Below are 115,343 nucleotides of genomic sequence, written 5' to 3' on the forward strand. Positions count from 1 at the left end.
GCGCACCTGTGCTCCACGTCCTGCGGCTGCGCAGCCTGGACGGGGAACCGGTGCTGCTGGAACGGACGGTGTACGCGGACTGGATCGCCCCGGCTGTCGAACGCATCGAGGCGGACTGCCCATCAGTGACGCAACGGCTGTTCGAGGACTCGGGGTTGGTCTTCGCGTACGGCGAGCATCTGATCGACGCGGTCGCGGCGGGAGCGCAGGACGCCGAACTGCTGGGCGTGCGCCGGACGAGTCCGCTGCTGCGGGTGCGCCGGGTCACGACCACCCGCGAGGGCCGCCCCGTCGAGTGGTCCGACGACCGGTACTGCTCCGACGCGGTGAGCTTCAGCGTCCACAACTCGATCGGCAACAACGCGCTGGCCCGTCGGACCGGCCCGGGCGCGACGCCGGCGAGCCCGGCGAAGACAGCCGGGGGCCGCCGACCCGGGGCCGCACCGGATCTCGGCCTCCGGGCCCAGGCATGACCGTAACCGTCCCGCCTGCCCTGCCACGCCTGGCACGCGCACGCGCTACCGCACTCGCGCGCCGATTCGCCCCGTAGAAGCCACCGGTAGGCGCAGGCACCCAACCCGTCCGCCGGCACGTGGACCGGCTCGCCCCGAGAGGAGCGACGTGGTGCAGGTGACCTGTCCCGTCTCATCGGCAGCGAAACTGCACGAGAACTCAGCTCACCCAAGGCCTCCTCAAAGCTGCCCAGGAACGCGGCGATCCCTGCTGCCGGCCTTCGTCCGAGGTTCGCAGCGTGTAGCGAGGTGCGGATGACGTTCACCCCGGCCTGATTCGCCGACGAACAGAGCCCACACGCTGCGCTCCACCCAGTGGGCGGGGGTCAAGCGCGACGGATCGGTGACCGGAGCCAGGACCGACAGCGTTTTGCGCCGCGCGCTGTGGCCGGGGACAACAGCCGTGCCCTGGTGGGGTGTTCCCGGCGTTCGACACGCTTCGACTCGGTCCGCCCTGCCCCCGGTCACGGGCCGGGTTGGGACAGGTTTCCCGAATGGTTCGCTTATCCGCCGCCACTTGTTTGAACAAGTTGGGAAATGCTGGCCGCTGCACTCTTTACGGCCCACGGATTTTCCGGGAGACATGCTCTTCATGAATGCCATAGACCGCAGACGGTTCATGCAACTTGCGGGCGGCACCGCTGCTCTGTCCGCTCTGTCCACCAGCATCGCTCGCGCGGCGGAGATCCCCGCGCACCGCAGGACGGGCTCCATCAAGGACGTCGAGCACATCGTCGTCCTGATGCAGGAGAACCGTTCCTTCGACCACTACCTCGGCGCGCTGCGTGGCGTTCGGGGCTTCGGGGACCCGCGCCCGGTGACACTGCCGAGCGGTAAGCCGGTCTGGCACCAGTCGGACGGTACCAAGGAGATCCTGCCCTTCCACCCGGACGCCAAGGACCTCGGCCTGGCCTTCCTGGAGGACCTGCCGCACGGCTGGAACGACACCCAGGCCGCCTTCAACAAGGGCAAGTACGACAAGTGGATCCCGGCCAAGTCCGCCACGACGATGGCGCACCTGACCCGTGAGGACATACCGTTCCACTACGCGCTCGCCGACGCCTTCACGGTCTGCGACGCCTACCACTGCTCGTTCATGGGCTCCACCGACCCGAACCGCTACTACATGTGGACGGGTTACACCGGCAACGACGGCAAGGGCGGCGGCCCGGTCCTCGGCAACGACGAGGCGGGCTACGCCTGGACCACGTACCCGGAGCGGCTGGAGAACGCCGACGTCTCCTGGAGGATCTACCAGGACATCGGCGACGGCCTGGACGCGGACGGCGGCTGGGGCTGGATCGGGGACGCCTACCGAGGCAACTACGGCGACAACTCGCTGCTGTACTTCGACCAGTACCGCAACGCCAAGCCCGGCGACCCGCTGTACGACAAGGCCCGCACCGGCACCGACGCACGCAAGGGCGAGGGCTTCTTCGACATCCTCCGTGCCGACGTGAAGGCCGGCAAGCTGCCCGAGGTCTCGTGGATCGTCGCGCCCGAGGCCTTCACCGAGCACCCGAACTGGCCCGCCAACTACGGCGCCTGGTACATCTCGCAGGTTCTGGACGCTCTCACCTCCAACCCCGATGTGTGGAGCAAGACAGCGCTGTTCATCACCTACGACGAGAACGACGGCTTCTTCGACCACGTCGTGCCGCCCTTCCCGGCCGGCTCGGCCGCACAGGGCAAGTCCACCGTCGACGTCAGCGGCGACCTGTACGCGGGCGACAGCGGCCGCCCGGCGGGGGCGTACGGCCTGGGTCAGCGCGTCCCGATGTTCGTGGTGTCGCCGTGGAGCAAGGGCGGCTACGTCTGCTCCCAGACCTTCGACCACACGTCGATCATCCAGTTCATGGAGCGCCGCTTCGGCGTGACGGAGCCCAACATCTCCCCCTGGCGCCGTGCCGTCTGCGGTGACCTGACCACGGCGTTCGATTTCCGGCACAAGGACAGCCACACGCCGCACCTGCCCGACACCACCGCCTACCTGCCGCCGGACGGTGACCGGCACCCCGACTACGTGCCGACGCCGCCGGCCAAGGGCGCGCTGCCCCGCCAGGAGCACGGTCTGCGCCCCGCCCGCCCCATCCCGTACGACCTCGCTGCCGATGGCAAGGTCGGCGCCGCGGGCTCGCTGCGGATCGACTTCGCCTCCCACGGCAAAGCCGGCGCCGGCTTCCTGGTCACCTCCGCGACGGACGCCTCCGGCCCGTGGACGTACACCGTCGGTTCGGGGCACTCGCTGTCCGGCGTCTGGAACCTCTCAGCGAACTCGCACGGCGTCTACGACTTCACCGTCCATGGCCCCAACGGCTTCCTGCGCCAGTTCGCCGGCAAGGTCACCGCCGCAGGCCCTGAGGTCGGTGCCCGCCACGACAGCAAGGACGAAGCCGTGCGCCTCGTCCTGGCCAACGACGGCCACAGCACCGTCACGCTCACGATCAAGGACGAGTACGGCAAGCACAAGCCGGCCACCTACCGGCTGCGCCCCGGCGCCCACGTGGTGCACTCGGCCAGGACCGAGCGCACCCATGGCTGGTACGACCTGACCGTGACCGCCGACCACGACGGCACCTTCGTGCGCCGCCTTGCCGCCCACGTGGAGAGCGGCAACGCGAGCACCAGCGACCCGGCCTTCTCCGCCCGCTGACCCCGCTCGCCCGTTCCGGCCGCGGCCCGGTACCACCGGACCGCGGCCGACGCCGCTCCACCAGCCGTCGCCTGAGGGGACGTGTCGGTCCGTCTCCGCGCGGCGGTCACCCGGCGCTCCATTCGGACTCCGGCCATGCGTACTCGTCGAAGCCGGCCGGGAGCTTCCCGCACGGGGTGTAGACACTGACGGCGAGCGTCCCGGTGGGCTCGTACCAGTCCACGGCGACCATGTCGTCGGTGTCCGGATACTCGAAGCGGAACCCCATCTCGGAGACGTTCTCGCCGGTGAGCCTCCAGCCCTCGCGCTCCAGCCGTCGGCGTACGCGCTCCTGACCGGCACGGGCGGTACTTCGCGGGACGTCCGTCACCCGCCACTCGAGACCAAAGCTGCGCACGTCGCTGCGGCCTTCGTCGATGTGGGCGATGGACCGCAGCCCCCGGTAGTAGCACGTGCCCGTTTCCACACCACTGGAATTCACGCCAGGCCGTCCAGGCAGCGCCACTTCCTCGTACACCCGCTGAGCCTCTCCCTTGAGCCGTACCGCAACCTGGTCGGGCACAACCGCCGGATACGGCTCTCCCTCCCACACCCGGTGACCGACCACGGACACGCCCACGGCCAGCAGAGTGCCGGTGAGCCACAGAACCGAAGGAACGGAGCACTTCCTCAGCATCCGCTGCTCCCTCCCCCTACCCAACGGGCCGTCGGACAGCAGACACCCGACAACACAACGGCGAAATCACTGGTGAGACCCCGAACCGAGCACATGAACCGGACGGTAGAAGACCACGACCACCCCGCACCTGAGGGCAACTACTCATACCTGCATGAGTAGTTGCCCGGCCGGCATGACAACGGACACGGATGCCGACCCAACATGGCGTCAGGCAGCCTTCCTCAAGGTGCTCTTGGACTCATCGGTGGTTTGGTGCACCGTCGTCCGTCGGCTGGCCATCACCAGCGTCGTGCCCACCGCCAGGCTCAGCGCGGGCAGCACAGGAAAGCGACCGCCATATGCGAAGCCCCGCATGGCGAACCAACTCAGAGCGGCAACGCTTGTCGCCAGGCCGAGCCACAGCGGCCAGGGGCGGCGCAAGCCGATGTCCGGCCGGATTCGCTCGTACAGAAGCGCCTGCCGGCGCTCCAGCGGCCGCAGCGCCAGAAGAACACCGACCAGGACAACGCCGAGAACCAGCAGCCAGGGCACCCGCAGCCCCCACCATGCCGCGGACCCGAACGCGGGCTCGGGCGCGATCCCGGTCAGGTAGAACGCGGCGGCGACGACCAGCACCGGCAGCATGTGCCACAGGTACAGCGTCATGCTGGCGGCGCCCACATGGCGCACCGCCCACCACACACGCTCGCGGTCCAGAAGCCGCCGAACCGCCGGCGCGGCGAGCAGACACAGGCCGACCTGGGCCACTGCCCACGCCAGCATGGCCGCCGACGGCGGATCGGTGTTGCTGGGGTTCTGCCCGGTCACCAGGATCAGGCTGACCGGGAACGGCCCGAGCGTGATCAGCGCCGCGAAGGCCAGTCCCCCGCCCGCCGCCATCGCGACCGGCACCCGCCGACGCCCCGTCAGCAGGCCGTCGCGCCAGCAGAAGCCCAGCTGGTAGGCCACGCCCCACACCAGCACATAGTTGAGCAGACCGACGTACGGCACCCGTACCGCCAACGTCAACGCACCGGCCGCCAAGGCGGCCGCTCCCATCGCCACGGGAACGAGCAGACCCCAGCGCCGGTGCGCCGCGTGCAGCGGCGGAGTCAGGGCGCTGAGGAGCAGATACACCGGCAGGAACCAGAACTGCATCGCCATCGCCCACCCCACCAACGCGAGGGTGTCCGGGTCCACGCCGACAGCCGAGCAGATCCCGATGGTGAGCAGCACCAGCCCGCTGTACACAGCCGTCGGAAGGAGTAGCCGCAACGCCCGCCGTCCCACCCACCCGGCGGCCGTACCACCCGTCTCACGGGCCCGCAACCAGGAGCCACCCGCTGCGTGGCCCCCGGCCAGGAAGAACAACGGCATGATCTGGAACCCCAACGTCAGCCACTGGGTCCAGGGAATGGTCGCCAGCAGCTCCGGCGCGGTGATCTGCCCACCGGGTCCCGGGACCAAGGCGGTGATCAGCCAGTGCCCCACCACCACCAGGACAATGGCCCACGCGCGCATGAAGTCGACATAGCGGTCTCTGCTCATGCGTCGTCATGCTGTCGCAGAGCCGATGGAACCACGGTGGAAAGTCGAGACCGCAACCAATTCGTACTCGGTACGACATCACTCCCGTGTCAGGGATCCGCGATGCAATTACTTCGTACGGTAGTTGTCGGCTGGCAGCACTTGCGATCCGTGGCCGGTCGCTCACGCGGGCTCGCCGTCATGCCTGATCTCCTCCGGTCGCATGATGGCCCCTCCTGGCGAAGACTGGACGTGTACGGGCAATCGACGACAGCAGGGGGCACGCGGTCGTGTGGCGCCCGCGGCAGCCCGCGCCGGATCGGGTGAGCACTGTGACGTCTTCTCCCTTCGGGTCAGGCGACCCGTTTTCCGACCTTTTCGATCGCTTCTTCGGAATGAGCCCGGCGGCCTCTCCACCCGCCGTACAACGCGTGCCCATCGGCCGACTCCTCAGTGACTCCTCGCACGAACTGCTGGCGGCTGCCGGCGCCCGGGCCGCGGAGGACGGGTCCGACCTGGCCACCGAGCATCTGCTGTGGGCCGCCACGCAGGTGGCGCCGGCCCGCCGCCTGCTGGAACAGGCCGGCGTCGACCCGGACAAGCTGGCGACAGACGTGCAAGAGCTACTGCCCTCAGGCAGCGGGAACGGGGAGCCCGCCCTGACGCCTTCCGCGAAACGGGCTCTGCTGGCCGCTCACGCTCGGTCCCAGGCAAGCGGCGCTTCGTACATCGGCCCCGAGCACATCCTCAGTGCGCTGCTGGAGGAACCGAGTTCCGATGCCGCGCAGATGCTGCGTTCCGAGGGGACTTCCCCGCAGACGCTGCGTGAGGGCATCGGCGGTCAGCGGTCCGCGGCCGACGGGCACAGCAGTACCCCGACCCTCGACGACTACGGGCGTGATCTGACCGACGAGGCTCGCAGCGGGCGGCTCGATCCCGTCGTCGGCCGGGCCGACGAGATCGAGCAGACCGTGGAGATCCTCTCCCGCCGGTCCAAGAACAATCCCGTGCTCATCGGCGACCCCGGCGTCGGGAAGACCGCCATCGTGGAGGGGCTGGCACAGCGGATCATCTCCGGTGACGTGCCCAAGGCCCTGCAGGACAGGCGGGTCGTCTCACTCGACATGGCCGGACTCGTCGCAGGCTCCAAGTACCGCGGCGAATTCGAGGAGCGGCTCAAGAAGGTGATCGACGAGGTCACGGCTGCGGAGAAGAACATCATCCTGTTCATCGACGAACTGCACACCATGGTCGGCGCCGGGAGCGGGGGCGAGGGCGCCATGGACGCCGGAAACATCCTCAAGCCCGCCCTGGCCCGCGGAGATCTCAGTCTCGTCGGCGCGACCACCATCGACGAGTACCGCAAGAACATCGAGAAGGACGCCGCCCTCGAACGCCGATTCCAGCCCGTGATGGTGCCCGAGCCGACCGTGGACGAGACCGTCGAGATCCTGCGCGGGCTGCGCGACTCGTACGAGGCGCATCACCAGGTGCGTATCACCGACGAGGCCATCGACGCCGCGGCCGCGCTGTCCGACCGCTACGTCACCGACCGCTTCCTGCCCGACAAGGCCATCGACCTCCTCGACCAGGCGGGAGCGCGGGTGGCGCTGCGCGGCGTGAGCGGCAGCACCGAGGCCGCCGAGCTCGAGGACCGGCTCACCATGCTGAACCGGGAGAAGGACGAAGCGGTCAGCAACGAGGACTTCGAGCGCGCGGCCGAGCTCAAATCGCTCCTCCAGGAGACGGAGCACCGGCTCGCCGATCTCGGCGGGGAGCGGCCCGAGGTCGCCGACGTCACCGCCGAGGACATCGCCGAAGTACTGTCCAGGCGCACCGGCATTCCCGTCTCGCAGCTCACCGAGACCGAGCGCGAGCGGCTCATGAAACTCGAAGAGGCGCTGCACAAGCGCGTGATCGGGCAGGACGAGGCGGTCACCGCCGTGGCCCAGGCCGTACGTCGCGGCCGCGCGGGCTTGGGTGACCCCGGCCGCCCCACCGGCAGCTTCCTCTTCCTCGGCCCCACCGGCGTCGGCAAGACCGAACTCGCGAAGGCGGTCGCAGAGTTGCTGTTCGGCGGCGAGGACCGAATGGTCCGCTTCGACATGAGCGAGTTCCAGGAGAAACACACCGTCTCCCGGCTCGTCGGATCACCGCCTGGATACGTCGGCTACGAGGAAGCCGGACAACTCACCGAGGCGGTGCGCCGCAAGCCCTACTGCGTCCTGCTCTTCGACGAGGTGGAGAAGGCCCACCCGGATGTCTTCAATCTGCTGCTCCAGGTCATGGACGACGGGCGGCTCACGGACGCACAGGGCCGCACGGTCGACTTCCGCAACACCGTGATCATCATGACCAGCAACATCGCGTCGAAGCACATCCTGGACCACTCGGGCTCGGTCGACGAGATCAGGGACGACCTCATGGCCGAGCTGCGGGCGCATTTCCGGCCCGAATTCCTCAACAGGATCGATGAGATCGTGGTCTTCCACGCCCTGACCCGGAAGGATCTGATCCGGATCGTCGACCTGCTGCTGGAGCGCAGCCGCCGCAGACTGCACGCGCAGAAGATCGACCTGGAGGTCACCGAAACGGCCAAGGAGCTGCTGGTCAACCGGGGCTACCAGCCCGAGTTCGGCGCCCGCCCGCTGCGCCGCACGATTCAGTCCGAGCTGGACAACCGGCTGTCGAACATGCTGCTCGACGGGGCGCTCAACCCCGGCGACACAGTCGTCTGCGGCGCCCAGGACGGCGAGCTCGTCTGCACCGTCGACGGCCCGGAGGGCTGAGGAGCCTGCCGGCGTATCGGCCTGCTTCCACTGTTGGATGCCACGCCCGATGTGCCCTCGTGTCCCCCTGGGTCATCACACGGGGTACCGAGGCCGCGTGCCGCCCCGCCCGCCGGATGCGGCAGGATGGAAGGTCGTTTCGGATCCGAGAATCAAGCAGGTATCACAAGGTGACAACAGATCACATACGGCGCCCGGCAACGGATTGCGCCGCCGGACCGCTCCTCCTCTCGACGGGAGGCAACCGGTGAACCGGGCACTCACGCTCCATGACCTGATCGTCGCCGGGGTCATGGTGGCCGCCGGTGTCCTGGCAGGACTGCTGCTGCGCGCCGCCCTGCGGTGGCTGGGAGAGCGTGCCCGCAGGACGCGGTGGAGCGGGGACGACGTCATCGTCGATGCTCTGCGGACCCTGGCGCCCTGGGCTGCGCTGGCTACGGGCGTCGCAGCGGCCGCCGCGGTGCTTCCGCTGACCTCGCAGGTCGGACGCAACGTCAACCGGACGCTGACCGTGCTGCTCATCCTGGCAGCCACACTCACCGCGGCCCGGGTGATCACCGGTCTGGTGAGGTCCGTCGCCCAGTCCCGGTCCGGTGTGGCCGGGTCGGCCACCATCTTTGTCAACATCACGCGCATCGTGGTCCTGGCGATGGGCTTTCTCGTCGTACTGCAGACCTTGGGCGTCTCCATCGCCCCGCTCCTCACCGCACTGGGCGTGGGCGGCCTCGCGGTCGCTCTGGCGCTGCAGGACACGCTCGCCAACCTGTTCGCGGGCGTGCACATCCTCGCCTCGAAGACGGTGCAGCCAGGCGACTACATCCGGCTGAGCAGCGGCGAGGAAGGGTACGTGGTCGACATCAACTGGCGTAATACCGTGGTACGTCAGCTGTCGAACAACCTGGTGATCATCCCCAACGCCCAGCTCGCCGGCACCAATATGACCAACTTCAACCGGCCGGAACAGCAGATGTCGGTGCTGGTCCAGGTCGGAGTCGGCTACGACAGCGACCTGGAGCACGTCGAGCGCGTGACCGCCGAGGTCGTCGAGAGCGTCATGACCGACATCGCCGGCGGCGTCCCCGACCATGAACCGGCCGTCCGGTTCCACACCTTCGGGGATTCCAGGATCAATTTCACGGTGATCCTTCGGGCCGGTGAGTTCAGCGACCAGTACCTGATCAAGCACGAGTTCATCAAGCGTCTGCACCAGCGCTACCGGGCCGAAGGCATCAAGATTCCCGCGCCGATGCGGACGGTGGCGGTGCAGCAGGGCGAGACGCCGGTGCCGATCCCACACCAGCGCACCGTCGGTTTGTGAGCTGCCCCAAGTCCCGGCAACCGGTCGAGGGCGCCCGGTCCTGGAGCTCGCCGCCGGCCTGCGCGGTCGTCCGGATCTCGCAGGCCGTCGCCTTCGAGAACGCAGTAGTGGTGCTGAGAGCTGTCATCGACTGACCTCCGCCGCCACGCTCCGGGACGCGACGGGTGTACGGCTCGGCGACGGAGGCAGAAGCGGAAGTGGTAGCAAGGACGTCCATACACCGGGGGATCCGCTGCCTCCCCCGGCGCCGCCAGGCCGCGCCGCGCCTGACCACGTCCCCCGGAGAACCAGCCGTGCCGAGCAAGACCACCGCAACCGCCGCCGGACGCGTCCCGCGCCAGGCCGGCCCCGCAGGGCGGGCCGCCCACTGGCGGTCCGCCCTGTGCCGCACCCCTGTGTCGATCTGGAAGGACGACCTCTCGGACTGGGCCGCCGCCCTGACGTACTACGCCATCCTCGCTCTGCTCCCGGCGCTGCTGGTCACCGTCGCTCTGATCGGCCTGGCCAATCCCCGGGCCACCGACGCGCTGATCACCGATATCACCGCGTTCGCCCCGGCCGAGTCCGGAGCCGCGCTGCGCCAACCGCTGGAGGCCGCGACACACGAACGCGGCGCCGTGTGGCTGCTGATCGCGACGGGGACCGTCAGCGCCGTGTGGTCCGCCTCCAGCTATCTGGCCGTCTTCCGCAGGGCGCTGCATGCCCAGCACGGGGTGCGGGACAAACGGCCGGCGCTGCGCAAGGCCCACATCATCGTGGCCACCGCCGTGGGGCTTCTCCTGCTGCTCATGACCAGTGCGTTCGCCCTGGTGCTGACCGGACCGCTGGCCCGCTGGCTGGGGAACCGGCTGGGCCTGGCACATGCCAGTGAGACGCTGTGGGCGGTGCTGAAGTGGCCCGTCCTGGTGTTCCTGGTCGCCTGTCTGATCATGGTGCTGTTCCGTACCGGACCGGCGTCGGCCAGGGGGCTGCGGCGGGGGCTGCCCGGTGGGGTGCTCGCCGCGTTCCTGTGGCTGGTCGCCTCGGCCGGGTTCGCCCTGTACGCCACGCACATCGGCTCGTACAGCCGGCTGTACGGATCGCTCGCCGGGCTCGTCGTCTTCCTGATCTGGGTCTGGTTCACCAATCTGGCTCTGCTGGCCGGTGCCCAGTTCAACGTCGAACTGGCGCGGCCGACGCCGGGCCGCTCGTGACGGCGTCACCCGCGCGGGCTTTGTGACGGCGTACGCCCCGGAGCTGGGTGCTCCGGGGCGTATGCGTCCGTGGTGTGCCGGTCGTCAGTGACGCGGCGCGGGGTAGGCCTTGGGCAGGCGCATGCCGCGGTCGGCCATGATGTCCCGCACGCGGTTGGGGTAGTCGGTGATGATCCCGTCGATGCCCATGTCCATGAGCGCCTCGATGGTGGCGGGGTCGTCACAGGTCCACGGGATGACCTTCAGACCCCGCTCATGGGCCTCGGAGATCATCTTCTTGTCGGGGTAGAAGCGGAAGGCCGGGTCCGCGATCGTGCCGTTCTGCGGGAAACCGTAGTTCGGGGACAGCGCGGTGACACCGGGGACGGCGGCGGCAGCCTTGACGAAGTCGCCGTCGTAGTCGTCGGCGTCGATGCCACCGAGCCACGGGGAGGCGCCGTCCTTGCCGACCTGGAGGAAGTCGTAGTTCGTCAGCGCCACCAGCGGGTACGACGGCGCGAGCTTGTGCATCTCCTTCAGCGCCCCCCAGTCGAAGGACTGAATGGTGACCTGCTTCTCGATCCCGGAACGGTGGATCTCCTCGAAGACACGGCGGACGAACAGCTCGCGCGGTGCGGTCTGCTCGGGCGCGCCGGCCTCCACCTTGGTCTCGATGTTCAGCTTGACCTGCTTGGCCTTGTAGCTCTTGACCAGGTTGAGGACGTCCTTGAGCTCCACCATGCGGAAGCCCTTGATCTGCTCCTGCTCGGGGAAGCCGGGCAGCTGCTGGTAGCCGCAGTCCATGCTCTTGATCTGGGCCAGCGTCAGGTCCTTGATGTACTTACCGACATACGGGTACATCGGGTCACCGGGCGTCACCGGACCGGTGTCCTTGCACTTCTGGGCGCTGATCTGCCGGTCGTGGTTGACCACGACCTTCTGGTCCTTGGTGATGTGGGTGTCCAGCTCCAGGGTTCTCACACCGAGGCGCAGAGCCTTCCCGAAGCCCTCCAGGGACTCCTCGGTGGTCAGGCCGAGGCCGCCGCGGTGGGCCTGCAGGTCGAAATGAGTCTTCTGGGGCGGTACGTTCTGATTCTGCTGGACCGTGGCCGCCTGGGCGGTCGCCGGAACGGCGAGCACGGGCAGGACGGCTAGGCTGGCGACTGCATGCCGCAGGGACATCTATGCCTCGTCTATTTCGGGCGAACTGGACCATGCGAAACTAAGCCGCAAGCCCGGATCGCACGAAGCTCAGGCATGAGGTCATCGTGAACAACCGAGAAACGATCGCCCCTTCGGACTCCGTGGCAGGCAGAAAGTGCTGATGCTCCGGGCCCACGTGTGTGGCCTTGCAAGTCGGAGAGGCCATCCCTTCTCATCACCCGCCGGGCAGGCAGAGCGCTGCAGCGGAGCTTCCGCACGGGTCGCCAGCTTTTGAAGGTGGCCATCGCCCGCTCGTCGACGCACTGGATGCTCCGATCCGCGGTGGGCGACGAGGACGGGCATTGGCTCAACCAGCGGAGAACGGCCGGACTCGGTCGTTGTGATCCAAACGTCGGCGATTGATCGGAGCCGGGGCGGCGGGGCTCGTGTGCGGCGCCGACTTCGCGCGAATCGGGCTGGATGTGGGTGAGCGGGGCACGTAGTGTCGGCCTGCGCGGTAGCTGGGCCGAACAGCTGGTGCCCGTACCGGATCAGCTCATGGGCCCCAGGATGGATGACACGTATGAATCTTCTCCCTTTCGCCACCGCTCACGCTGCCATGGTGGCGGACTGGCCGACTGCTTCCGCGGAAGTCGTCATGTGGTGTGGGCGGCAGCAGTTCCCTGTGCCCGCACAGACGATTTCCGCGTGGCAGCAGGATGACGACGTTCAGGCTCATGTGCTCGTTGAGGGCGAGAAGCTCGTCGGTTACGGGGAACTGTGGTTCGACGCCGAGGAGGACGAGGTCGAGCTGGCTCGGATCATCGTGGCACCCGAGGCCCGCGGGAAGGGGCTCGGCCGTGTGCTCGTCCGGGGCCTGCTCGCGCAAGCTCACGAGTCGGGCTGTGCCGATGTCTTCATGCGCGTGCACCCGGACAACGAGAAGGCTCTGAGGTGCTATCTGGGGGCCGGGTTCGTGCCGGTCGCCCCTGGCCTGGCCGAGAACTGGAATGCCGCTCAGCCGGTCAATTATGTCTGGCTTCGGCACGAGGCCGAGAGATCGGGCGATTGAGCTACTGCAACTGAAGTCGTGATGCCGGGTTGGATCGGGGTGCTGAGACCCAGCCGGCGAGGGTCCCTGTCTCAACGGTGTTCCACGAACGCAAAGGGGCCGAGAAGAAGCCCCACGAGCAGCCTGTCGTCGCGCGCCGTCGCCTGAACATCCTGTGTGTACTCCTGCGCGACGGTCGCACCTTCGAGCGCAGGCCACCGACCCGTGCCGCCGGCCCTGGGCAAGGTGACCACATCCGGTCATGAGCCAGGCTTGACAACCGAATTGGGAATCAGTCGCTGAACCCCCTGCGTCTGGCTGCGTCTGCGCTGCCCGTGAGCCGACGGACACGGATGGCGTGCGGCGACAGTTCCGGCCGTTCAGCATCTCCGTCGGTCGTGGCTGCCCCGTAGCGTCGCGCGAGCGGCCCCGCGCTGAATCCGTGGGCTAGGACACTGAGCAGCACCGTGCAGATGAGCACGGGAAGGACTTGGTGTGTGACAGCCGGGGCAAGATCCTCGAGCGCGAGCAGGCCGAAGATGATCGTGGCCAGCCCCCGGGGGCCGAACCAGCCGACGAACAAGACCGTGGCACAGTCCATCCCCGTACCGAGCAGCGACAGGGCCACGGGCACCATCCGCACCACCGTCAGGCTCAGCACCGCGTAGAGCACGGCCTGCCACGTCATGTGCGGGACTGCGGCCGGAACCAGGACCGCCCCGAACAGCAGCCACACCAGCAAGGAGAGCACCGACGCCGACTGCTCGGTGAACAGCAGTTGCGACTGCGGCGCATCGCCGTAGGCGGTGCCGAAGGCCAGTCCGGCGACAAACGCCGCGACGAACCCGTTGCCGCCGATGGCGATGGAGGACAGATAGGACAGCAGGGCGAGGGCCAGTACGGCCGGGCCCGCAAACTCCTCGGCCGCCCAGCCCTTGCGCAGCGCCGACCGCAACAGCCACCCCCCTGCCAGACCGAGCGCCGAGCCGTAGGCGAGACCGACGGCGAGTTCCACGACCGCCTCGCCGCTGGCATCAGGGCCTGCGCCGGCGGCACTCGCGGCCCCGGCCAGCGCGACCACGACGACGGGGGTGGCGATGCCGTCGTTGAGGCCGCTCTCCACGTTGATCAAGCGGCGCACGCGCTCGGGCACCACGGGATCGGACATCATCGAGGCTCCGAGCGCTGCGTCGGTGGGGGCGAGCGCGGCGCCCACGAACATGGCGGCCCACCCGCTGACGCCGGGAAGGAGGCCGGATGCCAGTAGCGCCCCGAGCCCGATGCACAAGGGCAACCCGATCAACAGAAGCCTCAGGTAGATGCCGAGATCCGGTCGCAGAACCCGGAACGACAGCCGGGCCGCGTCGGCGAACAGGATCCAGGTCAGGCAGATCTCCGCCAGCCCTTTCACCGTCTCCCTGGACGGGGCCAGATCCATCGACCCCAGACATGTCGCCAGCACCAGACCCACCAGCACGAACACCGCCGGAGCGGTCAACTCGACCCGTTCCACCCGCTGCGAGCACAGGCCCCACAAGAACAGCAGCAACAGAACCAGCGAGACAGTTCCGCCCATCGAGGAGCTCCAGGTCCGTAACTTCGTCCGCCGGCCAGGAGGCCGACGCTCCGCTCGCGAGGCCGCGCGCGATCGTGCCAGCGTGCGACACTTCCTCCCCTCACGGGACAATTCACCGCACGCGTGTTGCCGCGATCATTCCCCGGCGGCCGTCACGATCGATGCACGGGCCGGCCGGCTCCGCGACGCGCCGGCACGAAATGTGGCGGGTGCCTCCAGCGAACATGTGACGGTTCGGCCATGGGCAACTCCCGGGCAAACCCTGTCTTCCGGGCCACCGCGGCCTCGGCATACATGCAGGCGAAGCGCCTGTGCACGCTGCTGGAGTGGCACGACGACGAAGTGCGGTTGAAGCCCGACCTGCACACGGTCGGGGATTTCCGGCGCGTAGCCGCAGTGCTGCCGGGCGACCTTCAGCTACACGCACGCCCTTCGCGAGCGGTGTCGTCCGCTGTCGTCGCGTCCAGGTCGCACGACCGGTGCTCAGTGGCCGACCAGGTCGTGGGCGGTTCGGGCGATGTGGGTGCGCGAGATGCCTGCGGCGTCGAGAAGTTCGGACGGCGTCCCGGAGGCCGGCAGGTCTCGCACGGCGAGGTGGGCGAATGCGGGGGTGAGGCGCTGGGCGGCGAGTACGGACAGCACGGCCTCGCCGATGCCGCCCTCCGGATGGTGATCCTCGACGACGACCAGTGCGCCGGTTTCCTGGGCGGCGCGAGCGAGGGTGCCGACATCCAGAGGCTTTACGGAGTACAGGTCGATGACGCGGGCCGGGATGCTGTCGGCGGCAAGCTGGTCGGCCGCGGCAAGGCATTCGTGGACGGTGACGCCGGCGCCCAGGAGAGTGACCTGGTCACTTTCGCCGGCGCGCAGGGTCTTGGATCCGCCGACCGGGAAGGTCTCGTCGGAGGCGTAGAGGACGGGGTAGGCACCCCGGGTGGTGCGCAGGTAGGAGATGCCGTCGAGGTCCGCCATGGAAGCGGTCAGGGCGGTGGCGGATGTGGCGTCGCTGGGGTAGAGCACCGTGGAGCCATGGATGGCGCGCATCATGGCAAGATCTTCCAGGCCCATCTGGGAGGGACCGTCCGCGCCGATCTCGACACCGCAGTGGGTACCGCACAGGCTCATGGAGATCTGAGAGATGGCGGCCATACGAATGAAGTCGTGGGCTCGGGTCAGGAAGGCTGCGAAGGTGGTGGCGTAGGGGTGGTAGCCGCATACGGCCATGCCGACCGCGCCGGCGATCATCTGCTGTTCGGCGATGTAGATCTGGAAGTACCGCTCGGGGTGTGCCTTGCCGAAGTCCTCCGCGTGGGTTGAGTTACCCACTTCGGCGTCCAGAGCCACGATGTCGGGGCGGGCGCCGATCGCGGCGAGTGTCTTGCCGAAGGCGACGCGGGTGGCGACGGCTTCGCCCATCTTGAATTGCGGCAGCGTCACCTGCACCGGAGCGACCTGGGCAATGGGGGTGGCGGCGGGCGGCTGGGGGCCGCGGACGGTGTGGTGGCGTACGCCGCCCAGTTCGGTGATCGCGCGGGCGGCCAGGTCGTCGGGCAGCGGCTTGCCGTGCCAGCCCTCGGCGTCTGCGACCTCGGCGACACCCCGGCCCTTGACGGTCCTGGCGACGATGACGGTGGGGGCCTGCCCGTCATCCGCCACAGCCAGGGCTTGTTCAACGGCCGCGAGGTCGTGGCCGTCGACGACGAGTGCGCGGCAGTCGAAGGCTTCGGCGCGGCGGACGTAGGCGTCGGTGTCCCAGCCCAGCTCCGTGGGGCCGCTCTGGCCGAGGCGGTTGACGTCGATGATCACGGTGAAGTTGGCCAGCCGGTGGCGGCCTGCCTTGTCCAGGGCTTCCCACACCGACCCCTCTGCCATTTCGCTGTCGCCGCACAGCACCCACACACGGGAGGACTGGTGTTCCAGGTCCCGTTCGGCAAGCGCGACGCCGACGCCGTAGGCGATGCCCTGGCCCAGGGAGCCGGTGGCTACATCCACCCAGGGCAGGACCGGAGTGGGGTGGCCTTGAAGACGCGCACCCTTGCGGCGGTAGGTGGTCATGAGTTCCTCTTCGTCGATCGCGCCCGCGGCGAGGAACATCGCATACAGCAAGGGGGAGGCGTGCCCCTTGGAGAAGATCAGGTGGTCGTTGGCCGGGTTCTTCGGGCTCTGCCAGTCGTAGCGCAGGTGACGTGTCATGAGGACAGCCATGAGATCCGCGGCGGACAGGCTGGAAGTGGGGTGGCCGGAGCCGGCGGCGGTGCTGGCGCGCACGGAGTCCACCCGCAGCTGCTGAGCCAACTCGAAGACCTGGTCCAGGTCACTGTCAGGCCCCAGCGAGACAGTTGCGGTGTTCTCAGCCGACATCGCGGACTCCTCTCAGACGTGCGTTCCGATCCGGTCGTTCGGCGGCCGCCGGCTCGCGGGCCGCGCGCAGAAGCTGCGTGCGACGGCCGTGCCCCTGCCGACCGTATGCCCGTGGGACAGAGGCCGCGATTTGAACGCGTGCCGGTCAGAGGGCGCGGTCCAGGAACGCCATCAGTGCGGTCCAGAGGCGCTTGTCCGCTTCGCTGTCGCAGGCGGCGGTGTCGGCCCGGGTGAAGCCGAGGTGCGCCGCGGTGCAGGTCTCGCTGCGGTGGCGTACGTCCGCTGCGGTGAGGGCAGCTCCGCGGTGATCCGGGCGGCGAGCAGGTGCGAACTCTCGGGTCCGGGTAGGTCCCGGCGGTGCGCAGGGCCAGGCGGGCGCCCCTGCACCGGTTCATGGCCGACCTGTGGCAGTGCGGACTGTCCAAGGTCGACACCGGAGCTGGGCCCGGTCGGGGGAAGGTCCTGACGCGGAGAGCCGAGCCCCGCCGCCTGCCCGGGGGCCGGTGGAGGTGCTACTCGGCTGCGCCGTTGCGGATGCGCTGGTAGTGACGCCTGGCCTTCATCCTGTTGCCGCAGACGGCCATCGAGCACCAGCAGGCTTTGTTGGCCTTGCTGCGGTCGAGGAGGAACCGCCGGCACTCCGGATTGGCACACGGCCGCAATCGCCCCGGCATCGCCTTCTGCAGCGCGCTCCACGTCATGATCGCCTGCACTGCCATCCGGCGCTCCTTGCGGGCGTCAAGATCCCAGGACACTCCGGCGGAGGAGACCAGCGGACGGGACGTGACGCCCTCGAGGACCGGGGCCAGTGACGTGGCCGGCCGGCTGCCGCGCACCACCTCCTGCAGGGCGTCGCGCGCTTGCAGGAGGTGGCGGTGCTCGTCCGCGCTTCCGCTGCCGCCGTGCGCCCGCTGCCAGGCCTCCGCCGCTTCCGGATCCGCCAGCTGATCCTGGACGACCCCGTTGACCACCGGCGTCGTGTTGAGGAGTTCCAGCAGTGCGTCCTGCTGCTCTCGATCGGCCGCCATCACGCCTCCTAACCGCATTGAATTGCTTGAAAGGTTACACGAACCAGGCACGATCTAACCACGAAAGAAACTTTTGACGGTTAGTTTCGGGCGGGCGTCCGCCGCGGCCGGGGGGCGGCGCCTCGTGCACACGGGGCCGACAACGCCGGCACCGGCGGGCCGAGCACACTCACGCCAGGCGGCTCCACTGGCCGACGGGCCACCGACAGGCAGAGGGTTGAAGAAGGCCGCCGATCCTCTCCCGCCCCGCCGCGAGCCCCTGAGCGGCGACCAACCCGTCCCGCCCGGGAGGCATCCGCAACGAATTCCGCACGCGCATCCTAACCAGTAAAAGTATCTTGACAGGTTAGAGTCGGCGTGGTCGACTTGATTCATAACCACTCAAGCTCGATAGAAGGGTTAGGACTATGGCTCCCGCAGTCCACCACCGCACGGCCACCGTCAACGGCCTCGAGGTCTTCTACCGGGAGGCCGGCGACCCCCAGGCACCCGACATGGTGCTGCTCCACGGCTTCCCGACCAGCTCGCACATGTTCCGCCACCTGATCCCGGCACTCGCCGACCGTTACCACGTCATCGCTCCCGACCACATCGGGTTCGGCCAGTCGGCGATGCCCGCCCTGCAGGACTTCCCCTACACCTTCGACGCCCTCACCGAGGTCACCTCCGACCTGCTGCAGCACTTGGGTGTCGACCGGTTCGCAATGTACGTGCAGGACTACGGCGCGCCCATCGGCTGGCGCCTCGCACTCCGGGCCCCGGACCGCATCACCGCGATCATCACCCAGAACGGCAACGCCTACGTCGAGGGCTTCGTCAAGCCCTTCTGGGACGGCGTCTTCGCCTACGCCCAGGCGCCCGGACCCGACACCGAGGCCCCCCTGCGAGGCGCCCTGACCGCCGAGATCACCCGATGGCAGTACGTGAACGGAGTCGCCGACCCCAGCCTGGTCAGCCCCGACAACTGGGTCCACGACCAGGCGCTGCTGGACCGGCCGGGCAACGACGAGATCCAGCTCACGCTCTTTCGCGACTATCCCACCAACGTCGACCTCTACCCACAGGTCCACCAGTACTTCCGCGACTCCCAGGTCCCGCTGCTGGCGGTCTGGGGCGCCAACGACGAGATCTTCGGCCCCGCGGGCGCCGAGGCGTTCAGCACGGACCTGCCAGGCGCCGAGATCCATCTGCTCGAGTCCGGGCACTTCGCCCTGGAGAGCCATCTCGAGCCCATCACCGAGCACATCCGCGACTTCCTCGGCCGCGTCCTCGCCTGACGCGGAGGGTCGGGATGCGCCACCACCATCGACGACAAGGTCGTCCGGACCTGCGTCCGCCGACCTGAGGCCGCGGTCTCCCGCTGCTCCTGCAAGCCCTGGCCGGACAGCGACAACCACCCAATCACCCCGGGGTGCAGTCTCCCGCCCACCCCGCACACCCGGAAGGAACACGCCATGGGACTGTCCTGGCAGCAAGGTCCCCTTTCCGCAGGGGCGATCGGACACTTCCTCACCTCCGAACCCCTGCCTGAGCGCCTGCTGTTCGCCGAGCCGCTGCGCCGCCGCATGCGCGTGAAGTTCAACGACACCTGGATCGCCGACAGCGAGAACGTGATCCTGCTGCACGAGCCGGGCCGCTACCCCGTCGCCTACTTCCCCCGCAGGGACGTGGACTCTCAGGTCCTGGCCGCGAGCGACAAGGTCACCCACCACAAGGACCTGGGCGAGACCACCTGGTACGCGGTCCACGTCGGTGACCGCACCACCGAACGCGCCGCCTGGGAGTTCGCCTCGCCGCCCGAGCACGCCGCCGAGCTGCAGGGCCGCATCGCCTTCGCGTGGCGGGCGATGGACGCCTTCTACGAGGAGGACGAGCGCATCCTGGGACACGCCGCGGACCCGTACCACCGCATCGACATCCGCAACACCTCCCGGCCTCTGGAAGTCCGCCTGGGCGACACCGTGGTCGCCCGCTCCGAACACCCCGTCGTGCTCTACGAATCCGGATTCGCCCCGCGCTGGTACGTCCCGCGCGCCGACATCGACGAGACCCGGCTGCGCCCCGTCGAAGGACAGACCTTCTGCCCCCTACAAGGGCCTGTGCGACTACTACGACATCGGCGATGTGCACCGGGCCGCCTGGACGTACCGCAACGCCTACCCGGAGGTCGGCCGGATCGGTGACATGGTGTCCTTCGAACCGGACCAGGTCGAGATCTACCTGGACGGCAAACGCCTGGAACTCGAGCCCGGGCAGAAGGTCGTCCCCCACGGCGTCGACCGCGGCCTGGACGTCGACGAGGTCAAGGCCCGCTGACCCGATAGGAGCCGGAGGCCGGACGTACCGCGTGGACATGGCCCGAGCAACGCGGCAAACGGAGCGCGGCACCACCCGACCGGTCTCGCTACCGGCCGCGTCAACGGCAGCAGTGTCGACGGCCGGGGCAGCATGGACAGTGGAGTCCGCCCGGGAGCCCTTCGCACGTCGACCGGGCGGGCCACCTCGTGCGTGGTCCGCGTGACCAGGCTGCTGATGACGGATTTTCCCGCGGCCGGCCGCGCCGCAGGCCGAGAATCCGGCACAGCAGCGTCTGCCGGCCGCAATCGGGAGGGCCCGGCTGCAGCGCTCGACCGTTCAGCAGGGTGCCGACGATCGGCGTCGGCCCATCGGCGGCCCGGACCGGCCGGGGCGGACCCTCGACATGGGAGCGGTCACTCGGGCAGTGGGCGGTCCCGGACCGTTCATGCAGCTCAAGATCGGCATCAACTTCGTCAACACCGACCTGATGCGCCTGCGCGTGTTCGGCTCCGCGATGCACGGCTTCCTCGACACGATCCCCGAGGGCCATCCCACCACTCCGCTCCTGGTCGTCCCGCCCATCCTGTGCACCATCCACGAGGACACCCCCGGCCCCAGCGCCCCGTACTTCAGCTACCTCAGCGCGGCAGGCCTCCAGTTCCGGGCCGCGGGCGACCACACGGCGCCGAACGGCGGAGTACGCGGAGTACGGGGTGCAACGGCATAGCGGTCCCGTTGTCGTCTGCGCCGTCATCAGTGAGGTACGCAAACCGCCGGGGCGACCGCCGTGCCGTTCAACCGCCGCGTCAGACCAGCGCGTTCTTGTAGAAGATGCTGGAGCGCCGGTCGCCCTCCTCGCCGGTGGCGAAGCCGAGGAAGAGGCGGGACTCGCCCGCGTCGGTGCGGTAGATGGCGAGCCCCTCGGGCTCCCGGTAGGTCAGGGTGGAACCGGCCTTGGTGAGGGTCGGACCCTGGGCGATGGCGCCGGTGTTCACGTTGATGCTGGTGATGTAGGTGTTACCCGGGTCCGGGTTGGAGGCCGAGTAGCCGTCGCCCGTGATGAAGTACATGTACGAGCCGTATAGCGTGTAGCCCTGCGGCGTGCCCGAGATCGACGGCGGGGTGAACATCACGAGCGGATTGCTGAAGTCGCCGTTGTCGGTGTCCGAGACGTTGTAGATGGCGATGTGCTTGGCGCCGTCCTTGTGGTAGCGGACGATCATGCGGTTGTAGACCGGGTCGATGGAGCAGGTGTACTCGGTGGCGCCGGAGATCGGCTGGAACTTGCCGATGCTGGTGGAGGATGCATCGAGGGTGGTGCCGGCGCTGTACTTGATGCAGGAGAGCTTGGAGCCGTAGCCGTTGGTGTTGGCTTCGGACTCGATCCACAGGTTGCTGGTGCTGCCGCTCGGGCGGACTCCGAAGGCGACGCCGTGGCCGAAGCCGTTGAGGTGCATGTACGAGATGTAGTTACCGTCGAAGTCGAGGTGGCTGATGCACAGGTCGCCGGCTTCCTCGGTGCTTCCGCTGCGCTTGGCGGCGACGAACAGGCGCTTGTTGACCGAGTCGAAGGCGAAGCTCTGCTGGACGCGAACGCTGTGCAGGGACTTGTCACGGAACAGGTCGTAGGACGGCTGCGACAGGTCGAAGCGCGAGGTCGCACCGACCGCCGCGGACGCGCTCTGGGCGCCGTATCCGAGACCGAGCGCGGCGAGTCCGGCGCCGGTGCCGGTGCGCAGCAATCCTCGACGGGTCTGGGAAATACGGGAGTTGTGTTCCATGGAAGGACTCCTGGGAAGAGCAGTGCACGGAAACCCAAGACCTTACGCAGGGAACTCGATCGAGGTGTCAGCGGGTACGGATGACACCGCCCTCATGACGCACGTGAGGACGACGGGCGTCCGGGGGCAACTCCCTTACAGAGCCGTCGACTTGACGTGATCCCGACATGAGAAATTTACCTCGCCCATCTACTCGCATAGACCTCATGGCGCCATGCTGGGCGCGGACGACCCAGAACCCGTTCCAGCAGCGCAGACGCCCACCAGGCGGCTCCGCCCTGGGCGGAGCCAGCGTTCGGCATCAGGAGGATCTCTTGAGCAAGAATCAGTTGCGTCGTACCGCCCTCGTGGCCGTCCTTCTCACCGCGGTCACCACCGCCACGGCACAGGGAGCCGTATCGGCGTCCGCCGAGGCGTCCTCGGCCCAGCCACCCGTCGCGGCGCCGTCCACCATCCGCGGTATCGAGGACGATGCCGCCCGCTCCCTCGCCGTCTCGCTGGCGGATGCGGGCTGGCGGTCGCAGGTACGCAGCGCGGCTCTCTCCTCCGCCCAGGTCGATGTGCAGGCCCTGGCGGCTCGGGCCACCACCCGGAGCGGCAAGGCCCTGATCCCGGCGGTCCGCGAGGCTGATCGCCGTATCGCTGCGGCCAAGGGGCTGGCCGCGAGCACCGGTTCGCTGCTGCGCGTCCGCCTCGGCGACGCCTCGATGCGCGGGGACCTGACCGGTGAGGCCGTCCCGCTGGTCGCCGCCGCACCGGCCGACGACGACGCCGAGACGATCACCGCGTATGACAGCCACGGACGTGCGCACACCCTCGACGCCCGTGAGGTGCCCCAACGGCCCGTCTACGTGGTGGATATCGACGTCTCCAAGGCCCTCGCGGCGGGCCTGGGAGTCCTGAGAGCAGAATTCGCGAAGCATGGTGTCGCCGCTCCCCGGCCGCAGGCACAGCAGGCCGCCGGCGGCTGGTGGTCCACCCGCGTCACATCCGTCGAGCTGGCCGACGACGAAGAGCCCTGGGTCAAGGGTGACGCCGAGGTCTACACGCTTGTGACCGGCTTCGGGCTGGACGGCAAGGCCCGCGTGGACACGGTGGACATGCCCTACCTGAACAACGACGGCGTCGTCTATCACCCCAACCAGATCCTGGTCAACTGGTCGAACTACAAGTACAACCTCGCCGACGCCGTGATGATGGAGGACGACGGCGACACGAACTATCAGGCCCTCGCCCAGGCTCTCACCACGGCCCTGCTCACCATCACGGACCAGGGGGCGTACATTCCGCTGGTGAACGCGATCCTGGCGGCCATCCCCACCTCCTGGTGGACCGACGACCCGGACTACGTCGACTCCTGGTACACCCTCGCCCGGAGTGACTCGGGTCGCCGTAACGGGGCGGCCGGCAACGGCTGGATGACGGTCGAACCGTACTTCGTCGAGCAGTTCTGACTGCGCACACGCAAGACTCGCGAAGGCCGCCCGAGGGGCGGCCTTCCGTGTTTCCGGGCACCGGTCGTTCCTCTCCGAACGATCCCTGATGATCACCGATGATCGCCGAGGGAAGAGAAACGATGGTTCCGACTCAACCGCCCGCCGCGCCATGGAGATGTTTTCGGCGTGCGACGTGCGGGTCGAGGGTGGCGGTTTCGACGTCGCCGACGACGAGTGGGCGGCGGGTACAGCCGCTCCGCTTCAACGGGGTGTCATGTGCTCCCTTTTCACCACCAGGCCGTTCGGCGCCTCGATGTGCGCCGTACCGTCGGCGTCGATGGAGATGTCCAGCCGCCCGCCGGCGATGTCGAGGCCCTCGACCTTCAGCGGCCGGTATTCCTCCGCGAATCCGGGCGCGACCGTGAGCGTTCCGGCGGGGACATCGGCAGAGAGCCCCAGCATCGACTGAAGGATCATCACGGACGAGGCCGCCGCCCAGGCCTGGGGACGGCAGGACGCCGGATAGGGCGAGGGCCGGGCGTCGGTCGCCGCGCCATGACCGGCGAACAGTTCGGGAAGCCGCGCGTCGAACCCCGCGGAGGCGGTCAGCAGCCCCCCGGAGAGGGACGCGGCCGTTTCCGGGAACCCGGCCCTGACCAGGCCGTGTACCGCGATTGCGGTGTCGTGCGGCCAGATGGAACCGATGTGATAGCCGTACGGGTTGTAGCCCACGGAGTCGCTGCTCAGGGTCCGCAGGCCATGGCCCGAGTCGAGGTCGGGCGCGCCGAGCCTGGCGGCGAGCAGGGCGCTCTCCTCGCGGTTGAGCAGGCCGGTGCCCAGCAGCTGGCCGAAGCCCGAGGTGACCGAGTCCACCGGCTTCTTGTCCCCGTCGAGCGCGACGGCCGGGTACGGACCCCGCTCGTCCTCCACCCAGAAGTGGCTGCGGAAGCGGTCACGCAGCCGCTCGGCCCATTCCTCCCACCGGTCGGCGCCGGGGCGGCCGAAGGCGCGCAGCAGGTCGGCGCCGCCGCGGGCCGCCTCGTATGCGTAGGCCTGGACCTCGCAGAGCGCGATCGGGGAAGTGGCGAAGCGGCCGTCGCGATACCGGATGGAGTCGCCCGAGTCCTTCCAGCCCTGGTTGGCCAGGCCACGTCCGGTGCGGTCGATGTACTTCAGGAATCCGTCCCCGTCCGCGTCGCCATGGTCGCGCATCCAGGCGAGGGCGGACTCCGCGTGCGGCAGAAGCTGCTCCACCTGCTCGGGCGCGAGGCCCCAGCGCCAGGAGTCGTGCAGCAGGGTGATCCAGAGCGGGGTGGCGTCGACCGTTCCGTAGTAGCAGGGCGGCAGGGAGAAGTTCTCGTTGAAGTTCTGGGTGGCTCGGCGCACTTCGTGCAGGATCTTGCCGGGCTGCTCCTCGGTGTCCTGGTCGGACTTCACGCCTTGGCGGCGGGCGAGGGTGCGCAGCGTACCGGCGGCGAGATCGGTGCCCAGCGGCAGCAGCATTCGGGCCGCCCACAGGGAGTCGCGGCCGAAGAGGGTGAGGAACCACGGGGCTCCGGCGGCCAGGAACTGGTCGGCGGGCTTGTCCGGATCGGTCAGCCGCAGCCGGTCGAGGTCGGCGGCCGACTGGCTCAGCCACTGGTCGAAGCGCCGGTCGGCGCTGCGCAGTACCGGTGTGCGCCAGGGCAGGCTGTCCGCCGGGGGCGCGGGGAACTGATCGCCGTCCTCATGAGCCGCGTCACAGTGCAGCACAGCGGTCCATGACGAGCGGGGGGTGAGTTCGATGTCGTACTCCAGCCGTCCGGCGGCCGGGTCGACGGTGGCGGGCTCCGGGGAACTGGTGAGGCGTACGGCGAAGGTGTCCCGTGACCAGTCGAGTCCGCTCTCGGTGGCGGTGGCGGAGACCGGGCTCTGCGCGTGTCCGGACTTGATGCGCTCCATCGGGGCGAGGTCGGTCCCGGCCGTGACGATCAGCCGGAGACGGACGTTCTGCCGTCCGGCGTTGGCGACTTCGAGGGTCTCCTCCAGGTGCCCGGGGGTGACGCGGCGGCGCCGATGCAGGGTGACCGCCGGGTCCGGAGTCTCCTCACCCAGACCGCGCAGCACACCGCGAAAGGCCGCCCGGTCCGCTCCTTCGAAGCCTCCCCGTACCGGCGCAATCGCGATTCCGTCTGCCGCGACGGTCAGACGGGCAAGCGCTCTGCTGTCGCCGTGGTAGAAGCCGTCGGCGGAACCGTCGATCTGTCCGTCGGCGTGCGAGATCGCGAAGCTCGGGGCGTACAGCGTCACACAGGCGTCATGCAGGAATGGCTGGAGGCCTTCGGCCGAAGGGCCGGGCCCCGCGTCGGAGTTCGTCATGTCGTGGGTCTTGACAGTGGTGTCCAACAGAGCAGAACCTCTCAGGCATTGGAGCGTTCCAAGAACCCTAACTACGACTTCACGGCGTTGACAACGGTATTGGAACGCTCCAATCAACTCGCCCGATCGCACAACCGGTTCCGGAGACAGCCATGCCCCGCTCCCCCAACACCCCCGCGTCCAAGGCCGGTTCGGTGACGCTGACCACGGTCGCCCAGCGGGCCGGCGTCTCTCCGCAAACGGTGTCCAACGCAATCAACTCGCCCGAACTGCTGCGCCCGGAGACCCTGGAGCGGGTCCGCCGCACCATCGACGAGCTGGGCTATCGCCCGCATCGAGCCGCCCAGACCCTGCGCACCCGCTCCAGCAGACTCATCGGCTACGGCATACGTCCCACCGCCCCCGGCACCTCGGCCCCGGTCATGGACCGGTTTCTGCACGCCTTGTCCCAGACCGCCGACGAAGCCGGCTACCGGATCCTGCTCTTCGCCTCACCCCCCGGCAGCTCCGGCCTCGAGGGGTACGAGGAGCTCCTCGACCTGCACAGCGTGGATGGTTTCGTGCTGAGCGGCACCGAGCGGGGCGACAGGCGCCAGGCCTGGCTGGAGAAGCGCGGTGTGCCATTCGTGGGCTTCGGCCGGATGTGGTCCGGCCGGCAGATAGGCGACTGGGTGGATGTCGACGGTGCCTCGGGAACGGAGTCCGCAGTCGAGCATCTGGTCGGTATGGGGCATCGCAAGATCGCGTTTCTCGGCTGGCCGCGCGGCTCCGGAGTCGGCGACGACCGCGCCGAGGGCTGGCAGCGCGCCATGCAGCGGCACGGCCTTCCGGTGCGCGGCAAGCGGGCGCAGAGCATCGATGACATCACCTCGGCGCAGGCCGCCGCCGGACCGCTGCTCGACGCGGGCGCGACGGCCGTGGTCGCCGCCAGCGACATGCTCGCCCTGGGCTGCTATCAGGCCCTGCGCGAGCGACAAGCCGTTCCGGGCACGGATGTCGCCGTCGTCGGCTTCGACGACTCCCCCACAGCGGCGCTCCTCTCCCCCGGACTGTCCACCGTCGCCCAGCCCTTGGAGGCCGTCGGCCGCGAATGTGTCCGTCTTCTGTTGGCCCGGATGTCGGAACCCGACGCCCCGCCTGAGCGCGTCCTGCTCAAACCGTCTCTCGTCGTGCGTGACAGCACACCCGCGTCGGGCAACTGAACCACTCCCCGCGCCCGTTCACGGGCCACCGATTCACAGCACGCCCTTTCCGGGCAGCTGAGCCGCAAGTTATGCCTTCTGGAGGAACTCATGGTCACCCGTACGGCCGTCGCCGCCCTCGCCACCTGCGCGGCACTGCTGGCCGCCACCGGCTGCTCATCCAGCTTCGGCAGCGACAAGGAGCCCGAGCAGGACAAGGCAGGCAAGCAGAATCTGACGGTACTGATCGCCACCTCGGGGGACGCCGAAACCCAGGCGGTCAAGGCCGCCACCGCCGCGTATGCGAAGAGGTCGGGCAACACGGTGACGGTCGAAGTCGCCAAGGACATGAACCAGCAGCTTGCTCAGTCCTTCGCCGGGCACAAGCCGCCGGACGTCTTCTACGTCAACTCCGACCAGTTCGCGAACTACGCGAAGGGCGGCTCGCTCTACGCGTACGGCGACCGGATATCCGACGCCGACGACTTCTCCGAGCAGCTGCGCGCCTCGTTCTCGTACGACGGAAAGCTGGTCTGCCTGCCGAAGGACACCTCCACCCTCGGCCTCGCCATCAACACCGATCTGTGGAAGAAGGCCGGGCTGACGGAGAAGGACTATCCGAAGAGCTGGGAGGAACTGAAGACCGTCGCGGACAAGCTCACGGGCAACGGCGTCACCGGTCTGGTCACCAGCGACGAGTACCAGCGACTCGGAGTCTTCATGAAGCAGGCCGGTGGCTGGCTCACCGACGCGGACCAGAAGAAGATGACCGCCGACACCCCCGAGAACGCCAAGGGGCTCGCCTTCGTTCAGTCCCTGCTCAAGTCGGGCTCGATGAAGTTCGCGAAGCAGGTGGACACCAGCTGGGGCGGTGAGGCGCTCGGCAAGGGCAAGGCCGCCATGACCATCGAAGGCAACTGGCTCGACGGCGGTATGAAGCTCGACTACCCCGATGTGAAGTACGCCGTCGCGCCGCTGCCCGAGGGGCCGGCCGGCAAGGGCACCCTCGCCTTCAGCAACTGCTGGGGCGTCGCCGCCGACAGCGCGCATCGCGCGGCGGGCGTCGACCTCGTGAAGTACCTCACCTCCGCGAAGCAGCAGCTCGCATTCGCCGACGGATTCGGTGTCATGCCGTCGCGGACGAGTGCGCTCGAGACGTACGCCGAGAAGCAGCCGGCCGCCAAGGCCTGGGTGGACGGCAACGCCTACGCGCAGGGCCCGGTGACGATCGCCGGGTTCGACAAGGTCCTGAGCCAGTTCAACACCGATCTGCAGTCGCTGCGCACCGCCGACCCGAAGAAGATCCTCGCCGACCTTCAGCGCAACGGCGAACAGGCGATCGTGAAGGGCAACTGAGCCCCATGCCCATCCGCACGATGCGCGCGAGCGGCACTCCCCCCACGACCGGCTCGCCCGGCGCACCTGACAGCGCACCTGGCAGAACCGGTACGACTGCGAAGGCTGGCGCGCGCGCGGGCCTTCGCGGGCAGGGCACCTGGGGCTGGCTGTTCGTCAGCCCCATGGTGCTCGTCCTCGGCCTCTTCATGGTGCTGCCCATCCTGATGGCGCTGTGGGTGAGCCTGCTGCACTGGGACGGACAGTCGAACCCGTTCTCCGCTCAGGCCGATTTCGTCGGTCTGGACAACTACCGGACGCTGCTCACCCAGGACGGACTCGACCGCACACTCTTCGCGACGTCTCTGCGCAACAACGCCTATTACGTACTGTTGACCGTCCCTCTGCAGACCGTGCTGGCACTGGCTCTGGCCCTGATCGTCAACCAGAAACTGCTGCGGGGGCGGGGCGCGCTCCGTACAACGTTCTTCTTCCCGTCGGTCACCAGCTCCATCGCCGTCTCCACGGTCTTCCTCTTCCTCTTCCAGGGCAGCGGAGCCGTCAACTCCATGCTGTCCTGGATCGGGCTCAAGGGACCGAACTGGTTCGCGGACCCGCGCGGAGTGCTCTCCCTCATTCTGAGCGGTCTGGGAATCGTCGATCCTGAACGGCCCGCCGGAGTGCTGGCCGATCACTCCCTGATGGGGCTGTCGTGGTTCGAGTGGCTCGCAGGCCCCTCGGTCGCAATGTGCACGATCATCCTGCTCGCCGTGTGGACAACCTCGGGCAGCTTCATGCTGATCTTCCTCGCGGCGCTCCAGAACATCCCTAGGGAGCTGGAGGAGTCGGCCGCCATCGAAGGGGTCAACCGCCGCCAGATGGTTCGGTACGTGACGCTGCCCGCGCTGCGTCCCGTGCTGTTCCTGGTCCTGACGCTGGGACTGATCTCCACCTGGCAGGTCTTCGACCAGGTGTACGTGATGGGCCAGGGCGCCCCGGGCAACACGACGCTCACGCCCGCATTCCTGTCCTACTCCGCGGGCTTCGACAACGCGGACTTCGGGCAGGGCTCGGCGATCGCGTTCATTCTGCTGGCCCTGATCCTCATTCTGACCGCGTTCCAGCGCTGGGCGCTGCGGGAGCGTGACGCACACACCGGGAGGAACCGATGACCGCCGCCGGTACGGCCGTACGCGACCGGGCTCGGCGGTCCCCTCGCCGTCGCGCATCGCGCGAACGAGGGCACCCCGTCCTCAACCGCTTCCCGCTGCCGGCGCGGTTGATGGGGTACGCCGTGGTGCTGGGGCTGGGTCTGCTCTATCTGCTGCCGTTCGTCCTCCAGCTGGTGACCGGTTTCAAGACGGACCCGGATGCCGCCGCGCATCCGCTGGCCCTGTTGCCCACCACTCCGACGACGGCCGCGTATCAGCGGCTGTTCGGGCTGAGCCAAGCCTCGGAAGGGATTCCCTTCCTGCGCTGGCTCAGCAACTCGGCGCTGGTGGCGGTACTGGTGACTGCGGGCCGGGTGCTGTTCGACTCGATGGCGGGGTACGCGTTGGCGCGGCTGCGCTTCCGGGGCCGCTCGGTACTGTTCGGCTTTGTGCTCGCAGTGATGGCGGTGCCCGGAGTGGCCCTGCTCATCCCGAAGTTCCTGGTGCTCAACACCTTCGGGCTCTTCGACACATACACCGGCATGATCCTGCCGTTGCTGGTGGACGCGGCAGGCATCTTCATCATGAAACAGTTCTTCGAATCGGTGCCGCGCGAGGTCGAGGAGGCCGCACGGGTCGACGGGGCAGGCGTGTTCCGGATCTTCTGGTCCGTAGTCCTGCCGATGGCCAGACCGGCGTTGATCACCCTGACGATCCTGTCGTTCCAAGGATCGTGGAACGAGTTCACGCACTTCCTCGTCAGCACCCAGTCCGGCCAGTACGAGACACTCACCACGGGCCTGGCCCGCTTTGTCTCGGGAGGTCTCGGCGGCGGCACGCAGTATCCCCTGAAGCTGACGGCGGCCCTGCTCTCCACCATCCCGGTGGCCGCGCTGTTCTTCTGTTTCCAGCGCTACTTCGTGAGCGGCGCCAACGAGGGCGCGGTCAAGGAGTGAGCTCGGCGGCGTCAGGGGCTGACGGTGCTGGAGCGTGATGCCGGCTGTCCTGCCGCGTCGGCGGTCGGGATCCCTGCATCCGAGGCCGCCTGTTTGGCGAATATCACATGCCGACATAGTTCCCATATCGGACATTTCGCCCACTTTATTTGAATTTCCTGTCCTCATGGAACGTATGGTCGCTTTGAGATATCAAATGGGGATCCAAGCTGGTTTTACTCGACCATTCTCCCCATTCATCAATTCTCTGCGGCCCACACAGGTGCCAGGGCAGCCACCTGCCGCAGCCCACCTTGCCGAGCGTTGAAAGCAAGCGTGGCGGGAGCCGACTATCCCCAGCCGCGGTCCGGCGAGATGAACTCCGACACGCAGCAGGACAGGACATAGCCTTCATGTATGGATCGCACATATTGACCTGCTCTCGGCGCGGTGTGGCCGCTGCCCTGGCCACAAGCTCATTGCTCGCCGTATTCACCACAGCCGCCCCGGCCTCGGCAAGCACGGCCGACGCCACAGTGGGTGGTTCGAAGGTCGTCTGCACCTCGGAGAAGCCAGGCCTGGCCTCCCGGCTGTCCCATGACATAGCCGGTGCTCTCAACGGGCGGCAGGACACGTCGGCGCTGGCCCTCTACGACCGGATCACCGGAACCACCTGCGAGCTCAGGGCCGACAGGCACTTCGACTCCGCCAGTGTTGTCAAAGTCACGGTGCTCGGAGCACTGCTGCGGCAGGCCGAGGAGGCACACCGGAAGCTGACTCCGCAGGAGGTGAAACTGACCACCGCGATGATCACCAAGTCCGACAACGACGCGACCTCCGCTCTCTGGCACCAGATCGGATCCGCCGGCTTCAAGAAGTTCCTGGCCCTGGCAGACATGCAGCACACCGTCCCGGGTTCCGGTGGAAGTTGGGGGCTCACCCAGATCACTGCCGGTGACGAGCTCCGGCTGATGCAGCTGCTGACGACGGAGAACTCAGTGCTCACCGCGACCTCGCGCGCCTACGCTCTCGATCTGATGGAGCACGTCACCCCCGGCCAGAGGTGGGGGGTGCCCGCCGGATCGCCCGCTTCGGCAACGGTGCACGTCAAGAATGGGTGGCTGCCGCGCGCGACCGACGGATGGCGGGTGCACAGCGTCGGCACCTTCACCGGCAGGGGTCACGACTACGGCATGACTGTCCTGTCGAGCGGCAACCTCACCATGGATTACGGCGTCGCCACCATCGAACGAGCTGCCCGCGTCATCCATCGTGACCTGACCAGTGCGGGTTGACAGCGACCCATTGACCGGACGAGCCCCGACTCCAGTGACCTGAGTCCCATATGGGTCGTGGGTTGCGTATGAGTTGTGAACTGGATCGTTGCGGTGGACTCCACGATGGTGCCCGCCCACCAACATGTGGCCGGGGCCCGCACCGAGGGGCCCCGGCCGACGATCCGGACGACCACGCCATCGGCCGGTCCCGCGGCGGACCGACCGGGAAGATCAGTCGGACCGCCGGGCGGACCAGAACAACGCACCGGGCCCCGACGAGGGGCACCCGGGCGAGCGCTGATGCAGGTGCGGGGACACCGGCGGTCCCTGCCAGGCACTCCTGCTTATCCGAACTGGCCGGGCTGGTAGTCGCCGGCGGGCTGCCGGACGATGACGTTCACGCGGTTGTACGCGTTGATCAGGGCGATGAGAGACACCAGAGCGGCGAGCTGTTCCTCGTCGTAGTGCTTGGCGGCATTCGCCCAGGCCTCATCCGTGACACCACCGGCCGCGTCGGCGATACGGGTACCCTGCTCCGCCAGCTCCAGGGCAGCGCGCTCGGCATCGCTGAACACCGTGGCCTCCCGCCAGGCCGCGACCAGGTTGAGACGCGTCGAGGTCTCCCCGGCGTGTACGGCGTCCTTGGTGTGCATGTCGGTGCAGAAGCCGCAGCCATTGATCTGGCTGGCGCGGATCTTCACCAGCTCCTGCGTCGCGGCCGGCAGCGTCGAGCCCGAGACCGCCTTGCCCGCCGAGACGATGTGCCCCAGGAACTTGGCTGCGACCGGGTTGCCGAAGAGGTTCAAACGAGCATCCATGGTGCTCTCCTTGCTGTTGTCGGTGCCTACACCTCCCTGACGGAACAGCTCGGTCAGACGTGACAGGACCGAATGTGACGTGCGTCTCCCCTGTCGCAACGCGGCAGGAGAGACCTGCGACGACGTTCAGGACCGCTGCCGAGACGTCGTCGCCCCGATCATCACGACCGATGATCGAGACGAAACTGCCTGGGTCTCGGACGTGGTGCCTTTTCTCCGCTGTACAGGCGGACAGTCGTCATCGTCGGCCGGCGGTGGACTCGGCCACGGTCCTGCCCAAGGAATGCGCCTCAAGCGGTGGATTGCCGGTCATCCTCCATGGGAGGCGGCTGACCTGAAGCACCGGGATTCCGCGACTGCTCACGCGTCTCCGTTGCAGATGATGAAGCTGGGGAAAACGTGCCGTCCGGGTCGGTCGCCGATCTCGTCCATCGCTTCGCGAATGCTGCGCAGTTGGCTGATGGGCATCTGCAGCGGTGGCTCATCCGGCTGGTACGTGGTCAGGACCGGGTAGTCCACACCGGGCTCTTTGGTCATCTCGATGTGGCAGCCGAGGATGTGGGTTACGCGTCGGGTGTCAGCGAACGCGATCAAACGGTCGACAGTTCTTCCGAAGGCGACCCAGTCCTCGACGTACAGCCGCCCCGGGTACACCGTGTCGCCGGTGAGCAGGAATCCGGTGTGCGGGTCGTAGTAGGTGATGGCCGCCTCATGGTGGCCGGGGGTGGCAAGACACTCCAGCACTCGGCCGCCGAGGTCGACCCGGGCCACCCGGTCCGGGTTGTCAGTGAAACCGAAGTAGCCCCAGGCACTGTTCCGATCCGCCCGCACGACCGTGGTGTGGGGGCGGTCGGTGAACTGTGCGTCGGCCGCGATGTGGTCGCCGTGGCCATGGGTGTGCAGGACGAGCAACGTGTAGCCGTCCCGGGGATGCTCGGCCAACCACCGCCCGACCAGGTCGTCGACAACCCGGCGCAGCGGAAAGAACTGGGCGGACTCGGTGGCTCCGGTATCGATGAGTACAGCTCGAGTGTTGCCGAAGATCAGGAACAGGAACGGTGCCTCGTAGTTGATCGCCATGTTCTGGCGCAAGATGAACGTGTGCTCGTCGTACGCGTGGATCTGGATGTCGGGGTCCGTGTTGTGTTTCGCCGACGGGGATCCGTGGATCCAGTTGACGGCCAGCAGGCGAGGCTCGGGCGCCTCCGACACGAAATCGACCTGCGTTTTGCTTCCGCCCATGACCTCTCCTGAGCGCGTCGTCTCAGCAGGCCGGGCACGGCGCCCACGTCCACGCAGATTCGCGTCTCCGGGCCGAATCTACTACGCGCAGATCGCGTTGATCAACGGTTCATCCGCTGGACTCGGTGAGCCGGTCCCTACTCCCCTGTGCGTCAGGCTGCAGTCAGCTGACGGACAACGGCCTCGGCGACAGCCTTGGCACTGCCAGGGTTCTGACCGGTTATCAGCCGTCCTTCTTCGACGACATGGGTTTCGAACGGCTCATCGGCCGTACTTACCCGTAACTCAGCGGGAGGTGGACACCCACGGGCCGACGCCGCCGATGCGCTCGACGGAGTAGCGCACGACATAGCCGGGGCCCCTCGGCGCCGGGAATTCGGCGTCATGGGACATGTAGATCTTCGCCAAGCGATTGAGCAGATCCCATGCGTCGTCGCTCGGCCGAACTTCGGCCCGCGCCCGCAACACGGCGTACTCGTTCAAGAAGACGCCGGGCACCCGCGGTGCGTCGAAGGACAACACGACCCGTGGGTCGCGCTCGATGTTGCGCAGCTTCACGTGGCGCGACATGTGACCACTGACGAGATCGTCGCCGTCCAGCCCGATCCAGATGACGGTCACCTGCGGGCTTCCGTCGGGGTTGATCGTGCTCAGGTGAACCATGGGCCCGGACACGATCAACTCTCGCAGTTCACGCGGCAAGCCGCTCATAGCTTGATCCTTACTGCCACCAGTTCATCCTATGTGTCGCTCGATCCGAACGACCTCAGATCACAGCCTCACACTGGTGCACGTTCACTGATACGGGTCACCGGAGACTCACGCCGAGGGCTTGTGGACGGTGAAGCCGGCCCATTCGCGTACGGGTCGGAATCGCGCAGCCGACAGCCGTAACCGGCGCCAAGAGATGCGTAGCCTCCGAAAGTTCCCCGCGGCCCGCGCCCAAGGCATCCACTGCGGCGGGCGGGCCAGGAAGGGTCGACCGTGAAAGGTTTCAAGGAGATTGCACGGAATCTAGCCTCGCACCACAAGCGGCGTCAATGGCGCGGACTTGCAAATCTTTGAACCCTTTGCGGCTACGCCCAAACCCTTGACAGGTCACTCCACCCACTCTAGTTTCCATGCCTGAAACGATTCATTGTCGAGTCGTATGGAGCCGAGCGTGATCAGCAGAAGACGACTGCTCAGCACGACCGCCACGGCAGCCCTGGGGACGGCCATCGCCTCCGCCGCACCGGGCGCCGCGCAGGCAACTCAAGCCCCTTGGGCCGCCGCCGGGGGAACAGAAGTGACGCAGGGCGTACGCGTCAACGGACCGACCGTCGAGTACGTGAGCCACCCGCTCGGACTTGACGTGCCACAACCCAGGCTGAGCTGGCCTCTGGCGTCCGACAAACCGGGCCAGGCGCAGACCGCCTATCAGATACGCGTCGCCGGCTCCCCTGGGCGCCTCGCGAAGCCCGACGTGTGGGACAGCGGCAAGGTCATGTCCCCGGACTCCGTACTGGTGCCGTACGCGGGACCCGCCCTCACGTCACGTACCCGCTACTACTGGTCGGTGCGTGTCTGGGACGCCGGGGGCAAAGCCTCCGCATGGAGCGAGCCGTCCTGGGGGAGACCGGTCTGACGGACCGGTCCGACTGGTCCGCGCAGTGGATCGGCGCGCCCGCCGAGCTGATCGGCGCCCCCGCGCTGGACGACGCCTCCTGGATCTGGTTCCCGGAGGGCGACCCGGCCGCCGGAGCTCCCGCGGGGACCCGCTTCTTCCGCGGCCGGGTCGACATCCCCGCAGGGGTGACCCGTGCACGCCTGGTCATGACCGCCGACGACGGCTACACCGCGTACGTGAACGGGACGCAGGTCGCGTACGCAGAAGCGGACGGGCCGGCGGAGAACTGGCGCCGCCCCGCCCTCGTCGACGTGACCGCCCACCTGCAGACCGGCGCCTCCGTGATCGCCGTATCCGCCACCAACGCCACGGCCTCGCCCGCCGGTCTGCTCGGACTCCTCGAGCTGACGACCGCAGACGGGGTGCACGCCTTCGTCACCGGAGCCGACTGGAAGGCCGTCGATGAAGAGCCGGCCGGGGACTGGCGTTCCGGCGCTTTCGACGACGCCTCCTGGCAGCAGGCGAAAGCGCTCGCGAAGTGGGGTTCGGGCCCGTGGGGAAAGGTGACACCGTCCTCATCGCCCGCCGCTCAGCTGCGCCATGAGTTCCGTCTGAAGCGCTCATCCGTCACGCGGGCGCGGCTGTACTCCACCGCTCTGGGCCTGTACGAGGCTGATCTCAACGGCGAGCGGGTCGGCGAGGACCGGCTCGCGCCCGGCTGGACGGACTACCGCAAGCGGGTCCAGTACCAGACGTACGACGTGACGAAACTGGTCCGGAGCGGGGCCAACGCGCTCGGCGTGACCGTCGCCACCGGCTGGTACGCGGGGAATGTCGGCATGTTCGGTCCGCACCAGTACGGCGAACGACCGGCGTTCCTCGCCCAGTTGGAGGTCACCTACACCGACGGCTCGACCGAGCGTGTGCTGTCCGGCACCGACTGGCGGGCCGCGATCGGTCCCGTCACGAGCGCCGACATCATGTCGGGCGAGGAGTACGACGCCCGCCTGGAGACCGAGGACTGGACACACCCCGGATTCGACGACTCCGCCTGGGTGGCGGCCGACGCCGTCGACAAGGTGAGCGCCACTCCCGTGGCCGAAGCCAGCGGCTCCACGCGCGTGGAGCGCACGCTGCCCGCCAGGAAGATGACCGAGCCGAAGCCCGGTGTCTTCGTCTACGACTTCGGCCAGAACATGGTCGGCGCGGTCCGCCTCACCATCTCCGGCAAGGAGGGGACGGCCGTGCGGCTGCGCCACGCGGAGGTCCTCAACCCGGACGGCACGATCTACACCACCAACCTGCGCTCCGCCCGCGCCACCGACACGTACACCCTCAAGGGTGGTGGCAAGGAGACATACGAGCCTCGCTTCACCTTCCACGGCTTCCGCTACGTCGAGGTGACGGGGTATCCGGGCAAGCCACCGCTGAACGCCGTAGTGGGGCGGGTCATCCACACCGATGCACCCTTCACCATGGACTTCTCGACGAACGTGCCGATGCTCAACCAGCTGCACAGCAACATCACTTGGGGGCAGCGCGGCAACTTCGTCTCCATCCCCACCGACACCCCCGCGCGCGACGAGCGGCTCGGCTGGACCGGCGACATCAATGTCTTCGCGCCGACGGCCGCGTACAACATGGAGTCGGGGCGCTTCCTCACCAAATGGCTCGTCGACCTGCGTGACGGTCAGTCGGACGACGGTGCGTTCACCGATGTGGCTCCCTATGTCGGCACGGTCGGCAAGGGTGTGGCGGGCTGGGGCGATGCCGGAGTGACCGTGCCCTGGGCGCTGTACCAGGCGTACGGCGACACCCGGGTCCTCGATCAGTCCTGGCCCTCGATGCTGAAGTGGCTCGAGTACCTGGAGAAGCACAGCAGCGGCTTCCTGCGGCCGGCCGAGGGTTACGGCGACTGGCTCAACATCCAGGACGAGACCCCCAAGGACGTCATCGGCACCGCGTACTTCGCCCATGCCGCCGACCTCGTCGCCCGGGCTGCTCAAGCCCTCGGAAAGGACCCGACACCGTATACCTCGCTCTTCGCAAGCGTCCGTGACGCCTTCCGCGCGGCGTACGTATCGAGCGGCGGCAAGGTGAAGGGCGACACGCAGACCGCGTATGTGCTGGCCCTGTCCATGGACCTGCTGGCGGAAGCCGACCGGGGCCCCGCGGCCGACCGACTCGTCGAACTCATCAAAGCCAAGGACTGGCATCTCTCGACCGGATTCCTCGGCACCCCTCGCCTGTTGCCCGTGCTCACCTCTACAGGTCATACCGATGTCGCCTACCGGCTGCTCGTCCAGCGGTCCTTCCCCAGCTGGGGCTACCAGATCGACAAGGGCGCAACGACGATGTGGGAGCGCTGGGACTCCATCAGGCCCGACGGCAGCTTCCAGGACGCCGGAATGAATTCCTTCAACCACTACGCGTACGGTTCCGTGGGCGAGTGGATGTACGCGAACATCGCGGGTATCGCACCGGCCGCACCGGGTTTCCGGAAGATCCTTGTCCGGCCCCGCCCGGGCGGTGGCGTAACCGAGGCGGAGGGACGCTACGACTCCGTCCGCGGCCCTGTCACCACCCGCTGGAAAGTGGACGCCGGCGGATTCCGCCTCGCTCTCACGGTGCCCGCCAACACCACCGCCGAGGTATGGATTCCCGCCGCCGAAGCTGCCCAAGTCACCCATGGCACCTCGGAGTTCATCCGGATGGAGGACGGCTGCGCCGTCTTCGCTGCGGGCTCCGGCACGCACCTATTCTCCAGCTGACCTGTAACGACGTTCCGGTTGACGCCCGATCCACATCGAATCACCCGCGCGTGGACGGTGCGCGCAGATGGAGGCACGCCAACATGACGGATGAAGTGAAGACAACATCGGGGCCGAATCGGCGCACGGTGCTCGAAGTGGGCTTCAGCGGTGCGGTGCTGGCCGCGACCGCCGGGCTGCCACTGGCGGCAGCCGGCCCGGCAGCGGCCGCCGGGCCCACCGTGTCCGGCCACCTGCCCGCGGCCGGGTCCTGGCACCGTTACGTACAGGGACCGTCCGGGCGCACGGTGCGGCCGGTACGGGTCGTCCGGTCGGACGGTGACGTGACGCGGCCCGCCGCCCTCCTGACGCCCGGCGGCAGGGTCACTGTCCTGCGCCGCCCCCAGCCGCCCGCGGCGCCCCGCTGGCCGGAGGGAACCACCGTCGAGGCGTCCTCCACACACGCGGGCAACAACGGTAACGACGGCCGGCCGCGCACGTACGAGGCCAGGAATGCCGTCGACGGCGACCTCGGCACGTTCTGGAACGACGACACCGAGCGCGCCTTCCCCGACAGCCTGACCCTCACCACGCCCGAGGAGCAAGAACTGTCGGGCCTGACAGTGGTGTCCAGCACGGACGGGGTGCCGACCGCTTTCACTGTGGCCGCATGGGCGGACTCGGCGTGGCGGACGGTCGCCACGGTCACCGGCAACAGTGCCGTGCAGCGCGCCGTCCGCTTCGACACGCCGGTCTCCACGACACGGGTACGGATCACGGTGACCGCCGCCCAGGACCTCGGCCGGGGCGTGTTCACCCGTATCAACGAAGTCTGGCCGGTAGCCATGGACCCGGTGGTAGCCCCCAGCGTGACGCTCGACTTCGGCAAGGTCGTCGTCGGATACCCGAAGGTAAACTTCGCCTGGGCCTCGGACAATCGCCCCGGGGTGCGCCTCGCCTTCTCCGAGACGCTGCAGTACCTCACCGACCGCTCCGACTTCACCCGCGCCGACCAGGCGGGAGGCGCCGGGCAGGCGGGAGGCGCCGGGCAGGCGGGAGGCGCCGGGCAGGCGGGAGGCGCCGGGCAGGGCACCGATCAGTACGCCGTGCCGGCGGGCGGCGCCTCATGGACGGACAAGAAGGGCTACGGTTCGGACGGCGACAAGGTGTACGCCGACGGACTGCATGGCTTCCGCTACCTCAAGATCACGCTGGACGCCCTGCCGTCCGACGCACCCGCCGCCCAGCCCTGGGGCACTGTGGCTGTCGACGCGGTGTCGCTCGACTTCACGGCATACGTCGGCACACCGGACTCCTACCGGGGCTGGTTCCTCTGCTCCGACGAGGAGTTGAACCGCTACTGGTACGGGGCGTCCTACACGAACGAGCTGGTCGTCGACACCTTCCGCACGGACGACGTGGATCCCCGCAACGCCTTCAGCGCCTCGCTGGACGGCAAGCTGGTCCTGCACGACGGCGCCAAGCGGGACCGCGACCCCTACGTCGGCGACCTCGCGGTGTCCGGTCGCACCCTCTACCTCACCCACGACGAAGTGGCCGAGGCTGCACGCAACGTGCTGGCCGACCTCGCCGAACACCAGCGGGACGACGGATGGATCCCGCCGGCCTCGATCAACAACTACACCCTTCCTCTGTTCGACTACCCGTTGTGGTGGGTGACGTGCAGCTGGGACTACCTGCTCTACACCGGGGACCGGGACTATGCAGCGCGCTGCTACCCGCAGCTGATCAAGGTGCTCGACACCTGGTATCCGAGCGTGACGGACGATGCGGGGCTGCTGAGCAAGGGCCTCAACGGAACGGCCGGCTACGGCGACTACGCGTTCCTCGGCCGCACCGGCCGGGTCACCTACTACAACGCCAACTACGTACAGGCCTTGGGTGACGCGGCACGCATCGCCGTCCATCTGGGCCATGCCGGAGACGCGCAACGATGGCAGGAGCGGGCCAAGAAGGTCGCTCAGGCGATCAACACCCACCTGTGGGACGAGTCCGCGGGGGCCTATCTGGACTCCGCGACCGGCGCGGTCCGGCACGCCCAGGACGGCAACGCCATCGCCATCACCTCGGGTGTCGCCGACTCCGAACGGGCAGCCTCGGCGCTGGCTCACCTCGACAAAACGACAAAGCGCCGTTACGGCAACGCCTTCATGGACAACGACACGCTCTTCGGAGGCGCCTCCCAGCGCGTGTACGCCTTCACTTCCTACCCGGAGCTCGTGGCACGCTTCGAGACCGGCCTGGCCGACTCGGCGATCGACCAGATCAAGCGCACCTACGGATGGATGGACAACCACGACCCCGGCATCACCCAGTGGGAGGGCATCGGCCCGGACGGCTCGCTGTACGAGGACGCCTACACGAGCATGGCGCACGGTTGGTCCACCGGGGTCCTGCCGGCACTCACCCACCAACTGCTCGGCGCGAAGCCGACGTCGCCCGGGTACGCCACCTGGGACGTACGTCCGCATCCCGGATCGGTGGACTGGGCGCAGGGTGAACTACCCACACCACAGGGACCATTGGGCGTGGAATGGACCCGCAATGACGCGACGTTCACTCTGACCGTGCGGGCACCGCGGGGCACGCTCGGTTCCGTGGCCCTGCCCACGGAAGGCCACCGCGTCACCGTGCACTCCGGCGGCCGGACGCTCTGGAAGAACGGCAGGGCGACCGCATCCGGGGTGCGTCCCGAGGCCGGATACGTGACCGTCTCCGGCCTCGATCAGGGCACTCACCGGTTCACGGTGGTGCACGAGAGCTGAGGCTGAAGCTTGAGTTCTGCCGGTAGTCCTGCCGGTCCGGGTCACCTGTTCTCTCCGCCATAGCTGAGGGGCGGGAGCCGGGCGAGTTCGTCGTCGGCCTGCCCGCACCTGCGGCGGTGCCGGCGCGAACCTGAATCCGCTCGGCGCGGACAGGGCTCGGGACGAGTCGCCGACCGGGGCTGAGTGAACCTCGAACGCGGACCGGCCCCGTAACGTGCCCTCGGTGGGCGGGTACGGGGCCGGCTCGACAAGGAGCGCCTCAGTTGATGGGCTTTCCCGGCCGACGCGCTGGAAGGGGAGACAGCCCGTTTCGGTCGCGCCTGTGCCGCAGCAGCTGACCTGCGCTACTTGCTGCTCACGCGGCGTCTGTCTGCTCGTGGCGTTCCTGCATGCGCGCAACGACCCGTTCCTGGCCCAGTCTCTTGGCCTGGCGAAGTTTGGCCTCTGCGGTGAGCACCGGGATCCAGAACAGCCAGCCCCACAGGCTGAAGTCCAGCACTCCGCTCCAAACGAGTGCCTTGTTGACGCCGAAGGACATCACGAACGTCCACACGTACGCTGCGACTCGATGAGCGAGGAGTAGGCGCATCCATGCGTATCGACGGCCCTGCAGAAGCTCGACCGCCGCAGCCAGCTCTGCCGCCTGAAGGTCTTCTCCTCCATCCCCGGCGAACTCGCCGCGGGCGGATCGCCGCAGTGCCTCCGTGACCAGCACGCTCTGTTCCGCGGCGGCTGCCCCTTGCAGCCGTCCCTTGGCAGCGCCGGCCTTCAGGTCGTCCCAGTAACTGCGGCCCGCCCAGCCGAGCGCGTCGTCGACGCGCTGGCGTTCGGACGACCCGGGCGGCGCCAGTTCCTCGATCCTCGCCTGCATGGCCACCGCGCGCTTCGAGCGTCCCGGGTAGGTGAAGGAGTCGGCACGGAGGCACAGCTCCAGGTACGACACCAGGAGGCCAAGATCGTCCGGTGCGAGCGCGAGGCCCTTCCGGTAGGCGGCCTCCGCTTCGGAGTCATGGTCGTCCTCGTCCTCCGCCGCGTGTGCCTGCCCGAGCCGGCGGAAGAGATCCGGATCCGGACCGAGCTCTTTGAGGCCGGCCTCAGCGGTTGTCCGGACAGCGGCATAGCCGCCTGCCTCGAAGAGCTCTGAGCACCGCTCCACGTACTGCTGTCGTTCCACGTTCCCACCCCGGTTGAAGAGAGCAACACTCTCCGTAGCGGTCCACGCAGCTGTCAATGGCTCCTCGGTCACAATTACGCAGGTCAGCGCCGCGGAGGACGCGCCTCTGGGCCGGGTCGGACCGGCCGACGCCACGAACACGCCGGATGTGAGTTTCGGGCGATACTCAGCCCACCACCCGGAGTGCAGTCACGCCGCACTCCAGTTGACGGGCGGCAAGGCTCTGCCCTTCAGGGCTGCCGGACTCTTTTGACGCTCTTGAAATGCTGTTTCAAATGAGTTGGCCTTCGAGGAAGGAGTCACGCGGTCGGCACAGGTCCTGGTTCGGCGGTGACTTTCTTCCACCAGACGAAGACCTCGGTGCTCGGCCGGCGTTCGGAGAACCTGCCCGACGGGGAGACCTCCCGCAGCAGTCGACGCAGGTCTGCTTCGAAGTCGTCGCGGCGTGCGCCGAACAGGTGCGGAGCCGAGAACGACATCGAGAACGCCCACGCGACTACATCGTCATCAGTGCGCTCCAACGCCTGCCCGCCAAGCACGACATGGCGCTGGGGACCGGTGAATCCCGCCCGGCTGAGCACCGCCGCCTCATCGCCGGGTGTTCCGTGCGGCAGCGTCCCCCGGCCGGCTCGTCGGACCGGTCCCAGGTAGTTCCTGACCAGCTCCTCCACTGCCGCATAAGGGACTGCCGGATACGGAAGCCCGTCGACGGCTCGGGTCTCCGTTTTCAAGTCCGAGATGTGCACCAGCGCCCCGCCGGACTGGAGCATGTCCCTGACGGTTGCCGCCACCAGGTCACGATCCATCCAGTGGAAGGACTGGCCGAAGGTCGCGACCGTGAACGTTCCAAGACCCGCGGGCAGATCCTCGGCCCGGGCCCGCACCCACTGCGCCTTCCCGGCCACTCCTCGCTCGGCGGCCCCGCGCTCGGCCTCGGCAATCATCCCACTGTCCGGGTCGACGCCGACAATCTCGCGGAACAAGTGCGTCAGGCTCAGGGCAAGGGTGCCCGGTCCACAGCCCACGTCGACGAGACGCCCTCGCCCGTCGAGCCTCAGAACCTCGGCGAGCACGTCCGCCAACCCGGGGGCGTAAGGCAGCCTCCCACGCTGATAGTGGGCGGCCGTGCCCAGGAACAACGTGTCGTCCCACTCCCAGTCGGCAACCACGTCCACCCACCACCCTTCGCAGAGACAGTGCCTGCCCGGCGGCCCGATGATTCCACGGCTTGACTCCCGCCGACGACGATCGGCGCAGCCCATCACGACCGACCAGTTGGCCATCGGCGGCCTCGAAACGATGCCCTGGGACGCCGAAGGCGCAGGTGGCGCAGGTCCCTGACTGCACCCGCTGAAGCGCCGCCGGATTCAGAGCGTAAGGATGAAGGGATGCCGGCGCGGCCTTGTGCGAGCCGATCGGAGTACTCGGTGCTGACTCCGTCAACGCGTCGCAGCCCGGGCACGCGCCGGGCAGTCCGGCCTGGTCGGGTTGATCCGGGCACGGCGGGAGCGCAGGAAGCCGGCGAGTCACCATCAGTCCTACCCGTCAGCCCAGCTGAGCGCTCCCTGCCGGGTTCGCCCCCTGCGCGGGCGGACCCGGTGCACTCCGCCCCGCTGCACTTCATGACCGAGCTGCGAGGCCGACGGTTGAGCGGCCGGGGTTTCCTGCGACGATGCCACGATCAGTTGTCCAGGGGCGTGGGACCCGGCACGATACGGCCATGACGCGCGATCTGCTGCTCGGCCGGGCTCGGGAGCTATGGACTGAGCTGGCGGTGACGCCAGCGGAGTTCTCCTCGGGCGGGGCGAACGTTGTGGTCTCCCCCGGCTCGCGGTTGTGTCCGCCGCTGTGGACCGGGGTCGTGGTCCGCGGAGGTGCCGGCATCGTCACCGCGCCGAATGTGCCCTGGGCTTCCAGGAGCTGGGTTCCCAGCTGAGCGTTCGCCTCGGCGACGGCGGTGATTCAATGCACCGTTGAGTCGGCCCGGTCCGCCCTGAGAGGGACGTCGAGCGAGACCGCGTGAACAGCCGGGGGCGCTGCTGCCATTGCCGCCGGCCCACGTCGACGAAGCCGTCACCGCCACCGCCCCCACCCGTGTTACTGCTACGCGGTGTTCGCCGACAAGCGCGCTCGGCGATCAGGAAGCAAGTTTGATGCGTGCGGCGACCGGAAGGTGGTCGCTGCCGGTGGCGGGCAGGGTCCGGATGTCCGTGACGGTCGCCGAGCGGGTCATGATGTGGTCGATCCGGGAAACGGGGAAGGCCGCGGGCCAGCTGAAGGCGAAGTCCCGTGCCTGCGGGTTCATTTGCGAGGTGACAGGGGCCAGCCCGCGATCGTCCACCGTGCTGTTGAAGTCACCGAGCAGGATCATCTTGTCCAGCTTCTCGGCGGCGATGGCCGTGCCCAGCAGCCCGGCGCTTTCGTCCCGCCACTCCGAGTCGAAACCGCTCAGCCGGACACGGACCGAGGGCAGGTGGGCGACGTAGACAGCGATCTCGCCCCACGGCGTACGCGCACCGGCCCGCAATCCACGGCTCCAGCCCTCTTCGATCCCCCTGGGCTTGATGTCCACCAGGTGCACATCTGCCAGGGGGTATTTCGACCAGAGGCCGACGGTACCTTCAACGGAGTGGTAGGGGTAGCCGGGTGCCAGGGCCGTCTCGTAGAGCGGCAGCGCGGACGGCGTCAGCTCTTCCAGAGCTATGAGCTCCGGCGCGGCCCTGATGAGAGCTTCCGCAGTACGGGCAGGAGCGGTGTTCTCGTCACTGATGTTGTGCTGGAGCGCCGTGATGTCATGTGCACCGCGGTCCCCGGGGAGGAGCAACCCGCCGAAGAGGTTCGCCCAGACGGCTGCGGGGAGAAGCAGGAACACCAGCGCGGTGGCCGAGCGGCGCAGCAGGGCCAGGACGAGCAGCACCGGGACGGCCAGGCCGAGCCAGGGCAGGAATGCCTCAAGCAAACTGCCCAGGCGGCCCACGGTGTTGGGCACGGTCGCGTGGAAGGCCAGCAGGGCGGAGGTCAGCACGGCAAGCGCCGCGAGAACACGCCCACGTGCCCAGGACGACTGGCCCTTGGCGTCCTTGCCCCACCGCCAAGGCCACCGGCCGACGTGAACCGGCCACCACCGGGGCGCTGCAGTCCTGGATTCCGACGTCACCCTGCTGGTCGCCCGCTTCACCATGTCCCACCCACCTGCCTCGGCCCCGTCCTCGGCCTGGAGCGAGCACGACGTGCCCGATAGGACGCATGGCTCGGTGATCAGGTTCCGGCCCGGGAACATGGTGCTGTCCCAGGTGGATGAGCGTGCTGCCCGGCGAGTACCGTCGGCCATCGCGTCCATACGCCTCCACACAAAAGCCGCGTCGCCGGCGGGCGTGATAACGCATGAACAGGTGCGCCGCCCGGAATCCGTAGTCTGCTGCGCATCGAGGGAGGCCGGCGATCACCCCTGGACGCGGCGGCCAAGGACAGGCTCACCGAGCAGCAGGAGAGGACCCGATGTCAACCACGCGTGCCCACGCGGGCGGCGAGTCCGGAACGTATTCGGGGTCGTCCTCGTCCCACGACCGGGCTGCATGCTGCCGGGGGAACAGACCCACCACCGTCCGGCACGGTGATGGTGCGGCCGGCCAGGGCGTCTGCCCGTCGGTCAGGACCACGATGACATCCGGTCGGGGCCGCGCTCGGAGCGCCTTGGCGAATCCCGTGCGCAGGACCGTGAAGACACTGACAGCCGTCGAGTGGGCCCGGCACCTGCCGTACTTGAGCAGGTGTCATCCGGCCTGGAGGTTCGACAAATGGCAGGCGGGGACTGCCCGGCCGCGCTGACCGTCTCGCCGTCGGCTCAGCCGGCTGCCTGTTGCTCGACCCCCGCTCGGGTCTGAGCAAGGGGGTATGAGTCGGTGCCGGTTTCGATGATGTCGCTGACGAAGGTGGGAGTCGACGATGGCGGGGGCGACAGTGATGGAGAACGCCTCCGGCCTGTAGGCCCCGTTCACACAGCCGTGCGGCCGCCGTCGACTGGTAGCACAACGCCGTGCACGAAACTCGCGGCATCGCCGGCCAGATACGCGATCGCCTCGGCGATCTCCCCCGGGGAAGCCGGCCGCCCGGCGGGCGCCTGAGCGGCGAGGGCGTCGAGGTCCTCCCCCCATGCCCGCCGTGCCCTCGGTCCGGGTCGGACCGGGCTGCACGGCGTTGACCCGGACCCCGCGCGGGCCGTATTCGGCAGCCCAGGCCTTGGTCAGCAGGTTCACGGCGGCCTTGCTCGAGCCGTACAGCGCCGTTCCCGAGAAGCCGAGCGCGGCCGCCATGGTGCTGACGTTGACGATCGCCCCGCTGCCCCGCTCGGCCATCACCGGCGCGAGTTCCGCCACCAGGTAGGAGGGAGCCTTCACGTTCAGCGCGTAGACGGCGTCGACCTCGCTCTCCGATGTCTGCTCGGTGGGCCCGAAGGGATAGATGCCCGCGCCGTTGACCAGGATGTCCACCCGGCCACCACCCAGTTCGACGGCCTGCCGAGCCAACTGCCGAACCGAGCCGGCGTCCAGCAGGTCGGCGGCCGCGAAGTCGGCTGTGCCACCGCATTCCCGGATTGTCTCGACGACGGCCTCGCCGCGTGGTCGGTCCCGGCCTGCCACCACTACGTGCGCACCGCGCTCGGCGAGCGTTTCCGCAGCGGCCGCCCCGATGCCGCTGGTCGCCCCGGTCACCAGCGCGACTTTCCCCGTCATCGATGCGGTAGTCACAGCCGCACCCTTCCTTTCTCGATGCCACGTCGGCTGATTCGAGAGAAACGGCCTGGGCGGGAGCAGCTAGTTGTCAATCGACTCGCACGATGGTGGCGAGTACGTCGTTGAAGGCTTCGGTGGAGGTGGGGTGCTGGTAGACGGCATCGCGGAGTTCGGCCGCCTTGACGCCGTGCCGCATGGCGAGCGCGACGGTGTTGATGAGTTCCTGCGCATCGATGCTGAGCAGGGCGGCGCCGAGAATGTCGTCGGTGTCGGCGTCGAGGACGAACTTCATGACACCGCGGGGGTCCTCGACGATGTAGGCGCGCGGCATGGCGATGATCTCGGCGACCGGCTGGCTGGCGATCTTCACCCGGTGTCCGGCCGCGCGGGCCTCCCTCTCGGTCAGCCCGACGGTCGCCAGCGGCGGGGTCATGAACAGCGTGTGCGGGATGGCCACCCGGTCCGCCGTGGAACGCTTGCCCTCACCGATGAGCTGATCGAGGACGATGCGGCTGTCGTCGAGGGAGATGTAGGTGAACTGCGGACCGCCGTTGACGTCGCCGAGGGCGTAGATGTGCGGCTGGCTGGTACGCAAGAACCCGTCGACCTCGACCGCACCCCGCTCGGTGGTACGGACCCCGGCCGCCTCCAGGGCGAGGTCGCGGGTGGCCGGGGCGCGGCCGGTGGCGGCCAGGATGGCGTCGGCCGCTACGGAGTGCTGGTGGCCGTCCTTGTCATAGACGACGATCGCGCCGCCGTCCCCGTCGCGGACCTGGCGCACCTGGGCGCCGGCAATGATCTCGATGCCCTCGTCGGTGAGGATGTCCTGGGCGACGGCGGCGACGTCGACGTCGACACGACCGAGGATCTTCGGAGATGCCTCGAGCACGGTCACCTGTGAGCCGAACTGTCGGTAGATCGCAGCGAACTCCAGGCCGAGGTATCCGCCGCCGATGATGGTCAGTCGTTCCGGCAGGACGGTGGTCTCGATCAGTTCGGTGCTGGTGACGGTGTACGGGCTGTCGCGCAGGCCAGGAATGTCGCGGATGATCGGCTCGGAGCCGGTATTGATCAAGATGGTGTCGGCGGTGACCGTAAGGCGTTCGCGGCCCGCCCGGACCATGACGGTGTGGGGGTCGACAAACGCGGCTTGACCGGTGAGGACCGTGACGGTCTCGATGCCGTTCAGCCCTTCGTAGTTACCGTCGCGCATCATCTTGGTCACCGCTTGGACCTTGGTGACGGAACGCTCGTACCACTCCTGCGCCGGATCCTCCGGTCGGCGCTTGTTGGCGTGGTGGACCAGTGCCTTCGTCGGTACACAGCCCACGTTGGGGCAGGTGCCTCCGTACATCCGGTCCGACCGCTCCACAAGAACGACCCGCTTGCCGAGGCGGCCCATCTTCGCGGCCACCGTCTTGCCGCCTTTGCCGTAGCCGATGATCAGGACATCAGCGTGGAGACTGTGGTTTGCGCCTTCCATGCTCACTTCCGATTCCATGGAGATTGGGCGTCAGCTGAGGGGGTCCTGCGTGAGCGCAGCGTCTTCGTCACCTCAACAGCAACACCAACCCCTCGAGGCCGCAACCTGCTTCGGCTTCGATCATCACGGTCAGGAGCCTGGATGCAAGTAGGCTCAGGTGGCGCCAGACAGGTGCATGCGGACTTTCGCACGCAGGAATCCGAAGCATGTGCGAATAACCGGATGGCTCTCATGCGCACCGGCGAGATTTGCATCATCCACTTGCTCGTCCCACGCTCGTGCCTATGAGCCGGCCCCTGGCTTCCACGATCTCGCCATCTTGATGGCAAGGACTCACGGTCACAGCGTGCCGTCCACCACGCACCCCCAGCCCCCAGGCAAGCACCTGTGCAGCCCAGGCGTCAGCGCCGCATCCCTCGACGGTGCCGAGCAGAACGCCCGTCACCCGAAGGGCGGAATGCCGGGCGGTGGGTGCCTGCGGCCAGTTGGATCCCCCACCGGCGGCCAGTGACTGGGGAGACGATTGGCCGCCGCCGATCACCGGCTGTCACGTGTTCTCCCGACGAGGGTCGGTGCTGGAGCGGTCTGAGATGCGTCAGCTCTGCTCGGTCCGAATGAGGAGTCCCCGCGGGAAGTCCACGTCGTTACCCGCACCGCTCGCCAGGTGGGCCGGGTGGGCCAGGTGTGTTCCCGTGCGGCGGTCAGCCGAGCCAGCGGCCGTCGCGCATGAGGTCGCGTCCCCGCAGCTCGTTCGCCTCCCGCCAGGCCTGGATGCGCCGCGGCCGGATCAGGAAGTATTGGTAGGGCTCGTCGAGCTCGCGCGGGTCGAAACCGGTCTTGGTCGCGAACGCGTCGCCCGTCTCCGGGCCGAGGTCGGCGATGCCCACCGGCTCGGCGGTGCCGTCGACGACGACGACGTCACGCGTCGGCCCGAGGCTGAGTCGCACCTGGCCTTCCGCCAGCAGGTTGCGGCCGGTGACCGAGGCGCGCGGCGTCGAGATGAGGAACGCGGTCCCGTCCCAGAGGTACGAGAGCGGGATGAGGTGGACGCCGCCCGCCGAGCCCGACGTCGCGACCCACAGATCGACGTCGCTCTCCAGTTTCCCGCGAGTGTCCCGCAGCCTTTCCTCAAGCCCACGCGGCGGCGTGCCCGTCATGCTTCCTCCAGTCACTTCGTGGAGAGCCCCTCCTCCAGGGGGGAGGCTCCGTCGGTCATCCGCCGGCCGCACCGTGATCGACGGCCCGGCAGGTCAGACGACGGTGGCACGTCAGGGCGTGGGCGTCAGCGATGCGGCCTCCCATGCGAACCCGTCCGGGTCGGTGAAAGGCCCGGCATCGCCGCCGATCATGAGCCGGTGCGATCCGGTGCCGTCGGGAGTGACGCCGACGTCCTTGGCAAGGGCACGGCGCCTGTACAGCGCCAGCTTGACGGGACTCGACCCAGCGGCGAACTCGACGTACATGCGGCTGAAGCTCTTCGCCACGGCCAGGCCGCGCTCGACGTAGAACCGCTTGCTCGCGGCCACGTCCGCGACTCCCAGCAGGAGCACGATCTCGTCGATCTGTCGGGTGTCCGGGCCGGTGTCCTTCTTCGCCGAGGTCGCGACCTTCCAGATCGTCCCGTCCGGGGCTCGTACGACACCGCCGTAGCCCCAGAGCGACTTCGCGGCAGGCTTCAGCGGCGTGGCCCCGGCGTCGAGGGCGGCGTCGATCAGGCTGTTGACGGTGGCCGGCTGGGACACCGTGAGTGCCAGCGTGAACCCACGGAAGCCGGTTGTCGGTGCCTCCGAGGCCCGCAGGCGTATCTGCGTTTCCAAACCGAAGGCGGCGGAGTAGAAGCGGTCGGCGGCCGTGGGGTCGGCCACGTCGAGTGTGACGGATTCGATGGATGCCATGGCCATCACGCTAGTTGGGGTTCGGCAACCGGTGCTTCTTGATTCCTGACCGGTCTGGTCACCTGTTTTGCCACACATGGCGGCATCCCCGTCGCAGCGCCCGTTGCGCGGCGCCGGTAGGCGCTGGGCGGCATGCCGACCAGCTCGGTGAAGCGGGTGCTGAAGGTGCCCAGCGATGAGCAGCCGACCGCGAAGCAGACCTCGGTGACGCTGAGGTCGCCACGACGCAGCAGCGCCGTCGCGCGCTCGATGCGACGCGTCATGAGGTACGCGTACGGCGACTCGCCGTAGGCCAGCCGGAACTGGCGGCTGAGGTGCCCGGCCGACATGTTCACGCCGCGGGCGAGCGCCTCGACGTTCAGCGGCTGCGCGTACTCCCGGTCGATCCGGTCGCGGACGCGGCGCAGTCGCGCGAGGTCGCTCAGGCGCTGCGCCGCGGTACGTGCGCGCCCCCACGAGGGGTGACACATGGGAGAACTCCTTTTCCTCGATGTCCGCGAGCACCTGGGTTGCAAGCCGCGGCCGGCGGCGAGGTGCCCGATGGCGATGACCGACTCGCCGGCGGCGGGACGGAGGCCTGGAAGCACCGGCCGCCGCATTCTTCGCAGGTGGTCGCGACGCCGGCCGTCATGGCCGAATCGATGACCGGACGGCTCAGCGAACCTCCTGGATGCGGATCAGGTTGCCTGCGGGATCACGGAAGGCGCAGTCGCGGATGCCGTACGGCTGCTCGGTCGGCTCCTGGACGACCTCGGCGTCACCGGCCTGCACCTTCTCGAAAGTGCCGTCGAGGTCCCGGGTGGCCAGCAGGATCCAGCCGTAGGTGCCCTTGGCCATCATCTCGGCGATGGTGCGGCGCTCGTCCTCGGTGACCCCAGGGTCGGCGGCCGGCGGCGCCAGGAGGATGGACGTGTCGGGCTGGCCGACGGGGCCGACCGTGATCCAGCGCATCTTGCCCTGTCCGAAGTCGCTGCGGACCTCGAAGCCGAGGGTGTCGCGGTAGAAAGCCAGGGACGCGTCAGGGTCGTCATGCGGGAGGGAGCTTGTGTGAATGGTGATGTCCATGACGGTCATGCTAGGTGCGGCTCCGTGACCCGCGCTTCTCGATTCCTGATCGATCCGGCCACCTGTTCCACCACACAAAGTCGCACCCCCGCTGTCGCGCGCACCGCCTCTGACGTCGTGTCGCCCAGGATCTCCTCAACCGTCTCCGAGGGGCTGACGAGCCGGGACAGCGCCTCCTCCACCGCCACCGGTCACCGGTTCAGCTCCGCGTTCTGCTCCCGGGTGCGCTCCACCCGCTCCCGGGCCGTAGCCTTCCGACCAGACAGCTCCTCCCACAACGAGCCCATCGCGACCGTCTCCACCTCCGACGGTGGAAGACGGCCCCCAACGCCACAGCCCGATCCCGATGAGCCCAGCTCAGCTTGTTCCTGCAGAGCCAGCCCTTAGGCTCGCCCCATGCCGAGCTCAGAACTGCAGCGGATCAACGCCTTCCTGTCGGCCTTCGCACGCCGCCAGGCCGCGTGCACCGTTGACCTCCCCGGCGGGTTCGCCGTATATGACGACGCCTTCGCACACTCCCGCGCGAACAACCAGGTCATCATCGACACGGTCGTCGACTCCGAGGCACTTCCCGCCATCGCGGAGGAGGCACTGGGGCATCTGCCACACCGACGGATCTCCGTATTCGACGAGGAAGTCGGAACGGCGTGCACAGAGCCGCTGCTCCGGGCCGGCTACACCCACTCCAGCCATCTGGTCATGCTGCACGCAGGCCCTGTGCCGGTCGGCGGACTCGCCGAGGAGGTGGATCTGGACGAGATCCGTATCCCACTCACCCGGCGCTGGCAGGGCCTCCTCCCGGACGTCGACGACGACGTCGTACGCCACCTCGTCGACCGACGCGAGGCCCGCCGCCGCGGTGCCGATGTCGTTCACTTCATCGGTAGCCGCACGGAGGAGGGCGAGGTCGCCTCATGGGCCGACCTCTATCTGGACCCGGCAACCGGCACAGCCCAGATCGAGGACCTGATCACCGCGGAGACCCATCTCAGGCGGGGTTACGCCGACGCCGTCCTGACCAGCGCCTTGCGCCTGTCCGCCAACGAGCACTGCGGTACGAGGTTCCTGACCACCGATGCGACGGGCTGGCCACGCCACTGGTACGAGCGCCGCGGCTTCTTCGTCATCGGTCACTCGCACAGCTTCGAACGCGGCTGATAGTGATGCCCCGGCGGGCCACCGTCCGGGGGGGAGGACGGTGAATGCGTGAGCTGCGTGCCGCCACTCCGGGGGCGGGGGTGGCGGCACGCAGCGGTTCCGAGAGGGGTCCGCGGTCAGTGGCGGGTGGGGGTCAGGTCAGCGGCGGTATCCCCAGTCGTTGTGGTGGTCGCGGTCACGGCCCCAGGACTTGGTGTCGACGGTCCGGCCCCAGTCGTCGCGCAGGGTGGCCGTGTCGGAGTAGTTGCTCCAGATGTAGTCGGTGCGGCGGTCCTGGTAGACGTTGGTGCGGGTGTCGTGGCCGCGTCCGGTGTGGACGCGGACGGTGGACCGGCCGGCCAGGCGAAGGTAGTCGAAGCGGTAACGGTTGCCATCCCGGTCCGAGAGTGTCCACCCGTTCAGATTCACCGGCCGGTAACCGGTGTTGGTGACCTCGACCCACTCCCCGTTCAGCGAGCGGTTGGAGTAGTCGTCACGGCCCGGGCTGTTGTACTGGATGCTGCCGAGCACCACACGCTTGTACGACTGGTGGTGGCGGCCACGGTGGTGGCCGTCGTCGGCGGATGCCGGCATCGCCACGACAGCGACAAGGGAACCGGCCGCCAGACCAGTAGCGACGAGACGACGGACAGTACGAGAAGCAGACACGAGATGTCCCCCCAAGTAGAGGCGTCCAGGCCCAGGTCAGAGCCATGCTGCGCGGTGCGGGTCCCGGCTCGACAAGCCGAGGACCCACACTTTGAACCACCCGCCCGCCTGTCGTCGGCAGCGTCAGCCTGCGTTACAAAATGCGGATATTTCCGTAACCGACGGCTGTAACGGTCACGGACCCCGCATGGGCGTGGCCCTGACATTCGCTGGGCACGGCAACCACCCCGCTCACCCGCGGCAACAAGCCCTTTCCGACTCCTCCGCACACCACGGCACACCACCCCGCGCCCCACCACCGGTCGCACAAATCGGGTAACAGGCACAATCCTTCATAATTCGGAAGACGCCGTCCCTCAACCCGCCATCACTCCTTCGTCTGACGCATCGATGTGCTTCGCCCTCGTATCGTCGTCACGGTGAAGAAGGACGGCAGGGAAGACCAGCGGATCATGGCCGCGTGGGCTGCGGACTGCGCCGAGCGTGTACTACCGGCACGCGCGAACGCCTCCCCCGAGGTGTAGCCGTAACGCACCGCGACCTCCAGCAGCGTCCGCTCGTCGGCCAGCGACGACAGCCGCGCCGAGGGAACCCAACTCGACTACTACCACGGCGTGGTGACCCGCGCCGCCGTGCCCGAGAGCATGGACGCACTCACTGCGGGATATGCCCGAGCGGCACGGGCCCTGTCGGACCGCGTACACGATGCTCGGTTGCGCCGGCGGCCCGAGCGTGGAAGAGGTGGAACTCAGCAACGCCTCGACGTCATCGGACCGACGCCTGCTCTGCAGAACCAATCGACAACTGCTCTCGACTGTCGCCTACTACAACGCGTTGCCCTTCTCCAGGTCGGCCGGCTGGCCATGCCCTGGAGCAGTCTCTGAGTCGTTGCGCCTATTGGTGACGCGCTTGCCGAGCAGGGTGAACAGGAGGATCAGACCGACGGTGAGGACCGTGTGGCCCAGGCCTGCGATCCAAGAGACCGCTTCGGGGACGGGGTGGCCGAGGACGGTTTGCGTGCCACGGAAGATCATGGAGCCCACGGTGATGGCAATGCCTGCGTTGTAGAAGGCGAAGAAGTAGGTGAAGTGCCGACTGCCGGACAGGGTGAACAGCTTGTCGAGCGCGAGGACGATGAGGAAGGCCAGCATGCCGAGGGCCAGTAAATGGGCGTGGACTACCGACAGTTGGGTCTCCCCGTCGAACCCGTTGTGTTTGGTGAGTTCTCGGTAGTAGAGCCCGGAAACGACGCCCAGGATCATGTAGACATGGGCCGCGTGCAACGATGCCCGGATGGTCATGGCTCCCCCTCGAAAGTGTTCGCTTGTACGGGGCTGAAGATATCCGTTGAGGGCGATTTTGTGGAGATGAGCGATGCCGAGCATTGCGCGGTGAACGCCGTCACCTCGTCGCTGATGGGGATCCGCGAAATGGGTCTGCCCGCGACTCCCTGAAGGTCGCGGCCCGACCCACCCGAGACGCGGCTGAACCAGGCGAGTTCCCGGAGCGGCTGACGGCCTCCCCGCCCGAACTGGCTCTGGGCGCCCTGCTGGTGGAGCACCAGAACGCGGTCGAACTGGCAGAGATCGAGCTGAACTCCCTGGGAGAGCTCTACCGCACAGGCGCCACCCATCGCGCCTCGGCCGAGGCGATCGAACTCATGCGGGGCTCAGCGGCCATCCGGCAACGCTTCACCCAGCTGCAGCTCGGCGCGCGCAGCGAGGTGCGCTGCTTGGTTCAGAGCCCGTTGCTGACGGTCGGCATCGCCGAGAACGACGTCGAAGTGGTCGCCGCTGCCCGTGGTGTGTCCTACCGAGTGGTGTGGGAGCGGCGGATGCTTGACGAAGATCTGGAGATGCTGGTGGCAATGGCGCGGCCTGGCCACCCGCTACAACACACGCGTTGCCCAGGGTCTGACCGCCCGGGGAGGGCGGACGACCGGCAGCCGGGAGCAGCCTCAAGCAACGAGGCGAGGGGATGAATTGCGGGGGTGCCTGAGGGCCAGCAGGTCCCGTGCGGTCATCGTGTCCGCGACCCTCATATGCGGCGCGGCCTCGGAGCAGCGGTGCTGGCGCTCCAGGACGCGGGCGAGAGCGAGGTGGGCAGAGGGGTGGGCGGGCTCGGCGCGCAGGACTTGGCGCAGCTCCGCCTCGGCCAGGGAAAGCTGCGCCGTGTAGTAGTACGAACGGGCGAGGAGCATCCGGAGGTCCAGGTTGCGAGGCGCCGCGGCAACCAGGTCCTTGAGAACCCGGGAAGCCGCGCGGTGACGCTGGGATTCGAAGAGACGGCTCGCGTATTGCCGCCGCTCGTTCCAGCTCACTCCCTGTGTACCGACCATCACGTTCTCCGTTCTCTGCACGAGCATTAGTTCTGCGATGCAGGCACCTGGCGCCCAAGGGGTTCCGGGGCACGAGGGGCCGATGGACTCTGCTGGTTGTTCAAACTTGATTGAAGTTTGAATCATTCCCGCCCGGGTTTCGCCGTCGGAGAGGAGGCCGGGATGCCGTCTGCCGTCTGCCGTCTGCCGTCTGCCGTCGTACAACCAACCACGGGTGTCAGTGGTCTTTCTCGCGCCCGGACAAGATCCGGCTCATCGTTTTCGGAGAAATATGCGTATTCGTTCCACCGCGGCCGCCGCCGTCGGCGCTCTGGCGCTGCTCTCGTTCCTGACGCCGGCCGCGCACGCCGACACCCAGAAGGGCGACACAGTCTTCACGTCGCTGTCCTTCAGCAAGCAGACCGTCAACGCCGGAGTCAGCGCGGCGCAGACGCTGACCGTGACTGCCGCCGCCAAGGACGGGTCCGGGATCAAGGACATCTACGGTTCCAAGCTGGTCAGCCCTGACAGCCGGATCATCCACGCAGGCTCCGCCGACTGCACCCGGCCCACGTCCACCACCAGGAAGTGCGTCTTCAAGTTCACCCTGGACGCCGACCGAACCGACTACTACGACCTCAAGAACAGCTCGGCCGGCACCTGGCACTTCACTGCCGAGGCCGCCGCCAATGACGGCGACTTCTACGACCTCGAGGACAGCGCGCCGGTCAAGGTGAAGCGTTACGCCAAGCTCTCCGACACCCAGGCCTCCCCCGAGCCGGTCGCCAAGGGCGGCACGCTCACCGTGACGGGGACGCTCACCCGGGCCAACTGGGACACCAACGCCTACGCCGGGTACAGCGGCCAGGCCGTGGCCCTTCAGTACAAGAAGTCCGGCTCCTCCACCTACACCACGGTCAAGAAGGTGACCACCGACAGCAGCGGCAAGCTCAGGACGACGGTCACCGCGAATTCCGCTGGTACCTGGCGCTGGACGTTCGCCGGCACGGGCACGACGAGCACCGCAACTGCTTACGGAGACGGTGTCGCCCTGAAGTAGGCCATTCCCGCCCGGGCCCTGTCCCTGGAACACCCGCGGGACAGGGCCCGCAGGCACGCAGCCGGCAGAGCAACGGTCCCGGTCGAGGCCGACAAGCAGCGCTGCGCAAGAGGGCCTCAGCGCCGGGTATCTTCCGGAAATGCCCTAGACGCGCTCCAGCGGACGATGCGGGCCGGCGGGAAGTTCGACGTCGATTGCGTCGCCGGGGTGGACCTCGCCGCCCTGCCGGACCACGCTCATGATCCCGGACTTGAAGGAAAAGTCCCCGGTCTCCGCGTCGAGTTCGAAGACCTCCCTCAGAAGGCCCTTCTGGAAGGCCTCGATCTGCGAGCACGGATTGCGCAGGCCGGTAACCTCCACGATCGCCTCGGCACCGATGTGCAGTAGTGCGCCGGTGGGCAGGCCGAGCAGGTCGATCCCGCGCGTGGAGATGTTTTCGCCGAGCTCGCCCGCAGCGACGGTGAAGCCCTTCGTGGCGAGCTCGTCGAAGAGTTCCTCGTGTATGAGGTGCACCTGTCGCAGGTTGGGCTGATGCGGCTCGTGCTCCATGCGGAAGCGATGCTTGATGGTCTCGCCCGCGTGGACGTCGCCCTCGACACCGAGGCCGGTGAGCAGCCTGATGCTCAGACGGTTCGGCTTGCTGAAGGAGTACGTCCCATTGCTGCTCACAGCCGTGACCCGCGCCATGGTGGTCGTTCTCCTCACCTGTGCCTCCTCGTACCCGGTGAGCGTAGCGGGCCGCAGTCACCGGCGGGCAAACGGTGCGCAGGAGATCGTTCACCCGATCTTCATGCCTCTTGTGCGGTGAGGTAGGCCGGATGCATCTTGGCGTGAGCATGCTCTGTCTGCACCGCCCCCGTCACTCCCCCACCGGAGGTTCCCAGTGCCCGGCAGATCCGTGTTCCGCCGCAGTCGCACCGCCCTCACCTGCGCCCTGACCCTCACCGCTGCCGCCGTCGTCGGCCTGTGGACCGGCATCGACGGCACCTCGTCGGCCCAGGCCGCAGCCGGCGTACCGACCCCCGACCACGTGATCGTCGTGGTCTTCGAGAACCACGGCTACAGCCAGGTCATCGGCTCCTCCAGCGCCCCGTACATCAACTCGCTGAAGAACGGTGGCGCCAACCTGAGCGCCTCGTACGCCGAGACGCACCCCAGCCAGCCCAACTACTTCGCCATGTTCTCCGGCTCCACCCAGGGCATCACGGACGACAGCTGCTACACCCCCGGCTTCTCCAGCAAGCCCAACCTCGCATCAGAGCTGATCGCCGCGGGCAAGAGCTGGGCGAGCTACAACGAGACACTTCCCAGCCAGGGTTCGACCACGTGCAGCAGCGGCGCCTACGCCCGCAAGCACAACCCCTGGTTCGGCTTCAGCAACGTCCCCACCTCATCCGCATACACCTTCCAGCAGTTCCCCACCGACTACACGAAACTGCCGCAGGTCTCCTTCGTTGTCCCGAACCTGTGCAGCGACATGCACGACTGCTCGGTGGCGACCGGTGACACCTGGCTGAAGAACAACCTCGGCGCCTACGCAACCTGGGCGAAGACCCACAACAGCCTCCTCGTCGTCACCTTCGACGAGGACAACCGGCTCAGCGGCAACCGCATCCCCACGGTCCTCTACGGCCAGCAGGTGACCCCGAGCTCCACGTCCTCCACCACGTACAACCACTACGACCTGCTGCGCACGCTCGAGGACATGCACGGCCTCGGCCACGCGGGCAACGCGGCGTCCGCCAAGGACATCACCGGGGTCTGGGTGTCCTGACATGTACGTAGCGGACAGCCGCGCCACCCGCGCGGGGTCCGCCGAGCGCGCCGCCGGGCCGGGTACTCCCCCGGCCCTGCGGCGCGTGGCGGTCGCCCCCACGGTGCTGGCGCTCGGCACGGTCAGTCTGATCACCGACGTGTCATCGGAGATGGTGACGGCGGTCCTGCCGCTCTACCTGGTGGCGGGGCTCGGCCTCAGCCCGCTCGGCTTCGGGCTCCTGGACGGCGTCTACAACGGCTTCTCGGCCCTGGTGCGGCTGGTCGGCGGCCACTTCGCGGACCGGGGCGGCGGGCGCCACAAGCCCGTCGCGATCATCGGCTACGGCCTCTCGGCGCTGTGCAAACCCCTCCTCCTCATCGCCCACACGCTCACGCCCATAGGCCTCGTCCTCGCGGCCGACCGCACCGGCAAGGGACTGCGCACCGCGCCGCGCGACGCGCTGATCTCCTTGTCATCGCCCCCGGAGGCCCGCGGCCGTGCCTTCGGTGTCCACCGCGCGATGGACACCGCGGGCGCCCTGCTCGGCCCGCTCGTCGCATTCCTGATCCTGCGCGCCACGGTCGACGGCTATGACGCGGTGTTCACGGTGAGCTTCTGCGTCGCGGTGGTCGGCGTGCTGGTGCTGGTCCTGTTCGTGCCGGGCGGGGCCACCGCACGCCGTACCGACCAGGCGGCCCAGCGGCCCCGCCCAACGCTCCGAGCCGCCCTGGCCCTCCTACAGCGGCGCGGCATCCGGCGCATCTGTATCTGCGCCCTGCTGCTCGGCCTTGCCACCGTCAGCGATTCGTTCGTCTACCTGCTGCTCCAGCGCCGCCTCGGCGCGCCCGACCGCTGGTTCGCGCTGCTGCCTATCGGGACCGCCGCCGCCTTCCTGCTGCTCGCCCTGCCACTGGGGCGGCTCGCGGACCGGGTGGGCCCCTGGCGGGTGTTCCTCGCCGGCCACGTGGCGCTGCTCGCCGCGTACGGACTGCTGCTCTCGTCCTGGCACGGCACGGCGCTCCCGTACGTCGTGCTCATCCTGCACGGTTCGTTCTACGCGGCCACGGACGGCATTCTGATGGCGGCGGCATCGGAGAGCGTGCCCGACGAGCTGCGTTCGTCGGGGCTCGCGCTGGTGCAGACCGGGCAGGCCGTCGCCCGATTCGTCTGCTCGCTGGCCTTCGGCGCCGCGTGGACGGCGTGGGGCGACCGTTCGGCGCTGCTGGCGGCCGCGGTGGCGCTCGCCGTGTGCGCCGTTTTCTCGTTCCGTCTTGGCCCGACCGCGAAGGTTCCCGTATGACGAACGCCCGTGCCAAGCTGCTCGTCCTCGTCTGCGCGGTCGCCGTGCTCGCGGCGGTCGCCACGGCTTCCGTGCTGCACGCCGCCACGCGCTCCGAACGGCGTGACGTGGCTCGGCCGGGCGGCCCGACGGTCGCCACGGGCCGGGTCACGCTCACCGACAAGCGGCGGATCGTGTTCCGGAACATGGCATGGGGGCCGCACCGCGACGAACTGACGACGGTCCCGGCGGCGTCGCCCATGGGTGCCCGAACGGCATCGGGCGTCAAGTGCCTGCGTTTCTACGCGGCGTCGGGCACCGGACTCTGCCTCCAGGCCGTGCACGGGGCGATGCAGGACAGCTACCGGGCCACGATCCTCGACACGCACCTCAGGGAACGGGCGCACTACACGATCCCCGGCATTCCCTCCCGCGCCCGGGTCTCCCCCAGCGGGCGGCTGGCGGCCTGGACGGTCTTCGTAGGCGGCGACAGCTACGCCGGCACGAACTTCTCCACCCGCGCAGCAATCCTCGACACCCGCACCGGCAAGCTCACCCCGAGCCTGGAGGGCTTCGCAATACGCAAGAACGGCCACCGCTACCGGGCCGCGGACGTCAACTTCTGGGGCGTCACCTTCGCGGCCGACGACCGGCACTTCTACGCGACGCTCGCCACCAAGGGCAGGACGTATCTGGTGCGGGGCGACCTGCGCACCCGCACGCTCACCATGCTCCGGGCGAACGTGGAGTGCCCCTCCCTCTCCCCCGACGGCACCCGCATCGCCTACAAGAGCCGCGACAAGGGCCTGCCCGCCGACGCCCCGTGGCGACTGCACGTCCTGGACCTGCGCACGCTCAGGGACCACACCCTGGCCGAAACCCGCAGCGTGGACGACCAGGCGGTCTGGCAGGACGACGCCACGCTCACGTACGCACTCCCGGGCGACTACGGCGCGGACCTCTACACGGTGGCGGCCGACGGCGGCGGCGCCCCGCACCGCGTGCTGACGGCGGCGGTGTCGCCGACGTACCCGTGAACGAATGAAGGTCGGCTGACGGACCCAGCCTGTGCCGGAAAAGAACCGTGTCCGGCGGATCGCACCGGGCGGGCCACCACGCAGGAACCCGGACAGCCTCGCTACGAAAGAGTGGTTCACATCTCCGCCGGTACCTCCGGTGCACCCCTGGGCGCACCTCTCCGGACATCGGTTCGGACCCCCTTTCGGGGTAGTCCGCAGGCCCGCATCGCAAGGAGCTCGGGGAGCTTCAGGCAGATCACGGGCGAACTTCCTGAGCCCAACCGGCCAGGCGATCGTGCGCCCACGGGCACAGGCCGCGGGGTCAGGTCGGCAGGGCTGCAGCCGACCGGGTCCGGCTGCCGCGACACGCGGGGAACTCGATGAACACCTATCATCGCGTAGAGGGTGTATGGGACGCATCGCACGGTTCGTGGATGCGCCGTCTGGAGCGGTGCATCCACCGCGGAGTCTGCCCCCTGCGCCGGAAACCCCGGCCCGATTCCGACGGGCCGGAGTTTCCGTGTTGGGCGGGTGGAGCTGTTACCACTTGTTGCCGTAGTGGTCCCTGACCACTCGGAAGCTGCCCACGACGCCGTTGCGAACCTTCACGCCCCCGCGGACCTTGCGGGTGAAGACGCCGTTGCTGGTGCTCCAGGGGCCGACAGTGGCGACCGGGGAACCGTTGTCGCAGGTCGCCCCGCGGAAGAGCTCTACGGACCTGTGGCTGTCGTTGCGGACGTTGAAGCTCCGCGAGCCCAGGCCGCTGACCACGGTGATGCAGCCGTCCGGCTGGGCGGAGTACGACCGCTCGTTGATGTAGATCCGGCCTTCGTACTTGTAGCCGTGGCCACCACCGTAGCCACCGCCACCACCGTAGCCACCGCCACCCCCGTAGCCGCCTCCTTCATTACCCTTCCCGCCTCCTTCAAGGCCCTTCCCGCCCGCGATTCCGCCCGCGTTTCCGCCCGCGTTTCCGCCCGCGTTTCCGCCCGCGTTTCCGCCATCGCCACCGAGCGGAGCCGCCGCAGGAGCATCCTGCTGGACGGCCGGCGCGGCCTGCTGGACGGACGGGGCGGCCTGGGGGGAACCAGCGGCCGAGGCATAGGTGATACCGGTAGTTGCGAGGACCGCGGCGCCCACTGCGGCGGCGGTCACGGCGACGGTACGCGTCGTCATGTCATTCTCCCTTGTCTCTGAGGGTCGGCCGGGCAACCGGCCTGAAATAAAAGTACTTATGGGACCTTTACCTGTCATGTCGGATATATCGAACGTGTGACCCCAGGGGGCCGACCGGCCGCATCGGGCAGAGCTGACGTGTCGTCAAAATGCTTATAAATATGCCTATATGACATACGGCTAGGCCTTCTGGGTGATTCGTGACGGCCGCTCACCCTCTCGGCCCCTGAACGACCGTCATGGGCACCCACCGCCGCGGCGACCGAACGCATGCCTTTCGCGCACCAAAACGGCGTCAGCGCGCCCCGCCGGCACCACGGTCCACCCCGCCGGCGGGGCGCCAGGCCGACCTGACGGCGCGGCTTCGACCGGGCCATCGGTGAAGCGTCCGGCGGATCCATCGCACGTGAGGGGGCGCTTCACTTCGACAACGCGTGTCGCTTACATCCCCTATGCACCGATGTGCTAGAAAACTCCAGTAATCCGGTGCCCCACGCCGGACCCGCGGGACGGCCCTGACATCACACCGATGACGTCAGGGCCGTCACCATCCGGCGACGCCCGCCGCCACGGCGGCATGGCTCACAGAACGGCGCACGCCTGTGGGTGCCGGGCGGGCCCGGTCTCCGCTTACGGGGAGCGTCGAAGCCGTCAACCGTCCCCGGGAGCTGGGCCATGCGCCTTCGAGCGGAGCGTCCGACCTGCGGGTAGTGGAAATCCGTTCGACAGCCTGGCCGGGACGGGGCAAGATCCGCACTCGTGACGACGCCGAAGCATCTCCTGGTCCGGACCGCCGCCCGCAACAATGCCGAGTGGTGTGCGGCAATGAGTCGATCGCACGACCTGGCGAGCGAGTTCAGGACACAGGCCTGGGCCGCCCCGACCCGTACGCCGCCGTACTACCCCGACGCGGTGACGCTGGTGCCGGGCGCCGACCCGGCCGCACTGACAGCCCGGATCGACACCACCGTGCCCGGCGCCTCCATCAAGGACAGTTTCGCTGACCTCGACCTGACGAAGGCCGGCTTCCAGGTACTGTTCGAGGCGCAGTGGATCCACCGCCCGGCGGGTGCGCCCACCATCCCCTCGGGGCTTGACTGGGACGTGGTGGGCGACCCGCACATGCTGCGCGCCTGGGCGCTCGCCTGGGACGACGGGGACGGCAACGCGGGTCTCTTCCGGACCGAACTGCTCGACGACCCGGCCACATTCGTGCTCGCCGGGCAGTCCCCTGGCGGCCGGGTGATCGCCGGAGCGATCGCGAGCCGCAGCGACCAGGTGGTCGGAATCTCCAATGTCTTCGCACTGGACGGAGGCACTGAAGCAGCCTGGCCACTCGTACTGGATGCGGTGCACAGGCTGTTCCCCACCCTGCCTGTGGTCGGCTACGAGCACGGCGATGACCTGGCGGCCGCGGTCCGCCACGGCTTCGAGCCGGTCGGTCCCCTGCGGATCTGGCTGCACGGCTGACGGCTGTCCCGCAATCCCTGGAGTAACGGCGCGCGGCTTCGGATGCGGTGCATCGCAAGGCGGAGGGGCGTCCTCGTATGGCGCGCATTCGGGTGTTCCGACAACGCAGCGAGGTGCCGTAGCCGTCGTTGCGCGCCCGCCAGGGACGTGGGCGTCGGCATTTGCCTCTGATTGCCGCCATGCCTATGGGGCACGCTTCCGCCATCAACAGCCTGCGGCTCAATGCATCCGCGTCAGTTCCGTGTGCGGACCGCTGTGGACGCTGTCTCGCCGGAAGCCGTGCGGGGCCGGGGGCCCTGACCGCGGCCGCAGTGCGCGGGTGCGTCTGTGCGTCACGGAGTCAGGGGGTGCCGTGGGCGACTGTCGGAACGTCGTCGGCGGGCCGGTCTCGAACTCCGCGTCTGCGGTGGTCCGTGAGGTGTGCCTGCTTGGTGGGCTGACCGGCCGGGACCGGCTGCGTCATGTGGGGACCGGTGCGTTGGGTGGGATCCGGTCGTATGGCCGCGCCGAGTGGTCAGTAGGCGGAGTTGACGTTGTCGATGGAGCCGTAGCGGTGGGCGGCGTAGTTGCAGGCGGCGGTGATGTTGGCGACGGGGTCGTAGATGTTCGTCGAGGTGCCGCTGACGTGGTACGTGTTGAAGGTGGGGTCGATGACCTGGAGCAGGCCCTTGGACGGGATGCCCTTGGTGGCGTTGGAGTCCCAGTTGTTGATGGCGTTGGGGTTGCCGGAGGACTCGCGCATCAGGTTGCGGTAGATGCCGTCATAGCTGCCGGGGATGCCCTTGGCGTGCATGATCTCCAGTGACTGGTTGATCCAGTTGTGGACGCTGCCGCCGGACTGGGCGGGAGTGGCGGCCGAGGCGGCCGGAGCGCCGGCGACGGTGCTGGCCACGATCGCGGCACCGGCGGTGACCATGCCCAGCGAGATCTTCTTGGTCTTGGTCAGGCGGGCGAACTTCTTGGGCATCGCGGTGAGCTGCATTCGGTAATTCCTTTTCCGTCGCCGGGTGATTCCCAGAATTGTTAGGGAGGGGGAAACCCGGGTCAACGCCCCCTTTTTACTACCGGTATTCGTACCGGGTATGAGAATTGGCCGGTGAAGTGCCTTCGGAGCCCGGGAGCAAGGCCCGGTGTGTCCACTATCCGGTTTCGGAGTGGCGCCCGTCACGTGGCTCACCCCACACGACAAATGCCGTAAATCAGCACAAGAGTGACGCGGATCATGTGGCCTGTGTCATATCAGGGGCGCTTCATTCGCTCGCCGTAATGCTGGATAAACATTCCGTATCGGCGGTGGGAGGGGTGGGTTATTCGCGCGAACCGGCGGGAAATCCAGGCCTCTGGCCGTGCGCGACCGATCCGGTGGCGGCACACCACGCGGACGGTGCAGCGGGACTGATTCGGCGTCGCGCGGTCGTGCGCATGGGCGGGCCGGAGGCGGCAGGGAAACCGAACGGGAGGGGACGGGCCCGCAGCGGTGCGCCGCCGGGCTCGGGGGTCAATGGCCCCCTGAGCCCGTACGCGGTCACACGACTGATCGGCATCTCCCACGGCGCGCCCAACCGGTGGGGCTTTGTTGCGTCCCTGGGCAGGCGGTGGTTCTGGTGGTTCCTGCTGGTGTCACCGCTGGGCACAGTCGCGAGGCCGCCCGCATGGCCGCGGGCGAGGCCGGCGGCAGACCCGGCCGGATCTGCCGGTGGCGGCGCTCAGCCGTTGGTCGGGTGGACCGGGTGCGCCACCCGGTCAGCCAGTGACGGGCGGGGTGCCGAGGAAGCCGGACATGGCATCCAGCAACCGATCGACGTCCTCGTCGCTGCTGTAGGGGGCCAGGCCGATCCGCAGCCCGCCCTCGTCGCCCAGTCCGAGCCGGCGGGATGCCTCCAGCGCGTAGAAGGACCCGGCCGGAGCATCGATGCCGTGCTCTGCCAGGTACTGCGAGGCGGCGGTCGCGCTGTGGTCCACCAGGGTGAGCAGCAGGGTCGGGGTGCGCCGGGTGGCCCGGGAGTGCACGGTGACGCCGCCTAGGGCGGCCAGCCCCTGTTCGATGCGGGCCCGCAGGGCGTCCTCGTGGGCCTCGATCGCCTCGAAGGCGGCGATCAGCCGTTCCCGGCGGGTGCCGTGGGCCCCTGGGGCGAGACCGGCGAGGAAGTCCACCGCCGCGCGGGCCCCGGCCAGCAGCTCGTACGGCAGAGTGCCCAGTTCGAAGCGCTCGGGAACCGCGTCGGTGGAGGGCAGCAGCTTGTCCGGCCGCAGCGTCTCCAGCATTTCGGGACGGCCTGCCAGCACACCCAGGTGCGGGCCGAGGAATTTGTACGGCGAGCAGACCAGGAAGTCCGCGCCGAGGGCAGGCAGGTCGACGGTGGCGTGCGAGGCGTAATGCACAGCGTCCACGTGCAGCAGGGAACCGGCCCGGTGCACCAGGTCGGCGACGGCGGGGATGTCGGGGCGGGCGCCAATGAGGTTCGACGCTGCCGTGACGGCCACGAGACGGGTCTGTCCGGAGAGCACCCTGGCGATGTGCTCGGTCGTCAGCTCGCCGGTGGCAGCGTCGAAGTCTGCCCATCGGACGGTGGCGCCGACGGCCTCTGCGGCCTGGATCCAGGGGCGAATGTTGGCATCGTGATCGAGTCGGCTGACGACCACCTCGTCGCCCGGGCCCCAGTTCTTGGCCAGGGTGCGGGACAGGTCGTAGATGAGCTGGGTGGAGCTGCGGCCGAACACGATGCCCCGCGGATCGGCTCCCAGCAGGTCTGCCAGCGCGCAGCGGGCGCCGGCCACGATCGCCTCCGCGTTGCGCTCGCCCTCGGTGGTACGGCCCCGGTTGGCGAGCGGGTTGGCCAGCGCATCCATGATGGCGTCGATCACGGGCTGCGGTGTCTGGGTGCCACCGGGGGCGTCGAAGCGGGCAGAGCCGGACTTCAGGGCGGGGATCTGCGCGCGGACCGCGTCGACGTCGAAGGCCATGCGTACTCCTGAGGGCGAGGGGCGGGCGGGGCCGCGGGCGGCTCCGCCCGGCAGGTGCCGGGAAACAGCGCCACCGATGCGGGAGCACTGCCCCGCAGCCGGCTGCGGTATGCGCCGCGGCCCGCCTGCGGGCTCCAGCGCGTTCGCTGGTGGTGATTCGGAATTCCACCACACGGCCGGCGCCCGACTCGGAGCGGTACCGGCTGACGTAGGACGTTCTTGCAACCTGCCGAGGTCGTTTCGGGTGGTGTGGCACCACAGGTGCCTCCGGGCAACACCGATCGGTGGAGGGCGCCGGGTCGCCGGGCCGGCCGCGGCCGGCCTGCGCCACGCTGACTGCGGCCGCCATTTCCTGGCCTTTGCGACAATGATGGAGACATGCCGAACCCGACGATCCTGACTGTCGACGACGACCCGGCAGTCTCCCGGGCGGTCGCCCGCGACATCCGGCGGCAGTACGGCGACCGCTACCGCATCCTGCGCGCACTCTCCGGCCGCGATGCCCTGGAAGCACTGCGTGAGCTCAAGCTCCGTGGCGATCCGCTCGCTCTCATGCTCGCCGACTATCGCATGCCCCAGATGAACGGCATCGAGTTCCTCGAGGCGGCCATGGACCTCTTTCCGCTCGCCCGTCGCGTGCTGCTGACCGCCTACTCGGACACGGAAGCGGCCATCGACGCCATCAACGTCGTGGACCTCGACCACTATCTCCTCAAGCCCTGGAGTCCGCCGGAACAGCACCTCTATCCGGTGATCGACACGCTGCTGGACCTGTGGCACGCCACACCCGATCCAGGAGACATGGAGACCCGCGTGGTCGGGCACCGTTGGTCCGCTCCCTCCTTCGCGGTCCGCGACTTCCTCACCCGCAATCTCGTCCCCTATCGCTGGTTGTTGTCCGACGAGCCGGAGGGGGAGCGCCTTCTGGCTGCCGCGGGGCTGTCCGCGGCCGATGTACCGCTGGTTGTCACTCCGGACGGAAAGACTCTGGTCTCCCCCACCGAGCGGGAGCTCGCCGCGCAGGTCGGACTCAGCACCGTTCCGGCCTCGGATTTCTATGACCTGGTGGTGGTCGGTGGAGGGCCGGCCGGTCTGGGAGCTGCTGTCTACGGCGCTTCGGAGGGACTGCGTACGGTGCTGGTGGAGCAGCAGGCGACCGGCGGGCAGGCCGGTCAGAGCAGCCGTATCGAGAACTACCTCGGCTTCCCCGACGGCGTCTCCGGTTCCCAGCTGACCGAGCGGGCCCGCCGTCAGGCGCTGAAGTTCGGGGCGGAGATCCTCAGCGCGCAGCAGGCTGTCGCGCTGGAGGTGGCGGGATCGGGCCGGGTGCTGCACCTGGGTCCGGAGAGCTCCATTGCCGCGCACACCGTGGTCCTCGCCACTGGGGTGTCGTACCGGCGGCTGGCCGCCGCCGGGCTGGAGGAGTTCACCGGGGCTGGTGTCTTCTACGGGTCCGCCGTCACCGAGGCGCCCAGTTGCTCGGGCGAGGACGTGTACATCGTCGGCGGTGCCAACTCCGCAGGGCAGGCGGCGGTGTATTTCTCACGCTACGCACGGTGTGTTCATGTCCTGATCCGCCAAGGTGATCTGAGCCGTTCCATGTCCAGCTATCTGATCGACCAGATCAACGGCATCTCCAACATCGACATCCACCCGTGGACCGAGGTGGTCGGCGCCGAGGGCGAGGGACACCTGCAGCAGCTGTCCCTCCGTGAGAGCCGGTCCGGCACCGTACGCACCGTTGCCGCGTCGTGGCTGTTCATTTTCATCGGGGCCGAGCCGCATACGGAGTGGCTGGCGGGGGTGGTCACCCGCGATGCGCGCGGATTCGTGGTGACCGGCCCCGACCTGGTGGCCGGAGGGGAGCGGCCGGCCGGGTGGCGGCTGCCGAGGGATCCGTACCACCTGGAGTCGAGCGTGCCCGGTGTCTTCGCTGCGGGGGATGTGCGCTCCTCCTCGGTCAAACGTGTCGCGTCGGCCGTCGGCGAGGGAGCCATGGCCGTCGCGCTGGTGCACCGCTATCTGGAGGCGCAGTGACCACCTCAGCACATCTGTCACCGGCGCAGTTGCGGACTCTGTTCCTGTTCGAGGAGCTCAGCAATGAGCAGCTCGACTGGCTGGCAGAACGCGGCCGTGCGGAGCAACTGCCTGCCGGAAGTGTGGTGTACGCGGAGGGCGAGCGGGCCACGTGCTTCTTCGTGCTGCTCAGCGGAGCGATCGCGGTCAGCCGTGTGCTGCACGGCGACGAGGTGGAGGTCACCCGCACCGACCAACGCGGTGTGTACAGCGGGGCGACTCGCGCGTACCTCGGGGACCGCGTCGAGCAGCGGTATCCCCACACCATGCGGGCTGTCACCGATGCCGAGTTCTTCGTACTGCCTGCCGATGATTTCGCGACCGCGGTAGGCACATGGTTCCCGATGGCACTTCACCTGCTGGAGGGCCTGTTCTTCGGTACGCGTGCGGCCAATGCCATCGTCAATGAGCGCGAGCGGCTGCTGGCCCTGGCGTCGCTGTCGGCAGGGCTCACGCATGAGCTGAACAATCCTGCGGCAGCCGCTGTACGGGCCACCGCGGCTCTGCGGGAGCGAGTGACCGCTATGCGCCACAAGCTCGCCATGATCGCTGACGGCCGACTGGACGGAAGTGAGCTGCATCGTCTCGTGGAGCTGCAGGACGATGCGGTTCGACAGGCCGCCGCGGCTTCCGGTCTGCCGGCGCTGGCCGCTGCAGATGCGGAGGACACCGTCGGCGACTGGCTCGAGGACCGCGGGGTCACGGAGGCCTGGGAGCTTGCACCGACTCTGGTCGCCGCGGACATCGGCGTGCCGTGGCTGACCGAGGTGGCCGACACCATCGATGAGGACAATCTCGGCTCCACGGTGAGGTGGCTGGCGTACACCATCGATGCGGAACTTCTGATGGGAGAGATCGATGACGCCGTGACCCGCATCTCGGGACTGGTCGGCGCCGCACAGCAGTACGCGCAGCTGGACCGGGCGCCGCACCAGACGGTGGATGTGCACACGTTGCTCGATGCCACGTTGACGATGCTGCGGGCGAAGATCCCGTCCGGTGTCGTGGTGGTCAAGGAGTATGACCGTGAACTACCGCCGATCCTGGCCTTCGGAGCCGAGCTCAACCAGGTGTGGACCAACCTGATCATCAACGCCGTCGACGCCATGCCTGCCGGGGGCACGCTGACGATCCGGACGTGGCGGGAGGAGGCCCACCTGCTCGTGGAGGTGGCCGACACCGGCGCAGGGATTCCGCCTGACATCAGACCCCGGATCTTCGAGCCCTTCTTCACCACCAAACCGGTCGGTGAGGGTACTGGGCTGGGGCTGGACATCACCTACCGCATCGTGGTCAACAAGCATCACGGGGACATCCGGGTCTCCTCACAGCCGGGCGACACCCGCTTTCAGGTGTGTCTGCCGATCGATCCGCAGGACGAGGTGCCCTGACGGTGCCTCAGGTTGCACCCTGCCCACTTTCGGCCGGCTGTCTGCGAAGCTCCGTCCACTGGGAGACGGAATGCCCCCCGAGCCCACGGATACAGGCCCACTTGGTCCAGACCATTGACTCGCGCTCCTGACGCCTTCTCACGTTGCCGTTGCCCGGGACCGGTGCGGTGGGGATCAAGGAACGGGGCCTGTCTGCCGAGGCCCTGCAGGCCGCGTTCGACGGCGTCGTCGCACGGCACGAAGCGCTGCGCACCCGGTTCCCGGATGTGGACGGCGGGCCGGTCGCGATAGGCGAACCGCCCGCCCCGGTGGGGATCGAGATCATCGATCTGCGCGAGGGCCACGGAGTCGGTCCCGGCGATGCGGCACGCGGGTGGCGCTGTCGCACTCACCACGATGAACAGCAGGCTGTGGGCGGTGACCGCCGACGGCAGACTCCGCACCCGGCAGCCGGTGACAGGCCCCGCCGCCTTCAGGGAGCACCCCGCGCCGGGCCTCTCAGGCGGCAGCAGGGCACTCGCGGCCTGCGCCGGCACTCTGTACGCCGCGGCCCCGGGGGCCCTCTGCGGATGTGGCGCCCTCCGGCCCCACGCCCCATCTGCCACCGGCCCGTCCGATGTCACAGACCGAGCCGGCAGCCGATGGTCCTCGTGGTCAGCGGTAGAGGCGGACGTCGGCCAGGCTCCACCAGTTGCCGGCGGTGCCGGTCGCTGTCACGCGGACGTGGCGTGCGGTGGTGGGACGCAGGTCGACGTTGGTGAGCTGGCCGGTTCCGGTACCGGTGGCCGCGGTGTGCCAGGTGGTTCCGTCGTCGCTGACGGAGACCTCCCACGCCCTGGCGTAGTCCCCGGGTTCGTCGCCGCTGTCGACCGCGACACGACGGAAGGCGGTGGGCTTGCCGAGATCGATCTCGATGTGCTGACCGGGCTCCTGAGCCTGTCCGCTGGACCAGCGGGTCGAACCGTCGGCGTCGATCGCCAGGCCGGCCGCGCCCTGACCGGCGGGCTGGGTGGTGGCGTGGGCGCCGTCCAGGGGAACCTCGTGGAGTCGGCTGGTCAGGGCCGTCGACTTCGGCCAGGTGAAGGTGGCCAGCGCGCCGCCCGGCAGGGTGTAGTCGAACGTCTGGTCGCCGACTGCGACGGCGAAGCTGCGCGGGTCGTCGCTCTCGTTATGGACGACAAGTGCGGAGGAACCGTCGGGGTTGCGGAAGGCGACATCGGTGAGCCGGCCGTTCCAGCCGGTGGTGCCGTAGTTGGTGCTGCCGATCCGTACCGCGCCGGGGCGTACAAATTTCGCCAGGTGGCCGATGGTGTAGTACTCGGCGCTGGTCGTGACGGTGCCGTCCGGCTGGACGGCGAGCAGCGCGCTGCAGGTGTCGCAACCGCCGTTGTGCGGGCCGCCGTCGGCGTCCAGCACGAGGTTCCAGTCGGCGACGGACTTGGCCCAGTTACGGGTGGTGCCGACGGTGATGGTGCGCGCGTGCCAGGTGAGCGTGGAGCGGAAGATCTGCGCGGGTGTGTCGGTGGCGCCGTGCGAGCCGGAGCACTCGGTGAACCAGATGCCCTTGTCGGGGTGCGTGTCGTGCAGGGCTGTCTGTGCGCTGGGGTCGCCCGAGTAGCAGTGGTAGGCGGTGCCCGCGATCCACTTGGCAGCCGGGCTGTCCAGCACCTCGTAGGGGTAGTCGGTCTCCGGGTCCTCGCCGAGCTTTTCGGCTGTGGCGATGTCGTCGGGGTGGGTGGTCCAGTTGTGGTCGTACGCCAGGATCTTGGTGCGCGGACTGACCTTGTGCAGCAGCGGCCCGAGGGCCTCGATGACCTTGGCCTCCTGCCGTACGGGCAGGTCGGTGCCGGGGTAGGCGCTGGGCTTGCGGTTCTGCGGCTCGTTCTGAACGGTGAGGTAGTCGACCGGCACGCCTGCGGCGGCGTATGCCTGGACGAACTTCACCAGGTAGCGGGCATACGCGTCGTACACCTTCGGATCGTCCTTGAGGTGCCCGCCGACGAGGGAGTCGTTGTCCTTCAGCCAGGCAGGCGGACTCCAGGGGGTGGCCATCACGGTGAGTTGAGGATTGAGCTTCTTCGCCTGGCGCAGCAGCGGCAGTATCTCCTGCTGGTCGTGGGCGATGCTGAAGTGCCGCAGAGCGAAGTCGGTCTGTCCGGCCGGGACGTCGTCGTAGGTGTAGTGGGTGGCTGCGGCGGTGAAGTCGGAGGAGCCGACCGGCTGGCGTACGAAGCCGACGCCGATGCCCTCCTCGGGGTCGAAGAGCTTCTGCATCGCGGAGTCCCTCGTCCGGCGGGGCAGTTGGGCGAGGACGTGTGCGGAGGAGTCGGTGAGCGCGCCGCCGAAGCCGTCCATGCGCTGAAAGCTCTGATTGGGGTCGACGGTGATGGTGGTGAGGTCGGATGGCCCGGGGTGGAAGGCCACCGGCTCCTGCTGCCGCAACTCCTGCGCGCCGTCGGCGGTGGTCAGCCACACCTGCGCCTGGGGCGCCGCCGGGTGGTGCTTCGATGACACGGGTGCGTGTGCGGTGGTCGCCGTGGCCGGCAGACAGGTCAGGCAGAGGGCGGCGGCCGTGAAGGCAGCGGCACCCAGGACACGTTTCATAAGTCGTTTCCTCGCTGGCGCGGTTGGAGCTGAGGGCGAAGGGCCGTGACGGGGCGGAGACGGCGGACACCGGCCGTGCTCCGCAGGTGGCGGGTTGCCGAAACTTGCCATGAAACAAACTGAAACATCTTGGAAACTTTTTCGACGTGCTCACAGAAAATCGCCAACTGACTTGAGCTGTCAAGCCTTTCTCAGCCCGTGAGCGCTCCCCCGCTATGCTGCGCCCATGAAACGAAATGCTGTAACAAGTGGCTGAGCCGAGGCGTGCCCGAGTCACGGTGCGTGCGATCGCGGCGGAGGCGGGCGTGTCGATCGCCACGGTGTCGCGTGTGATGAACGGGCATGACCATGTGGCCTCCGAGACGCGGGCACTGGTACACCGGGCGGTCGAGCGACTGGGCGCACCCGCCCTCGTCAGGCGCGGGGCTGCGGGAGGTGCTATCTATGTGCGCTGCCCGTATGTGCTGACCGACTATTTCGGGGTAATCGTCTCCTCGATCGCAGAGACGCTGGAACTGCACGGCAGACGCGTGGTGCTCAGTGCGGGCGACGCCGGCCGCCGGGCCGGAGTGCTGGCCGGGCTGCCGCAGGAATCCGGAATCGCGGGGGCAGTGCTGCTCCTGCCACCCGAGCCGGAAGCGGAGCTGGAAGCGCTGCGAGCGCTGAACTTCCCTTTCGTGGTGGTCGATCCCCGAAGCCCGCTGTCCAGGGACATCGCCTCGGTCTCCGCGGCCCACCTGACTGCGGCCCGCTCCGTCACCACGCATCTGGTGCAGTTGGGCCACCGGCGCATCGGCGTCATCGGTGGCCCCGGCGACTGGCTGGCCAGCCAGTCGCGCATCGCCGGCCACGCCGCGGCGCTCGCCGAGGCCGGACTGCTGCCCTCTCCCGCCCTGCTCCGCAACATCGAGCCGACGGCCGACCGAGGCTATGAAGCCGCGGGGGAACTCCTCGACCTGCCCGAACGCCCCACTGCACTGATCGCGTTCAACGACAAGACGGCGGTCGGAGCCCTGCGGGCCGCGTACGAACGAAATCTGCGGGTGCCGGACGATCTGTCGATCACCGGGTTCGACGACACCGATCTGGGCCGCAGCACCGTGCCCCGGCTGACGACGGTCCGCCAGCCGCTGGAGGAGATGGGCCGGATGGCCGTCTCACTGCTGATGCGACTGCTGGAGCGCCACACTGTGGACACTCTGCACGTGGAGCTCGCCACCCATCTCGTACTGCGTGAATCGACGGGGCCCGCGCCGCGCGCCTGACCTCTGCCACGGCCTGCTGCCGAATCACGCCGCCTCGACGAGACGAACGACGAGGCCGGGCCACGTCCTCGGGCCCGCCGGATCAGATCAGTGCGGCGCGCACGTCGGCGAGCGCCTCGTCGAGGGTGGTCGCAACGTTCTCGTGACCGCTGAAGCCGTCGTCCTCGCCCGGGTCGACGCTCCAGCCCCAACCGCTTTCGGGGTGCCCGTCGATGGTTGCCGCGTGCTTGCCCTTGGTGATGGTGATGGAGAGGTTTCCGCCGGGGAAGGTCTCCACCTCGACGTGTGCCGTATCGCCGAACGCGTGAAGGATGGCGTCGCGGGCTTCCTGCTCGGTGGTCATGGGCTGCTCCTGAGGGACGGTGACGACGACGGTGCGGCCGTCCGAGGGTGTGGGTGAAGGTGCCGACGGGCGCGGAGAGGCCGAAGCGTATCGAGCCGGTGACCGCTCGGCGGGTGCAAGAGCAACTCGATCACATCCCACACGTTGCCACTGGCTTCGCAGGGCCTCTCCCCGCGCCATTTCCAGTACCCCCGCACTGTGAGCGACCTGACACCGAGTGGGATCCAATCACTCCATTGATCAGTCTGTTGGAGGTTCTCGGACACCGCCAGGCGTGCCGCACGAGGAAAGCCATCGCATGGAATACCGTGCCGGGCAGCCTCAAGAAGAGGTCGGCATCGACGGATGTGGACTCAGCTCGCTCGCCCGGACTTTCGCCCGCTGCACCCTTACCTCCAGCTACGAGTTCAACCACCGGGCCGGACCTGACGCAGATGCCCGGGTATCGAAACCGGGCGGCGGCGCCGCCCACAAGGGGACACCTCCAGTTCCGAGCACCGACCCGCCGCCGCCTGCGCTTGCCACCGCACCCGCCCATCGGTGCGGCGGCATGGGTGCCCACGCGGCTGCGGCAGTCGTAGCTCGACGTCGCCAGAGCGTCTTCGTGACGGTGCTCCGGAAAAGTGCGAAAGGCCGCAGCCGCAGTCAAGGGGGCCGGATGTGGGCGGCGATGACGGTTATTCAGGACGGTGCGGTGCGCGCCGGCGCCGTCCCGGAACCAGCGACATACTGCCAATTGAGTGACAAATTTCATATTTACGGCATGTCGGATATGACAGATAAACAGACAATCAGTACTTTCAATGACAGGTCGGCAGCCCAGCCGACGTCTCTGAGAAGAAAGAAGTGACATGACCACGCGTTCCGTCGCAGTGACCGCCGCTGTAGTTGGCGCCGCGGTTCTCGCTACAACTGGTATCACCTACGCAGCGGCCGCTGGATCCACGCAGGCCGCCCCGTCCGTCCAGGCTCCGGCCGCGGCTCCCTTCGGCGGTGACGGTGGCAACACTGGAAACGCTGGGGCCGGGAAGGGGAACGAGGGGAAGGGCAACGAGGGCTACGGCGGCGGCGGCGGCGGCGGCGGCGGCGGCTACGGCGGCGGCTACCACTACGAGGGAAGGATCCACTTCAACGAGCGGACGTACTCCGCCCAGCCGGACGGCTGCATCACTGTGGTCAGCGGCCTGGGCTCGCGGAGCTTCAACGTCCGCAACGACAGCCGCCATACCGTCGAGGTCTTCCGCGGGGCGACCTGCGACAACGGCTCCCCGGTCGCCACTGTCGGCCCCTGGAGCACCAGCAACGGTGTCTTCACCCGCCAGGTCCACGGGGGCGTGAAGGTTCGCAATGGCGTCGTGGGCAGCTTCCGAGTGGTCAGGGACCACTACGGCAACAAGTGGTAACAGCTCCACCCGCCCAACACGGAAACCCCGGCCCGTCGGAATCGGGCCGGGGTTTCCGGCATGGGGAACTCCTCGGCGGATGCCTCCTCCGGACGTCCACATGCACGTGCAATCCGCGCCCGGTCCCCCGTATACCCTCTATGCCATTTCAAGCGTCAACCGAGCGCCCCGCGTGTCGCGGATGGCGGACTCGAACCTGTCGAACCCGTACATGACGGCCCGCGTGCGAAGTAACCGCCGAACGCGTGACGGAATTCGCACGCGGCCCATCCGGGCACCCAGCGACCGGGCACGACCCGGTGGGGCAACCATCCCCGGCAGCTACCGCAGTCTGCGAGCGCCGGTCACGGATTCGGATGACGAGTGGCACGACCACTGACGAAGCAGCCGAAACAACCCGTACTACTCCACCCAGGTTATTAAACCGACTGTATGTGCGTTGGTGTCCAGAAGTACGAGCCGGGGATGTCACTGTTCACCCACCGCCCTCCGATCGTGAGAGGTGTCATGAAACTGCTGTCCAAGATTTTCAGAGGGTCGAAGAACCCGGCTGACGCAGCAATGTCGCAGCGGCTCGAGGAAAGCATCGAAAGTGCCGGCTACTGGGCAAACAGAATGCCGAGGGAAGCGGCTCGACTGGTGCAGAAAGTCCGTCTGTACACCTCCACCGCCGCAGCACTCAGCCTTATCACAGGGCTCCTGGCCTGGCCCGTCATCGGAGAGTCCTCGCACCTCACTGCGCAGGTGCTTATCTCGGTACTGTCGGGTCTCGCCGCGTTGGCGATCATCGCCCCCCATGCCATCGGCCTGAGCGATCGCGGGGACGAATCCATCAAGCTGTGCAGCACATATGGAGCGATGTACCGCGAACTTCTGGACACAAAGGAGCAGCTCGCCACCGGATCCTTGAAAGACCCATCCCAAGTAGCAGACATCATCTGCCAGTTCGAGCGCATTCAGGAGCGCAGGGATGCCCTGGCGCTTCCGGCCGGAGACGGACACACGGACAATGCGTATGCCTTGGAGCGGATCAAGGAAATCGGGCGACGTGGATGGAGTGTTCCGGGTGGATTGCGGGAGATCGCACGGCCGTTGTTGCCTTCGGTGAGAACGCGCCCGCAGGTCGCCCGGACAGCGACCGTCGATGACGAGGCCGTCATCGCCGCGCTCATTTACGTGTTGCAGAGCGGGGGCGCATCGCAGCAGGTGCCGCCGTACTCCGAGGCTCCGGCGTCCACCGTGCACCGCCCGCCGCTCCCGGTCCGGCCCCGGACCGAGGTCTGCGGGGAGAATTCACCGGGCGAAGTGGGACGAGCCACCCGACCAGCGTCCGCCGATCCTTCACCAATGCTCCTCGACGCGACCCATCTACGAGCCACAGAGACGGCGAAGCCACACATCCGAGCCCCGCATTCCGAGACAGGTCTCCCCACCCTCTGACTCCGGGACAGCGCGCACGGTCACGTCGCAGCCATCCGACGATGGTTGCGACGTGACCGTGCGTCGACCGGCCTCGGTGTCGACACGGTGGGGCAAGGAGAGCGATCCGGGTCTCAGTGCACGGCCGTGGCGCGTGCGACGAGTTCGGTCGAGGTGTCCCACAGCCGCTCCGCGTTGTCGGCGTCGAGCGCCCACGGGGCGACTCCGCCGCCGAACATGGCGGGCTTGGCACGCAGGACCGGGGCTTCGTTGCAGTCCTCGAAGTAGCGGCCACCGACACCCTCGACCAGGGGCGATGCGGCGAGCAGCACGGAGGTGGCGGCGCCCTGCGCGGGCGTCTTCTGCTTGTCGACGGGGGTCTGCAGGCCGCCGGTGTGCTTCTGCAGCCCGGTGGCGATCGCCCCGGGGTTGAGGGCGTTGGCGAGAATGCCCTCGTGCGACCACCGACGGTCGGCTTCCACCGCGAGCAGCACATCAGCGGTCTTGGACTGGGCGTAGGCCGCCCACCGGTCGTAGGGGCGGAAGCGGAAGTCCAGATCGTCGAAGATCACCGGCGAGAACAGGTGCGCGCTCGAGCTGACCGAGACGATCCGGGCGCCGGAAGCCGCGGCGAGTGCGTCGTGCAGCCCCCTGGTCAGGGCGAAGTGACCGAGGTAGTTCGTGGCGAACTGGAGTTCGTGCCCCTCCGGGGTCAGTTCCAGCTCGGGCAGTGCCATGATCCCGGCGTTGTTGATCAGGATGTGCAGCGGACCGCCCCAGGACGCGACAAAGGCGGCCACCGACCGCAGATCGCCGAGGTCGAGTGCACTGGCGCTCACCAGGGGGTTACCCGTCCGTTCGGCGATCTGTGCGGCGATGCGGTCACCGGCTTCGCGGCGCCGGACTCCGAGGACCACTTCGGCGCCCGCTGCGGCCAGGGTGCGCGCGGTCTCGACCCCGATACCGGATGTCGCGCCGGTGACCAACGCACGCCGACCTGTGAGGTCGATCCCGGCGATCACGTCGTCGGCGGTCGAGGAGAATCCGAAGGGCGTACGCAGAAGGTCGGTCATGGTGCGACGTGCTCATTTCTGTTCGCGCGGCGTTGTGTGCCGTAGCCGGACTCCGGGCGCCTGCGGCTGGTTCCTGTTCACACTAGGTTCGGCCCGCCAGACCGACCAGGCCCCGCTGTCCCTGGTACCGACAGGGACAGGATGCGGCGGCCGACGGGACCTACCCTGGGATTCATGGCAACAGCAAGCAAGCTGGGTGACTACTTGCGAGCCCGCCGCGAACAGGTGCACCCCGAGGATGTCGGGCTGCCCGCCGGAGACCGCCGACGGGTGCCCGGTCTGCGCCGGGAGGAGGTCGCCCTGCTCGCGGGCATCAGCGCCGAGTACTACCTGCGTCTGGAACAGGGCCGCGACCGGCACCCCTCCGACCAGGTCCTCGACAGCATCGCCGGCGCCCTGCGGCTCGAAACCGACGCCCGCGTCTACCTGCACGCGCTCGCCCGCTCGCCCCGGACTGCCACCCGTCGGCCCTCCCACCCTGAGAGGGTGAGCGCAAGCATCCAGAACCTGATCGACGGCTGGCCCACCACGCCCGCCCTCGTCCATGGCCGCTACATGACCACGCTGGCCGCGAACCCGATGGCCATCGCGCTCAACCCCCTCTTCGCACCGGGGATCAACTCACTGCGAGCCGCATTCCTCGAACCGGAAATGCGCGAGTTCTACCGGGACTGGGACAAGATGACCGCCAAGGCCGTCGCCTATTTGCGGTCGGTCAGCGCAGCCGCCGTCGACGACCCCAAGCTCGTCCAGCTGATCGGTGAACTCAGCCTGCACAGCGAGCGCTTCCGCACGCTCTGGGCCCGCCAGGACGTACGGCAGAAGACGAGCGGCGTCACCCGCCTGCTCCACCCTCAGGTCGGTCCTCTCGATCTCCACTACGAAAAACTCGCGCTTCCCGGCGCCCCCGGTCAGATGCTTATCGCCTACCACGCCGAGCCCGGCTCCCCCACGGGGGAACGGCTTCAGATGCTCGCGCACCTGGCCGCGCCCCCGCCGCCTGCGCGTACCGACACGGCCGCCGCCGACGAGGCCGCGCAGGCACCGGATCAGTGAGTCCCGGGCTCATCCGCCCCGCGGGGGGGGCTCAGTCGGCCTCCGGCGCTTCGAGCAGGTCGCGGACCTCTTCGGCGCTCGTCTCCTGGATTTCCTCACCGAGGAGCAGCCAGCGGGTGATGCCCGCCGATTCGAGGAAGGCCAGGTCGTGGCTGGCGATCAGGAGCGCGCCCCGGTAGGAGTCGAGCGCGCTCGTCAGCTGTCGCACGCTGGCCATGTCGAGGTTGTTGGTCGGCTCGTCCAGCATCAGCAACTGCGGGGCCGGTGCGGCGAGCATGGTCGCCGCGAGGGCGGCCCGGAAGCGTTCGCCGCCCGACAGGGTGCCCGCCGGCTGTTCGGCGCGTGCCCCCTTGAACAGGAACCGCGCGAGCTGGGAGCGGATGTGGTTGTCGGTGACGCCGGGAGCCAGGCGCGTCACGTTCGCTGCGACACTCAACTCCTCGTCCAGCACATCCAGGCGCTGCGGCAGGAACCGCAGCGGCACCCATGTCCTGGCCTCACCGGACAGCGGTGCAAGCTCCCCGGTGAGGGTGCGCAGCAGAGAGGTCTTCCCGGCTCCGTTGCGCCCGACCAACGCGATGCGTTCGGGCCCGTGCACCTGGAGATTGCCCTCGCGCAGCTTGCCGAACCGGAGGCGCAGGTCGTGCAGGCTCAGCACGGTGCGGCCGGCGGGCACGGCGGTATGGGGCAGGCTCACCCTGATCTCGGCGTCGTTGTGGATCGCGTCCGCTGCCTCCTCGCGCCGCTCGCGCGCCTCATGGAGCCGGTCCTCCTGCAGGCCGCGGAGCTTGTCCGCCGACTCCTGCGCGGACCGCTTGCGCTCACCGGCGACGATTCTCGGGGCCCGCCGCTCGGCATCCATCTTCTTGCTGTGCCGCTGGCGTCGCGCCGCCTTGATCCGGGCCTCCTCCAGTTCGCGCTTCTGCCGGCGTACATCCGCTTCGGCGACCCGCAGCATCCGGCCGGCCGCTTCCTGCTGAGTGGCCACCGCCTCCTCGTAGGCGGACCAGCCGCCCCCGTACCAACTCACCGAACCGGAGCGCAGTTCGGCGATGCGGTCCACCCGCTCCAGCAGCTCACGGTCGTGGCTGACGACGACCAGTGCACCGGAACGCCAGGAGTCGACGGCTTCGTAGAGCCGACGGCGTGCGAACAGGTCAAGGTTGTTGGTCGGCTCGTCGAGCAGGAGTACGTCGGGACGCTCCAGCAACAGCGCGGCCAGGCGCAGCAGAACGGTCTCCCCGCCGGACATCTGGCCTACGGTGCGGTCCAGTTCGACGTCGCCGAGCCCGAGTGAGCCGAGTGTTGCCAGGGCCCGCTCCTCGACGTCCCAGTCGTCGCCGATCGTCTCGAAATGCTCGACGCCGACGTCTCCGGACTCGATGGCGCGCAGCGCGACGCGCCGCCCGGCGATGCCCAGGGCCTGGTCGACGCGGAGCGTCGTGTCGAGGGTGATGTTCTGCGGCAAGTAGGCGAGGCTGCCGCCGATGGTCACCGACCCCTGTGAGGGGCGTAGTTGGCCGGTCAGCAGTCGCAGCAGCGTGGACTTGCCGGTGCCGTTGGCGCCCGCGAGGCCGGTGCGGCCCCGGCCGATGGTGAGGGAGAGCCCGTCGAAGACGGTCGTGCCGTCCGGCCACTGGAAGGACAGGGCGGAGCAGGTCACGGAGGTGCTGGGCGCACTGGGGTTGGTCATGATGATTCTCGCAGTCGCAAGCGCAGGGGCAGGGGGCTTCGTATGCGAGCACCACGCGGCGACCGAACCGGCAAGAAAAACGGGGGTGTGGTCCTCCGAAGGGTGAAGGACGGCTCATACACCGAGGTCGCATCCACGCGGGGTCACGGGCGGCAGGAAAGCCGGCAGCAGCGTGACGGGCGTACGGGCGATGCCGTACCGCGCGATGATCGCGAACCTCAGATGCGCAACGTCCACCTCTATCGGAGACAACAGGACTCAAAAACTGTACCTCAACCACTCACTCGGTGTCCGGCACCTCGTGTTCCGGCGGTTTCGGTCGTGCTGACCCGGGGCGGGTGCGGATCGACCCCGCGGACGGGCCGACCGCCGGTCCCGGGCTGCCGGCGGCCGCCCGGGACCGGTTCACCGGCGATGCGATCACGGCCCTGCGCGCCGTATCCGGGCGCGCAACGCCTGGATGGACCAGTCGAACACCGTGGTCAGACTCTGTGGGGCCGGCCAGCCGTTGATCACGGCGAGGAGCTGAAAGTACTGCTCCCTGCGCGGGTCGTTCACAGTCTCCAGCCGGGTCAGGAGCCGGCGCCTGAGATCGCTGTCATCCCCGTGACCGGAGACGCACGCGTAATGAGCTGTGAGCGCGGCGACGACAGGACCGGCCTCGGCCGAGGCGGGGGCGACGCCCGCTGCCAGGGCGGGGCCGACCTGGTCACGGACGACTGCGGCCAGGTCGCGGTGCACCACCGCGGTGTCGCCCTGGGCGCGCTCGGCCGCCTGGTCGTCCGCCATCCGCCGCACAGCGGCGCGGAAGTCCGGATCCTGGGACAGTTCGGCCAGCTCCACCCACGCCTCGACCTGCTCCGCCTCGGGGTCGTCCGGCAGCTCGGGTGTCATCGTGCGGATCACCGCCGTGAATGCGGGGTCGGTGTGCAGGTGGGCGAAGACGTCGTCGAGGAATTCGGCGATCAGGCCTTCGCGTTCCTTTTCGGAGAGCTTGGCGAGTCTGTGCATGAGTTCCATCTCCTCAGGGGTGGGCCCTCGCCTGGCCACTGCTGTCCACACCGCGCGCCGCAGGCGCAAGGTGCGGATCTGTACCGCCAGCGCTTCGGCGTGTGCCGCAGCGACCTCGGGCAGCGGCAGTTCGCGGTCCACGACCTTGCGGATCGTGGGCAGGTCCAACCCCAGAGCGCGAAGAGTCCGCACGAAGTCCAGGCGCGCAACGGCGTCGATGTCGTACAGGCGGTAGCCGGCCGGGCTGCGGTCTGTCGGCGCCACGATCCCGCGGTCGGAGTAGAACCGAATGGTCTTGACCGTCAGCCCGGTGCGCCGGGCCAGATCGCCGATCGAGTAGAGCGAGTCGCCGTCCATGCCCCCACCTTCCGGTCTCCCCCTGCTGGAGACTCAAGCTCGGCCTCCAGCATCGAACCACCTCTCGTCGGCGGGGCGGCTGATCGGCGAGCTGCCGCTGAGGCGGCGCCCCCCGGGGCAGGGCGCAACACACCACGATGGTCACGCCTGCCAAGGTCCTCGGCGGCGCGGACCGTGGCAGGATCGGCGCCATGAACGAGAGCCCCCATGAGGAGTCCGTGACGCCTGCGGTGCGGGACCTCTACGAAGAGTTGCTCCGCGCCTGGAACCACCGCGACGCTCACGCCTATGCGGCGCTGTTCGCCCCTGATGCCGCAATGATCGGGTTCGACGGAAGCCAGGTGCGCGGCTCGGAGGTGAAACGTCATCTCGCACCGATCTTCGCCGACCATCCGACCGCGGCATATGTGTGGAAGGTGCGTGAGGTGCGGCCGCTGGGCGGCAACGCGGCGATACTGCGCGCCATCGCGGGGATGGTGCCGCCGGGACAGTCCGAGCTGAATGCCGCGGTGAATGCGGTGCAGACCCTGGTTGCCGAGTACGGTTCCGGATCATGGCGCGTGGCCCTGTTCCAGAACACTCCGGCGGCATACCACCACCGTCCGGATCTTGTGGAGCAGCACACCGGCGAACTCCAGCAGGTGCTCCGGGCAGAGCACGGTCGGCATCAGGACTGATCAAGACTTCACCGGTGGCCGAACAGCCGTGTGCGGGCCTCGACCCGGTCGTACGCAATCCCTGCGCAGCGCAGATATACGGAACCGATTGATCAGCTCGCCGTGCGCCCGGGCGGGCCCGAACGGCGGGGCTCCCGGGGCCGTCGGAGCGTCGTCGCGTTGACGATTGCAACGGGAAGGCGCACGCTCGTTATATAAGTGCGAGATACATGTTGTTCGGTTGTCGCGAGAGATGCGCACGCGAAGATCCGCGGCGATGCCTCGCGAGGTCGAGCCATAGGCAGGAGGCATCTATGTGCGGCATCACCGGCTGGATCTCCTTCGACCGCGATCTGCGGTCCGACTCCGCCGTACTCGACGCGATGACCGCGACGATGGCGTGCCGGGGCCCCGACGACAGCGGCACGTTCTTCGACGGCCCGGCCGGCCTGGGGCACCGCAGGCTCGCCATCATCGACCTGCCGGGCGGCCGTCAGCCGATGACGGCCCGGACCCCGCAGGGCGACGTGGCGATGGTGTACTCCGGCGAGGCGTACAACTACCCCGAGCTCAGAGTCGAACTGGCCGGTCTCGGACACCGGTTCACCACCGACTCCGACACCGAGGTCGTGCTCCACGGCTACCTGGAGTGGGGGGACGCGGTGGCCGAGCGGCTCAACGGGATGTACGCCTTCGCCGTGTGGGACGCCCGTACGCAGAAACTGGTGATGATCCGCGATCGCATGGGCATCAAGCCCTTCTACTACGCCCCCACGGCGGACGGCGTGCTGTTCGGCTCCGAGCCGAAGGCGATCCTCGCCAACCCTCTCACCCGGCGCGCGGTCACCCTGGACGGCCTGCGTGAGCTGTTCGCCTTCGTGAAGACACCAGGGCACGCCGTATGGGACGGGATGCACGAGGTCGAGCCCGGCACGGTCGTCACCGTCGACCGCGACGGGCTGCACCGGCGCACCTACTGGACCCTGGAGACGCGGCCGCACACCGCCGACCAGACCACCTCGATCGCCACCGTGCGCGAGCTGCTCGACGACATCGTGCGCCGCCAGCTGGTCTCCGACGTGCCGCGCTGCACACTCCTGTCGGGCGGTCTGGATTCGTCCGCCATGACCGCCATCGCCGCCCGGCATCTCGCGGAACGCGGCGAGACGGTGCGCAGCTTCGCCGTGGACTTCGTGGGGCAGGCCGAAAACTTCGTCGCGGACGAGCTGCGTGCCACGCCCGACACCCCGTACGTGCACGACGTGGCCCGGGCGGCCGGCACCGAGCACCTCGATATCGTGCTGGACTCCCGGGCGCTCGCCGATCCCGACGTGCGGGCGCGAGTGATCCGGGCCCGTGACCTGCCGATGGGCTTCGGCGACATGGACGCGTCGTTGTACCTGCTGTTCAAGGCGATTCGCGAGCATTCCACGGTGGCCCTGTCCGGCGAGTCCGCCGACGAGGTGTTCGGCGGCTACCTCCAGTTCTTCGACGAAGAGGCCCGCGCCGCCGACACCTTCCCGTGGCTGGTGAAGTTCGCGGAGCACTTCGGGGACGACGCCGATGTCCTGCGCCCCGACCTGACGGACGCGCTCGACCTGCCCGGGTACATCCGCCACAGTTACGCGGCCGCCACAGCCGGGATCCGCCGCCTGGACGGCGAGTCCGACTTCGAGTACCGGATGCGGCGGATCTGCCATCTGCACCTGACCCGCTTCGTGCGGGTGCTCCTGGACCGCAAGGACCGGACGAGCATGGCCGTCGGCCTGGAGGTCCGAGTGCCGTACTGCGACCACCGGCTCGTCGAGTACGTGTACAACACGCCATGGTCGCTGAAGTCGTTCGACGGCCGGGAAAAGAGCCTGCTGCGGGAGGCCACCCGCGATGTGCTCCCCCAGTCGGTGTACGACCGGGTGAAGAGCCCGTATCCGTCCACGCAGGATCCGAAGTACGCGATCGCCCTGCAGGAGCAGGCCAAAGATCTGCTGGCCCGGCCCTCCCACCGGGTCTTCGAACTCGTGGACCGGGACCGGCTGAAGCGGGCCGCGCACCGTGAACTCCCGCAGATCACCCAGGCGTCGCGGCGTGGGCTGGAGCGCACCCTGGATCTGGCTCTCTGGCTCGATCTCTACGATCCCGAGCTGCTGCTGGACTGATGCGGCCGGCGAGATCCGAACGCTCCTGCCACCTCTCGCTGACCACGGTCGAGACGGGCCCGCCGAAGCGCGTTGACGATTCTTCGCGGGTCGACATACGTCTTCGGTAAGCGCTTTCTGTCTGCCGTCAGGAGACTCACGACATAAGCAGCCCACTGCGCATCACGCATGCCCAGGGAGACCGGATCACCATCACGGACACCAGGGCCGGCATCGACCTGCTCAGTCGTGTGCAGTGAGCGCGAGCAGCGACGGGGCTGCGGCTCAGTCCCCCGTCACTCCGTCGAGGCGTTCGCGCACCAGGTCGGCGTGGCCGATGTGACGCGCGTACTCCCCGATCATGTGGACATGCACCAGGCGCAGTGAGAAGACCTCGCCGTCATGTGTGAAGGTGTCGTCGAGCGACGCATCGACGATGACGGCGTCCGCGAGACGGCACTCCTCGACCAGGCGCGCATAGTCGTCGGCCGCACGGGCCGGTTCCAGGTCCTCGAAGTCCGCGTCCTTGCCCTGGGCCGGGTCGTACATCGGGTCCAGCGACTGTCCGGCGAATCGCTCCCGGAACCAGGTGCGTTCGACCTTCGCCATATGGCGGAGCAGCCCGAGAAGAGTGAGGTCGGACGGCGGAACGGTCCTTTCGGCGAGCTGTTCGCCGGTCAGGCCGGCGCACTTCTGCAGCAGCGTGCTGCGGAACCAGCCGAGATATCCCGTGAGCATCTCCCGCTCGCCGGCGACGAGGGAGCCGGGAGTGCGCTCGGTTTCAGGTGCGGTCCAAGTCATCGCACGATCATGCCTGTTGGCCGGAGGGTTGTGCCAGGCCTTTCACCAGCTGTCGGTGGTGTCCGATGTCCATGTGGTCGTCGCGGACGTGGTGATGTCGGTGGCCACGCCGATGATCAGAAACAGGGTCAGCAGGGCCTTCCCTGCACCGCTCATGACCAGCGGCCGGGTGGCAGAACGTGTCTGCTGCTCCGGTACGGAGAGGGCGTCGTCGCCGAAGAACCCCTTGGGGTAGGCCGGCGTGAGCATCATGAAGTAGGCGGAGAAGCGCATGCTGTAGCGGAGTGTGGCGGCCGAGGCCTCGAAGAGGGGACGGGGCATGCGCCCCAGGATGAGCGTGATCAGCCACCAGATGAAGGACAGTGCCCACCAGCCCGACGAGGCGAGGCCCTGGACAACGGCTGCCGGAATCATCAGGAACAGCCTGAAGAAGACGGCCAGCCGGTTGAGGTCCGTCGGCCGTAGCTCGATCTGGACCGGGTAGTCCGGTGGCGGGGTCAACGTGAACGGCGGATAGCGGTCGATCAGCAGCATCGCGCTCGCGCTGACCCGCATCCGGTAGCCGAGATATCCGGCGAGGAAGCGGAAGACCGGTTCGGGCAGCCGCGCCAGGACCAGGGCGGCGAACCAGCCCACGATGACGGTGAAGATTGCCGCGATGTGAAGGAAGAACAACACGATGAAGTGCGGGATCAGCAGGAGGAGTCGCACCAGGACGGTGAGCCGGCGTTGTCCCGTCGGCTCGACGAGGTCCAAAACGGGCAGCCATTCGCCAAGGTCCGCTCCCCTGGGGCCCGTCCACTGGGCGTCAGCCATGTCGCTCCTCCTCGGCGGGTGACGACGCGTACGCCATCGGCACACACGGCATCACCCCACGCTGGGCCCTCGGGAACCGGCCCGCAATCGGTCACGGGCCGATCGGGGCCTATGCATCCGGCCGACCGGGTGACGGCGGCGTCCGGCCCGGTGCGGACGAGGCCGTGTCGACCCATCAGGTCGCGGCGCGTTCGTCCCGGCCGCTGAAGTCGACGGACCGTGCGCCCAGCCGGTCGGACGGAGCTGTACGCGGCGGTCAGATCCGCCGGGAGGAGACACACGACGGCGGCGGGCGCCCTGCCGTAGCCGGGTCAATTCGGTTCCTGGTCCTCGGGTCGCCCGCCGGTCGGCGCGGAGGCGCTCGGTGGTGAGGCCCCTGAGGGCGGCGTCGGCGACAATGTCGTCCGCGTCCACCTGTCCTCGCCCCGGTCCTTGCCGAGCGAGTCGGAGCGGTACAGCCGACCCCGTCGAACGGTGCACCCTTCGGCGCCGGGTTCATCCACCGGCACCGCGCAAGTGTGGAGTCGCGTGAAACGTATGTGTCTGTTCACGGAGTGGAACCCTAGGGTGGCAGCGTGTCCACTCCCATGGTGCCCACCGGCCGGTTCAACGCGGATTCCGCGCGCGATCCATGGGGCGAGTGGGCGCTGATACTTCTGTCCGCCGCGTCAGGGGCGGCGGATGCGTTCGTCTTCCTCTGCGTCGGTCAGGTCTTCGCCGGGGTGATGACCGGCAATCTCGTGCTGCTCGGCGGCTCCGCCGCCGGTGTCGGGGAGCACGGGGTCGCACTGCGCGTCGTCACCGCGCTCGTTGCGTACGGCTGCGGGGTCGCGTGCGGCGCGTGGATGGGTGAGGGGCTGCGGTGGCGGCTGCCGGTGATGCTGCTGGCCGAGGTGGTGCTGCTCACGGCGGGCGCCGTGCTGTGGGGGCTGGAGCTGATCACGTCGGACGGGGACCGGCTCGGGCTCTTGGCGGTGATCTCCCTGGCGATGGGGATTCAGGGCCGGATCCGCGCAACGCCGACCAACTACTTCACCGGCACGCTGACGTCGCTTGTCGGGCGGGTGGCGCTGCGGTCCCTGCGTGGCGAGGACGGCTGGGTGATGGGCCGGCTGATCGCTGTCGTGGCGGGTGCGACGGCGACCGCGTTGACGGTCCGGCTCTGGCCGGGCGCCGCCGCCTGGGTCGCCGCGGCGCTGGCGGCTGGTGCCCTGCTCGTCGAGGTGGTGCCGGGGCGACCGTCCCGGGGGTGAGGAACGGGCGGACAGCGAGAAGCCCCGGCCGGATCGGGGGAATCCAGCCGGGGCAGCTTGGGTGTGGGCGCTCAGCGCGTCATCCACGTATTGGTGAACGCTAAACCATCGCGCCCTGTTCCCCGGAATCGACACCGCCCACTGTGACGCGTCGCACGGGGCTTCAGTGCCCGGAGGGGACCGTCGTTCCGTAGCGGCGCCGGAACTGCTCGATCCGGCCGGCGGTGTCCACCACCTGGTTGGTTCCGGTGTAGAACGGGTGGCTCGCCGACGAGGTCTCCACATCGATGACCGGGTAGCTGTTGCCGTCCTCCCACTCCACGCGCTGATCGGCGTGAGCGGTCGAACGGGTCAGGAAGGCGACCTCCGCGGCGCGGTCGCGGAAGACGACCGGACGGGAGACGGGGTGGATGCGGGGCTTCATATGCGTTCCTTCCTTGGCGTCATGAGTGGGGAGGACTGCCGTTGCCGGCCGCGCCCGACGGGTCAGCGTTCCTCACGGAAGAGGACATGCTGCCCGGCGGCCGGGTCGAACTTGCGCAGGACCAGCCGGTCGGGGCTGTTGCGACGGCTCTTGCGTGTCACATAGGTCTGTCCCGTGCCGGCGGTCGACCTCAGAGTGACGACGGGGCGGGCTTCACTGCGTGCCATGGGCACCTCCGGACGTTGTCACCGACCCTCATCCCGCCCTTGCGGGAATGGGTGTCGTTTTCGTTCTGGTGCTGTAACGCGAGGGGGTCGGGCCGCATTCCCGTCCCGGACACTCGCCCGGAGGGACGGGGATCGAGGGGTGATCCAGTCTTGAATACCGGGTATCGAAAGCCCGGCCCCACGACGAACCGAGAAGATCCACCGTGCGCACTCCATCCGGACATCGCCCTCCCCACCATCGGGCCCTGTGCCGGCCCCGAGGTCGTGACCACCGTCGCGAGCCGCCGTGAACACGTGACGGACGGGCCCGCAGCCCGGCGCACCCGGGCCGCCGCGGTCCGACGGAGCGCCAACCCGGCGACGGATGTCCCTCCGGCGCATATGCCCCGATCAGGTGCGGTGACCCGCGCAGGAGCGGCGCGCACAGGCGCGCGGCGGGCCGCCCGCGCCGGATGACTTGCATCAACGGCCTTGGGAAGCAAGGCTGTTCGAAGGCGGGGGCGCTCCGCACAGCCCGTGGCATATGCCAGAAGCAACACCGTATCGAGTGTTGCCAAACTACTTACGGCCTCCCGCAGCCTGTGCCACAGTCGTCTTCGGTCCACCCTTTCAGACCTGGTTGTGCCGCGCCTGTATCGGAGTACGAGATGCCGTCCCATCTGTCCGCGGACCGCCCCGCCCCACAGCCTCCCGAGCGCGATGCCGTCGACGTGTTGATCAACCGGACTCGTCGGCTGCGCGGAGATGTGGACGCCGTGCGGCGGGACGCGGCGCTGGTCGACGAGGACGATCCGCAGCTGCGCTGGCAGCGCGCGCTCTGTGAACTGGCGGTCCATCATCTCGACGATCTCGGCACGCATCTGGGTCAGCTCAAGGAAGGCCCGCCGCCCGGGACTGCGGAGCAGCCGGCACAGGACGCGGAGCGGGCGGAGCAGGGGCCTGCCGCCGAGCCGCAGGCCGGGTCGCTGCTGAGCCGGGTGGGCAGCGCCGAGTGGAATCTGCTGACCGACGAGGTCAGTTGGTCGGAGGAGCTGTTCGAGATCTTCGGCCGGCGCCCGGAGGCGGGACCGCTGTCGCTCGACGAGCTGCCGTCCGTGCTGTTCCCCGATGACCAGCCGCTGCTCACCACGCTGGTGACGGACTGTCTGGTCGACGGAAGGCCGATAGACGGCGAGTTCCGCATCCTGCGGGCCGACGGCCGGATGCGCACCCTGCACATGATGGGCGAGCCCGTTCTCGACGCAGACGGCTGCACCGCCTCCATGTGGGCCGTCCTGCGAGATGTCAGCGAGCTGCGGCGCAGCCAGCGCGTGGTGCACCAGACCGGTGACACACTCCGGCGCCAGCAGCACATGGCCCAGACCGAACGCCGGATGGCGGTAGAACTCCAGGAGGCCGTACTCCCCGCATCGCGCGGCTCGCTGCTGCTCCCGCAGCGGGGACCCGGCGCACTGGATGTCGCGGCCCGCTACCTGCCGTCGCATGCCAGTGATTTGATCGGCGGCGACTGGTACGACGCGCTGGAACTGCCGGACGGCAGGACACTGCTCACGGTCGGCGATCTGACCGGTCACGGCATCCCGGCCACCTCGGCCATGGCGATGCTGCTGGGTGCGCTGCGCGGGATGGCGGTGGCGGGCATCGAGCCGGGCGCCCTGATGGGCCACCTCAATCAATTACTCGAAGCATCGGTGCAGCCCGCGCTCGGCAGTGCGATGTGCTGCCGTTTCGACCCCGTGACCGGCACCCTCGCCTGGGCACAGGCCGGCCACCCCGCACCGCTGCTGTTCCGTAACGGAGCGGGACAACCCTTGCCGTCACCGGACGGGGTGCTGCTCGGCGCGGCCTCCTCGGTGGCGTACGAGCAGGACGAAGTGACCCTGCTGCCCGGCGATGTGCTGGTCCTGCACACCGACGGACTGACCCGCCGCAGCGACCGGGGTGCGGGCCCGGAGGCGCTGCTCGCGCTCGCACCGCGTTTTGCCGAGGCACGCACGGCACAGGACTGCGTACGGACGGTCGTCGAGGAGTTCGGTGGCACCGAGCGCCTGGACGACGCATGCGTGCTGATCGCCCGTATCGGGGTGTGAGCCCGGGTCGGATCGAAGGGCACGAGTGCACAGCCGGTGCGACACAGCACAGGGACGCAGGTGGAAGCCGCCTGCTCGTGTCGTTCGGTGCTCGGACGGTGGGTGACCGGCGCTCTGTCCTCGCAGCGCCCCTGGATCAGATCTCCGAGCTTCTGGGCCGCTTGATCACGGAGCTCTGCGGCATCGCGAGATTGATCTCCTCGCGCAGGTCCTCGATCTTCGCGTACCCGGCGAACTGACCTGTGAGCCGGTACATTTCGCGCAGCCGGTCCCAGGTTCGGTGCGAGGAGGTCTCCCCCATCGTCACCAGGGCGAGCCGCGCGTACCGGTCGGCCTGCTCCGGGTCGTCGGCGATGAAGCACGCCGAGGCGAGCGAAATGTAGTCGAAGATCTTGGAGCGCTGGCGCCCGTTGGCGCGCAGTTCCAGGGCCTGCTTGGCGTGGCGCTGGGCGATGATGGCCACCGACGGATCGTGCTCGGCGAGCGTGCGGAACGCCAGGGCCTGCATGCCGTGCAGATCCGCCTCGTCGAACAGCTGCATCCAACTGGGCGGCGGCACATCGCCCTTGTCCGATACGAAGAGCTCCTCGGCCTTGCCGAGCGTACGGCGCATGGCCTGGCCCCGGCCCAAGGACGCCTGCGCCCAGGCCTCGATGGTGTGCAGCATCGCCTGGGTGCGTGGCAGCACCATGTCCCCGGAACCGGACTTGGCGAGCTTCATCAGGTCCAGCGCGTCATCGGGACGGCCCAGGTGGACCATCTGACGGGCCGCCCGGGAGAGCGCCTCGCCCGCGCGCGGGCGGTCGCCGCCCTCGCGTGCCGCATGGGCGGCGATGACGAAGTACTTCTGGGCGGTGGGTTCGAGGCCGATGTCGTGGGACATCCATCCGGCGAGTACGGCGAGGTTGGCGGCAACGCCCCAGAGGCGGCGCTGCAGGTGGTCGGGGTGGCGGTAGGAGAGCATGCCGCCCACCTCGTTGAGCTGGCCCACGACCGCCTTGCGCTGGAGTCCACCACCCCGGGAGGCGTCCCAGGCGCGGAACACCTCGACGGACCGTTCGAGCGCTTCGATCTCCTCCGATCCGATGGGTGCGGCCTCGTACCGGTCGAAGCCGGCCGGATCCGCGTGGAGGGGATCGTCGATCCGTGGAGCGCCGGCCGCCAACACGGGGTCGGTGTGCAGCCAGTCGTGCATGGGGCCGGTGATGGTCGATCCTGCGGCGAGCGCGGCGCCCGCGCTCACCAAGCCGCGTCGGTTGAGCATGAGGTCCATTCCCGTGAATTCGGTGAGGACCGCTGCCGTCCGTTCGGGCGCCCACGGCAGAGCGTCGGGATTGTGTTCCGTCCCGACCTCTTGCCGCTTCCCCACACGCCCGCGCCGGCCGAACCCGAGGTCCTCGATGGTCACGACACGACCGAGTCGCTCGGTGAACAGGGCTGCCAGCACTTCGGGCACGGGATCGCGGGGGGACTCCCCCATGTCGATCCAGCGCCTCACGCGCGAGGTGTCGGTGGCCAGCTGCGGGTGGCCCATGGCCGCCGCCTGCCGGTTCACCATTCTCGCGAGTTCGCCCTTGGACCAGCCGGCAAGGCCGAACAGATCCGACAGACGGGTGTTGGGTTCTCCGGTCACGTCAAGCCCCCAGGTTCTCGGCTGAGTTGACAGTAACCCTCTGTCAGATGCCTTGCGACTATTCGCCAGGGTTCGCCAGGGTCCGCCAGATGGTCTGCCACCCGCGCACCGGTGTCAGGTAGGAAAGCGCCACCCCGCCCGGCAGCCCTAGGCACTCCCCAGGGTGCCGAACGGCCGCCGGCCGGGGCGGCGCACGCAACTTGTCGGCGCACGAAGGGATCTGTCTCGCCCATGTACACAGCATCGTCCTCCGTGTCCGCCCCGCCCCGGCCCCTGCGTCCCATGGGGGCGGGCGCCGGACCGTATCTCGCCCCGCATGCCGGTCCGTCGGCGCCCGGCACGGTCCGGCCCCGGCGGCCGGCGGGCCCGGGCGCCCCACCGCTCAGCGGGCGCCTGGATCTTTCCGGTCCGCAGGGCGCGCAGCTGAGGATGGCGATCGCCTCGGTGCACCGGATCTGCCCGGAGTTCAACCCGGTCCAGGTGCTGCGCCGCAGCGGGCGTTCGGTACTGCTCGTCGGCACCACCGGACGCACGACGGTGGTCGCGAAGTGTTTACTGGACCACTCCCCCGTCTGGTCGGAGCGGTTCCGCCACGAGATAGCGGCATACCGGGCTTTCGTCCGGCACCGTCCGCCGGTCCGGGTGCCACGGCTCATCGCAGCGGACCCGGAGAACTGCACGCTGGTCATCGAGCGGATGCCGGGACGTGTGGCTGCGCTGACGAGGCATCCGTCGGAGGCTCCGCCCAGGGCCGATGTACGGGCCGCGCTCGGCGCGATCAGCCGGGTCAACGCCTGGCGACCGGCCGCCGGGCTGTTCGACGCCCAGCTGGACTACGCCTCACGCATCGCCCGCTATCACGAGCTGGGTCTCTTCACCGACCGTGATCTGGGTGACCTGCAGAAGCTGCTGCACGACCTGGCGCATGCGGGCGGCCGTCAGGGCATGGGGCAGTTCTGCCACGGTGACGCCCTGCTCTCCAACATCCTGCTGTCGCCGACGGGTCCGGTGCTGGTGGACTGGGAGCACGCGGGCTGGTATCTGCCTGGCTACGACCTGGCGACGCTGTGGGCGGTGCTGGGTGACGCACCGGTCGCGCGGCGGCAGATCAGCCAGCTGGCACAGGCCACGGGTCCGGCGGCGCGGGACGCGTTCCTGGTGAACCTGATGCTCGTACTGACGCGGGAGATCCGCACGTACGAGACGGCTGTGCAGCGGGCGATACGGGAGACCACGCCCGCGGGCGGCGGTCAGGAGCGTCCGGGGGTGCTGTCGTCGGGCGAGGAGCAGCGCCTGCTGCTGCGCCGGCTGCACGACGACTGCGCGATGGCCCGGCGGGCTGTGCGTGCCGCGGTCGGCACTCGCTGACGCGGCTCCACAAGGGATGCGCGCTGCGGGTCCGGTGTCGACACACCGGGCTCGCAGCGCGCTGTTGCGTGCAGCCCTCCGGAAAATGCGGAGCGGAGGGCGGGTTCGGGGACAGAGCCCCTGCAGGGCCCCGCCCGCTCACCCCCGGGCCGTCACCGCACCCGCACCACATCCACCTGCGACGCCTTCACGAACGCGATCCGGTGCCCGATCTGCACCGTCACGTACTTCTCCCCGCCCTGGAAGTACGCATGGTCCAGCGGATACGACGCATCGATCGTCGGCGCGTAGAAGAACCCGGTCGGCGCCTCGCCCCCGCCGGGATAGGACTGCCCGGCCTTGATGGTGTACGGCAACGGCGTTCCCACCCGCTGGTCCGCGAAGTCCGCCGGGTACTCCGACTTCTCCGGGTAGGCCACCCCGTACACCGGCACATCAGTACGGCCGTCCTTCGGCCGGACGACGTAGCCGGCGGTCGGCACGGTGGTCCGGGCCTTCGCGGGAGTCTCGAACCAGGCCTTCTGGCCGTACCACCAGATCGCCGTCCAGCCGGGCGCGTGGTCTGCGACCACCGCCTGCTGAGTCGCACTGATCTTGCTGCCCCAGTCGGCCGCGCAGTTCGTGCCGGGCGAGCCGTCGGTGTGCAGGCCCGGGTCGGAGAAGAGCGGTGCGTCGGTGGACGGTTCGGTGTGAAGCGGGACGGCGCTGCTGCCCTGGACCGGCAGGTCGACGTTCTTCTCACAGTCGCGGAACGCCTGCTTGTTGTCCTTGAAGCGGGGGCTGACGGTGACGAGCGGGCTGCTCTTCGGTGCGCTCGGCACGGTCGTCGGCTTGCCGAGCAGCGCCATGAAGCGGTTCCAGTCCCAGTACGTTCCCGGGTCCCAGTGCATGTTCTTGGTACCGGCCGTGCTGGTGGGCGGCACGCCGTCGTGGCCGATGATGTGCTGCCGGTCGAGCGGGATGTCGTACTTGGCGGCGAGATAACGCACCAGCTTCGCCGTCGAGTTGTACAGCTCGGGGGTGTACCACTTGGCGCCCTCGACGGCGACGCCCTCCTGCTCGATGCCGATGGAGTGGGTGTTGACGTACCAGTTGCCCGCCTGCCAGGCGACGTCCTTGTCCTTGACCATCTGGGTGACATGACCGTCGCCCGAGCGCACCACATAGTGGGCCGAAGTCTGCTTCAGCGGGTTCTGGAAGATCTTCAGGGTGGTGTCGAAGTCTTCTTCGGTGTCATGCAGAACGATGAATTTGATCTTGTTGCTGTGCGGGCGGTCCGCGGTGTCGTAGTTGCCGTACGTCTCCTTGTCGGCCGGATCGCCGGTCTGCTGATAGGCCGCCGGGACCCAGTCGCAGTCGAGGCCGCGGGGACACTCGGGTCGCACCCCGTCCGCGCCGGCCTGCACCGCGGGAGAGAGCAGCGCGAGACTCAGGGCGCCGACGGTGGTCAGGGCGAGCGTGAGTCTGGTCCTCTGCTTGGACGTCATGACAACCCTTCTTGGAGCTGCGTGCTTCGAAAGTCGTACGTGGTCCGATGTCACGTTTCGGCTATGGGCGCACACTCTGTGACCTGAGTTGATAGCGCGTCAAGAGCACAAGGGGGGTTGTCGGACGAGCCACTGGACCAGACCACTGGCATGGGCTCTGACCTGCGAAGGTCAGGAAGCAACGACTGTGTGGCGGTGGGGCGTTACCTGAGTTTTACGGAGCGGACGGGCATGCGCCGCGGTCTGTCGATGCCGCGCATACTCACGTACCTTTTGTGCGATTAATTCCCGGTGTGCGTGCCCCGGACGGCCGAAGGGTAGTGCTCGCGCGGACACGAAAGGTCCGCGCGAGCCCCGCGCGGAATTCCTCGGAAAGGCCGGACACACATGGCGCAGCCCTTCACCCTGCCGGACTTCTATGTTCCGTATCCGGCGCGGCTCAACCCCCATGTCGAGGAGGCGCGACAGCACACCAAGTCCTGGGCGCGCAGCATAGGGATGGTGGAAGGGTCCGACATCTGGGAGGAGGCGGACCTCGACTCCCATGACTACGCGCTGCTGTGCGCGTACACCCACCCCGACTGCTCGGCGGAGGCCCTGTCACTGGTCACCGACTGGTATGTGTGGGTGTTCTTCTTCGACGACCACTTCCTGAAGCTGTTCAAGCGCACCCCCGACCGGGAGGGCGGCAAGAAGTATCTGGACCGGCTGCCGGCGTTCATGCCGATGGAACGAGGGGCGCGGACACCCGAGCCGACGAACCCGGTCGAGGCGGGGCTGGCCGATCTGTGGGCGCGGACGGTGCCGAGCATGTCCGACGCCTGGCGGGCCCGGTTCGCGGAGGCGACCGAGAACCTGCTCAACGAGTCGCTGTGGGAACTGGCCAATATCAACGAGGGCCGCATCGCCAACCCCGTGGAGTACATCGAGATGCGCCGCAAGGTGGGCGGCGCGCCATGGTCGGCAGGGCTCGTGGAGTACGCGGCGGGCGCCGAGGTCCCCGATTCGGTGGCCGACGAGCGGGCACTGCGGGTGCTGCGGGACGCCTTCTCCGACGGTGTGCATCTGCGCAACGACCTTTTCTCGTACCAGCGGGAGGTCGAGGACGAGGGCGAGAACAGCAACGGTGTGCTGGTGCTGGAGACGTTTCTGAACTGCTCCACCCAGCAGGCCGCCGAGGCGGTGAACGATCTGCTGACCTCACGGCTCCAGCAGTTCGAGAACACCGCGCTCACCGAACTCGGGCCCCTGTGCGCGGAGAAGGGGCTCGATCCGACGGAGACCGCGACGGTTCTCGCGTACGTCAAGGCGTTGCAGGACTGGCAGTCCGGCGGCCATGAGTGGCACATGCGCTCCAGCCGCTACATGAACGACGGCGGGGCGGGCGAGGCCGCCCTCGGTTTCGGTATGTCAGCCGCGTCGATCCGCTTCACACCGCGCTCGGAGCGGGCCCGGCTGCGCAGCCACACCCATGTGCCCTACCGGCACGTCGGCCCGTCGCTGCTGCCCGATTTCGACCTGCCGTTCGGTACGGCGCTCAGTCCGCATCTGGGCGGGGCGCGGGTCCGGCTCGTCGACTGGGCACGCCGGATGGGGATCCTGGAGGCGCAGCCGGGGGTGCCGGGCTCGCACATCTGGGACGAGGAGCGGCTCGTCGCCATCGATCTGCCGTTGTGCGCGGCGGGTCTGCATCCGGACGCGACGGCGGACGAGCTGGATCTCTCCTCGGGGTGGCTGGCCTGGGGTACATACGGCGACGACTGGTTCCCGGTGGTGCACGGGCGGGCCCGGGACCTGGCCGGGGCGCGGCTGGCCAACGAGCGTCTCTCGCTGTTCATGCCGATGGACGGCTCCGCGGCGCCGGAGCCGGTCAATGCGCTGGAGCGCGGTCTCGCCGATCTCTGGCAGCGGACTGCGGCCCCGATGGACGACCGCGCGCGGCGCGCATTGCGCACGGCCATCGAGTCGATGACGGCGAGTTGGCTCCGGGAGCTGGCCAACCAGGCGCAGCACCGGATCCCGGACCCGGTGGACTACATCGAGATGCGGCGGCTGACGTTCGGTTCGGACCTCACGATGAGTCTGTGCCGGCTCGGTCACGGCAAGAAGGTGCCGGAGGAGATCTACCGCAGCGGCCCGCTGCGCTCCCTGGAGAACGCGGCGTCGGACTATGCCGCGCTGCTCAACGACCTGTTCTCGTACCAGAAGGAGATCGAGTACGAGGGTGAGGTGCACAACGGCGTCCTGGTCGTGCAGAACTTCTTCGGGGTCGACTATCCGACCGCGGTGGCGATCGTGCACGACCTGATGAACTCGCGGCTGCGCCAGTTCCTCCATGTCGCCGAGCAGGAACTCCCGGTCCTGTACGACGACTTCGGGCTGGACACCGAGGGCAGGGAGATCCTGGCTGGCTACGTGGAGGAGCTCAAGCACTGGATCGCGGGCATCCTGATCTGGCACCGGGGCTGCCGCCGCTACCGCGAAGAGGATCTGCGGCGGGGTTCCGGCGCCCCGTGGCACCTGAGTGGTCCCACGGGGCTCGGTGTCTCGGCAGCGCGGGTCACCGCGCTGTTCGCTCAGCCCTCCGCCACCAGCGTGTAGCGGCCGCCCGCGCGGGCCTTGAAGGTTCTTTCGCCGCTCGGCCACAGGGAGCTGCGGACGGTCACTTCGCGGCTTCGGCCCGCCGTGATCACCACACGGCGGGCCTGCCCGTCGGACCATTCGATGTCGACGGTGAAGCCTCCGCGGGCTCGCAGTCCGCGGACCGATCCCTCCGGCCAGCCGGCCGGGAGGGCGGGGAGGATCTCGATCACGTCGTACTGGCTCTGCAGCAGCATTTCGGCGATGCCCGAGGTGGCACCGAAGTTGCCGTCGATCTGGAACGGCGGGTGGGTGTCCCAGAGGTTGGGGAGGGTGGAGCTCTTCAGTTGTTCCGCGAGCATCTTGTGGGAGTGGTCGCCGTCGCGTAGCCGCGCCCAGAAGTTGATCTTCCATGCCTTGGACCAGCCCGTGCCGCCGTCGCCACGCGCCCCGAGAGAGACCTTGGCCGCTTCGGCCCAGTTGCTGCCGGGTTCGATCTGCCGCCCGGGGTGGAGGGCGAAGAGGTGCGAGACATGGCGGTGGTCGTCGGCCGGGTCGTCCCGGTCGGTCTTCCACTCCTGGAGCTGTCCCCAGGAGCCGATCCGCAGCCCGGGGTCGAGCCGGTCGAGGGTCGTCCGCAGGCGACTGCGGAAGGCGGGGGCGTCACCGAGCGTGCGGGCGGCCTCCAGGGTGTTGGTGAGCAGGTCATGGACGATCTGCTGGGACATCGCGGCGCCTGCGGTGAAGTCGCCGTGCTCGGGAGAGTAGCTGGGGGTGACGACGAGCAGCCCGTCGCGCGGGTCGGTGCGCAGATTGGCCAGCCAGAACTCGGCGGCCTCCTTCATCGCGGGATAGGCGGTGGAGCGCAGATAGCCGGTGGAGCCGCTGAACCGGTAGTGCTCGTACATCTGCTGGGTGAGCCAGGCGGCGGCTTCGGGGAACCAGAAGGCGGTTGACCAGTCGTGGACCCCGGTGAAGCCGTACGGGTTGGTCTCGTTGTGCACCACCCAGCCGGCCGTCCCGAACATCTCCTTCGCCGTCCGGCGCCCCGGCGCGCGCATCGCCTCGATGTAGCGGTCGTACGGCGCGGTGGTCTCGGCCAGGTTGGTGACCTCGGCGAGCCAGTAGTTCATCTGGAGATTGATGTTGCTGTGGTAGTCGGCGGACCATGGCGGGGTGGTGGAGTTGTTCCAGACGCCCTGGAGGTTGGCGGGCAGCGAACCGGCCCGCGAGGACGCGATCAGCAGGTAGCGGCCGTACTGGAAGAAGAGCGCTTCGAGCGCCCGGTCGGCGGGGGTCGTTCCGCCCGTGTACCGGGACAGCAGCTGGTCGGTCGGCAGGTCGGGCAGCTGCTGGCCGATGTCGAGGGCGACCCGGTCGAAGAGCGTGCCATGGTCGCGTACATGGGCGGCCCGGACCTTCTCGTACGACGTTCCGGCCGCTTCGTCCACCGTGCGGGTGACCCCGTGGTGCGGGTCGTCGCCGCGGTAGGCCGGATAGCGGTCTGCGTAGTCGGTGGCAGCGGCGAGGACGAACCAGGCGCTGTCGGCATCGGTGACGGTCAGCGTGCCGTCGGACCCGGCAGTGACGCGGCCGCCACTCGTACGGACCCGGATCTGGGCCTCGAAGCGCAGCCCGTTGTCCTTCAGCGCGCCACGTACGGTCAGCCGGTCTCCAGCCGCGGTCGCGGTGAAGTCGCTGCGCGGCGAGGTGTAGCGCAGGGTGAAGGAGACCTGTCCCGGGCGGTCCGCTCCGAGCCGCCCGGCGATGACGCTGCCGGGGTGGGAGACGAAGAACTCCCGGGTGTGGTGGACGTCCTGGTGGGTGTAGGTGACGGTGGCGAGCGCCGTCCGCAGGTCGAGGGCGCGTCGGTAGGAGGCGTCGGGGGCGACCGGGGCATTCGGCAGATCGAGCAGCAGGTCGCCGAAGACCTGGTAGGCGCCGTAGCCACGGCGTGCCTGGCCGAGTTCCGCGGCGACCGAGTCCGGATCGATCGCACCCTCGCTCTCGAGGCGTTGCTGCACTGCGGTGAGGGCGCCCGGTCTGGGGGCGGTCCAGTTCCCGAAGTCGTACCCCTGGGTGGAGCCGGGGCCGCCGGTCCACAGCGTCTTCTCGTTGAAGGTGAGCCGTTCCGAAGCGAGCGTTCCGTAGACGCTCGCGCCCAGGGCACCACCGCCGATGAGCAGTGATTCGCGTTCCCAGTCGGCGGCGGGGGCGCGGTACCAGAGCACCGGGTCCACCAGTGTCCTGGCTCCCTCCGGCCCCTGCGATCCGGGCGATTCATCGGAGGTACCGGCAGCAGCCGCCGTTCCGGCGAGTGCGGGAACTCCCAGCGCCAGGGCACCTGTTGCGCCGATGGCTGTCTTCACTGTGGTGCGTCGCGTCATCCCGGGTGTCATGGCGCACGACGCTAAAGGTCCGATGACTGTCCGGACAAGGTGCATGACAAAGCAGCCTCTTGGACGGAGGCTGCGCAGGGTTGGACAAAAGTGCCCCGCGGCCGCCCGGATCGGTGCGGACGGCCGTGGCAGGGACGTTTCAGCCTTGCTGGAACAGCTCGGCCGGCAGTGGCTTCAGCAGGGTGTAGAGATCGTCGGTGATGGGCCGGTCCCAGCTGGCAATGGTGACGAGCACCCCGTCGCTGCGGTCGAACTGGACGCAGGAGATCCGGGTCTCGGAGAGCTTCACCCGGCGGACGATCAGCAGGTTGTCGCCCTGCATCACCGGCATGTCGTCGGTGCCGGTCACCTCGACCGGCTCGTCGTTCTCCAGCGCGAGCAGCAGCTGGGCGACCTCGAACGGGACCTGGCCCTCCTCGGTCTCGCGGGCGGGCGAACCCTCCGGGAGATTACCGATGATCATCGCGGGGCCGCGGCCGCCGAACAGGTCGTACCGCAGGAAGACGCCCTGACAGCTCCCGTCAGGTGCGGGCAGCAGACCGGCGCCGAGGTTTCCGGGCCAGTCCCCCGGATCCATGGCCAGGACGTCGAAATCCGGGCCCGCGGGTGTGGCGGCGCTACGGCGGCGGAGGAAGGACATGCAGACATATTACGTGTCCCGGCTCACGTTGCGGAGCCGGGCCCGCGCACGTCGGACCGCCGACCGGCGGGCCAGGGCATGTCCGGCGCATCGTGGCCGGACTCCGCGGCCAGCGCCTCCAGGACGCCCACTGCCTCGGTACCGCGTCCGTGTGGGACGAACAGGTGGTCGTGGTGGTAGCCGGCCACCACATTGCAGCTCACCCCCGCGTCGGTGAGAGCGAGCGCCACGGCGGCGGTGAGCCCCACGGCGTCCAGCGCGGAGTGGACGCGCAGGGTGATCCAGGCCGCCACATAGTCGTACGTCAGCCCTGCGGCGACGGCTTCCTCCTCCGGGAGCACCAGGGTCAGCCCTTCGCGCTCGGTGACCGTCACCACGGGAGCGACACCGGTGGGCGCAGCACCGTCCGGCACCGTGGTGAAGACGTACCGGCCGGCGTTCAGCTCCGGCCTCATACCGCTCAGCAGGGTTCGCAGGTCGCGTTCGCCAGTCATGATCACCACGCTACGGCGGTTCACCCGGCTACGGGTGCGACGCGCGGTGCCGCTCATGGTGGCGGGCCACCCGGGCTCGGTTGCCGCAGGAGGGCTTGCACCACTCCTGGCGGTGGTGCTCCTCGATGAAGTAACGCACGCACCGTGGGGCGTGGCAGGCACGCAGCGCGGCGCGGTCCGGTCCGGCGAGGAAGCCGATCACGGCGCGGGCCAGGGCGGCGGGCAGGGCGTCCTCGCACTGCGCTACGCCGGACGGGTGGTGGGAGACGAGGGGGGCGCCTTCGTCCGGCCAGTCAAGACGGGGGACGGTCGGGACAGCTGCGGCCGCGGCATTGAGCCGGTCGAGTGCCTCGCGTACGGGCATCAGGTTCCGGGCGTCGGCGGGACTCGGTTCGCCGGGACGTACGGCGTGCGCGAAGAGCGCCCGGACGGCGGCACCCAGGGACCGTACGCAGCGAGGCTCTCCTCGTCGGCCTCCCAGGCATCGACCGCCCGGACATCGGCCGACGCGGAGCAGGCCGGGCCGTTCGTGCACCCAGGCGGTCAGCCCCTCCGGGGTGCCGAGGTCGTCGACGACACCGCCCCGTCCGTCGTGGCGGACGGTGAGGGCGAGATCGAGGGCGAGCCGGGTGTCGGACATAAGGCTAATGAGAACGTCAGCCATAACCATCAGGTACGGGGAGGAGCCGGCATGACCGAGCTGCGTCAGTTGCTGCGTGACATCGAGGTGTTCCAGGGCGAGTTGCCCGCACTCGACCCGCGGACCGCCCCTGACACCCCCAGAGGAACTGTTCACCGAGTGGCTGCTGCACGCGCTGGACTCCGGGGTCCGCGAGCCGCACGCGATGACTCTGTCGACGGCGGGTGCCGACGGGAATCCGACCGCCCGCACGCCCATCCTCAAGAACGTGTCCGCGCAGGGCCGGCAGTTCGCCTCGGACGCGGGCAGTGTCAAAGGGCGCGATCTCGCGGACCGCCCGTTCGCCGCCCTCACCTTCCACTGGCCGCAGTCGGCCCGCCAGGTGCGGGTGCGCGGGCCCGTAGTCGCCGACAGCGCCGAGCGGAGCGCCGCGGACTTCCTGGCCCGCGGACCGGGGGCCAGGGCAGAGGCGCTGCTCGGGCGGCAGAGCAGCCCGCTGACGGATCTCGCGGAGCGTGACGCGGCGGTACGTCAGTCGCTCGCCCGGGTGGAGCGGGAGCCGGATCTCGTACCGCCAAGATGGACGCTGCACTCGGTGCGGCCGCAGACCGTGGAGTTCTGGCAGGGCGACAAGCAGCGCAACCATACCTGGCTCAACTACCGTGCCATGGATGCTGGTTGGGAGCGCGAACTGCTGTGGCCCTGAGTCCGCTCCGCGCGGGCCGCGCCGTCAGGTGAGGTCGAACTCGCCGTCGCGGGCGTTGACCACGAAGGCCCGCCATTCGGCCGGGGTGAAAATCAGCGAAGGGCTGCCGGGCTTACCGGCGTTGCGCATCGCGATGAATCCCTCGACGAAGGCGATCTGGACATCCCCGGCACCCTGTGTGCCCGACTGCCAGTCGGCGTTGCTGAGGTCGAGGTCCGGCTTGTCCCAGCCGGCAAAGGTCTGCTGGGTGGTGGTGCTCTCCGCCACGTCGGCTCCTCCCACTAGTCGTCCCGGCCAAAGCCTAGCCACCGCGGGCGGTCCCCGACAGGCCGCGGCCAAGGCTTGCTCGGCCGGCCCGGGACGGCCCTCGCCTCAGGTGCGAGGAGGCTCGGCTCCGACCAGCCACATGGAGAAGAACTGCGCCCCGCCGCCGTACGCGTGGCCGAGCGCCTTGCGGGCGCCCGGCACCTGGTGTTCGCCCGCCTGTCCGCGTACCTGCAGGGCCGCTTCGGCGAAGCGGATCATGCCGGACGCGCCGATGGGGTTGGTGGAGAGCACACCGCCCGAGGGGTTCACCGGCAGGTCGCCGTCGAGTTCGGTGACCCCGGACTCGGTGAGCTTCCAGCCCTCCCCCTCGGCTGCGAAGCCGAGATTCTCCAGCCACATCGGCTCGTACCAGGAGAACGGGACGTACATCTCGACGGCGTCGATCTCCCGTCGCGGGTCGGTGATCCCGGCCTGCCGGTACACATCGGCCGCACAGTCCTTGCCCGCCTGCGGCGAGACGAAGTCCTTGCCGGCGAACAGGGTCGGTTCACTGCGCATCGCGCCACCGTGCACCCAGGCGGGCGGATGCGGCGAACGGCCGGCGCCCGTCCGGTCGGTGAGGATCATCGCGCACGCGCCGTCCGAGGACGGGCAGGTCTCGGAGTAGCGGATCGGGTCCCAGAGCATCGGTGCGGCCTGGACCTTCTCCAGGGTGATGTCCGGGTCGTGGATGTGTGCGTACGGGTTCTTGAGCGCGTTGCGCCGGTCCTTGTAGGCGACGAGGGAGCCGACCGTGCCGGGCGCCCCGGTGCGACGCATGTACGCGCGCACGTGCGGGGCGAAGAAGCCGCCCGCGCCTGCGAGCAGCGGCTGCTGGAACGGGATGGGCAGCGACAGTCCCCACATGGCGTTGGACTCGGACTGCTTCTCGAAGGCCAAGGTGAGCACGGTGCGGTGCACCCGCGCGGCGACGAGACTGGCGGCGACGAGCGCGGTGGAACCACCGACCGAGCCCGCGGTGTGCACGCGGAGCATCGGTTTGCCGACCGCGCCGAGGGCGTCGGCGAGATAGAGCTCCGGCATCATCAGGCCCTCGAAGAAGTCGGGTGCCTTGCCGATGACGACGGCGTCGATGTCCGCCCAGGTCAGGGAGGCGTCCTCCAGCGCGCGTACGGCGGCTTCGCGGACGAGACCGGCGAGGGACACGTCCCGGCGGGCGGAGACATGCTTGGTCTGGCCGATGCCGACGACGGCCACGGGCTCCTTAGACATGGATGGTCTCCCCTTCGAGGACGGCGACCAGATTCTGCTGCAGACAGGGTCCCGATGTGGCGTGGGCCAGCGCCCGGTCGGACTCGCCGCGGTGGATACGGGCCGCGGCCTCGCCGAGCCGGATCAACCCGGCGGCCATGACGGGGTTGGCGGCGAGCGCACCGCCGGACGGGTTGACGCGGACACTGTCATCGAGCCCGAGCGCCTTGCGCAGTACGACCTCCTGGGAGGTGAACGGTGCATGCAACTCCGCGGTGTCGATGGGCCGTTCGAAGGCCCCGGCCCGTTCGGCGGCGAGCCGGGCCGACGGCGAGTCGGTCAGCTCCCGCACTCCGAGGCTGTGGGCCTCGATGCGGTGGTCGATGCCGCGGATCCAGGCCGGGCGGGTGCACAGAGCGCGCGCGGTGTCACCGGCGGCGAGGACCACGGCTGCGGCGCCGTCGCCGACCGGCGGGCAGTCGCCGGTGCGCAACGGCCGGACGACATAGTCGCCGACCGGGACGGAGCCCGCGAGCTGTGCGTGCGGGTTGTCCGCGGCGGCGGTGCGGTTGCGGGCGGCGATCGAGGCGAGGGCGGCCTCGTCGGTTTCGCCCGCGTCGATCAGCGCCTGGGCCTGGAGTGCGGCGAGTGCGACGGAGTCGGGCCAGAGCGGGCCGACGTAGTACGGGTCGAGCTGGCGGGTGAGGACGTCGCGCACCTCACCGGGCGAGGACTTCCCGTAGGCGTAGACGAGGGCGGTGTCGGCCTCGCCGGTCTGGAGTTTCACCCATGCCTCGTACAGCGCCCAGGCGCCGTCCATCTCCACATGGGACTCGGAGATCGGCGGCTGGGCGCCGACGCCGTCGAGGGCCATGGTGAAGGAGAAGGGGCGGCCGGCGAGGTAGTCGCTGGATCCCGAGCAGGTGAAGCCGATGTCGCGCGCCCTGAGGCCGGTCGCGTCGAGGACCCGATGCAGGACCGGCATGAGCATTTCGACCTCGGAGAGGTCGTCGGTGCGCCGCCGATGGTCCGTCTGCGCGAAGGCGACGATCGCTACGTCTCGCATCTACAGCAGCTCCTTGTACGCGTCGTAGTCGGCGTCCGGCTCTCCGGTGGGCCGGTAGTGGTCGGGGTGGCGGCCGCCCTCGGTCCAGACGGGTTCGACCCGCAGCCCCATCCGCACCTGGTCGTACGGGATGCCGCTGATCCGCCCGTGCAGAGCGAGGTCGGCGCCGTCGAGGGCGATGTGGGCGTAGACGTACGGAACCTCGATGTCGAGGTTCTTCGCCTTGATGTTGACGATGCAGTACGTGGTGACGGTGCCGCGCGGGCCGACCTCGACCGGTTCGGTGGTGGCCACACCACAGGTGGGGCAGGCGCCGCGGGGCGGGACGTACACCTTGCGGCAGGACGGGCAGCGCTCGCCGACGGTGCGCTGCTCGGAGAGGGCGTTGAGGTACGCGCTCTGGGCTCGGCCGGGGGTGTACGTGTAGTCGAGGCGGGCCGGGGTGACGATGCCGGTGACGGGGTCGGCGAACTCGCCGCTGTGCGGGGTGCTTTCGGCCGTCGCCTCGCTCTCGTACGGTTCGAAGCAGGCGATGTCCGTGATGGCGCCGGTCCGCTGCGGGGCCCAGCGGATCCGGACCCGCATGCCGGTGTTCACGGCTTCAGGCCCCGGTGCGTCGAGGACATGGAGCAGGGCGGTGTCGGCCCCGTCCAGCTTGACCAGCACCCAGGCGAACGGGGTGGCCAGGGGCTGGTCGCGGCGCGGGGCCGGGTTCCAGGCCCAGGTGGTGACGGTGCCGGTGGTGGCGACCTCGGTCAGTTCGCGCAGCTCCTCGGCGGTGACGGGGTCGTACTCGACGGGCGGGACCAGGACCTTTCCGTCGCCGGTCCGCACGCCGAGCACGGTCCGTTCGCGCAGCCCGGTCAGGAAGGCGCTCCGGACCGGACCGAGGGAGCGGGTGAAGGGGAACTCGACCACCAGTGGTGCGCTGAGGACGTCGGGCACGGTTGTCTCCTTGACTCAGGCGCGCCGGTAGACGGGCGGGCGCTTCTCGGCGAAGGCGCGGGCGCCTTCGTTGGCGTCGGCGGTCGCGAATACCGGCCGGCCGCGCTTCAGCTCGGCGGCGAGCCCCTCGGTCTCGGTCATTTCGGCGGTCTCGTACACGGACGCCTTGACGGCCTCGACGGCGAGCGGGCCGCAGGCATTGATCCGCTCCGCGACGTCGAGGGCCTGTTCCAGTGCGGTGCCGTCGGGGACGACTCTGCCGATCAGCCCGATGCGGGCCGCTTCGTCGGCGCTGTACGGGCGTCCGGTGAGGAGCATTTCGAGGGCGTGGGTGCGGGCGATCTGGCGCGGCAGTCGTACCGTCGAGCCGCCGATGGGGAACAGTCCCCGCTTGACCTCGAAGAGCCCGAAGGTGGCGCTCGCACCGGCGATACGGATATCGGTGCCCTGCAGGATCTCGGTTCCGCCCGCCACGCAGTACCCCTCGACGGCGGCGATGACCGGCTTGCGGGGGCGGTGATGGCGCAGCATCGCCTTCCAGTGCAGATCGGGGTCGGCCGTCATCCGGTCCCGGTACTGCTCGCCCTCCATCCCCTTGCCCGCGAGGGCCTTGAGGTCCATGCCGGCGCAGAAGGAGCCCCCTGCGCCGGTGAGGACGACGGAGCGGATTCCGTCGTCCTCGTCCGCGGCCAGCCAGCCGTCGTACAGCCCGACCAGCATCGGCAGCGAGAGCGCGTTCTTGGCCTCCGGCCTGTTCAAGGTGAGCACCAGTGTGGCGCCTTCGCGCTGCACGGTGAGGTGTTCCGTACCACCCATTGCCTGCCTCCCGACTCCAGATCTAGAACAGGTTGCAGTAGGTGGGGGTCCAGTTCAATAGTTTTCTGACAGTCAGTCAGATTTCTTCGGCGGCGCCTCTTCCCAGTTGTGCCGGTCGGCGCTCTAATGACCGCCGGACCACTCAGCATCCGGGGTCAGGAGGAACGGTGGAGTACAACCTTGCCGACCTGTTCGAGTCGGTCGTCGACGCGGTCCCGGATCGCGAGGCGCTCGTGTATCTCGACCATCCCGGTACGGGTGCCGAGCGGCGGCTCACCTACGCGGAGCTGGACGGCGCCGCCAACCGGATCGCCCACCATCTGATCGACGCAGGTCTGGCCCCGGGCGAGCACCTCGGGCTCCACCTCTACAACGGCATCGAGTACCTCCAGACCGTACTGGCCTGTCTCAAGGCGCGCATCGTCCCGGTCAACGTCAACTATCGGTATGTGGAAGACGAGTTGGTCTATCTCTACCGGGACGCGGATCTGGCGGCGCTGGTCTTCGACGCCGAGTTCGACGAGCGGGTCGCGGCCGCCGCGCCGAAAGCACCCAGGCTCCGCCATCTCGTACGGGTGGGTACGCGGGCGGCGGGCGCCCCGGGTCCGGATGCCGTGGCATTCGCCGACGCCGAGGCGGCCGGGGATCCCGGGCGCGGTTTCGCGTCCCGATCGGCCGACGACCAGTTCATCATCTACACCGGTGGCACCACGGGCATGCCCAAGGGCGTGATGTGGCGCCAGGAGGACCTCTTCTTCTCCGGTCTCGGCGGCGGCGCGCCGACCGGTGACCCGGTGAAGACCCCGCAGGAGCTGGCCGAGCGCGTCGCCGCGGGCGGCGACGGCATCACCTTCTTCCCCGCTCCCCCGCTGATGCACGGAACTTCGACGCTGACCGCGTTCATCGGGTTCAACTTCGGGCAGCGGGTCGTCGTCCACCGCAGGTTCGTACCCGAGGAGGTGCTCCGTACGATCGAGAAGGAGAAGGTCACCAGCGTGTCGCTGGTCGGTGACGCGATGCTGCGACCGCTGATCGATGCGCTGAGGGGGCCGCTGAAGGGCACCGACTGCTCGTCGCTGTTCTCCGTCTCCAGCTCGGGCGCGATCATGTCCGACTCGGTGCGCGCGGAGTTCCAGTCGCTGGTGCCCACCGTGATGCTGCTCAACAACTTCGGCTCGTCGGAGTCCGGCTTCAACGGCACCGCTACGGCCGACTCGGGGCCGGAGAACGGGTTCCGCATCCAGGTCAACTCCCGTACGGCGGTCGTCGACCCGGCGACCTACGAACCGGTGTCCCCGGGCGAGCCGGGCCGGATCGCCCAGCGGGGCCACGTGCCGCTCGGGTACTACAACGACCCGCGCAAGACCGCGGAGACGTTCTTCCACAAGGGCAAGGAGCGATGGGTGCTGCTCGGCGACATGGCCACCGTCGACGCGGACGGCATCGTCACGGTCCTCGGCCGCGGCTCGCAGTGCATCAACACCGGGGGCGAGAAGGTGTACCCGGAAGAGGTCGAACAGGCACTCAAGTCCCACCCGGACGTGTACGACGCGCTGGTCGCCGGGGTGCCCGACGAACGGTGGGGAAACCACGTCGCGGCAGTGGTGCAACTGCGGGAGGGAGCAGCCGAACCTTCGCTCGACGAGGTCCAGGCGCACTGCCGGACCCGTCTCGCCGGATACAAGATCCCCCGGCAGCTGGTGATCGCCCCGCGGATCCAGCGCTCGCCCAGCGGCAAGGCCGACTACCGGTGGGCCCGCTCGATCGTCGCGCCCGGCCGCGGACCGCAGGCCTGAACGCACGTCCTCGCACCCCGTCCCGACCCGGGTGCGAGGACAGGCACCGACCCGTGCAATCTCACCCGAGTGCGCCGCCGCGCATCCACCACTTGCGCGCAGCGGCTGTTCCGGCGTAAGCCATTCAGGCACGTGATGTGTCCAACCGCTCACCCTGCGTGGCATCAAGGAGTGTTCGCCCATAGTTTCGGCTCATGAAGAAACGTCACACCAAACAGCTCTTGTGCCTAGCCGTGGCGGCCAGCGCCGTGGGCGCCGCTGTGCCGGCCTGCACTCCAGCTGCCTCCCGTTCCGTGGATTCCCCGGTCGTGCGCGTGGTGCGTTCGGGCCAGTCGATCCAGGCCGCGGTGGATGCCGCCCGGCCGGGTGACACCATCGACATCCCGCCCGGCACGTATCACGAGAGTGTCCTCATCAAGAAGGCACGCCTGACCCTGCGCGGTGCCCCGGCCGGGACCGTGCTCATGCCACCCGCGACCGGGACCAAGGCAGCCAACGCCTGCGCGAAGGCCGGCAACGGCATCTGCGTCCAGGGCACGTCAAAACATCCCGTCGACGGTGTGCACATCCGCTCGCTGACCGTCTCCGGATTCAAGAAGAACGGAGTCTGGGCCACCTGGACCGACGGACTGTCGGTCCGGCAGGTGACGTCCCGGTCCAACGGCATCTGGGGCATCGCTCAGGAGCGGTCCACCCGCGCCGACATCCGTGACAACACCGCCCGCTCCAACGGCGACGCCGGCATCTTCGTCGCGAACACCGTGGACCAGGAGGGCGGCGCAACCGACACCCGTGGCACCAAGGTCCGGGGAAACACGCTGACGGACAACCGGATCGGCCTCACCGTCCGCCGGGTCCGCAACCTCTCCATCCACAACAACACCTTCACCGGCAACTGCAGCGGTGTCTTCGTCGTGGGCGACGAGGGCAAGCCGCAGGCCGGGGCGATGTCCATCCACGACAACCGGGTCGCCAAGAACAACAAGTACTGCGTCAAGACCGAGCGACTGCCCGCAATCCAGGGGTCCGGGATCATCCTCACCGGCACCGTGGACACCGATGTGCGCTCGAACACCGTCGAGAACAACGTGGGCGCCACACCGCTCTCCGGCGGGATCGTGCTGTTCAAGAGCTTCGTGGGCGCTCACAACACCGGCAACACCATCAGCGGCAACCGGGCGATGGGCAACCGGCCCGCGGACCTGACCAACCAGGAAACCGCACAGCGCAACAGCTTCGCCCGCAACGTATGCGCGACGTCCGCACCGACCGGAATGTGCTGACCCATGTCCCCCCGCACAAGGAGAAGCGAGACGGTATGACCACCGTGAGCACCACCCCCATCACCACCACTCCCCTCACCCCGCAGCCGGGGATGCGGCTGCGTGAGATCGTCTTCGGCGCGGCCTGCGCCGCCGCCGTGCGCGCGGCGGCCCGGCTGGGCGTCGCCGACGCGCTCGGAGAGACTCCCGCCGGCGCGGAGGAGCTCGCGGCGGAGCTGAGTGCCGAGCCGATGCCGCTGAAGCGTCTGCTGCGCGCCCTGTCCTGCTACGGGATCTTCGCCGAGACCGAGGACGGCAAATTCGTCCACACCGACATGTCCCGGCTGTTGCGCGAGGACGATCCGAACAGCCTGCGGTACATCTCTCTGTGGTGCACCGAGCCCTGGACCTGGGAGGTCTGGCCGCGCCTGGACGACGCGGTACGCACCGGCAGGAGCGTCTTCCCCGAGGTATTCGGAAAGGGGTTCTTCGACTATCTGCACCAGGACGCGCACGAGTCGGCCCAGGTCTTCAACCGGGCCATGACCACCTCCAGCATGCAGTCCGCGCTGGACGTGGCCGAACTCCTCGATCTCGCCGAGGTTTCCGAGGTCGCCGACATCGGCGGTGGTCAGGGACACGTGCTCGCCAGCCTGCTGGAGAAGCACCCGTCCGTCCGCGGCACGCTGATGGATCTGCCGGGCGTGGTGGCGCGGGCCGACGCCCGGCTTCGGGACGGCGGTCCGCTCGCCGGACGGACCCGCATCGTCGCCGGGGACTGCCGCGAGGAGATCCCCGTCCAGGCCGATCTCTACATCATCAAGAACATCCTGGAATGGGACGACGAGAGCACCCGCAGGACGCTGCGCAATGTGATGACGGCCGCCCGCCCGGGTGCCCGGGTCGTGATCATCGAGAACCTGGTCGACGACACGCCGTCGATGCGGTTCACCACGGCCATGGATCTGCTGCTGCTCCTCAACGTCGGCGGAGCGAAGCACACCAGGGAGAGTCTGATGAGCCGGATGGCGGAGGCCGGCCTGATCGTCGGCGACATCAGTCCGGTCAATGCGTATCTGCACGCATTCGAATGCGTCGTCCCCGCCTGACCCGTTCGCTCCTCGGACCGTGGCAACTTCGGGCCGTGGAATCGCCCCGGGTCCGGCTCTCAAGCCGGACCCGGGGCAATCGCTCAGTCCTGCTCAGGCGGTGGAGTCCCGCTCCCACCGGTAGAACTCATGCGCCATCGCGTCCTTCGGACCACGCCAGGTCTTCGGGTCGTACGGGCTGATGAAAGCGGTGAGCTTGTCGCTGAGATCCTTGAACTCCGGGTGCTGGTGCACCTTGGCGATCTCCGGGCCGGGCGGGCGGTCGGACTCGATCAGATGCAGATACACGTCACCGAACTGGAACAGCTTGCGCCGGTTGACGCCGACGAGGTGCGGCAGTTCACTGCCGTCCGAGGCGGCGAACAGTTCGGCGATGTCCGGCGCCGAATCCGGCGCCATACGGGCGACGATCAGAGCATGGTGCATCGAGAGGATGCCTTTCTGGTACCCGCCGGGCGGCGGGGTGGACGGCCGGGACGTCAGCGGGCGCTGACCGGGGCGGTGCGCCGCTCACGGTCGCGCTGCTCGATCTTGTCCCGGATGAGTTCCATCTGGACGCGGGAGTTGCGGTTGATGTTGTCGGTCATCCACGCGTCGTCGACGGGTGCGTCGGGCCTCATCGCGAAGTCCTGCTCCCAGTGCAGCTTCGTGCCGCCGGGGACCTCCGAGTACGCCCAGCGGATGTTCATGTGCTGGAAGGGGCCGGGCTCGACCCGGCGGGCGATGACCGTCCGCGCGGCGCGGTCGGTGGTGCGCTCGGAGACCCAGCTCCAGACCTTGTCGTTCTCGTCGGGGTGCATGGTCAGCCGGAACTTCGTCCTCTCGCCGTCCCGCTCGAGGACCTCGACGGACGCGTACTCGCTGAACAGTCGCGGCCAGTTCTCGAGGTCGTTCGTCACGTCCCAGACGAGGTCCAGGGGGGCGGCGATGGTGATCTCGTTCTCGGTGTGTCCGGACACTTCAGGCTCCTGTCACGAGGGTGTTGTTGACCAGGTCGAGGAATTCACGGGGGGTCTTGCAGCGGTCCGCGTCGGCGGGGAGCGCCTGGCCGTGCCGGTTCTCCAGCACACCCACGATGCCGAGGAGGCCGAGCGAGTCCAGGCCGAACTCGTCGAAGCCGGACGCGGGCCGACTCTCCATCTCGCTCGGGTCGACGGTGACTCCCGCGCCCTTCTTCATCAGCGCGGCCAGCTCCTGGTATGTCAGTGGATTGGTCATGAGGGGTTTCTCCTTCTCACGCGTGGGTGTCGGTGGGGTGCCGCAGCACAAGCGCGGCGTTCGAACCCATGAGGCCGCGACTCAGCACGAGCGCCGTCCGCAACTCGGCGGGGCGCGCCCGGCCGGTGACCACGTCGAGGTCGTGGCACACGTCGACCACATTGGGGGTGGGCGGTATCAGACCGTCCTCCATGGCCAGCACCGCGGCGGCCACGTCCAGCACCGGCGCTCCGCAGTAGGCCCTGCCGATCCCGCTCTTGGGCGCCGTGACCGGCACCCGCCTGCCGTGCGCCCCGAGCGCGTCGGCGATGGCCAGCGCCTCGGCGCGGTCGGCCGCGGGTACGCCGAGCGCGTCCGCGAAGACCACGTCGATCTCCTCCGGCGCGCAGTCGGCCTCCCGGAGCGCACCGCTGATCGCCCGGGACAGACCCTCCCGGGACTCCGCCCACCGGGACGCCCCGGTGAACGTCGCCGCATGGCCGGCCAGTTCGGCCCGGACCTTGGCGCCGCGGCGCAGTACCGCTCCCTCTTCCTCGACGACGAGCATGGCGCCGCCCTCGGCCGGCACGAAGCCGCAGGCGTCGGCGGTGAAGGGGCGGTACGCCCGTGCGGGGTCATCGCAGACGCTCAGGTCCTCGTACCCCAGCTGACAGACGACCGAGTACGGGGCCAGGGGAGCCTCGGCCGCGCCGACAACCACCGCGTCGGCGCCGCGGCGGATGGTCCGGGCGGCGTGCGCCAGCGCGTCCAGGCCACCCGCCTCGTCGCTGGCGACGACGGCGCACGGCCCCTTGAAACCGCCCCGGATGGAGATCTGGCCGGTGCTGGCGGCGTAGAACCAGGCGATGGACTGGTAGGGGCCGACGTACTTGGACCCCTGACCCCACAGCCGTTGCAGTTCGCGCTGGCCGAACTCGCCGCCGCCCGACCCGGCGGCGGTCACCACCCCTACGCCGAACGGGGTGTTCTCGTAGTCGGCCCGGCCGAGCCGGGCGTCGTCGAGCGCGAGATCCGCCGCGGCCATCGCGAAATGCGTGAACCGGTCGGTCTGTACGAGGTAACGTTCTTCCACCAGCGCCACCGGGTCGAAGCCCCGGACCTCGCCGGCGACCCGCAGCGGCAGATGTTCGCAGCCTTCGCGGGTGACGCGGTCGAGGACGTTCACCCCTTCCAGCGTCATCTTCCAGAACGATTCCGTGGTCGTGCCGTTGGGGGCGACGACACCAATGCCCGTGACGACGGTGCGCCGGGCCTTTCGGACATTCATCGTGTCCTCCCGCCTGTTCTGGTCAGAGCCACTGCGGACTGGAAACCCCCGAAGCCGCTGCCGACCGACAGGACACTGCGCAGCTTCATGGAACGTGCGGTACGCGGCACGTAGTCGAGGTCGCATTCGGGGTCGGGGGTCTCGTAGTTCGCCGTCGGCGGCACTGTCTGGTTGACCAGCGCAAGGACGCAGGCGGCGATCTCGATGGCACCGATGGCTCCGAGTGAGTGACCGACCATGGACTTGATGGAGCTCATGGGCACGTCGTAGGCGTGTGCGCCCAGGGCCCGTTTCACCGCTGCCGTCTCGTGCCGGTCGTTCTGCTTGGTGCCGGAGCCGTGTGCGTTGACGTAGTCGATCTCCGAACCGTCTATACGGGCGTGACCGAGGGCCTGGTTGATGGCCTCGGCCATCTCCAGTCCCTCGGGGGTCAGCCCGGTCATGTGGTAGGCGTTGCCGAAGGTGGAGTAGCCGGCGATCTCGCAGTAGACGGTCGCACCGCGGGCGCGGGCGTGTTCCAGCTCCTCCAGGACGAGCACGGCTCCGCCCTCGCCCATGACGAAGCCGTCCCGGCGGGCGTCGAACGGCCGGGAGGCGTGCTCCGGGTCGCTGTTGTTCGCCGAGGTCGCCTTGATCGCGTCGAAGCAGGCCACCGTGATGGGGGTGATCGGCGAGTCGGAGGCGCCGGCGATGCACACCTCGACGCGGCCCTCCTCGATGGACTGAAAGGCGTATCCGATCGCGTCGAGACCGGAGGTGCAGCCCGTCGAGACGGTCTGCACCGGGCCGTGCGCGCCGACCTCCTCGGCCACCGCCGAGGCGAGGGAGCTGGGCGAGAAGGCCCGCTCCAGGTGCCGGCCCGCCGGGCGGTGGTCGACGTCCCAGCGGGCGCCGCTGCCGCTGACGGCGACGTAGTCGTGCTCCAGTCGGGTGGTGCCCCCGACTGCCGTGCCGAGCGAGACGCCGATCTGCCAGGGATCCACCTTCTCCAGGTCGAGCCCCGCGTCGCCGAGCGCTTCCCGGGCGGCGACCAGCGCGAACTGGACGTACCGGTCCGCGCGTGCGATCTGCTCCTCGTCGAGGCCGTGCTCCGTCGGGTCGAAGTCGCACTCGGCGGCGATCCGGGAGCGGAACCCGGCCGGATCGAAGAGGGTGATGCCCCGTGTCGCGGTGCGCCCGTTCGCGAGGAGGTCCCAGAAGGCCGGCGCACCGATTCCGCCCGGGGCGACGACGCCGACCCCGGTGACCGCCACGCGCCGCGTCATGAAGCGGCCTCGGCTCGTTCTGGCGGAGCGGCCCGGTCCGCTGTCTCGGTGTGCTCGGTCTGCTCGGTGTCGACGTGGCCGACCTCCGGGCGCGGGGCGAGCGGGCCGAGATGGAAGACCATGCGCGCTTCCACATCGCCCACGTTGCGGAAGCGGTGGCGTACATACGGAGGGATCAGCAGACCCTGGTCGGGCCGCAGGGCATGCGGTTCACCGTCCAGGTCCACCTCCAGAAGACCGTTCACGACGTACACAAACTCCTCGGAGTACGGGTGGTAGTGCTCTCCGATGCGGTCGCCGGGCTGCACGATGGCCAGCCCCATGAAGCCGCTGGTGGCGCCCACCGCTGTCGGCGTGAGCATGGCGCGCAGATCGCCTCCGCGCCTGCGGTTGGGCTGGGTCTCACTGAGGTCCACGATGCGTGGCCGGTGCGTGGTCATGACTGTTTTCCTCCTGGCGCAGTGCGCGTGATGGTGACGGGTTGAGCGAGAACCCCCCAGGTGCTGACGCGCGGTTCAGGACTCCGCGGCCCGCCGATCGGTGATCAGCTTCATCTCGGCATGTGTGATGAAGCGGGAGATCTCCCGGTCGTTCGTGGGGACGGCGTTGGCGTCCTCGTCGAGGAGGCGTCCGAGTCTGGCCACCTTGCCGGGTCCGTCGACACCGACCGCCTGGGCGGCCTGGGCGTCGAGCGGGCCGACGGCTTCGAGGAGTCGGACGACGATGTCGTCGCGCTGGAAGATGGTGCTGCTGTCGATCGGGCTCGTCGTGTCGTCGGCGGCCTCTTCGTCGTAGCCGGCGAGGAGCCGGGCGAGCGCCATGCCGCAGCCCTCCTTGGCCTGGTAGAAGAGCGCATGCCGGCGGACCTCGGCGGGGTTGTGCCGGCCCCTCGTCACGTGGTGGACCGTGGGGAGCGCCGCCCGGGTGAAGAACATCCGGGCCGAGTTGGGATCGGTGAGGTCCCGGTCCTGCTCCAGGTACGGGTTGATGGCTTCCTCGACGGCCCTGACCTCGGGCTGCCGGGAAACATGACGCAGCGCCGCGAGGAGGTCTCCCTCGACCTCCACCGCCCTTACGACGCGGTTGCCGTGCATGAACA

Annotated in this window: 94 protein-coding genes and 5 pseudogenes (2 of these 99 running past the window's edge); 44 read left to right on the forward strand and 55 right to left on the reverse strand. The window is 68.7% G+C overall.

The features are described from left to right. Window positions 1-473, forward strand: the 3' portion of a protein-coding gene (locus tag ACWCP8_RS20410; RefSeq protein ID WP_352268034.1) for a GntR family transcriptional regulator. 352 nt of this gene lie to the left of the window's left edge; 473 of the gene's 825 nt are visible here — the last part of the coding sequence; the start codon falls outside the window, past its left edge; the stop codon is at window positions 471-473. Between the two features lie 631 nt (window positions 474-1,104). Further along, window positions 1,105-3,165: a phosphocholine-specific phospholipase C gene (locus ACWCP8_RS20415; protein WP_451117283.1), complete on the forward strand. Its 2,061-nt coding sequence runs from the start codon at window positions 1,105-1,107 to the stop codon at window positions 3,163-3,165. Window positions 3,166-3,271: 106 nt separating this feature from the next. On the opposite strand, the gene ACWCP8_RS20420 is transcribed toward ACWCP8_RS20415, so the two are convergent. Continuing rightward, window positions 3,272-3,841, reverse strand: a complete 570-nt coding sequence (locus ACWCP8_RS20420) for a hypothetical protein (RefSeq protein ID WP_451117285.1) — start codon at window positions 3,839-3,841, stop codon at window positions 3,272-3,274. Window positions 3,842-4,051: 210 nt separating this feature from the next. Continuing rightward, window positions 4,052-5,371, reverse strand: a complete 1,320-nt coding sequence (locus ACWCP8_RS20425; protein ID WP_451117287.1) for an acyltransferase family protein — start codon at window positions 5,369-5,371, stop codon at window positions 4,052-4,054. A gap of 302 nt (window positions 5,372-5,673) precedes the next feature. Here ACWCP8_RS20425 and ACWCP8_RS20430 point away from each other — a divergent pair, with 302 nt between their 5' ends. The 4 genes from ACWCP8_RS20430 (at window position 5,674) to ACWCP8_RS20445 (ending at window position 10,650) form a co-directional block, all read left to right on the forward strand. Beyond that, complete coding sequence (locus tag ACWCP8_RS20430; RefSeq protein ID WP_451117289.1) at window positions 5,674-8,139, forward strand: ATP-dependent Clp protease ATP-binding subunit; 2,466 nt, start codon at window positions 5,674-5,676, stop codon at window positions 8,137-8,139. A 247-nt stretch (window positions 8,140-8,386) separates the two neighbouring features. Then, a complete protein-coding gene (locus ACWCP8_RS20435; RefSeq protein ID WP_352268038.1) occupies window positions 8,387-9,457 on the forward strand; it encodes a mechanosensitive ion channel family protein in 1,071 nt (356 codons plus the stop codon). Continuing rightward, complete coding sequence (locus ACWCP8_RS20440; RefSeq protein ID WP_451117291.1) at window positions 9,454-9,591, forward strand: hypothetical protein; 138 nt, start codon at window positions 9,454-9,456, stop codon at window positions 9,589-9,591. The genes ACWCP8_RS20435 and ACWCP8_RS20440 overlap by 4 nt, the downstream gene beginning before the upstream one ends. Window positions 9,592-9,750: 159 nt before the next feature. Next, window positions 9,751-10,650 (forward strand): YihY/virulence factor BrkB family protein, encoded by a 900-nt coding sequence (locus tag ACWCP8_RS20445; RefSeq protein WP_382842137.1) that lies wholly within the window; start codon window positions 9,751-9,753, stop codon window positions 10,648-10,650. Between the two features lie 84 nt (window positions 10,651-10,734). Here the strand turns inward: ACWCP8_RS20445 and ACWCP8_RS20450 are convergent, their stop codons facing one another. Beyond that, complete coding sequence (locus ACWCP8_RS20450; RefSeq protein WP_451117293.1) at window positions 10,735-11,811, reverse strand: glycerophosphodiester phosphodiesterase family protein; 1,077 nt, start codon at window positions 11,809-11,811, stop codon at window positions 10,735-10,737. A 544-nt stretch (window positions 11,812-12,355) separates the two neighbouring features. Between ACWCP8_RS20450 and ACWCP8_RS20455 the strand changes: the two genes are divergently transcribed. Further along, window positions 12,356-12,844: a GNAT family N-acetyltransferase gene (locus ACWCP8_RS20455; RefSeq protein ID WP_352268044.1), complete on the forward strand. Its 489-nt coding sequence runs from the start codon at window positions 12,356-12,358 to the stop codon at window positions 12,842-12,844. 271 nt (window positions 12,845-13,115) lie between these two features. On the opposite strand, the gene ACWCP8_RS20460 is transcribed toward ACWCP8_RS20455, so the two are convergent. The 3 genes from ACWCP8_RS20460 to ACWCP8_RS20470 form a co-directional block, all read right to left on the reverse strand. Then, window positions 13,116-14,399 (reverse strand): cation:proton antiporter domain-containing protein, encoded by a 1,284-nt coding sequence (locus tag ACWCP8_RS20460; protein ID WP_352268045.1) that lies wholly within the window; start codon window positions 14,397-14,399, stop codon window positions 13,116-13,118. Window positions 14,400-14,882: 483 nt separating this feature from the next. Then, on the reverse strand, window positions 14,883-16,760 hold the full coding sequence (locus ACWCP8_RS20465) for a transketolase (RefSeq protein ID WP_451117296.1): 1,878 nt from the start codon (window positions 16,758-16,760) through the stop codon (window positions 14,883-14,885). 512 nt (window positions 16,761-17,272) lie between these two features. Next, window positions 17,273-17,788 (reverse strand): CGNR zinc finger domain-containing protein, encoded by a 516-nt coding sequence (locus tag ACWCP8_RS20470; RefSeq protein WP_352268047.1) that lies wholly within the window; start codon window positions 17,786-17,788, stop codon window positions 17,273-17,275. A gap of 407 nt (window positions 17,789-18,195) precedes the next feature. On the opposite strand from ACWCP8_RS20470, the gene ACWCP8_RS20475 reads away from it, so the two are divergent. The 4 genes and pseudogenes from ACWCP8_RS20475 to ACWCP8_RS20490 all read left to right on the forward strand — a co-directional run. Further along, a complete protein-coding gene (locus ACWCP8_RS20475) occupies window positions 18,196-19,065 on the forward strand; it encodes an alpha/beta fold hydrolase (protein WP_451117298.1) in 870 nt (289 codons plus the stop codon). 177 nt (window positions 19,066-19,242) lie between these two features. Next, entirely contained in the window at window positions 19,243-19,971 is a 729-nt protein-coding gene (locus tag ACWCP8_RS20480; protein WP_451117299.1) for a DUF427 domain-containing protein, read from the forward strand. Beyond that, window positions 19,904-20,104 carry a hypothetical protein gene (locus tag ACWCP8_RS20485; RefSeq protein WP_451117442.1) on the forward strand — a complete coding sequence of 67 codons (201 nt, stop codon included), beginning with the start codon at window positions 19,904-19,906 and terminating at the stop codon, window positions 20,102-20,104. The genes ACWCP8_RS20480 and ACWCP8_RS20485 overlap by 68 nt, the downstream gene beginning before the upstream one ends. Window positions 20,105-20,537: 433 nt before the next feature. Continuing rightward, window positions 20,538-20,762: pseudogene (locus ACWCP8_RS20490) on the forward strand (lipase); the annotation flags it as partial. Between the two features lie 130 nt (window positions 20,763-20,892). Here the strand turns inward: ACWCP8_RS20490 and ACWCP8_RS20495 are convergent. Further along, window positions 20,893-21,867, reverse strand: a complete 975-nt coding sequence (locus tag ACWCP8_RS20495; RefSeq protein WP_451117301.1) for a phage baseplate protein — start codon at window positions 21,865-21,867, stop codon at window positions 20,893-20,895. 314 nt (window positions 21,868-22,181) lie between these two features. Between ACWCP8_RS20495 and ACWCP8_RS20500 the strand changes: the two genes are divergently transcribed. Next, window positions 22,182-23,321 carry a DUF3103 family protein gene (locus ACWCP8_RS20500; RefSeq protein WP_451117303.1) on the forward strand — a complete coding sequence of 380 codons (1,140 nt, stop codon included), beginning with the start codon at window positions 22,182-22,184 and terminating at the stop codon, window positions 23,319-23,321. 243 nt (window positions 23,322-23,564) lie between these two features. Here the strand turns inward: ACWCP8_RS20500 and ACWCP8_RS20505 are convergent, their stop codons facing one another. Further along, window positions 23,565-25,688 carry an amylo-alpha-1,6-glucosidase gene (locus tag ACWCP8_RS20505; RefSeq protein WP_451117305.1) on the reverse strand — a complete coding sequence of 708 codons (2,124 nt, stop codon included), beginning with the start codon at window positions 25,686-25,688 and terminating at the stop codon, window positions 23,565-23,567. A 125-nt stretch (window positions 25,689-25,813) separates the two neighbouring features. On the opposite strand from ACWCP8_RS20505, the gene ACWCP8_RS20510 reads away from it, so the two are divergent. From ACWCP8_RS20510 to ACWCP8_RS20530, 5 genes are all read left to right on the forward strand, one after another. Then, complete coding sequence (locus tag ACWCP8_RS20510; RefSeq protein WP_451117307.1) at window positions 25,814-26,863, forward strand: LacI family DNA-binding transcriptional regulator; 1,050 nt, start codon at window positions 25,814-25,816, stop codon at window positions 26,861-26,863. 90 nt (window positions 26,864-26,953) lie between these two features. Continuing rightward, entirely contained in the window at window positions 26,954-28,198 is a 1,245-nt protein-coding gene (locus ACWCP8_RS20515; protein ID WP_352268056.1) for a sugar ABC transporter substrate-binding protein, read from the forward strand. Window positions 28,199-28,203: 5 nt separating this feature from the next. After that, complete coding sequence (locus ACWCP8_RS20520; protein ID WP_451117309.1) at window positions 28,204-29,349, forward strand: carbohydrate ABC transporter permease; 1,146 nt, start codon at window positions 28,204-28,206, stop codon at window positions 29,347-29,349. Between the two features lie 110 nt (window positions 29,350-29,459). Further along, complete coding sequence (locus ACWCP8_RS20525) at window positions 29,460-30,284, forward strand: carbohydrate ABC transporter permease (RefSeq protein ID WP_382842194.1); 825 nt, start codon at window positions 29,460-29,462, stop codon at window positions 30,282-30,284. 392 nt (window positions 30,285-30,676) lie between these two features. Beyond that, entirely contained in the window at window positions 30,677-31,558 is an 882-nt protein-coding gene (locus ACWCP8_RS20530) for a serine hydrolase (RefSeq protein ID WP_352268059.1), read from the forward strand. Window positions 31,559-31,884: 326 nt separating this feature from the next. Here the strand turns inward: ACWCP8_RS20530 and ACWCP8_RS20535 are convergent, their stop codons facing one another. The 3 genes from ACWCP8_RS20535 to ACWCP8_RS20545 form a co-directional block, all read right to left on the reverse strand. Next, on the reverse strand, window positions 31,885-32,358 hold the full coding sequence (locus tag ACWCP8_RS20535; RefSeq protein ID WP_451117311.1) for a carboxymuconolactone decarboxylase family protein: 474 nt from the start codon (window positions 32,356-32,358) through the stop codon (window positions 31,885-31,887). Window positions 32,359-32,718: 360 nt separating this feature from the next. Further along, entirely contained in the window at window positions 32,719-33,600 is an 882-nt protein-coding gene (locus tag ACWCP8_RS20540) for an MBL fold metallo-hydrolase (RefSeq protein WP_352268062.1), read from the reverse strand. A gap of 285 nt (window positions 33,601-33,885) precedes the next feature. After that, on the reverse strand, window positions 33,886-34,311 hold the full coding sequence (locus ACWCP8_RS20545; RefSeq protein WP_352268063.1) for a PPOX class F420-dependent oxidoreductase: 426 nt from the start codon (window positions 34,309-34,311) through the stop codon (window positions 33,886-33,888). 451 nt (window positions 34,312-34,762) lie between these two features. Here ACWCP8_RS20545 and ACWCP8_RS20550 point away from each other — a divergent pair. Together ACWCP8_RS20550 and ACWCP8_RS20555 are read left to right on the forward strand one after the other, a co-directional pair. Continuing rightward, window positions 34,763-37,980 (forward strand): annotated as a pseudogene (locus ACWCP8_RS20550) (alpha-L-rhamnosidase). Between the two features lie 83 nt (window positions 37,981-38,063). Next, window positions 38,064-40,745, forward strand: coding sequence for an alpha-L-rhamnosidase-related protein (locus ACWCP8_RS20555; RefSeq protein WP_451117314.1), 2,682 nt, complete (start codon window positions 38,064-38,066; stop codon window positions 40,743-40,745). A gap of 355 nt (window positions 40,746-41,100) precedes the next feature. On the opposite strand, the gene ACWCP8_RS20560 is transcribed toward ACWCP8_RS20555, so the two are convergent. From ACWCP8_RS20560 to ACWCP8_RS20605, 10 genes and pseudogenes are all read right to left on the reverse strand, one after another. Further along, a complete protein-coding gene (locus ACWCP8_RS20560; protein WP_451117316.1) occupies window positions 41,101-41,919 on the reverse strand; it encodes a hypothetical protein in 819 nt (272 codons plus the stop codon). A gap of 299 nt (window positions 41,920-42,218) precedes the next feature. Continuing rightward, on the reverse strand, window positions 42,219-43,088 hold the full coding sequence (locus ACWCP8_RS20565; protein ID WP_451117445.1) for a class I SAM-dependent methyltransferase: 870 nt from the start codon (window positions 43,086-43,088) through the stop codon (window positions 42,219-42,221). Between the two features lie 968 nt (window positions 43,089-44,056). Continuing rightward, complete coding sequence (locus ACWCP8_RS20570) at window positions 44,057-44,944, reverse strand: endonuclease/exonuclease/phosphatase family protein (RefSeq protein WP_451117318.1); 888 nt, start codon at window positions 44,942-44,944, stop codon at window positions 44,057-44,059. Window positions 44,945-45,392: 448 nt separating this feature from the next. Further along, window positions 45,393-45,638, reverse strand: a pseudogene (locus ACWCP8_RS20575) (DUF2201 family putative metallopeptidase); the annotation flags it as partial. A gap of 54 nt (window positions 45,639-45,692) precedes the next feature. Beyond that, window positions 45,693-46,667 carry an SDR family NAD(P)-dependent oxidoreductase gene (locus ACWCP8_RS20580; protein ID WP_451117320.1) on the reverse strand — a complete coding sequence of 325 codons (975 nt, stop codon included), beginning with the start codon at window positions 46,665-46,667 and terminating at the stop codon, window positions 45,693-45,695. A 73-nt stretch (window positions 46,668-46,740) separates the two neighbouring features. After that, window positions 46,741-48,135, reverse strand: a complete 1,395-nt coding sequence (locus ACWCP8_RS20585) for an FAD-dependent oxidoreductase (protein WP_451117322.1) — start codon at window positions 48,133-48,135, stop codon at window positions 46,741-46,743. Between the two features lie 701 nt (window positions 48,136-48,836). Next, window positions 48,837-49,292 carry a pyridoxamine 5'-phosphate oxidase family protein gene (locus tag ACWCP8_RS20590; RefSeq protein ID WP_352268071.1) on the reverse strand — a complete coding sequence of 152 codons (456 nt, stop codon included), beginning with the start codon at window positions 49,290-49,292 and terminating at the stop codon, window positions 48,837-48,839. Between the two features lie 111 nt (window positions 49,293-49,403). After that, a complete protein-coding gene (locus tag ACWCP8_RS20595; RefSeq protein ID WP_451117324.1) occupies window positions 49,404-50,030 on the reverse strand; it encodes a glyoxalase in 627 nt (208 codons plus the stop codon). Window positions 50,031-50,035: 5 nt separating this feature from the next. Further along, complete coding sequence (locus tag ACWCP8_RS20600) at window positions 50,036-50,500, reverse strand: helix-turn-helix transcriptional regulator (RefSeq protein WP_352268073.1); 465 nt, start codon at window positions 50,498-50,500, stop codon at window positions 50,036-50,038. 184 nt (window positions 50,501-50,684) lie between these two features. Next, window positions 50,685-51,095 carry a VOC family protein gene (locus ACWCP8_RS20605; RefSeq protein ID WP_352268074.1) on the reverse strand — a complete coding sequence of 137 codons (411 nt, stop codon included), beginning with the start codon at window positions 51,093-51,095 and terminating at the stop codon, window positions 50,685-50,687. A gap of 396 nt (window positions 51,096-51,491) precedes the next feature. Here ACWCP8_RS20605 and ACWCP8_RS20610 point away from each other — a divergent pair, with 396 nt between their 5' ends. Then, window positions 51,492-52,253, forward strand: coding sequence for a GNAT family N-acetyltransferase (locus ACWCP8_RS20610; protein ID WP_451117327.1), 762 nt, complete (start codon window positions 51,492-51,494; stop codon window positions 52,251-52,253). A 138-nt stretch (window positions 52,254-52,391) separates the two neighbouring features. Here the strand turns inward: ACWCP8_RS20610 and ACWCP8_RS20615 are convergent, their stop codons facing one another. Next, window positions 52,392-52,826: a lamin tail domain-containing protein gene (locus tag ACWCP8_RS20615; RefSeq protein WP_451117447.1), complete on the reverse strand. Its 435-nt coding sequence runs from the start codon at window positions 52,824-52,826 to the stop codon at window positions 52,392-52,394. Window positions 52,827-53,470: 644 nt separating this feature from the next. Here ACWCP8_RS20615 and ACWCP8_RS20620 point away from each other — a divergent pair. Next, window positions 53,471-53,560, forward strand: a pseudogene (locus ACWCP8_RS20620) (AraC family transcriptional regulator); the annotation flags it as partial. A 165-nt stretch (window positions 53,561-53,725) separates the two neighbouring features. Here the strand turns inward: ACWCP8_RS20620 and ACWCP8_RS20625 are convergent. Further along, window positions 53,726-54,202, reverse strand: coding sequence for a DUF2871 domain-containing protein (locus ACWCP8_RS20625; protein WP_451117329.1), 477 nt, complete (start codon window positions 54,200-54,202; stop codon window positions 53,726-53,728). 251 nt (window positions 54,203-54,453) lie between these two features. On the opposite strand from ACWCP8_RS20625, the gene ACWCP8_RS20630 reads away from it, so the two are divergent. Continuing rightward, complete coding sequence (locus ACWCP8_RS20630; protein WP_451117331.1) at window positions 54,454-54,882, forward strand: hypothetical protein; 429 nt, start codon at window positions 54,454-54,456, stop codon at window positions 54,880-54,882. Here ACWCP8_RS20630 and ACWCP8_RS20635 read toward each other — a convergent pair. Beyond that, the gene (locus tag ACWCP8_RS20635; protein ID WP_352272409.1) at window positions 54,859-55,239 is read right to left on the reverse strand and encodes a tetratricopeptide repeat protein; all 381 of its coding nucleotides are present in this window, start codon (window positions 55,237-55,239) and stop codon (window positions 54,859-54,861) included. The genes ACWCP8_RS20630 and ACWCP8_RS20635 overlap by 24 nt on opposite strands. A gap of 271 nt (window positions 55,240-55,510) precedes the next feature. On the opposite strand from ACWCP8_RS20635, the gene ACWCP8_RS20640 reads away from it, so the two are divergent. Next, window positions 55,511-56,278 (forward strand): calcium-binding protein, encoded by a 768-nt coding sequence (locus ACWCP8_RS20640; protein WP_352272411.1) that lies wholly within the window; start codon window positions 55,511-55,513, stop codon window positions 56,276-56,278. 144 nt (window positions 56,279-56,422) lie between these two features. On the opposite strand, the gene ACWCP8_RS20645 is transcribed toward ACWCP8_RS20640, so the two are convergent. Next, a complete protein-coding gene (locus tag ACWCP8_RS20645; RefSeq protein ID WP_352272424.1) occupies window positions 56,423-56,965 on the reverse strand; it encodes an MOSC domain-containing protein in 543 nt (180 codons plus the stop codon). Between the two features lie 196 nt (window positions 56,966-57,161). Between ACWCP8_RS20645 and ACWCP8_RS20650 the strand changes: the two genes are divergently transcribed. Genes ACWCP8_RS20650 through ACWCP8_RS20660 form a run of 3 tightly spaced genes read left to right on the forward strand, consistent with a single transcriptional unit; the run spans window position 57,162 to window position 60,350 of the window. Beyond that, the gene (locus ACWCP8_RS20650; protein ID WP_451117333.1) at window positions 57,162-58,052 is read left to right on the forward strand and encodes an alkaline phosphatase family protein; all 891 of its coding nucleotides are present in this window, start codon (window positions 57,162-57,164) and stop codon (window positions 58,050-58,052) included. Window position 58,053: 1 nt separating this feature from the next. Further along, the gene (locus ACWCP8_RS20655; protein WP_352272415.1) at window positions 58,054-59,334 is read left to right on the forward strand and encodes an MFS transporter; all 1,281 of its coding nucleotides are present in this window, start codon (window positions 58,054-58,056) and stop codon (window positions 59,332-59,334) included. Then, entirely contained in the window at window positions 59,331-60,350 is a 1,020-nt protein-coding gene (locus ACWCP8_RS20660; RefSeq protein ID WP_352272417.1) for a TolB family protein, read from the forward strand. Before ACWCP8_RS20655 ends, ACWCP8_RS20660 begins: the two co-directional genes overlap by 4 nt. Window positions 60,351-60,872: 522 nt before the next feature. Here ACWCP8_RS20660 and ACWCP8_RS20665 read toward each other — a convergent pair. After that, complete coding sequence (locus ACWCP8_RS20665; RefSeq protein ID WP_451117336.1) at window positions 60,873-61,508, reverse strand: hypothetical protein; 636 nt, start codon at window positions 61,506-61,508, stop codon at window positions 60,873-60,875. An 825-nt stretch (window positions 61,509-62,333) separates the two neighbouring features. Between ACWCP8_RS20665 and ACWCP8_RS20670 the strand changes: the two genes are divergently transcribed. Then, on the forward strand, window positions 62,334-62,978 hold the full coding sequence (locus ACWCP8_RS20670; RefSeq protein WP_451117338.1) for a hypothetical protein: 645 nt from the start codon (window positions 62,334-62,336) through the stop codon (window positions 62,976-62,978). A 514-nt stretch (window positions 62,979-63,492) separates the two neighbouring features. On the opposite strand, the gene ACWCP8_RS20675 is transcribed toward ACWCP8_RS20670, so the two are convergent. Next, a complete protein-coding gene (locus tag ACWCP8_RS20675; protein ID WP_451117340.1) occupies window positions 63,493-63,960 on the reverse strand; it encodes a transglycosylase SLT domain-containing protein in 468 nt (155 codons plus the stop codon). Window positions 63,961-64,721: 761 nt separating this feature from the next. Next, complete coding sequence (locus tag ACWCP8_RS20680) at window positions 64,722-65,942, reverse strand: cysteine desulfurase-like protein (protein WP_352269601.1); 1,221 nt, start codon at window positions 65,940-65,942, stop codon at window positions 64,722-64,724. A 378-nt stretch (window positions 65,943-66,320) separates the two neighbouring features. Between ACWCP8_RS20680 and ACWCP8_RS20685 the strand changes: the two genes are divergently transcribed. Together ACWCP8_RS20685 and ACWCP8_RS20690 are read left to right on the forward strand one after the other, a co-directional pair. Continuing rightward, a complete protein-coding gene (locus ACWCP8_RS20685) occupies window positions 66,321-67,979 on the forward strand; it encodes an FAD-dependent oxidoreductase (RefSeq protein WP_352269600.1) in 1,659 nt (552 codons plus the stop codon). Continuing rightward, window positions 67,976-69,409, forward strand: coding sequence for an ATP-binding protein (locus tag ACWCP8_RS20690; RefSeq protein WP_352269599.1), 1,434 nt, complete (start codon window positions 67,976-67,978; stop codon window positions 69,407-69,409). The genes ACWCP8_RS20685 and ACWCP8_RS20690 overlap by 4 nt, the downstream gene beginning before the upstream one ends. A gap of 654 nt (window positions 69,410-70,063) precedes the next feature. Here the strand turns inward: ACWCP8_RS20690 and ACWCP8_RS20695 are convergent. Continuing rightward, window positions 70,064-72,013 carry a discoidin domain-containing protein gene (locus ACWCP8_RS20695; protein ID WP_451117343.1) on the reverse strand — a complete coding sequence of 650 codons (1,950 nt, stop codon included), beginning with the start codon at window positions 72,011-72,013 and terminating at the stop codon, window positions 70,064-70,066. 248 nt (window positions 72,014-72,261) lie between these two features. Here ACWCP8_RS20695 and ACWCP8_RS20700 point away from each other — a divergent pair, with 248 nt between their 5' ends. Beyond that, window positions 72,262-73,278 (forward strand): LacI family DNA-binding transcriptional regulator, encoded by a 1,017-nt coding sequence (locus ACWCP8_RS20700; protein ID WP_352269596.1) that lies wholly within the window; start codon window positions 72,262-72,264, stop codon window positions 73,276-73,278. Window positions 73,279-73,360: 82 nt separating this feature from the next. On the opposite strand, the gene ACWCP8_RS20705 is transcribed toward ACWCP8_RS20700, so the two are convergent. Beyond that, the gene (locus ACWCP8_RS20705; protein WP_326601634.1) at window positions 73,361-73,621 is read right to left on the reverse strand and encodes a hypothetical protein; all 261 of its coding nucleotides are present in this window, start codon (window positions 73,619-73,621) and stop codon (window positions 73,361-73,363) included. A gap of 298 nt (window positions 73,622-73,919) precedes the next feature. Between ACWCP8_RS20705 and ACWCP8_RS20710 the strand changes: the two genes are divergently transcribed. From ACWCP8_RS20710 to ACWCP8_RS20720, 3 genes are all read left to right on the forward strand, one after another. After that, window positions 73,920-74,471 (forward strand): hypothetical protein, encoded by a 552-nt coding sequence (locus ACWCP8_RS20710; protein WP_451117345.1) that lies wholly within the window; start codon window positions 73,920-73,922, stop codon window positions 74,469-74,471. Between the two features lies 1 nt (window position 74,472). Then, window positions 74,473-75,024: a hypothetical protein gene (locus ACWCP8_RS20715; RefSeq protein ID WP_451117347.1), complete on the forward strand. Its 552-nt coding sequence runs from the start codon at window positions 74,473-74,475 to the stop codon at window positions 75,022-75,024. Window positions 75,025-75,531: 507 nt separating this feature from the next. Continuing rightward, window positions 75,532-76,464, forward strand: coding sequence for a hypothetical protein (locus ACWCP8_RS20720; protein WP_451117349.1), 933 nt, complete (start codon window positions 75,532-75,534; stop codon window positions 76,462-76,464). 113 nt (window positions 76,465-76,577) lie between these two features. On the opposite strand, the gene ACWCP8_RS20725 is transcribed toward ACWCP8_RS20720, so the two are convergent. Beyond that, on the reverse strand, window positions 76,578-77,516 hold the full coding sequence (locus ACWCP8_RS20725) for an SDR family NAD(P)-dependent oxidoreductase (RefSeq protein WP_352269590.1): 939 nt from the start codon (window positions 77,514-77,516) through the stop codon (window positions 76,578-76,580). Window positions 77,517-77,690: 174 nt separating this feature from the next. Between ACWCP8_RS20725 and ACWCP8_RS20730 the strand changes: the two genes are divergently transcribed. Further along, a complete protein-coding gene (locus ACWCP8_RS20730; protein ID WP_352269589.1) occupies window positions 77,691-78,572 on the forward strand; it encodes a helix-turn-helix domain-containing protein in 882 nt (293 codons plus the stop codon). A 31-nt stretch (window positions 78,573-78,603) separates the two neighbouring features. Here ACWCP8_RS20730 and ACWCP8_RS20735 read toward each other — a convergent pair whose 3' ends face one another. Further along, window positions 78,604-80,265, reverse strand: coding sequence for an ABC-F family ATP-binding cassette domain-containing protein (locus ACWCP8_RS20735; protein WP_352269588.1), 1,662 nt, complete (start codon window positions 80,263-80,265; stop codon window positions 78,604-78,606). Window positions 80,266-80,685: 420 nt separating this feature from the next. After that, window positions 80,686-81,633: a MerR family transcriptional regulator gene (locus tag ACWCP8_RS20740; RefSeq protein ID WP_451117352.1), complete on the reverse strand. Its 948-nt coding sequence runs from the start codon at window positions 81,631-81,633 to the stop codon at window positions 80,686-80,688. A gap of 137 nt (window positions 81,634-81,770) precedes the next feature. On the opposite strand from ACWCP8_RS20740, the gene ACWCP8_RS20745 reads away from it, so the two are divergent. Both ACWCP8_RS20745 and asnB read left to right on the forward strand, forming a co-directional pair. Further along, complete coding sequence (locus tag ACWCP8_RS20745) at window positions 81,771-82,310, forward strand: SgcJ/EcaC family oxidoreductase (RefSeq protein ID WP_451117354.1); 540 nt, start codon at window positions 81,771-81,773, stop codon at window positions 82,308-82,310. Between the two features lie 293 nt (window positions 82,311-82,603). Further along, entirely contained in the window at window positions 82,604-84,445 is a 1,842-nt protein-coding gene (gene asnB / locus ACWCP8_RS20750) for an asparagine synthase (glutamine-hydrolyzing) (RefSeq protein ID WP_451117356.1), read from the forward strand. A 264-nt stretch (window positions 84,446-84,709) separates the two neighbouring features. Here asnB and ACWCP8_RS20755 read toward each other — a convergent pair whose 3' ends face one another. Both ACWCP8_RS20755 and ACWCP8_RS20760 read right to left on the reverse strand, forming a co-directional pair. Beyond that, window positions 84,710-85,225 (reverse strand): DinB family protein, encoded by a 516-nt coding sequence (locus ACWCP8_RS20755; RefSeq protein WP_451117358.1) that lies wholly within the window; start codon window positions 85,223-85,225, stop codon window positions 84,710-84,712. Window positions 85,226-85,267: 42 nt separating this feature from the next. After that, window positions 85,268-86,041 (reverse strand): DUF4389 domain-containing protein, encoded by a 774-nt coding sequence (locus ACWCP8_RS20760; RefSeq protein ID WP_451117360.1) that lies wholly within the window; start codon window positions 86,039-86,041, stop codon window positions 85,268-85,270. Between the two features lie 575 nt (window positions 86,042-86,616). Here ACWCP8_RS20760 and ACWCP8_RS20765 point away from each other — a divergent pair. Then, window positions 86,617-87,294, forward strand: coding sequence for a YoaK family protein (locus ACWCP8_RS20765; RefSeq protein ID WP_352269581.1), 678 nt, complete (start codon window positions 86,617-86,619; stop codon window positions 87,292-87,294). Window positions 87,295-87,457: 163 nt separating this feature from the next. Here ACWCP8_RS20765 and ACWCP8_RS20770 read toward each other — a convergent pair whose 3' ends face one another. Beyond that, window positions 87,458-87,718, reverse strand: a complete 261-nt coding sequence (locus ACWCP8_RS20770) for a type B 50S ribosomal protein L31 (RefSeq protein ID WP_451117362.1) — start codon at window positions 87,716-87,718, stop codon at window positions 87,458-87,460. Between the two features lie 62 nt (window positions 87,719-87,780). Beyond that, window positions 87,781-87,945, reverse strand: coding sequence for a 50S ribosomal protein L33 (gene rpmG / locus ACWCP8_RS20775; protein ID WP_352269578.1), 165 nt, complete (start codon window positions 87,943-87,945; stop codon window positions 87,781-87,783). A 647-nt stretch (window positions 87,946-88,592) separates the two neighbouring features. Here rpmG and ACWCP8_RS20780 point away from each other — a divergent pair. Next, a complete protein-coding gene (locus ACWCP8_RS20780) occupies window positions 88,593-90,035 on the forward strand; it encodes a PP2C family protein-serine/threonine phosphatase (protein ID WP_352269576.1) in 1,443 nt (480 codons plus the stop codon). A gap of 136 nt (window positions 90,036-90,171) precedes the next feature. Here ACWCP8_RS20780 and ACWCP8_RS20785 read toward each other — a convergent pair whose 3' ends face one another. Then, window positions 90,172-91,668, reverse strand: coding sequence for a DNA-binding protein NsdB (locus tag ACWCP8_RS20785; protein ID WP_352269575.1), 1,497 nt, complete (start codon window positions 91,666-91,668; stop codon window positions 90,172-90,174). 231 nt (window positions 91,669-91,899) lie between these two features. On the opposite strand from ACWCP8_RS20785, the gene ACWCP8_RS20790 reads away from it, so the two are divergent. After that, window positions 91,900-93,036, forward strand: a complete 1,137-nt coding sequence (locus tag ACWCP8_RS20790; protein ID WP_451117365.1) for an aminoglycoside phosphotransferase family protein — start codon at window positions 91,900-91,902, stop codon at window positions 93,034-93,036. Between the two features lie 152 nt (window positions 93,037-93,188). Here the strand turns inward: ACWCP8_RS20790 and ACWCP8_RS20795 are convergent, their stop codons facing one another. Next, the gene (locus tag ACWCP8_RS20795; protein ID WP_356000263.1) at window positions 93,189-94,523 is read right to left on the reverse strand and encodes an N-acetylmuramoyl-L-alanine amidase; all 1,335 of its coding nucleotides are present in this window, start codon (window positions 94,521-94,523) and stop codon (window positions 93,189-93,191) included. 387 nt (window positions 94,524-94,910) lie between these two features. Between ACWCP8_RS20795 and ACWCP8_RS20800 the strand changes: the two genes are divergently transcribed. Next, window positions 94,911-97,124: a terpene synthase family protein gene (locus ACWCP8_RS20800; RefSeq protein ID WP_451117367.1), complete on the forward strand. Its 2,214-nt coding sequence runs from the start codon at window positions 94,911-94,913 to the stop codon at window positions 97,122-97,124. Here ACWCP8_RS20800 and ACWCP8_RS20805 read toward each other — a convergent pair. From ACWCP8_RS20805 to ACWCP8_RS20820, 4 genes and pseudogenes are all read right to left on the reverse strand, one after another. Further along, window positions 97,100-99,334 (reverse strand): glycoside hydrolase family 95 protein, encoded by a 2,235-nt coding sequence (locus tag ACWCP8_RS20805; protein WP_451117449.1) that lies wholly within the window; start codon window positions 99,332-99,334, stop codon window positions 97,100-97,102. The two genes, ACWCP8_RS20800 and ACWCP8_RS20805, sit on opposite strands and share 25 nt — an antisense overlap. Window positions 99,335-99,641: 307 nt before the next feature. Continuing rightward, window positions 99,642-100,142 (reverse strand): hypothetical protein, encoded by a 501-nt coding sequence (locus ACWCP8_RS20810; protein WP_030928952.1) that lies wholly within the window; start codon window positions 100,140-100,142, stop codon window positions 99,642-99,644. A gap of 98 nt (window positions 100,143-100,240) precedes the next feature. Beyond that, a pseudogene (locus ACWCP8_RS20815) lies at window positions 100,241-100,636 on the reverse strand (ACT domain-containing protein); the annotation flags it as partial. Window positions 100,637-100,664: 28 nt separating this feature from the next. Beyond that, window positions 100,665-101,276, reverse strand: coding sequence for a CGNR zinc finger domain-containing protein (locus ACWCP8_RS20820; protein WP_451117369.1), 612 nt, complete (start codon window positions 101,274-101,276; stop codon window positions 100,665-100,667). Window positions 101,277-101,352: 76 nt separating this feature from the next. Here ACWCP8_RS20820 and ACWCP8_RS20825 point away from each other — a divergent pair, with 76 nt between their 5' ends. Beyond that, on the forward strand, window positions 101,353-101,982 hold the full coding sequence (locus ACWCP8_RS20825) for a pyridoxine/pyridoxamine 5'-phosphate oxidase (RefSeq protein ID WP_451117371.1): 630 nt from the start codon (window positions 101,353-101,355) through the stop codon (window positions 101,980-101,982). 24 nt (window positions 101,983-102,006) lie between these two features. Here the strand turns inward: ACWCP8_RS20825 and ACWCP8_RS20830 are convergent, their stop codons facing one another. From ACWCP8_RS20830 to ACWCP8_RS20850, 5 genes are all read right to left on the reverse strand, one after another. Beyond that, a complete protein-coding gene (locus ACWCP8_RS20830; protein ID WP_267007038.1) occupies window positions 102,007-102,249 on the reverse strand; it encodes a DUF397 domain-containing protein in 243 nt (80 codons plus the stop codon). 105 nt (window positions 102,250-102,354) lie between these two features. Then, window positions 102,355-103,521 carry a thiolase domain-containing protein gene (locus ACWCP8_RS20835; RefSeq protein WP_352269565.1) on the reverse strand — a complete coding sequence of 389 codons (1,167 nt, stop codon included), beginning with the start codon at window positions 103,519-103,521 and terminating at the stop codon, window positions 102,355-102,357. After that, entirely contained in the window at window positions 103,514-104,566 is a 1,053-nt protein-coding gene (locus ACWCP8_RS20840; RefSeq protein WP_382837437.1) for a thiolase domain-containing protein, read from the reverse strand. The genes ACWCP8_RS20835 and ACWCP8_RS20840 overlap by 8 nt, the downstream gene beginning before the upstream one ends. Next, window positions 104,567-105,511, reverse strand: coding sequence for a Zn-ribbon domain-containing OB-fold protein (locus tag ACWCP8_RS20845; RefSeq protein ID WP_352269562.1), 945 nt, complete (start codon window positions 105,509-105,511; stop codon window positions 104,567-104,569). Between the two features lie 15 nt (window positions 105,512-105,526). After that, window positions 105,527-106,327 (reverse strand): crotonase/enoyl-CoA hydratase family protein, encoded by an 801-nt coding sequence (locus ACWCP8_RS20850; protein WP_352269561.1) that lies wholly within the window; start codon window positions 106,325-106,327, stop codon window positions 105,527-105,529. Between the two features lie 167 nt (window positions 106,328-106,494). Here ACWCP8_RS20850 and ACWCP8_RS20855 point away from each other — a divergent pair, with 167 nt between their 5' ends. The 3 genes from ACWCP8_RS20855 to ACWCP8_RS20865 all read left to right on the forward strand — a co-directional run bounded on the left by ACWCP8_RS20855 (window position 106,495) and on the right by ACWCP8_RS20865 (window position 110,494). After that, window positions 106,495-108,123 carry an acyl-CoA synthetase gene (locus tag ACWCP8_RS20855; protein WP_352269560.1) on the forward strand — a complete coding sequence of 543 codons (1,629 nt, stop codon included), beginning with the start codon at window positions 106,495-106,497 and terminating at the stop codon, window positions 108,121-108,123. 194 nt (window positions 108,124-108,317) lie between these two features. Continuing rightward, entirely contained in the window at window positions 108,318-109,406 is a 1,089-nt protein-coding gene (locus tag ACWCP8_RS20860; RefSeq protein WP_352269558.1) for a right-handed parallel beta-helix repeat-containing protein, read from the forward strand. Window positions 109,407-109,441: 35 nt separating this feature from the next. Next, window positions 109,442-110,494 (forward strand): methyltransferase, encoded by a 1,053-nt coding sequence (locus ACWCP8_RS20865; protein WP_352269557.1) that lies wholly within the window; start codon window positions 109,442-109,444, stop codon window positions 110,492-110,494. A gap of 93 nt (window positions 110,495-110,587) precedes the next feature. Here the strand turns inward: ACWCP8_RS20865 and ACWCP8_RS20870 are convergent, their stop codons facing one another. From ACWCP8_RS20870 to ACWCP8_RS20900, 7 genes are all read right to left on the reverse strand, one after another. Continuing rightward, entirely contained in the window at window positions 110,588-110,920 is a 333-nt protein-coding gene (locus ACWCP8_RS20870; protein WP_352269556.1) for a TcmI family type II polyketide cyclase, read from the reverse strand. A 53-nt stretch (window positions 110,921-110,973) separates the two neighbouring features. Continuing rightward, entirely contained in the window at window positions 110,974-111,453 is a 480-nt protein-coding gene (locus ACWCP8_RS20875) for an SRPBCC family protein (protein ID WP_352269554.1), read from the reverse strand. A gap of 1 nt (window position 111,454) precedes the next feature. Next, entirely contained in the window at window positions 111,455-111,712 is a 258-nt protein-coding gene (locus ACWCP8_RS20880) for an acyl carrier protein (RefSeq protein ID WP_267007028.1), read from the reverse strand. Window positions 111,713-111,728: 16 nt separating this feature from the next. Further along, a complete protein-coding gene (locus tag ACWCP8_RS20885; RefSeq protein WP_352269553.1) occupies window positions 111,729-112,979 on the reverse strand; it encodes a ketosynthase chain-length factor in 1,251 nt (416 codons plus the stop codon). Beyond that, complete coding sequence (locus ACWCP8_RS20890) at window positions 112,976-114,244, reverse strand: beta-ketoacyl-[acyl-carrier-protein] synthase family protein (RefSeq protein WP_451117377.1); 1,269 nt, start codon at window positions 114,242-114,244, stop codon at window positions 112,976-112,978. The genes ACWCP8_RS20885 and ACWCP8_RS20890 overlap by 4 nt, the downstream gene beginning before the upstream one ends. Beyond that, entirely contained in the window at window positions 114,241-114,684 is a 444-nt protein-coding gene (locus ACWCP8_RS20895) for a cupin domain-containing protein (RefSeq protein ID WP_352269549.1), read from the reverse strand. Before ACWCP8_RS20895 ends, ACWCP8_RS20890 begins: the two co-directional genes overlap by 4 nt. Window positions 114,685-114,759: 75 nt before the next feature. Next, window positions 114,760-115,343, reverse strand: partial view of a SchA/CurD-like domain-containing protein gene (locus ACWCP8_RS20900; protein ID WP_451117379.1) — the 3' portion only. The gene runs 535 nt beyond the window's last position; only the last 584 of its 1,119 coding nucleotides appear in the window; the start codon falls outside the window, past its right edge — the gene reads right to left on this strand; it ends in the stop codon at window positions 114,760-114,762.

It is taken from the genome of Streptomyces sp. NPDC002206, from assembly GCF_053593595.1.

What these genes read in the sequence shown, in the direction of transcription:
- ACWCP8_RS20415 (WP_451117283.1), top strand. Translation starts at nt 1,105, where the DNA reads ATGAATGCCATAGACCGCAGACGGTTCATGCAACTTGCGGGCGGCACC.
- ACWCP8_RS20420 (WP_451117285.1), bottom strand. Translation starts at nt 3,841, where the DNA reads ATGCTGAGGAAGTGCTCCGTTCCTTCGGTTCTGTGGCTCACCGGCACT.
- ACWCP8_RS20425 (WP_451117287.1), bottom strand. Translation starts at nt 5,371, where the DNA reads ATGAGCAGAGACCGCTATGTCGACTTCATGCGCGCGTGGGCCATTGTC.
- ACWCP8_RS20450 (WP_451117293.1), bottom strand. Translation starts at nt 11,811, where the DNA reads ATGTCCCTGCGGCATGCAGTCGCCAGCCTAGCCGTCCTGCCCGTGCTC.
- ACWCP8_RS20455 (WP_352268044.1), top strand. Translation starts at nt 12,356, where the DNA reads ATGAATCTTCTCCCTTTCGCCACCGCTCACGCTGCCATGGTGGCGGAC.
- ACWCP8_RS20460 (WP_352268045.1), bottom strand. Translation starts at nt 14,399, where the DNA reads ATGGGCGGAACTGTCTCGCTGGTTCTGTTGCTGCTGTTCTTGTGGGGC.
- ACWCP8_RS20465 (WP_451117296.1), bottom strand. Translation starts at nt 16,760, where the DNA reads ATGTCGGCTGAGAACACCGCAACTGTCTCGCTGGGGCCTGACAGTGAC.
- ACWCP8_RS20470 (WP_352268047.1), bottom strand. Translation starts at nt 17,788, where the DNA reads ATGGCGGCCGATCGAGAGCAGCAGGACGCACTGCTGGAACTCCTCAAC.
- ACWCP8_RS20475 (WP_451117298.1), top strand. Translation starts at nt 18,196, where the DNA reads ATGGCTCCCGCAGTCCACCACCGCACGGCCACCGTCAACGGCCTCGAG.
- ACWCP8_RS20480 (WP_451117299.1), top strand. Translation starts at nt 19,243, where the DNA reads ATGGGACTGTCCTGGCAGCAAGGTCCCCTTTCCGCAGGGGCGATCGGA.
- ACWCP8_RS20495 (WP_451117301.1), bottom strand. Translation starts at nt 21,867, where the DNA reads ATGGAACACAACTCCCGTATTTCCCAGACCCGTCGAGGATTGCTGCGC.
- ACWCP8_RS20510 (WP_451117307.1), top strand. Translation starts at nt 25,814, where the DNA reads ATGCCCCGCTCCCCCAACACCCCCGCGTCCAAGGCCGGTTCGGTGACG.
- ACWCP8_RS20515 (WP_352268056.1), top strand. Translation starts at nt 26,954, where the DNA reads ATGGTCACCCGTACGGCCGTCGCCGCCCTCGCCACCTGCGCGGCACTG.
- ACWCP8_RS20520 (WP_451117309.1), top strand. Translation starts at nt 28,204, where the DNA reads ATGCCCATCCGCACGATGCGCGCGAGCGGCACTCCCCCCACGACCGGC.
- ACWCP8_RS20525 (WP_382842194.1), top strand. Translation starts at nt 29,460, where the DNA reads ATGGGGTACGCCGTGGTGCTGGGGCTGGGTCTGCTCTATCTGCTGCCG.
- ACWCP8_RS20530 (WP_352268059.1), top strand. Translation starts at nt 30,677, where the DNA reads ATGTATGGATCGCACATATTGACCTGCTCTCGGCGCGGTGTGGCCGCT.
- ACWCP8_RS20535 (WP_451117311.1), bottom strand. Translation starts at nt 32,358, where the DNA reads ATGGATGCTCGTTTGAACCTCTTCGGCAACCCGGTCGCAGCCAAGTTC.
- ACWCP8_RS20540 (WP_352268062.1), bottom strand. Translation starts at nt 33,600, where the DNA reads ATGGGCGGAAGCAAAACGCAGGTCGATTTCGTGTCGGAGGCGCCCGAG.
- ACWCP8_RS20545 (WP_352268063.1), bottom strand. Translation starts at nt 34,311, where the DNA reads ATGAGCGGCTTGCCGCGTGAACTGCGAGAGTTGATCGTGTCCGGGCCC.
- ACWCP8_RS20555 (WP_451117314.1), top strand. Translation starts at nt 38,064, where the DNA reads ATGACGGATGAAGTGAAGACAACATCGGGGCCGAATCGGCGCACGGTG.
- ACWCP8_RS20585 (WP_451117322.1), bottom strand. Translation starts at nt 48,135, where the DNA reads ATGGAAGGCGCAAACCACAGTCTCCACGCTGATGTCCTGATCATCGGC.
- ACWCP8_RS20590 (WP_352268071.1), bottom strand. Translation starts at nt 49,292, where the DNA reads ATGACGGGCACGCCGCCGCGTGGGCTTGAGGAAAGGCTGCGGGACACT.
- ACWCP8_RS20595 (WP_451117324.1), bottom strand. Translation starts at nt 50,030, where the DNA reads ATGGCATCCATCGAATCCGTCACACTCGACGTGGCCGACCCCACGGCC.
- ACWCP8_RS20600 (WP_352268073.1), bottom strand. Translation starts at nt 50,500, where the DNA reads ATGTGTCACCCCTCGTGGGGGCGCGCACGTACCGCGGCGCAGCGCCTG.
- ACWCP8_RS20605 (WP_352268074.1), bottom strand. Translation starts at nt 51,095, where the DNA reads ATGGACATCACCATTCACACAAGCTCCCTCCCGCATGACGACCCTGAC.
- ACWCP8_RS20610 (WP_451117327.1), top strand. Translation starts at nt 51,492, where the DNA reads ATGCCGAGCTCAGAACTGCAGCGGATCAACGCCTTCCTGTCGGCCTTC.
- ACWCP8_RS20615 (WP_451117447.1), bottom strand. Translation starts at nt 52,826, where the DNA reads ATGCCGGCATCCGCCGACGACGGCCACCACCGTGGCCGCCACCACCAG.
- ACWCP8_RS20625 (WP_451117329.1), bottom strand. Translation starts at nt 54,202, where the DNA reads ATGACCATCCGGGCATCGTTGCACGCGGCCCATGTCTACATGATCCTG.
- ACWCP8_RS20635 (WP_352272409.1), bottom strand. Translation starts at nt 55,239, where the DNA reads ATGGTCGGTACACAGGGAGTGAGCTGGAACGAGCGGCGGCAATACGCG.
- ACWCP8_RS20640 (WP_352272411.1), top strand. Translation starts at nt 55,511, where the DNA reads ATGCGTATTCGTTCCACCGCGGCCGCCGCCGTCGGCGCTCTGGCGCTG.
- ACWCP8_RS20645 (WP_352272424.1), bottom strand. Translation starts at nt 56,965, where the DNA reads ATGGCGCGGGTCACGGCTGTGAGCAGCAATGGGACGTACTCCTTCAGC.
- ACWCP8_RS20655 (WP_352272415.1), top strand. Translation starts at nt 58,054, where the DNA reads ATGTACGTAGCGGACAGCCGCGCCACCCGCGCGGGGTCCGCCGAGCGC.
- ACWCP8_RS20660 (WP_352272417.1), top strand. Translation starts at nt 59,331, where the DNA reads ATGACGAACGCCCGTGCCAAGCTGCTCGTCCTCGTCTGCGCGGTCGCC.
- ACWCP8_RS20665 (WP_451117336.1), bottom strand. Translation starts at nt 61,508, where the DNA reads ATGACGACGCGTACCGTCGCCGTGACCGCCGCCGCAGTGGGCGCCGCG.
- ACWCP8_RS20670 (WP_451117338.1), top strand. Translation starts at nt 62,334, where the DNA reads ATGAGTCGATCGCACGACCTGGCGAGCGAGTTCAGGACACAGGCCTGG.
- ACWCP8_RS20675 (WP_451117340.1), bottom strand. Translation starts at nt 63,960, where the DNA reads ATGCAGCTCACCGCGATGCCCAAGAAGTTCGCCCGCCTGACCAAGACC.
- ACWCP8_RS20680 (WP_352269601.1), bottom strand. Translation starts at nt 65,942, where the DNA reads ATGGCCTTCGACGTCGACGCGGTCCGCGCGCAGATCCCCGCCCTGAAG.
- ACWCP8_RS20685 (WP_352269600.1), top strand. Translation starts at nt 66,321, where the DNA reads ATGCCGAACCCGACGATCCTGACTGTCGACGACGACCCGGCAGTCTCC.
- ACWCP8_RS20695 (WP_451117343.1), bottom strand. Translation starts at nt 72,013, where the DNA reads ATGAAACGTGTCCTGGGTGCCGCTGCCTTCACGGCCGCCGCCCTCTGC.
- ACWCP8_RS20705 (WP_326601634.1), bottom strand. Translation starts at nt 73,621, where the DNA reads ATGACCACCGAGCAGGAAGCCCGCGACGCCATCCTTCACGCGTTCGGC.
- ACWCP8_RS20710 (WP_451117345.1), top strand. Translation starts at nt 73,920, where the DNA reads ATGGAATACCGTGCCGGGCAGCCTCAAGAAGAGGTCGGCATCGACGGA.
- ACWCP8_RS20715 (WP_451117347.1), top strand. Translation starts at nt 74,473, where the DNA reads ATGACCACGCGTTCCGTCGCAGTGACCGCCGCTGTAGTTGGCGCCGCG.
- ACWCP8_RS20720 (WP_451117349.1), top strand. Translation starts at nt 75,532, where the DNA reads ATGAAACTGCTGTCCAAGATTTTCAGAGGGTCGAAGAACCCGGCTGAC.
- ACWCP8_RS20725 (WP_352269590.1), bottom strand. Translation starts at nt 77,516, where the DNA reads ATGACCGACCTTCTGCGTACGCCCTTCGGATTCTCCTCGACCGCCGAC.
- ACWCP8_RS20730 (WP_352269589.1), top strand. Translation starts at nt 77,691, where the DNA reads ATGGCAACAGCAAGCAAGCTGGGTGACTACTTGCGAGCCCGCCGCGAA.
- ACWCP8_RS20735 (WP_352269588.1), bottom strand. Translation starts at nt 80,265, where the DNA reads ATGACCAACCCCAGTGCGCCCAGCACCTCCGTGACCTGCTCCGCCCTG.
- ACWCP8_RS20740 (WP_451117352.1), bottom strand. Translation starts at nt 81,633, where the DNA reads ATGGACGGCGACTCGCTCTACTCGATCGGCGATCTGGCCCGGCGCACC.
- ACWCP8_RS20745 (WP_451117354.1), top strand. Translation starts at nt 81,771, where the DNA reads ATGGTCACGCCTGCCAAGGTCCTCGGCGGCGCGGACCGTGGCAGGATC.
- asnB (WP_451117356.1), top strand. Translation starts at nt 82,604, where the DNA reads ATGTGCGGCATCACCGGCTGGATCTCCTTCGACCGCGATCTGCGGTCC.
- ACWCP8_RS20755 (WP_451117358.1), bottom strand. Translation starts at nt 85,225, where the DNA reads ATGACTTGGACCGCACCTGAAACCGAGCGCACTCCCGGCTCCCTCGTC.
- ACWCP8_RS20760 (WP_451117360.1), bottom strand. Translation starts at nt 86,041, where the DNA reads ATGGCTGACGCCCAGTGGACGGGCCCCAGGGGAGCGGACCTTGGCGAA.
- ACWCP8_RS20770 (WP_451117362.1), bottom strand. Translation starts at nt 87,718, where the DNA reads ATGAAGCCCCGCATCCACCCCGTCTCCCGTCCGGTCGTCTTCCGCGAC.
- rpmG (WP_352269578.1), bottom strand. Translation starts at nt 87,945, where the DNA reads ATGGCACGCAGTGAAGCCCGCCCCGTCGTCACTCTGAGGTCGACCGCC.
- ACWCP8_RS20780 (WP_352269576.1), top strand. Translation starts at nt 88,593, where the DNA reads ATGCCGTCCCATCTGTCCGCGGACCGCCCCGCCCCACAGCCTCCCGAG.
- ACWCP8_RS20790 (WP_451117365.1), top strand. Translation starts at nt 91,900, where the DNA reads ATGTACACAGCATCGTCCTCCGTGTCCGCCCCGCCCCGGCCCCTGCGT.
- ACWCP8_RS20795 (WP_356000263.1), bottom strand. Translation starts at nt 94,523, where the DNA reads ATGACGTCCAAGCAGAGGACCAGACTCACGCTCGCCCTGACCACCGTC.
- ACWCP8_RS20800 (WP_451117367.1), top strand. Translation starts at nt 94,911, where the DNA reads ATGGCGCAGCCCTTCACCCTGCCGGACTTCTATGTTCCGTATCCGGCG.
- ACWCP8_RS20810 (WP_030928952.1), bottom strand. Translation starts at nt 100,142, where the DNA reads ATGTCCTTCCTCCGCCGCCGTAGCGCCGCCACACCCGCGGGCCCGGAT.
- ACWCP8_RS20820 (WP_451117369.1), bottom strand. Translation starts at nt 101,276, where the DNA reads ATGTCCGACACCCGGCTCGCCCTCGATCTCGCCCTCACCGTCCGCCAC.
- ACWCP8_RS20835 (WP_352269565.1), bottom strand. Translation starts at nt 103,521, where the DNA reads ATGTCTAAGGAGCCCGTGGCCGTCGTCGGCATCGGCCAGACCAAGCAT.
- ACWCP8_RS20840 (WP_382837437.1), bottom strand. Translation starts at nt 104,566, where the DNA reads ATGCGAGACGTAGCGATCGTCGCCTTCGCGCAGACGGACCATCGGCGG.
- ACWCP8_RS20850 (WP_352269561.1), bottom strand. Translation starts at nt 106,327, where the DNA reads ATGGGTGGTACGGAACACCTCACCGTGCAGCGCGAAGGCGCCACACTG.
- ACWCP8_RS20860 (WP_352269558.1), top strand. Translation starts at nt 108,318, where the DNA reads ATGAAGAAACGTCACACCAAACAGCTCTTGTGCCTAGCCGTGGCGGCC.
- ACWCP8_RS20865 (WP_352269557.1), top strand. Translation starts at nt 109,442, where the DNA reads ATGACCACCGTGAGCACCACCCCCATCACCACCACTCCCCTCACCCCG.
- ACWCP8_RS20870 (WP_352269556.1), bottom strand. Translation starts at nt 110,920, where the DNA reads ATGCACCATGCTCTGATCGTCGCCCGTATGGCGCCGGATTCGGCGCCG.
- ACWCP8_RS20880 (WP_267007028.1), bottom strand. Translation starts at nt 111,712, where the DNA reads ATGACCAATCCACTGACATACCAGGAGCTGGCCGCGCTGATGAAGAAG.
- ACWCP8_RS20885 (WP_352269553.1), bottom strand. Translation starts at nt 112,979, where the DNA reads ATGAATGTCCGAAAGGCCCGGCGCACCGTCGTCACGGGCATTGGTGTC.
- ACWCP8_RS20890 (WP_451117377.1), bottom strand. Translation starts at nt 114,244, where the DNA reads ATGACGCGGCGCGTGGCGGTCACCGGGGTCGGCGTCGTCGCCCCGGGC.
- ACWCP8_RS20895 (WP_352269549.1), bottom strand. Translation starts at nt 114,684, where the DNA reads ATGACCACGCACCGGCCACGCATCGTGGACCTCAGTGAGACCCAGCCC.